This window comes from Streptomyces deccanensis (assembly GCF_022385335.1).
GTDB lineage: Bacteria > Actinomycetota > Actinomycetes > Streptomycetales > Streptomycetaceae > Streptomyces > Streptomyces deccanensis.
In genome coordinates this window covers 3,600,012-3,715,354 of record NZ_CP092431.1, presented here as the reverse complement: position 1 = coordinate 3,715,354, position 115,343 = coordinate 3,600,012, and the positions used below count along the sequence as shown (strand labels likewise).

Sequence of the window (115,343 nt, the reverse complement as noted above, 5' to 3'; positions counted from 1 at the left end):
CTTGAACCAGGCAACCTCGACGCAGTCGCCGGATGCGCTGCTGCTGTGGCTGCTCTTGAACCAGGCCAGTTCGGGGGTGCTCATAGGTCTCCTCGCATCCGCTGCAACAGGCTCATGGAGTCCCGCATGGTGAGAGCCTGTGAACGCATCCTGGCATAGCGCCTCTGCAGCACGCTGACCACTTTCGAGTCGGTGATCAACAGGCCGCTTTCCTGGCCCTCGTTATAAGCGAACCACTTGGCCTCGGGCGTTTCCAGCAGTTGCATCGGGCCAGCCAGGCCGGAGTGCGACTCGAGGACCATCGGCATGACCTGGATCTCGACGTTCCGCAACTCGGCGATCTCCAGCACGTGATCGATGAGCTCTCGTGTGACCCCCGCGCCGCCTGTGCGCCGCACGAACAGCTGCTCTTCCAGGATGAAGCCGAAGGCGGTGTTGGGGCGCTCGTGCAGCAGTCGCTGTCGCGCCATCCGCGCCGCCCAGCGCTCCTCGATCTGCTCATCGTCCATCGGCGGCAACTGGTCGGCGGACATGGCCCGGAGATACGCCTCCGTCTGCAACAGCCCCGGCACCATGCGGCACTCGTACGTGTAGAGCACGATCGCCGCGGCCTCCAGCTTGGCCCATTTCCTGAACCACGCCGCCAACCCCGGCTGGCGCCCCAGATGCTGAGCCGCCCTGATCAGCGCACCGGTATTCCCCAGCGCCCGATCCACCCCCTCCACGAACGCCGCGTCCGGCATCCGCCGCCCCAGCTCCACCGACGCCACCATGTGCTTGGAGTAACCGATGACCTCGGCCAACTCCTCCCGGCTCAGCCCCGCGTGCTCGCGCAACGCCTGGACCATCGCGCCGAACGTCCGCAGACTGTCGGACGACTCCGGCTCGCCGCCCCCGCCGATCCCCACCACGCCGCCGCTGTCGGCCACCACCGGCCACCTCCCGCGCACCCGCCCACCGAACCACACCGTTCAACGCCCATGGTTACGCCACGTCACCAGTACCGTCCAGTGCGTCACCGCGTACGCTCACGCAGCGTACGCGGCGCGGCGCTGGCGAACGGGGCTTTCCGCAGGCCACATTGGCGACATGACCGCACCGCCCGCCGCGCGACACCCGCTCACGGCACCGACGTTCACGCGACGCTTCAGCTCGACCCCGCTGGGCGCCCGCATGGCGAGACACGAGGCCCTGAACCAGCTGCATGCCTGGGGCATCCGCTACGGCTCGGAGGAGTCGGAGCGGGCGGCGGTGGTCGTGGCGGAGCTGGCGGCCAACGCGGTGACGCACGGCCGCGTCCCGGGCCGGGACTTCGAACTGCGCCTGTCCCTGCCCACCGGCTCCCTCCGCATCGAGATCACCGACACCCGAGCCGAACGCCTGCCGCCCGGCCCCGGCGCCGTACGACAGGCCCGCCCACTCGCGGAGGAGGGACGCGGCCTGCTGCTCGTCGCCGCGCTGGCCGACCGCTGGGAGGTCCAGGACCGCGCCCAGCCCGGCAAGACAATCCTGGCCGAGATCGACCTGCCCCGCTGGCTGTCCCTGGTCAAGCGGATCCCGGAACGCCGACCTCCGAAGCGGCGCGGTACCGGTGGAGCTGCCAGGCCGTGTACACCATGACGGGGACGACCACTGCGGGCACGAGCCACCACGGGAGGCCGAGCCACACGGACGGCAGCCCCATGCCCAGGGAGGCGACGATCAGGGCGATGAGCAGGGGCCGGCCGTATCCGGCCCAGGTGCGGTGCGCACCGTCACGGGGACCGGTCAGCCGCATCCCGCCGAGCCAGAACCCCAGAGCCGCCAGCAGACCCGCGAACGTGCCGATCGCGGCTGTCATCTGGGCATCGTCGCGGGGCTCCTCGGAGGTGCTCTGCCGCACGTCTCCCCGGCCGAGCGCCACGACGTCCCCGCGCCAGACGGTGCCGCTGACCCGGTCCCCGGGCCGCAGGCGCTCCAGCAGCGGGTCCGGGTCACCGAACGCCACGGTCCCGTTCCAGAAGGGTGCCCCGGACAGTGTCGCCCGGTAACTGCCGCTCCTGCTCGCCTCGTTCCGGGTTCCGTCGACGGTGAAGGAGGCCGTACGCAGACAGTCCTCCCACGCCTTCGCCGAGACCTCGGCGGCACACGGCACGGCCGCCCCGTACGCCTCGTAGCGGTCCCTGTCCCGGGGCAGCCACACGGTGAACACCAGGACGCAGGCGAGCAGCGGGGCGAGGGACGACGTGAGCAGCAGCGCGCCGATTCTCATGGCCACAGCTTCACTCGGCGGCGGCCGGGCGGACAACGGAGGCGCCGGGCAGCCTGGCCCCGCCCTCCGTTGCCGTGTCCCGGCAGCCGCCGTTCACCCGGCTACGACGTCACCGTCAGCAAGTCCCGCTGGTCCTCCGGCAGTTCGACCTTGTCCGCGTACAGCAGGGCGTGCCCCGGGTCGAAGACCAGGGCCACCTCGCCCGCGAGGCCGCCGTTGGCGCTGAGTACCTGGACCACCTGGTCGCCGAGGCGGACGTCGTACTCGTAGCGGGAGCCGACGTAGGAGCTGGTGATGACCTGGGTGTCGAGGCGGTTGACGCCCGCCGGTGTGTCCGTCGAGGCCACGACCTCCAGGCGCTCGGGGCGGACCGCGACCGTGACGGAGTCGCCCGTCGGGACGCGCCGGTCGCTGTCGACGCGGACGACCTCGCCGCTGGCGTCGAGGAGCACGGTGTGCCGGGTGCCGTCGACGCTCACCACCTTGCCGGTGAGGAAGTTGCAGCGGCCGACGAACGCGGCGACGGCGGGCGCGGCCGGCTTCTCGTAGATCTCGTGCGGCGTGCCGATCTGGATCATGTTGCCGCCCTCCATCACGGCGATCCGGTCGCTGAGCGCGAGCGCCTCGTCCTGGTCGTGGGTGACGTAGACGGTGGTGATGCCCAGCTCCTCCTGGAGCCGCTTCAGCCAGGCGCGGGCCTGCTCGCGCAGCTTGGCGTCCAGGTTGGAGAGGGGCTCGTCGAGGAGGAGGACCGTCGGGGAGTAGACCAACGCCCGTGCCAGGGCGACGCGTTGCTGCTGGCCGCCGGAGAGCTGGTGGGGGTAGCGGCCGCTGAGCGCGGCGAGGCCCACCTTGTCCAGGGCGTCGTGGATCAGCGTCCTCTGCTTGTCCTTGGGGACCTTGCGGATGTTGAGCGGCAGCGCCAGGTTCTTCGCGATGGTCATGTGCGGCCACAGCGCGTACGACTGGAACACCATGCCGAGGTTGCGCTCCTCGGGAGGGAGGAAGACCCCCGCTCCGGCGTCCACGAACGTCCGTCCGCCGACCGCGATCGAGCCCTCCGTCGGCTGCTCCAGGCCCGCGATGCAGTTAAGCGTCGTCGACTTGCCGCAGCCGCTCGCGCCGAGCAGCGTGAAGAACTCGCCGTCCTTGATGGTGAAGGTGACGTCCCGCAGGACGGAGTTGTCGCCGAAGGTCTTGGCGAGGTTCTTGACGGTCACCTCAGGCATGGTGCTTTCCCTTCATGAGCAGTCCAGCGAGTGCGACGAAGACCGCGGTGATGCCGATCTGGAGGGTGGCCAGCGCGGCGACGGATCCGGCCCTGCCCTGCGTCCAGAGACTGAGCATGGTGGTGCCGAGGATGTTGTTGTCGGCCGAGGAGAGGAAGACGGCCGGGGAGTACTCCTTGAGCATGATCACGAAGGTGAGGACGAGCGCTCCCGCGAACGCCGGTGTGATCAGGGCCCGCAGGACGCGGAAGAACGTCATCAGCCAGTCGGCGCCGGAGACCCGGGCCGCGTTGTCCAGCTCCCCGCCGATCTGCATGATCGCCGGGGCGACCGAGCCGAACGCGCTGGGCAGGGCCCGCATGCCGAAGGCGATGATGACGGCGTAGATCGTGCCCTGGAGGACGGATCCCATCCCGAAGGGCGCCAGCGCGAAGGCCCAGAAGAAGCCGATACCGATGATGATGCCGGGCAGGGACTGCGGGATGAGGGCCAGATATTCGACCGCCCGGCCGAAGCGGAACGTCGACCGCCGGGCCACCATCACCGCGAACACGGCGAGCGCGGACACGACCACCGAGCCGACCCCGGCCACGATCATGCTGTTGTAGAGCGACTGCACGTAGTTGTCGGAGTCGAAGACGATCTCGTAGTTCTTCGTCGTGACCGTCCGGAACGGCGACTGGAGCGGCGTGAAGACGAGCGTGAAGGACCGCATCACCAGGCCCGCGATCGGGATCAGGGCGCCCACGATCACGTAGAACCAGATGCACGCGATGCTGACCCACTTCAGCCAGCCCAGGTCCAGCTTGCGCGGCCGGGTCACCTTGCCGCGCACGGACACGAACCGCGCCGCGTCCTTCAGCAGCTTCGCCTGTACGGCGACCAGGCTCAGGGTGACCACCAGGATGACCGTGGAGGCCGCGCCCAGCATCGTGTAGTCGGGGTCCACCGACTGAAGTCCGTTGTGGTAGAGGAACGTTGAGAAGACGTCGATGCTGACCGGCTGGCCGTACAGCAGCGGCACGCTCAGCGTCTCGATGGAGACGGAGAAGACGAGGATCGCCGAGTAGACGATCGGGGGCCGCAGCAGCGGCACGATCACCTGGGCGAGGATGCGGAAGGGGCCGGCGCCGCAGACCTGCGCGGCCGATTCGAGCGAGGCGTCGGACTGCCTGAGCGCGTTCGCGCAGAAGACGTACGCGATCGGGGCCAGCGCCACGGCCTCCGTGAGCGCCATGCCGGGGATCGAGTACAGGTTCCACGGCACCGAGCCGAACACCTGCTGCACCTTGACGCTGACGAACCCGGCCGGGCCGTACATGATGATCCAGCCGAAGCCCAGGATCAGCGACGAGATGAAGAACGGCCACTGCATGGCGAGGGCGATCAGCCGCCCGCCCGGCAGCTTCGTCCGGACGACCACGATGGCCATCGGGATGGCGATCGCCAGGCTGAGGACCGTCGTCAGCGAGGCGAACAGCAGGGTGTTCAGGGCGACTTCACCGAAGCCGGCCTTGGTGAAGAGGTCGGTGTAGCCGCTGAGGGTGAACGCCCCGCCCGCCTCGTAGAGCGGGCGGTTGCGGATGCTCTGGTAGAGGGTCGGGACGATCGGGGCCAGCACCAGCACGGCGAGGAACGCCAGGACCGCGTACTGGACGAGCGTGTCCCGTCCGATGCCGAAGGGGCGGCGGTAGCGCGGTGGCCGGAACGTCTCCGCGGGTGTCTCGTCCGCCGGTGTGCGGGGTGGCTGGGTGAGGGTTGACATCTGAGCTGACTCCGATCGTCCTTGGAAGCTGCCTGCCTACGGAGTCCGTCTACTTACGGAGTCCGTCGAAGCGCTCCAGCCAGGCCTCGGAGTCGTCCTTGGAGACCGCCTCGTACTTGACGTGGATGATGTTCTCCTCGCCGACGGCGTCCACGACCTCCTGGTAGGTGTGCAGGCCCTCGCCCTTCACGCCGTCGCGGTACGAGGCGAGGCCGCCCTCGGCGACCGCGCGCTGCCCCTCCTCGGAGAGGGCGAAGTCCATGAAGAGCTTCGAGGTCGCCGGGTGCGGCGCCTCGGCGGCGATGCCCATGCCGCGCGGCAGGACGACCGTGCCGTCCTTCGGGAAGACGATCTTCACCAGACCGGCGCTGTCCTCGACCACCGGGTAGGCGGGGGAGGCGCTGATCAGGAAGCCGGCCGTGTACTCACCGGCGACGATCTTCTCCAGCTGGGTGCCGGAGGAGGTCTCCGGGCGGGTCAGCGGAAGGATCTTCTCCAGGTCCTTCCACGCCTCGGGGTTGCCCTCGGTGAGCGCCCGCGTGACGGTGAAGCCGAACGAGCCCTCCGGGTCGCGGACCGTCACCTTGTTCTTGTACTTGCCCTCGTCGCCCGTCACGATCTCGGCGAAGTCCGTCAGGGTGGTCGGCGGGGTCTCCATCAGCGACGTGTTGTACGCGATCGTCATCGGGTCCTGCGACAGCGAGTACACGCTCGGCAGCAGCTCGGCGCTCGCGCCCAGCTCCTTCAGCTCCGGCGACTCGTACTCCAGGACCGTGCCCTTGCGGGCCGAGAAGTCCGACCAGGCGGTCGCCGCGCTGGAGATCAGCACGTCCGCCGGGGAGGAGCCGGCCGCGTTCTCGGACAGGGTCTTCTGGAACAGCTCGTCGCTGTCCAGCTCGTTGACGGAGACCGTCTTGATGAAGTCGTACTTCTTCTTGAAGTCCCGGACGATCGGCGCCATGTTCTCGTCGCCGAGGTTGGAGTAGACGGTGAGCTTGCCGCCCTCCTTCTCGGCCGCCGCGATCAGGTCGGCGTAGTCGGCCGGGTAGTAGTCCGGCACCTTGCCCGCCGAGATCTTGTTCTCCGCCACCTTCGGCGCGTCGGTGTCGGCACCGCCGCAGGCGGCCAGGGTGCCGAGGGCGAGCGTCGCGGCGCACGCGGTGACGACGATGCGTCGGGTGCTGGTCTGGCTGGATCTGGCCATGGTTCTCCTCCTGGCGCGTGCCTTCTGGCAGCTGTTGCCGGGAGGTTAGGGACCCTGGTCAGGCCGGTAAATCCCTCACCCGTCAGAGCTCGTACTGCTCTTATTGGTCGTTGAGTTAGTGACGCGAGTCACCCTCGCTGGGCTGGGGTGACTGGCCGGGAATGATCGCTCCTGAGATGGGCCGTGAGCTGCTGGAGCCGTGCCCAGGAGGCCGGGTCCGTGCCGTCGCCGAGGGGGTAGTGCAGGGCCGGGCGGGACGTCGGGCCGAGGTGCCGCGCACGGACCTCCACCGGGGGGCGGCGGGCGTGGTCCAGGCCGATGGTGTGGACGTCGTCCGGGCCGAGCGTGAAGGCGTACGGGACCGGCGGGCCCTCCAGCCGGGGCGCGGTCGTCAGGTCGGCGCGGGCCACCCGCACCGAGGTCAGCATGGTCCGCAGACCGTGCTCCCGGACCAGGGTGTCGGCCAGCGCCTCGATCCGGTCCAGCGGCGGGTCCTCACCGGCCGCGTAGCCGATCGCTAGGACCGCGTCCTCCTCCACGCCCTTCGTCGTCCGCGTCACCCGGACCGTCGCCGTCGCCGGCCGGTCCGGTGTGCCGACCACGATCAGGTGCGAGGGTTCGGGCGCCCGCTCCCGGGCGAGGTCGGTCAACTGCCGTGGTGACCAGGGCAGGTTGACGGGCTCGGCCGTGCCCCAGCCCGCCGGCGCCGTGCCGGTCAGCGCCTTCCAGGCCGCCTCCAGGGCACCGCCCAGCAGCAGGTGCTCGTCGGCCCGGTGCACGGTCCGGAGGGCGACGATCAGTTGCCGGCCGGGAGCGTCCCCGTCCGCCGGGCCACCGGTGGGGCCGCCCGCCCGTCCCGTCGCCCGGCCGACGGCGGCGTCTTCCGCCCGGCCGTCCGCCGGGCCGCTGGTGTGGCCGGCCTCCTGGCCGCCTGCGGGGCCTCGCGCCGGGCGATGCGCGGCGTCCTCCGCCCGGCCGACCGCGGCGTCCTCCGCCGAGCCGACCGCAGAGTGGTTCCCCGGGCCGTCCGCCACGCCCCGCGCCGTGCGCGTGAACGCCGCCGCCACCGTCGCCGTCCCGTCCTCCGCGAGCGCGGGTGAGAACGCGCCGTCCCGCCAGCGCAGCACCGCCCCCGACAAGCCGTCGTAGTACCCGCACTCCGGGTCCTGGACGACCCAGCGGTTGGGGACGCGCGCCAGCGTCGTGCGGGCGGCGGGGCTCAGGCGTACGCCACGCGGCGTGACGATCTGCAGGGACCGCCGGGACACCGCCGCCGTCCGCATGATCTCCGCGAGCCAGCTGGTCAGCGCCACCACCGGCCGGTCGATGAGGACCACGGCCGCGTGGTCCGTCACGACGTCCACGGCGGGCTGCCCCGACCCCGCCGACGGTACGGCGGAGACGTCGACCACCTGCGTGCTCGCCGCCCCGGCGGGCCAGGTCGCGCCGCCCAGCAGGGCGTTGAGTCGCCCGCACACCACCCCCGCGAGCCGCTCCGCCTCCGGGACGGCCGTGGACGCCCGCGCCTCCGTCCACCAGAACGGGACGTCCATGGCCTGCCCGAGCAGCCGCTCCGCCTCACCGGGCACCTGGACCAGCACGGGCGACTCCACGGACACCAGCGGGCGGCCACCGGGCCCGTGCAACTGGACGACCGCGCCCTCGGCCGCCGCCGACAGGTCCAGGTCGGAGCCACCGGCGTACAGACTCGTCATGAGGGCCCACACATCCGGCATCTTCGGGGTGAGGGCGATGACGTCCTTGGTCACGGGCGGTCGCCCTCCTCGCTGTCGTGTGCGGTATCGCGTGCGCTGTCGTGGGCGGTGCTGTCGTGTGCGGTGTCGTCGAGTGCGGTCTGTATCAGCTGGTGGGGCCGGCCCCGGCGGACCAGCGTGCCCCGCCCGGCCGGCTGCGCCGAGGCGTACAGGCCGGGGAAGAGCTGGCCCTCGCTGCGCTCACCGGTCATCAGCAGCGCGGCCGTACCGGTCTCGCGGAGGGTCTGCAGCAGCGGCTCGTACATCGCCCGGGAGGCGCCCGCCACCCGGCGGGTGATCACGAAGTGCAGCCCGATGTCCTGCGCCGACGACACATACGGCAGGAACGGCGCCAGCGGCTGCTGCCCGGCGGTGGTGAGAATGTCGTAGTCGTCGACCAGGATCACGATCCGGGGACCCTTGAACGCGGGCTCGTCCGTCAGCGCGTCCGGATCGGCGCTCTCGGGCATCCGCTTCTCCAGCTCGTTCGCGATCCCGCTCGACAGTCCCGCCGCGAGCTTCGCGTTGTGCGCGTACCCGCCCCGGTACGGCTCCGGGATCACACCCCGCAGGCCGCGCCTCGGGTCGAACACCCCGAAGACCAGCTCCTCGTCCGAGTACCGCTCCACGAGCCGCGCCGCGACCAGCTTCAGCAGGTTCGTCTTGCCGCACTCGTTGTCGCCGAGGATCAGCAGATGCTGGTCCGAGCCGAACAGGTCCAGCAGCGCGGGCGCCAGGGCGTCCTGGTCGACCCCGATCGGCACCCGGTGCGGCTCGGCGACCACCGACGGCAGCCGGTCCGACGCCAGCCGGGTCGGCAACACCCTTACGGGCGCGGCCAGTTCACCATGCCAGGTGGAGCGGATCGTGCGGGCCGCGTCCTCCAGCGCCGGAGCGAGATCACCCGTCGACGGGCGGCCGTCGAGGCGGGGGAGGGCCGCCTGCGCGAACAGCTTGCCGTCGGTCAGGACACGCCCCGGGGTGTCCGGCGACAGCGTCTCGGAGAGCTTGCGGTCCACGCTCGAATCGCTCGGGTCGTTGAGCCGCAGCTCCACCCGCGTCCCGAACATCGACTGCGTCGCGATCCGTACGTCGTTCCAGCGCAGCATGCCGCCGACGACATGGATGCCGTAGCCGCCCCCGCGCTTGAGCAGCTCCACGACCGTGTCGTCCAGCTCGGCGAACTCGTCGCGCAGCGCGCCGAACCCGTCGATGAGCAGGACGATGTCCGTCGACCCCAGCTCCCGCAGCCTGCCCTGGGCACGCAGTCGCCGCAGCTGGTCCACCGAGTCGATCCCGTGCTCGCGGAACAGTTCCTCCCGCTCGACCAGCATCGTCCGCACCTCGGCGACCGTCCGCGCCGCCCGCTCCCGGTCCGCCCGCCCCGCGATCCCGCCGACGTGCGGCAGCCCGGCGAGCGCGGAGAGTCCGCCGCCGACCAGGTCCAGTCCGTAGATGCCGACCTCGGCGGGCGTGTGCGTGGTGGCCAGCGACAGCGCGAGCGTCCGCAGTAGCGTCGTCTTGCCGGACTGCGGGCCGCCGATCACCGCCGCGTGGCCGCCCGCGACCGTCAGATCGAGCACCCAGTGCCCCTGCCACTGCTTCGCCGGATCGTCCAGCACCCCGAGCGGCACCCGCAAGGGGCCTTCCCCGGTGGCCAGGCGCAGCCCGCGCTCGTCCACCCGCACGGGGCCGGCCGCCGCGTCCAGCGTGATCGCGTCCGGCAGCGGCGGCAGCCAGATCCGCCGCACCGGCCGTGCGGCGGCGGCCAGTTGGTCCACCATCACCGACATCACGGTCGGCCCGGTCTCCCGCTTCGTGGCCTTCGGCTCCTCGGCGGCCTCACCGGCGACGGGCGCGCCGCCGAGCGTGTTGTACGTCGGATACGGCCAGGCCAGCGGTGTGTCGTCCTCCTGCGCCACCAGCGCCGGACCCCGGTACGCGCCCGACACGTACCCCGCCTTGAACCGCTCGTACGTCGACGTGTCCACCTTCAGATAGCCGAAGCCCGGCAGCGGCGGCAGATGGAAGGCGTCGGTGGTGTCGAGGACGGTCCGCGACTCGTCGGCGGAGAAGGTGCGCAGCCCCAGCCGGTACGAGAGGTAGGTGTCGAGGCCCTTCAGCTTGCCGCCCTCGATGCGTTGGCTGGACAGCAGCAGATGCACGCCGATGGACCGGCCGATGCGCCCGATGGACAGGAACAGGTCGATGAAGTCGGGCTTGGCGGTGAGGAGTTCACCGAACTCGTCGATCACCACGAAGAGGTGCGGCAGCGGTTCCAGGTCGGGCCGCCGGGTGGCGCGCAGGGCGGCGTAGTGTCCGATGTCGGCCACGTTCCCCGCGTCTTTCAGCACCTGCTGGCGCCGCTTGACCTCGCCCGCGAGGCTGGAGTGCACGCGCTCGACGAGGCCCGCCTGGTTCTCCAGGTTGGTGATCACCCCGGCCACGTGCGGGAGTTCGGTGAACGGGGCGAAGGTCGCGCCGCCCTTGTAGTCGACCAGGACGAGCGCCAGGTCCTCGGGGGAGTGGGTGGCGGCCAGCGCCAGCACGAGGGTGCGCAGCAGCTCGCTCTTGCCGGAGCCGGTCGCGCCGACGCACAGCCCGTGCGGGCCCATGCCCAGCTCCGAGGACTCCTTGAGGTCGAGCAGCACCGGCTCATGACGGTCCGTCACCCCGATGGGCACCCGCAGGAACTCCCGCTCGCCGCGCGGCGCCCACAGGTCGTGCAGGTTCAGCAGGGCCGGGTCGTCGATGCCGAGCAGACCCGGGAAGTCGACGGGCCCGGTGACCGGCGTGCCCTCGGCGGCCGACTCGGCGGACAGCCGCAGCGGCGCGAGCAGCCGGGCGAGGCCCTCGGCACCGGCGGCGGTGACCTGGTCGCAGGTGCCGTGCGCGGGCGGGACGACGGTGGGGGCCCCGATCGCCGAGGGGTCCGGAGCGCGCAGGTCCTCCACGACGACCTGATCGCCCCGCACGGTGATCCGCACCGACACCTGATCGGGCTCGTGCACCTGCTCCGCCAGCAGGTGCAGCACGGTGACGCCCATGTCCGCGAGCCCCACCGCCGTGTCGGGGCGCGGCAGTTCGGCGGCCGTCTCCCCGTACGCGTCGCTGACGACGAGCATGCGGGACGCCAGCCCGAGCGCCTTGCGGTCGGCGAGGCCCCGGCGCACCTCCGCCGCGTACGACGCGCGCCGGCCCAGCTCGTGCCGGAAGTGCCGGGCCAGCTGCGCCAGGCCCGGCGCGATCCGGCGGGCCGCCACCGGACCGTCGTGCTCCTGCGCGTCCAGCACGTGCGGCAGCCACTTGGCCCACTCCCAGTCCGCCAGCCGCTCGCCCGGCACGCCGAGCGCCACGGCCACGTCGTCGGGCGCGTGCGTGACGGCGACCTGGACGAGGAGGGCGCGGGCCACCCGCAGCACACCCTCCCGGTCGCCGACCACGCTGACGTTGCCCGCGCGGTCCAACGGCACCGTGATCGGGCAGTCGTTGGCCACCGAGTAGCGGGCCAGCAGCGCCCGCGCCTCGTTCAGCATGAACGGGTCCGGCGGGGTCAGCACGCCGCCCTGGTTCTGCCCGATGGCCAGGTTCGCCACGGGGACGTCACCGGTGCCGACGCGCACCCGCAGGAAGTCCACGTCCTGCCGCCGCCGCTCCCACAGCCGGGCGGGGTCGCGCACCAGGTCGTACAGCGCCTCCGGCGGCGGATTCAGCACCCGCGCGAGCGCCCGCCGCTCCCGCTCCTCCGCGCCGAACTCCTCGCGCAGCTCCTCCAGATACTCCAGATACCGCTCCCGCTGCATGCGGCGGGTGCGCTGGGCCTTGCCGCGCTGGGAGAGGAACAGGGCGACCGCGCCGAGCAGCGCGATGACCAGCACCATCGCGCCGATGGCCGCGAACTGGCTGTTGCGGATCACGGTCATCATCACGACCGAGCCCATGACCCCGGCCATCGGCAGCAACGCCGTGGCCGCCGTCCCCGCCTTGCCCTCCGGGAGGTTCGGCGGCGGCTCGATCGTCCGGGCCCCGGCGGCACCGAGCGGCCGGGTGCTCCGCGCGGGCCGGTGAATCAACTCCTGGGTCACGAACGGACCCCTTCCGCATACGAACTGCCGGTCATCGCATCCTCACCGCGCGGGTCATCGCCTCCGCCGCCAGGGTGATCGCCGCCGCGCGGGTCTCCTGGCCCAGCAGGGCGGTGCGGATCGGGCCGCCCTGGGCGAGGTGGCGGTCGTAGGGGACGGTGACGACATGGACGCCGGACTCCTTGAGGTGGGCGACGGCGGTGGCGCGGTCCAGCGTGACGTCGGGGGAGTTGGCGGTCAGGGCGACGATGGTCGAGGAGAGCGCGGAGTGCGGCAACTGGCCGAGCCAGTCCAGGACCTGGCGGGTGCCGTTGACGCCCTCGGCGGTCATCGGCGCGACGACCACGCGCGCGTGGGCGGTGTCCATCGCCGTACGGGCCACCTCGCCCGGCAGGGTCTCGCAGTCCACGACGGTGACCGCGAAGTAGCGACGCAGCGCGAGGGTCACGGTGCGGTACGTACGGATGTCCAGCGGGGCGCCAACGCGGCCCTGGCTGGCGGGCAGCAGCCAGCCGCCGTCGGCCACCGGCACCAGGTACCCGGTGACATCGGTGAGCTGCATGGCCGGGTTGAGGATGTGTGCGAGGTCGGCCGCCGCCCAGCGCACCGAGTCGGCGCCCATCCGTACCGGCAGGGTGCCGAGCGCGGCGTCGGCCTCCAGGGTCAGCACCGGGTCGTGGCGGTAGTGGTTGAACGTCCGTCCCAGCAGTGCGGCCATGGTCGACTTCCCCACGCCGCCCCGGATCGACGTCACCGCGATGACGCGCCCGGTGGTCACCGGCTGCTGCAACTCCCGCGCGATCCGCGTCTCCTCGGCGACATCCTGCGCGGCCGACCCCGCCAGCTTCCGAAGGGACCGCCCCGTCCGCCGAGCCACGGACTCCCCATGCTGCGGCCGCCCGAGCGCGTGCGCGAGCCGCGGATCGATGGTGGGCACGGAATCGGGGGCGTGCAGGGGGGCCTGCGGCGAGTGGCCCTGCCGCGGGGCGGGCGCCGAGGGGGTGGCGGAGGGCGCGGGCGCCGGGGGGTTCGCGGGCGTTGGGGAGTCTGCGGGTGCTGGGGGGTTCGCGGGCGCTGGGGGGTTCACGGGCAAGGAAGAGCCCTCGGCCGCCGGGCGCCCCCGACCACCGGCCTGCCCACCCTCGACACCATCACCGGGCGAGCTGTGTCGACCGTCGCTTGCGGGGGGCCCGGGGTGAGCGGCGCTCGCGGGCGATCCGGGCCGAGGGGTGCTTGCGGGGGGCCCGGGCTGCGCCGTGTCACCGGCCCACCCCGACTCACCAGCCGACGGTACGGCGGCGGCCTGGGGAACCCCGGCCCGGGGCATCCCACCGGGGACGTACGACCCGGCTGCCCCCACACCGGGCACCGGCTCAACCGGCGGCTGTGCGAAGGGAGCCGCCTGCACGGGCGGCTGGGCGAAGGGCGCTGCGTGCCCCGAGAACCGCACGTCCGGCGCCCCCTGCACCGACGGCTGCACACCAGGCACCGGCTCAATCGGCGGTCGCGCGAACGGCGCTGCTTGTCCCGGCAGTTGTACGCCCGGTGTCTCCTGCGCCGACGGCTGCGCACCAGGTATCGGCTGCCCCGGCGGTTGTACCACCGGCACCTCCTGCACCGGCACCTGTATAGCCGGTACCCCCTGCACCGGTAGCTGCGCACCCGGCATCGGCTGCCCCGGCAGCTGTACGGCTGGTACCTCCTGCGCCGACGGCTGCGCACCCGGCATCGGCTGCCCCGGCGGCTGCTCGGCAGGTGTCCCCCGGACCGGTGTCGATCGGGCGAACGGGCCGTCCCCAGCCCTCCTCGCGCCCCCCGACAGCTCGCCCCCCGCAGGCCTGCCCACCGGCTGAACCCCCTCCGGCAGGCCCACCGGCTCAACCCCCTCCGGGGGGCCCTCCGGCTCCGGCCGCCCCGGCGGAGCCGAGCGCACCAGCCTCAGCGTCGGCTCGGCACGGCGGGCCGGTGGCCGGGGTGGCTCGGGGTTCGCCTGGGCGCCCCCGCCGACCGCTTCCTCCCGGCCCAGCTCGCGCAGCACATCCCGCTGCCAGTCCCCTGCCTGCGCCATGTGCGGCCCCCAGCTCCTAAGCGAACGTGTCGAGCAGTCGTCCGTACACGCCGAACACCCCGATGAGCAGCGGGAACAGGGCGATGACGCCGATCGATTCGAGGGTGTCGCCGAACCGCCGGAGCCGTACGCGCACATGCTCGGCGGGCTGCACGGCGAGCACCAGCAGCGGCAGGGCGGCGAGCACGACGAGGACGGCGAGCGGACCGGCCGCCCCGCCGGAGTGGTCCAGCCACGCCGACACCAGCCGCACCGCGAGCACGGCCGCCGCACCGAGCAGCACCACGACCTCGGCGACCAGCGGGAACGCCCGCGCGCGCAGCGCGAGGACGACCATGGTGACGACGGCGAGCGGCACGGTCCACTGGGTGGGCGCCCGCAGCACGAACACCCCGGCCGCCGTCGCCGACACCGCCATCGTGATCGTCGCCAGCGCCAGCCCCCGGTGCGTCGCGGTCAACGCCGCCGCCACCTGCAGCCGGCTCACGGACGCGCCCCCGGAACGCCGGTCGTCGAGCCCGGAGAGCCCCGAAGCCATCAGCGCCAGTCTGGGCAGCAGCCCGAGCACGACCACGGAGACCACGGCCAGCACGGCGCCCACCTCGGACTGCTGGGCCACCGACAACGACAGCTCACCCGACACCGCCACCGCGACCCCGAGCCAGCACACCGAGACCCCGGCCAGCGCCCCCGCGCCCACCAGCCCACCCCGCCCGAGCGGAGTGAACAGCCCGAGCAGGGCGAGCGTGCCGACCCCGGCCGCCGCCATGGCCGCGGCCTGCGACATCCCGGACCACCGCTGTGCCTCCGCCCACGTGGACGCGCTCAGCAGCCCCAGCGCACCGGCCGTCGCGATCAACGTCGTGGCGAGGCCCCGCTTCTCGGCCCGCCCCAGCAGCGCACCCGTGAGCGCCGCCACGAGGGCGACCCCGAGCAGCGCGCCGGCGACGACCCGGGGCTCGTACGCGTCCCGTGCGAACACCCCGGCGGCCACGGCCCAGCCGACCGTGGCGAGCCCGGCGGTGACCCGGCGCGCGGCCGGGCCCCAGCGCAGGCCCCGGCCGTCGAGATCCTCGGCGGCCTCGTCGGTGACGTCGTGCACGACGGGTGCCGACGGCGCGTCCTCGGCCCGGACGAGCCGCAGCACGGCGCCGTCCGGTGTCCCGGCCGACTCCAGGGTGCTGTCGTGCGCCAGCGCGGAACCGTCCGCCGTGACGAGGTGCCGCAACTCGGGCCGCTCGCCCACCTGGTCGTCGAGCAGCCGCATGATCTCCGGCAGCAACAGCCCGACCGGTTCCCGTGACGGCAGCACGAGGTCCACCCGCCGCCGCTCACCCACCAGCGTGACCCGGCTGAGCGCCGTCCGCGCACCACCCGTGGCCTGCCCCAACGTCCCCGTAGACATCACGTTTTCGAACCTATCACCGGGCAGAAGAGCTGGTCGGGGCTGTGGAAACCGAGGGGGAGCCCGAGGGCGACGCCGTCGGTGCGGCCGTCCCCGAGGGCGTCACCGACGGCTGCACCGAACTCCCGTACGGACTCTTGCCGATGATGCGGTTCGACACGAACGACCACCCCACGCACCCCGCGCACAACACCGCCGCGATGACGATCCCGGCGAAGACCTTCCCGATCCGTTCGTCCACCGAGCGCCGCTGCCGCTGCGCCCCGAACAACAGGGCGTCCCGCAGCCGTCGACGCCGCACCGACACCGACTCCAGCAACTGGCTGTCGTAATCCTGCGCTGCCACGGCTACGGGACCCCGTTCACTTCTCTCTCAGCGCCGCCCGGTCAGCCGATCTGGTCGACCGCCGCGCGGGCCTTGGCCAGCGTGGACTGGGCGGTGCCGTCGTTCTGTTCGAGCGTGGTGCGCACCAGGCGGATGATCTCGCGGACCTCGCCCGCCGCCTTCTTCCAGCGCTCTTCCTTGCCGTGGTAGTCGTCCGAGACACCGTCCGCCTGGAACTCGGTCATCGCGGCCTTGACGGCGGCGTCACGGTCGGTGAGCACCCGCTCCAACTGCCCCACGATCGTGCCGAGCGCGGTCTGCACCTCACCGGAGGCCCCGGTGTCGTACGAACGGCGGTCCTGGTTCTGAGCCATGAGTACTTCCCCCTCGTTCCTGCTCGTCGCTGTTTATCGGGCGCCGAAGCGGGCCGCGTCGAAGTTGGCCAGGCCCATGTTCTGGTTGGCGTTGTCCTGGGACTCCACGTCACCGGTGCCGAACGCGTTGTCCATGCCCGACTGACCGCCCAGGATCGCGGCGAGCGACCCGTTGAGGTCGGCGGTGATCTCGTCCGCGCGGTTCTTGAACGAGTCGAACGCCACCTTGCCCGCGCCGTTGAACTTGCCCTCCAGCGGTTCCGCCGCGCTGATCAGCAACTGGATCAGCGTCCCGAGGTCGTCGCTCGAACCGAGCGTGCTCTTCCCGAGCTCCGCCAGGGTCGTCGCCCCCATGTCGAACTTCACGTCGTGTCCACCCCCGTGTGTCTGGGTCACCTACGTCCCCGCCATGCTCCCCCACAACGCGTTGCACCCGCAACGCGCTTGCCGCCCCGGTGACACCATCGGAACAAAATTCGAACACCCTCGTGGCGCCTCTCGACGTGCTCCGGAAAATTCTTGAGCCGCCGTGCAACCCTCCCCCCACCTCGCGGGTCGTACTTGGCATCGGGACTTCTCGGAGGGGGATCTGGGGGGATCGCGGGGGTCTTGATACGGAGGGGAAAGCCGAGGGGCCCGGTCCAGTGGACCGGGCCCCTCGAAACATTCCGGCGGGCTCGCCGGGCGGGGCCGCTAGAAGAACACCCCGCACCGCAACAGCACGTTCGCGTACGGCCGCGCCTCTCCCGTCCGTACGACCAGTCGCGCGCCCTCCGACAGTTCCTTCAGCTTCTCGTGGGGGACCAGCTCCAGCTCGGGGAAGCGGTCCTCCAGCAGCGCCGTCGCCTCCAGGTTCGCCTCACGCACCTCGTGCGCGGCCGTCGCCCCCTCGACCACGATCTCGTCGAGCAGCCCGTCCAGCACCTCCGCGAACGACGGCACCCCTGCCCGGAACGCCAGGTCGACCACGCGCGGCCCCCGGGGCACCGGCATCCCCGCGTCGCACACCAGCAGCTCGTGCCCGTGCCCCAACTCGGCGATGGCGCCCGCCAGATGACGGTTCAGTATCCCGGCCCGCTTCACAGCGCCGCGACCTCCTCGGCGGTCGGGAACGACACCTGCGCCCCCGCCCTGGTGACGGCGGCGGCCCCCACCCGGGCCGCGTACGCGGCGGCCTCGGCGAGCTCCGCGCCCGCGCCCAGCCGCCACGCCAGCGCCGCCGTGAACGCGTCCCCGGCCCCCGTGGTGTCCACGGCGTCCACCTTCACGGCCGACACCCGCGCACTCCCCTCGGCGGTCGCGACCAACGCCCCCTCCGCGCCCAGCGTCACGACCACCGAACGCGGCCCGAGCGCCAGCAGCGCCCGCGCCCGGTCCTCCGGCGAAGGGGACCCCGCCGGCTCGTCCCCGACGATGATCCGCGCCTCGTGCTCGTTGACGATCAGCGGATCACAGGCGGCCAGCACCTCGGCGGGCAACTCCCGCGGCGGCGACGGGTTCAGCACGAAACGCGTGTCCTCCGGCAGCCGCCGTACCACCTCCACCACCGTCTCCAACGGGATCTCCAACTGCGCCGAGACCACCCGGGACGCCCTGAGCAGGCCCTCCGCCGCCCGCACGTCCTCGGGGGTCAGCTTCCCGTTGGCGCCCGGCGACACCACGATGCTGTTGTCGCCCGACGGGTCCACCGTGATCAGCGCGACCCCGGTGGGCGCCCCGCCGACCAGCACCCCGGCCGTGTCGACCCCGGCCGCCCGCTGCGAGTCCAGCAGCAGCCGCCCGTTGCCGTCGTCGCCGACCCGCGCCAGCAGCGCCGTACGCGCCCCCAGCCGGGCCGCCGCCACCGCCTGGTTGGCGCCCTTGCCGCCCGGGTGCACGGCCAGGTCGGAGCCGAGCACGGTCTCCCCGGCCCCCGGCCGCCGCTCCACACCGATCACCAGGTCGGCGTTGGCCGATCCCACGACCAGAAGGTCGTAGTCGTACATGAGTGGTCCCCTTCGTCCTTGAGCGGTCGCGTCCGTCAGCCGCTCGACCCGGCCCGTCGTCAGCCGCTGAACTCGGCCACGTTCTTCGACGTGACCACCTTCACCGGCACCATCACCGACTTCTCGACCTTCTCGCCCTTGGCGGCCTCGACCGCGTTGCGCACCGCGATCCTGCCGAGTTCCGCCGGCTGCTGCGCGACCGACGCGTACAGCGTGCCCGCCTCGACGGCCTTCAGCCCGTCCGCCGTACCGTCGAAGCCGATGACCTGGACGGACTTTCCGGCCTTGGAGCCGAGCGCCTTGATCGCGCCGAGCGCCATCTCGTCGTTCTCCGCGAAGACACCGTCGACGTCCGGGTTGGCCTGCAGCAGGTTCGTCATCACGTCGAGGCCCTTGGTGCGGTCCCAGTCGGCGGGCTGCTTGGCGAGGACCTTGATGCCCGGGTAGGCCTTCAGCCCCTCGGCGAAGCCGGCGCCGCGCTCCCGGCTGGCGGAGGTGCCCGCCTGGCCCTGCAGGATGACGATCTCGCCCTTGCCGCCCAGCTTCTCGGCGAGCGACTTGGCGGCGAGCTCGCCGCCGCTGACGTTGTCGGAGGCGACGAGCGCGGCGGTGTCCGCGCCGTTCACCGCGCGGTCGACGGCCACCAGCGGAATGTCCGCCTTGTTGACGGCCTTGGCCGCCGGGGTCACCGCGTCGGAGTCCACCGGGTTGACGATGATCGTGCCGAGGCCCTCGCTGGTGAAGTTCTGCAGCTGGTTGGCCTGCTGCGAGGCGTCGTTCTGCGCGTCCGTGACCGACAGGTCCACGCCCAGCTTCTTCGCCTCGTCCTGGGCGCCCGCCCGGATCTGCACGAAGAAGGGGTTGTTGAGCGTCGACAGCGACAGCCCGATCTTCTCGCTCTTCGCCGCCGACGACCCGCCGTGCAGGAACGAGGTCGCGCCCACGACCGCCGCCGCGACCACCGCGGCCAGCACGTACGTCAACGCCTGCTTCCGCCGGTCCCCGGAGCCACCGGCACCGGCCGCCACCGGGGTCGCCCCCGCCTTCCGCCGCACGGTGTCCAGCAGCACCGCCAGCGCGATGACGACACCGATGACGACCTGCTGCCAGAAGGCGGACACGGAGAGCAGGTTGAGGCCGTTCCTGAGCACCGCCAGGATCAGCGCGCCGATCAGCGTCCCCGACGCCTTGCCCGTGCCGCCGGCCAGCGAGGCACCGCCGATGACGACCGCAGCGATAGCGTCCAGCTCGTAGCCCTGCGCGGCCTGCGGCTGCGCGGAGGAGAGCCGGGAGGCGAGCACGATGCCCGCGGCGGCGGCGAACAGCCCGGAGAGCGCGTAGATGACGAGCTTCTGCCGCTTCACCCGCAGGCCGGACAGCCGGGCCGCCTCCTCGTTGCCGCCGATCGCGTACATGGCGCGCCCGATGTACGTCCGCCCGAGGATCACGGCCGTCACGCCGCCGAGGACCAGCATCACCAGGACCGGCACCGGCAGCCAGCCGCCCAGGTTGTCACCGAGGTGCGAGACCGACTCGGGGAACGCGATCGGGCTGCCCTGCGAGATCACCAGCGACAGACCGCGCCCCACCGACAGCATGGCGAGCGTCGCGATGAACGGCGGCAGCTTCCCGTACGAGATCAGGAAGCCGTTGACGAGACCGCACGCGATACCCGTGACGACGGCGAGGAGCACGGCTATCGGGACCGGGACTCCCTCCGACGTGGCGCTCCAGGCAAGGACGGTGGCCGACAGCGCCGCCACCGAACCCACCGACAGGTCGATGCCCGCCGAGACGATCACGAAGGTCACACCGAACGCGAGGATCGCGGTGACGGCGGCCTGGACACCGATGTTGAGCAGGTTGTCGGCCGTCAGGAAGTCGCCGGACAGCACCGACATCGCGACGACCAGGACGATGAGCGCGGTCAGCGCGCCGTTGTCGAGCAGCAGACGGCGAAGCCCTGAGGCTCCCGAGGCGCCACTCGCGCCCGTCGAACTCTTGAGCGTGTCAGCGGCCATCGGAGGCCTCCGTTCCAGTCGCAGGGGTGGTGGGGTGGGACACGGCGAGCGCCATCACCGCGTCCTGGGTGGCCTCGGCGGCGGCGAGTTCGCCCGCGATCCGCCCCTGGGCCATGACGAGCACCCGGTCGCTCATGCCGAGCACCTCGGGCAGATCGCTGGAGATCATGAGGACGGCGGCCCCGGCGGCGGTCAGTTCGTTGATCAGTTCGTAGATCTCGACCTTCGCGCCGACGTCGATCCCGCGCGTCGGCTCGTCGAGGATCAGCACCTTGGTGTCCGCCAGCAGCCACTTGCCGATGACGACCTTCTGCTGGTTGCCGCCGGAGAGGGTGCGCACGTGCTGGTGCAGCCCGGCCATCCGCACCCCGAGCCGCTCGGCGACCCGGGCCGCGTCCGCCCGCTGCCCCTTGAGGTCGACGAAGCCGCCCCTGGTCGCGCCCCGCAGGGTCACCAGGCCGAGGTTCTCCTCCACGGACGCGTCCAGCACCAGGCCCTGGCCCTTGCGGTCCTCGGGCACGAGCCCCATCCCGGCGGCCATGGCGGCACCCACGTCGTCCTTGCGCACCGCGGCACCGCCGACCCGCACGGCGCCCTCGTCGTACGGGTCGGCGCCGAACACGGCCCGCACGACCTCCGTACGCCCGGCCCCCACGAGCCCCGCGATCCCGACGACCTCACCGGCCCGCACCTCGAAGCTCACGTCGTGGAAGACGCCGTCCCGGGTGAGCCCCTCGACGACGAGCAACGCCTCCCCGGCGCCCGCGTCCCCCTGCTCCCTCGGGTACTGCTGCTCGATCGACCGCCCCACCATGAGGCGTACGAGCTCGTCCTGCGGGGTGGTGGCGGGCACCTGCCCGACGCTCTTGCCGTCCCGGATGACCGTCACGCGGTCCCCCAGGGCGGCGATCTCCTCCAGGTGATGGGTGATGAAGACGATCCCGACGCCGTCCTCGCGCAGCCGCCGCACGATCGCGAAGAGCTTCTCGACCTCCTCGGTCGTCAGCACGGCCGTCGGCTCGTCCATGATCAGCACGCGGGCGTCCAGACTCAGCGCCTTGGCGATCTCGACCATCTGGAGCCGCGCGATACCGAGTTCACGCACGCGCGCGCGGGGAGACACCCGCACGCCCACCCGCTCCAGCAACTCGCCGGCCTCGGCCTCCATCCGCTTGCGGTCGATCAGCCCGAAACGACGCGGCTGCCGCCCGAGGAAGATGTTCTCGGCGACCGTGAGGTCGGGCACGAGATTGAACTCCTGGTAGATGGTGGCGATCCCGAGCCGCTCGGAGTCCTGCGCACCATGGATACGCACCTCCTCGCCACCGGCCAGGATCCGCCCCGCGTCGGGCGTGTAGGCGCCGGAGAGCATCTTGATCAGCGTGCTCTTGCCGGCCCCGTTCTCACCGAGCAGGACGTGCACCTCGCCCCGGCGCAGCTCGAAGTCGACGCCGTCCAGCGCGACCACACCGGGGAAGGTCTTGCGTATGCCTTCGATGCGCAGCAACTCGTCAGGGTCGCTCACGACGTGCTCCTGTTCGTCACGGGGGACGGCTCGGGGGGAGTGGGCTCGCCGCACGAGAGGCGTACGACGAGACGTGCGGGAAGGGTGACGGACCGCGGCGGCCGCCCCTCGATACGGTCGACCAGGGCCCGCACGGCGGCCCGCCCCAGCTCGCCCGTCGGCTGCGCGACCGCCGTGATCGGCGGATCGGTGTGCACGAACCAGGGGATGTCGTCGAACGCGGCCAGCCCCACGTCCTCCGGCACCCGCAGCCCGCGCGCGCGGACGGCGTCCAGCGCGCCGAGCGCCATCAGGTTGTCCGCCGCGAACACGACCTCGGGCGGCTCGGGCAGGTCGAGGAACCCCTCGGTGACCCGCCGCCCGCTCTCGGCCTGGAAGTCGCCCTGCCCTATGTAGGCGTCCGGCAGCGCCAACCCGTGCTCGGCGAGCGCCTCCCGGAAGGCCTCGACACGCTCCCGCCCGGTCGTGGTCGCCGCCGGGCCGGCGATGATCGCGAGCCGCCGGTGCCCGAGCCCGTGGAGATGGGCGACGAGATCCCGTACGGCGCCGCGCCCGTCGGCACGCACCACCGGCACGTCCACGCCGGGGATCCACCGGTCCACGAACACCATCGGAGTGCCCGCCCGGATCGCGTCCAGCATCAGGGGCGAACCCCCGTCGGTCGGCGACACGAGCAGCCCGTCGATCCGCCGGTCCAGCAGATTCCGTACGTGATGGTCCTGCAGCTCGGGCCGTTCGTCCGCGTTCCCGATGATCACGCTGTACCCGAGCGCCCGCGCCTCTTCCTCGACGGACCGGGCCAGCTCGGTGAAGTACGGATTCATCACGTCGCTGATGACGAGCCCGAGGGTGTGGGTCTGATCGGTACGCAGTGACCGCGCGACGGCGTTCGGCCGGTACCCCAGCGTCTCGACGGCGGCCAGCACCCGCGCCCGCGCCTCCGCGCTGACCGACGGATGGTCGTTGAGCACCCGCGACACCGTGGCGACGGACACCCCCGCCTCGGCCGCGACGTCCTTGATACCCGCCACCGCCGCCCACCTCCTCGTGGAATCGATTACATCGACGTCATGGAGGATTGGAATCGATTACACGGGGCTGGGGCAAGAGCCCGGCCATGGCCGAAATCCAATCGTGACCGAGTGGCCGATCAGCACAGTGGCCCATCAGCAGAGTGGCCGATCCCGGACATGCCGAGCGGGGTGGCGCGACCCGCGCACCACCCCGCTCGACCCCGGTCCACCCGGGCAGAGGTTCAGCAGCCGTCAGAAACGGCCTAGACCCATGTCTTGCCCGCCGCGTTGGACTTCAGCTTGTGCTTCTTGACCTTGTCCTTGCAGAAGCGGCAGGCGGTTTCCTTCGCCTTCTTGTACGTCCAGGCCGTGATCTTCCCGCCCAGACTTCTTCCGATCTTGTTGTTGTACTGGTCGGCCTTCGAGTCGCGCTTGTCCTTCGCGGTATTTCCGGCGTTCCTCTCGTGCGCGTTCCCGAGGGCCTTGGCCAGGCTGGAGCCGACCGCCCAGGTCAGCATCGCCTGCCAGATGCAGTGCCGGTAGGCGTTCTGCTTCGCGCTGTTCGAGTACCGCTTCTTCGCCTCGCCCAGGGCCCAGTAGGTGATGTAGCTCATGTCCGCGCACCACAGCAGGAACAGGGCGCATATCGCGGCTTCCGGGATGAGGCCGTTGATGCTGTAGTTCCCGCTGATGTCGTAGCAGTTGACCGGGTCGGCGAAGCAGTAGTCGTACGAACTGGCGTTGCCTCCCACGATCCGGTCGACGGAGAGGAACCGACCCGTGTCCGCGTCGTAGAGGCGGACCCCCATGAGCGTGACGCCGCTCGGCGTCTCGGACGAGCGCTGCTCGCCGCCGAGCCAGCCGTAGCGGGACGCGTCCGTTCCGGGCAGGAGCTTGCCGTACTCGTCGTAGGTGTTGACCACGGGAGTGGTGGCGTCCGCCAGGGGGATCTGGGTGGCTATGTCACCGTGGAGATTGGTGAGTTGGAGGACCACGTCACCGGCGGCGCCGGTGGTGGCGATCAGGCTCCCCGTCAGGTCCGACAGGTTGCGGGTGATCTTGCTGTCGCCCTCGCCGATCCACGTCGGGTTGTCCCCGTCGGCCCCGTAGTGGTTGCGGACGGTCGCCGTGGTGGACCAGGCCCCGTTGTCGTCCTGACTCTCGGTCGTGGACGAGGCGAGCCTCCCGGCCGCGTCGAGGCTCCAGGTGGTGCGCTCGCCGCGCGCCGTGATCTGGCGCACCAGATCGTTGGCGTAGTAGGAGTACTGGGCACCGCTCGACTGGGTGGTCGTGCGCCCGAAGGCGTCGTAGGCGGTGCCGGTCCTGATCAGCCGGTCGGCGCTGTCGTAGGTGGAGTCGACCGTCCTGGTGGTGGGGGCGCCCCCGTCCACGTCGTCGACCGTGGTCACCAGGGACGTGCGGTTGGTGTTGTCGTCGAACCCGTACCCGCGGTGGGTCGTGACGCCGGTCTGGGTGTCGTCGGCCTTGGTCAGGCGACCGGCCGCGTCGTAGGAGTACTCCTGGTAGGCCCCACCGCCCGTGTACGTGGTGCGGGAGACGACCTGACCGTGGATGTTCTCGCTGACCGACTCGCCCTGGACCGTCCAGCCGGACTCCCAGTGCCAGTAGCGCGAGGTCTCAGCTCCCGTCGGGTCAAGGTTGAACTCGACGTCCATGTTCCACGGCAGCTTCTGCTTGTAGAGGCGCCCGTCGGAGTCGTAGGAACCGGTGACGTCGCCGATGCCGCCCATGACGGAGTCGTGCATCCGGGTCGGCAGGCCGGTCAGGCTGTCGTAGTCGTACGTGGTCTCCGAAGGTGCCGAGTCGGACCGCCTGGTGACGCGGTCGCGGGCGTCGTACTCGGTGCGCGTGACGTTGCCCGCGCCGTCGTCGTACGAGATCTCGCGGCCGAGCTTGTCGGCGACATGGCGCACCGTCGTCGCGCCGTCGGACATGGTGGCCACTTGGCCGTTGGCGGGATCGAAGGTGATGGTCTGCGTCGGTACGGCCGTGCCGACGCCGCCGCTGATCTGGATCTGCTTGCCCCGGCCGGCCGCGTCGTAGGTGGTGACGGTGGTGCGCGTCACCCCGTTGGCAGTCTCGGTGACCTTGGTGGCGTTGCCCCAGCGGTCGTACTCGAGGGTCTTGGTGGGCAGCTCGTCGGGGTTCGAGCCGCCCCCGGTGATCCTGCCCGCCGGGCCGCTGGAACACAGCAGGTCCGCCCATTCGGGGCGTCCCGCACACGCTCCGGTGCCAGTGGCGGACCAGTACTGCGACACCACCGTTCCGGCGTCGGCCCCGTTGGACTTGGGCTGGCTGTTCTTGGTGATGCGCCCCTGGGCGTCGTAGACGGAGGCCCGGGTCAGCTTGAGCCCGGTCGGGTCCGTCACGCTGCTGACCGGCAGACCCTTCGCCCAGTCGTAGGCGGTCGTGCTGGTGCGCACGTCGGCGTCGGCCGGGTAGTCCTCGACGAAGGCACCCGTCGACGTCGTGGTCGGCTGGTCCATGACCAGGGCGGACCCGTCGGTCGGACGGCCTTCGTCGTACCGCGTGACGATGTGTTCCCGCGCGGGCACCTGGGTGCGGGCCGGGATGTCGGGGCTGTCGGCGTCACCCTGGAGCTGCTTGGTCAGGGTGACCAGGTGCAGCGGTCCGAGCTGGTCCACCATCCGCCGGCCGTCGCTGGAGTACTTCGCGACGGTGGCCAGCTTCTGGGCGCGCTCGGCCGTCGAATCGGAGAGGATGCCGAGTTCGCTCTGGGTGTTGACCTGGTATTCCTCGCTGCCGAGCGCGAGTTCGCGGTTGGTGGCCCCCAGTTCGAAGACGATGTTGCCGAACGCGTCGTACTGCGTGGTGGTCAGGTGCCGACCGGGCAGACCGGTGTTGACCTGGAGCCCCGAGGCGTTGGTGTAGGTGGTGGTCGCCTTGTCGTAGTCCCCGGCACCGAGATCGTTCCCGCTGTGCGAGGCGGGCACCTGGTCCGCGGGGAAGATGGCGGTGGCGTCCGTGGGGGCGTCCGTCTGCGCCCACGTCCTGGTGTCGACCGGGGCCACCTGGTTGGGGGCCTTGGTGCCGGACAGCGGGACGTCGTAGACGAGGGAGAGCGCCGCCCTGCCGCCGTCGGGCTCGTCCTTGCTGCCCGGCTTCAGCGTGGGCCGCGACACGGACAGCACCATGCCGTCGCCGGCCACGGAACTGGAGCCCGCCTTGCCGTACTCGAACGTCCACGGCAGCTCGCCCGGCGGGGTCTGGGTGACCACCCGGCCCGCGCTGTCGTAGGTGTAGGTGGTCTTCAGCGCCGGGGAGATCCGGGGATCCCACTGCTCACGCAGGCGGCCCGAGGCGTCGTACGCGTAGCTGGAGACCACGGTGGCGGTGGCGTTCGCCGCGCCCGGGTTGGTGGACCACTGGCGGATGCGGTAGACCTGCCCGGCGTAGTCGCCCAGCGTGCTGCCGCTCGCCGTGGTCGTGGTGGCGTACTGGTACTCCAGGATCCGGCAGCCCTTGGTGGACGGGGCGTTCGCGCAGGTCTCGTTGCTCACGGCGGACGAGGGGGCGATCGCGTACTTCGGCCGGGCCAGCACGGCGCCGCCCACGGTGACCTTCTCCGAGATCAGCGAGGTGGTGGAGTTCTCCGTCGACAGCGAGCTCTTGGAGAGCTGCCAGGTTGTCGCGGCCGTGTCGATCTTGGTGAACTGGGACGTGGTCCCCTCGGTGTCCTTCAGGGTGAAGGAGCCCGTCAGACTGCCGGTCAGGGTCAGGGACTCGGCACCTTCCTCGGGCTTCCAGCCGCCGCCGCTCGTCGCGGTGAAACCGGTCTCCTCCCCTTCGACGTCCACCAGCGCGACCGAGGTGCTCGACGTCCTGCGTATGTACAGCAGTTGGGAGTCGGTGAGTTCCGCGGCCGTTCCCGCGGTCCACTGCGGACCGAAGATGGCGACCTGTCCCTCCTGCTGCCCACCGGCGGTGGGACGGCGTGAGGACGCGGTGCGGCTCGCGGTCAGTCCGAACGACGAACTGTCCGTGGCGGACACCGTGTAGTCACCGGTGAGCATGTTGACGTCGCCCGGCCCGGCGGCCTGGGTCGGCGCGGCCCCCGCGTCGCGGTCGACGGTGACGGAGGTCGCCGGGGAGGCGTCGGTGCTGGAGCCGTCGGTGAAGACCGCGCGGATGTCCACCGGACCGTCCTCGGCGAGGGTGTCGGTGATGTTCCAGACGAGTTCGTCCGGCACGCCACCGGTCACCTTCACCGGCCAGGCGGCGACGGCGGTGTTGTCCGACTTGCGTCGCACATCGGCGACGGGAACGTCCTTCCAGGTGTCGGTCTCACCGCGCCGGTACTGGTAACGGACCCCCGTGTCGGCGGTCTTGCCCTGGCCGGACAGGACGGTCCGCCGCGCGGGCCGGTCCCCCTGGGCGGGGGCGAGCAGCGCGGCGCCCGAACCCGCGTAGAAGGTGAAGGTGGTCTGGGCGGAGGCGTTGCCCGCGGCGTCCTTCGTGCGGGCGGTCAGGAGGTGCTTGCCCGCGCGGAACACCGGCTTGGCCGTCACCGCCGCGCCCGCGGTGGCGATCGTCTGCCAGGCTCCACCGTCCAGTTGCCACTGGACTTCCTTGACGTCCGCCGACGGCGGGGTGAGGGTGAAGCCGCCGGTGAAGTCGCCGCTGCCGTTCGGAGCGCCGGACCACTGCCCGGCGGGGAAGTCACCGGAGGTGACCGAGGTCGCGGCGGGGGACGCGGTGTCCACCGTCAGCGTGCGGAAAGCCGACCAGGCACTGGTGGCGGAGCCGTCTCCCGCGCGGACCCGCCACTTGTAGGAGCCCGCCGCGAGGGCGGCCGGGGTCCAGTTGGCCTGGGCTCCCGAGGCGACCGCGGCGCTGGAACCGGTGCGCAGGGCGGAGGTTCCGGTGGACGTCCACACCTCGTAGTCGAGGGTGACCTGCGACCCGTCACCGTCCAGGGCCTTCGCCGACAGCGTCGGCGTGGTGTCGTTGGTGGCCGCCGCGCTCAGCGGGGCCAGCAGGGTCGGCTGCTCGGGGATCGAGTTGTAGGTGACCGACAGATAGGGGGTGTTGGAGGCCGCGTTGCCGGAGTTGAACCGCTTCCAGCCGTACGGGTCGGTCTCGTCCGTGGCCCGCAGCCCCAGGTGGTTGGTGCCGTTGCCGCCGCTCGCCCACGCCTTCGCCAGGGCGGTCACGTCGGCGGACACCCAGCCGTCGTTGCAGGCGCTGGAGAAGCCCTTGGTCTGGGTGCTGGTGGCGTACTTGGTCTCCCAGGCCGGCTGCGAGGTCCAGCGCGAGGCGGTGCTCGCGGCTCCGGTGGACCACACCTCCCAGCTCTTCGGGGTGCAGGACCACGAGTGGTAGGCGAAGAGATTGAGCTTCGCCGCGGTGATCTGCTTGCCCGTGATGTTCTTCATCGGGAACGACAGGAACGACCGCGCCACCTCGGAGGAGCCGTTGTTGCCGAGCTTGAGGTCGGTGGAGGCGGACTCGTCGGCGGTGTGACCCTCCTGCACGAAGGCGTCGAAGCTGGTCCCCACGTTGATCGCGGGGTCGATCGTCACCGGGAACCGCGTCGTGTCGTCGGCCAGGAACTTCGCGTCCGGGGTCAGGGTCAGGGTGACGGTGTCGCCGTCCTGGGCCACCTTCACCGCGACGGGCGCGGTGCGCTTGTGCTCACCGGACCTGGCGTCCACCTGCGCGTCCCACATCACCGGCGCGGGCAGGACCCCGACGGCCTTGCCCTTGGCGTCGGTGAAGGAGACCGAGCCGTCCGCCTTCTCCTTCGCGGTCAGCCCCTTGGCGGTCAGGCTGTAGGTGATCGCCCCGCTCGCGTCGACGGCGGAACGATCCTTCAGCTCCAGGAACTGCTCGTAGCCGGTACGCGTCGACTCGATCAGGAGGTCCGTCGAGGGCAGCGCGCTCCGGTAGCGGGCGATGTTCTTCTCCGCGCCCTCGATCTCCGGCGCGGGCAGGGTCCCGTACCAGCCCAGCCGCATCCGCTGCCCGGTCCGGCCCTCCAGGGTCACGAGGGGGACGCCGGCCGAACCGGTGCTCTCCCCGACGTCCTTCAGCCCCTTGGGGGCCTTGCTCTTTCCGGCCAGGCGCAGTCCGTGCGGATGCCGCCGGGCGCCGACCGAGCCGTCCGACAGCTTCTCCAGGGAGACGTCGACGTCCTGCCACCGGTCCTGGTCGTCCTGGAACCGGATCGGTCCCGCGTACGCGGTCTGGGTGACCGAACCATCGGGGTTGACGTAGGTCGTGGACGTCTCCGTGCGGGCGTCCAGTGCCTCGATCCGACGGTTCTGGATCTTCGCCTTCAGCCGGGCGGCGGCCACTGATCCGGCGGTCGCGGACCCGAGGTCCTTCGCCGGCTTGTTCCGGTCGGCAGCCGGGGCTTCGCGGCCCGCGGCCAGTGCCACATTGGTGGTTCCCACGATCACGGCGGTCTCGAACGCCATCGCCAGGACGACGGTCGCCGCCACCGAGCGCAGGCGTCTTCGCCGGGCCCGGGGGAGGAAAGTGGCTGTCAAGCCTACTCCTTGCAACGGTGCGGGTTCTTCCCGCAAGGACCTGAAGATCTTCATAAGGCCCTTACAGAAGTCAATCCGTTGCATGCCAAGCGCTCGCTTCCGGCCAAAGTTGGCTGGAAGCGATGAGTGACCTGCCTGCCGGTCGGCGGCTACCTCAGTCCGAGCAACTGTTCGGCGAGCCGTCGGCCGTGGCGCCGACGGACACCCGGTAGCCGAACCCGGACGCGAACTCGGGCCCGGTCTCGGTCTCTTCGGCGTCGAGGATCTCCTTGGTCAGGAAGTAGACGTCGAGCGTCGTCGCGTCGTCCGTCCCGCCGCGGGTGAAGCACAGGCTCGCCGACGGGTCCTTCTCCAGGGCCTGTCGCGTGCTCCGGGACAGCTTCCACCCCTCGCGCTCCGCCGCGGCCCGGTAGTACTGGATCACTTCGGCCTTCTCGCCGGGGAAGACGTAGGTGCGGTCGGCGTACAGCCAGGCTTCGCCGCTGTCCTCCCAGCAGCCGGCCTCGAGGTCCTTGAAGCCCTTGGGCACGATCGTCCCCGGGGGCCGGGATTCGAGGACGTCGTACGCCTTCAGCTCGTCGACGCGGCTCCCGGTGTCCTCGCACGTGGCGGAAGCGGCCTCCGCGAGGGGCTGGCACCCGGTGAGCGCTCCGGTCACCAACGCGGCCGTCACCAGGAGGGTGGCGCACCGGCCGGTTCGCTTACGAGGCGTCAAGTCGGCTCCTGTGATCGACGGCCGCGGCAGCCGACTTCACTGCCTGAGACCAAATGAATGCGATCAGTGACATTAGCATCTCTTCGGACTACGAGGGCCTTTCGTCAACATCTCCCAGCCACCACTTCAGACGCTCACCCGTGACCTCACGTTCCACCGCCCCTGTCACACCTCCCCGGTACCGTCGGATCATGGCTCAACAGGCGGGAAATCCCCCGGGCGAACGACGTCTCGCCGTACTCGAAGGCGTCCTGGAACGCATCACGTACGCCAACGAGGACAACGGCTACACGGTCGCGCGCGTGGACACCGGCCGGGGCGGCGGCGATCTCCTGACCGTCGTCGGCGCGCTGCTCGGCGCACAGGTCGGCGAATCCCTGCGCATGGAGGGCCGTTGGGGCTCCCACCCCCAATACGGCAAACAATTCACCGTCGAGAACTACACGACCGTCCTCCCGGCCACCGTCCAGGGCATCCGCCGCTACCTCGGCTCCGGTCTGGTCAAGGGCATCGGCCCGATCTTCGCCGACCGCATCACCCAGCACTTCGGCCTGGACACCCTGCAGATCATCGAGGAGGAGCCGAAGCGCCTCATCGAGGTCCCCGGTCTCGGCCCCAAGCGCACCAAGAAGATCGCCGACGCCTGGGAGGAACAGAAGGCGATCAAGGAAGTCATGCTCTTCCTCCAGACCGTCGAGGTGTCCACGTCCATCGCGGTCCGTATCTACAAGAAGTACGGCGACGCCTCGATCGGGGTCGTGAAGAACCAGCCGTACCGGCTCGCCGCCGACGTCTGGGGCATCGGCTTCCTCACCGCCGACAAGATCGCCCAGTCCGTCGGCATCCCCCACGACAGCCCGGAGCGCGTCAAGGCGGGCCTGCAGTACGCCCTGTCGCAGGCAACCGACCAGGGCAACTGCTACCTCCCGGAGGAGCGTCTGATCGCCGACGCGGTCAAGCTCCTCCAGGTCGACACGGGCCTGGTCATCGAGTGCCTGGCCGAACTCGCCCTGCCGGACGAGGACTCGGGCGAGCCCGGCGTCGTACGCGAGAAGGTACCCGGGCAGGACGGTGGCGACCCGGTCACCGCCATCTACCTCGTCCCCTTCCACCGCGCCGAACTCTCCCTCTCCGCCCAGCTGTTGCGCCTCCTGCGCACCGACGCCGACCGCATGCCCGGCTTCCACGACGTCGCCTGGGACAAGGCACTGACGTGGCTGAAGGGGCGTACGGGCGCGGAGTTGGCCCCCGAGCAGGAGGCCGCCGTACGCCTCGCGCTGACCGAGAAGGTGGCCGTGCTGACCGGCGGCCCGGGATGCGGCAAGTCCTTCACGGTCCGCTCGATCGTGGAGCTGGCCCGCGCCAAGAAGGCGAAGGTCGTGCTGGCCGCGCCCACCGGCCGGGCCGCCAAGCGCCTCGCCGAGCTGACCGGCGCCGAGGCCTCCACCGTCCACCGCCTGCTGGAGCTGAAGCCCGGCGGCGACGCGGCCTACGACAAGGACCGCCCGCTGGACGCCGACCTGGTGGTCGTCGACGAGGCCTCCATGCTGGACCTCCTCCTCGCCAACAAGCTGGTGAAGGCGGTGCCCCCGGGCGCCCACCTGCTCTTCGTCGGCGACGTCGACCAGCTCCCCAGCGTCGGCGCGGGCGAGGTCCTGCGCGACCTGCTGGCGGACGGCAGCCCCGTCCCCGCCGTCCGCCTCACCAAGGTCTTCCGCCAGGCCCAGCAGTCCGGTGTGGTGACCAACGCGCACCGGATCAACTCCGGGCAGCATCCGGTCACCGACGGCATGAAGGACTTCTTCCTCTTCGTCGAGGACGACACGGAGGAGGCGGGGCGGCTCACCGTGGACGTCGCGGCCCGTCGCATTCCCGCCAGGTTCGGGCTCGACCCGCGCCGGGACGTCCAGGTGCTGGCGCCGATGCACCGGGGCCCGGCGGGCGCGGGCAACCTCAACGGACTGCTCCAGCAGGCCATCACCCCCGCCCGCCCCGACCTGCCCGAGAAGCGGTTCGGCGGCCGGGTCTTCCGCGTCGGCGACAAGGTCACCCAGATTCGCAACAATTACGAGAAGGGCGAGAACGGAGTCTTCAACGGCACCGTCGGCGTGGTCACCGCGCTCGACCCGGTCGACCAGCGGCTGACGGTCCTCACCGACGAGGACGAGGAGGTGGGCTACGAGTTCGACGAACTGGACGAGCTGGCGCACGCCTACGCGGTGACGATCCACCGGTCCCAGGGCAGCGAGTACCCGGCCGTGGTGATCCCGGTCACCACCGGAGCGTGGATGATGCTCCAGCGCAACCTCCTCTACACGGCGGTGACCAGGGCGAAGAAGCTGGTCGTCCTCGTCGGCTCCCGCAAGGCGATAGGGCAGGCGGTCCGGACGGTCTCGGCGGGCCGGCGGTGCACGGCTCTCGACTTCCGCCTCGCACCACGGGTTTTGTAGTCATGGGCCGCCTGCGGGGGAACCTCTCGCGCGGTTCCGGTGACCCGTGAGTGAAATTTGATCGATCAAACGAGTCGTAAAGGTCACACAGCCCTTCCAGATGTCGGACGGAAGGGGCAGGATGAGCAAGTTGGCGGCACTGAGTGCCGCCGATGGGCCCGATGGTCGACCCCGAGTGCACTCTCCAGAGCCAATTGGGGGATGGTAGAGACAGTCAGGGCACCTCGAAGAAGAGGCACTACGTCGGTGAGGGATGACGTGAGCGACAACTCTGTAGTACTGCGGTACGGCGACGGCGAGTACACCTACCCGGTGATCGACAGCACCGTCGGCGACAAGGGCTTCGACATCGGGAAGCTCCGGGCCCAGACCGGTCTGGTCACCCTGGACAGCGGCTACGGCAACACCGCCGCCTATAAATCCGCCATCACCTATCTCGACGGTGAGCAGGGCATCCTTCGGTACCGCGGCTACCCGATCGAGCAGCTGGCCGAGCGCTCCACCTTCCTGGAGGTGGCGTACCTGCTGATCAACGGCGAGCTCCCGACCGTCGACGAGCTCTCCACCTTCCAGAACGAGATCACGCAGCACACCCTGCTGCACGAGGACGTCAAGAACTTCTACCGGGGCTTCCCCCGGGACGCCCACCCGATGGCGATGCTCTCCTCCGTGGTCAGCGCCCTGTCGACGTTCTACCAGGACAGCCACAACCCGTTCGACGAGCGGCAGCGCAACCTCTCCACGATCCGCCTGCTCGCCAAGCTGCCGACCATCGCGGCGTACGCGTACAAGAAGTCGATCGGTCACCCGTTCGTCTACCCGCGCAACGACCTCGGTTACGTCGAGAACTTCCTGCGCATGACCTTCTCGGTCCCGGCCCAGGAGTACGACCTCGACCCGGTCGTCGTCTCGGCGCTCGACAAGCTCCTCATCCTGCACGCCGACCACGAGCAGAACTGTTCGACCTCCACGGTCCGCCTCGTCGGCTCGTCCCAGGCGAACATGTTCGCGTCGATCTCGGCCGGTATCTCCGCGCTCTGGGGCCCGCTGCACGGCGGCGCCAACCAGTCCGTCCTTGAGATGCTGGAGGGCATCCAGGCGAACGGCGGTGATGTCGACTCCTTCATCCGCAAGGTGAAGAACAAGGAGGACGGCGTCCGCCTGATGGGCTTCGGCCACCGGGTCTACAAGTCCTTCGACCCCCGCGCCAAGATCATCAAGGCCGCCGCGCACGACGTCCTCTCGGCCCTCGGCAAGTCCGACGAGCTGCTGGACATCGCGCTGAAGCTGGAGGAGCACGCGCTCTCCGACGACTACTTCGTCTCGCGCAACCTCTACCCGAACGTGGACTTCTACACGGGCCTGATCTACCGCGCCATGGGCTTCCCGACCGAGATGTTCACGGTCCTCTTCGCCCTCGGCCGCCTCCCGGGCTGGATCGCCCAGTGGCACGAGATGATCAAGGAGCCGGGCTCCCGCATCGGCCGCCCCCGCCAGATCTACACGGGCGTCGTCGAGCGCGACTTCGTCCCGGTCGAGGCACGCTGAGCCGAGTACTTGTAGCAGAGGGGCCCGTACGGAGAGCCGTCCGTACGGGCCCACTGCTTGCCCGCTGAGACGGGGGGCGCCCTACGGCGAGTGAGCCGAAGGGGCGCGCCTGTGTCGAGACGGCATGGGGGCACCTCCCGCTCGAGCGAAGCCGAGAGTGGGGGAGCGCGCAGCGCCCGACGAAGGAGGGCCGAGCACGTTCGCCGTCTCGACACAGGCACAAGCGCCCCGGAGGCGAACCGAGCCTCAAAAAAAGCGAGAAGGCGCCCTGCAACGCTGGTCCCCCCACGGGCCGGCGAGCAGGGCGCCTTCCCATGTCCCGGTGCGGATTCCCCCCACGGGATCCGGCCGGGCGTCTGGTGGGCACAGCGCCTGAATTCGCTGAGCTCGACGAGCGGAGCTCGTCGTCCTACCTCTATGTGTCTGTTGTGCCGCGGTGTGCGGTCTGCCGGGACGCGTACGTACGGGAGGGCCGCTCAAAGCTCCCCGGTGCACGTGCCCCGGCAACGCAATTCCGGGAACGTCCCCCAAGACATCCCCAGATGCCAGTCACGCCCCCCAAGACGCTTCTGACATCGCCAACTTAGACTCACGAACCCCTTCGGTGGTTACGTTCACTCCACTGTGATCTGCGTCTCTTGCGAAATGTCCTGAAGATGCGCAAGAGACCCAAATCGGTGATCGAGGTCCCAGCGTAAGGATGATGCGCGAGCCTTGTGAAGAGCTTATGTGGTGCTGCTTCCGGACTCTAGAGGGACTTTTGCCCGGCGGTCACGAAAATGTCCTGAGTCGCAAGCTGTTCGTTACCACGAAAACGGACGAAAAGGCCATAGCCGCCCCCGCGATCATCGGGTTGAGCAATCCGGCGGCGGCCAGCGGCAACGCGGCCACGTTGTATCCGAAGGCCCAGGCCAGATTGCCCTTGATCGTGGACAGGGTCCGCCGCGACAGCCGGATGGCGTCGGCGGCCACCCGCAGGTCCCCGCGCACCAGCGTCAGATCGCCCGCCTCGATCGCCGCGTCCGTCCCCGTGCCCAGGGCCAGCCCCAGATCGGCCACGGCCAGCGCGGCGGCGTCGTTGACCCCGTCGCCGACCATCGCGACCGTACGGCCCTCGCGCTGGAGCTTTAGGACCACGTCGACCTTGTCCTCGGGCAGCACCTCGGCGATCACGTGCTCGGGGGAGACGCCGACCGCCGCGGCCACGGTCCGGGCCACCCGCTCGTTGTCCCCGGTCAGCAGCATCGGGGTGAGCCCGAGCGCCCGCAGCCGCCGTACCGCCTCGGCGCTGGTCTCCTTGATCGCGTCGGCGACGGTGACGACACCGAGTGCCACGCCGTCGCGGAGGACGACGACCGCCGTGTGCCCCTCGTTCTCGGCGGCCTCCTTCGCGCCCTTCAGGGCCTCGGGGAGCGGCTCGTCGAGGAACCGGCCCACCCGGACGTCGTGGCCCGCCACGAGGCCGCGTACGCCCCTTCCGGGCAGGTTCTCGAAGCGCTCGACGGGCGGCAGTGTGCCCACCCGCTCCTCGGCGCCCGCGGCGATCGCCCGGCCCACCGGATGCTCGGAGGCGTGTTCGACGGCGCCGGCGAGACGCAGGACGTCCGTCTCGCCGAGCTCACCGATGCCCGCGTGGGCGTCCCCGGCGACGTACACCCCCTGCAGCGTCATCCGGCCGGTGGTGACGGTGCCCGTCTTGTCCAGGACGACGGTGTCGACGCGGCGGGTGGACTCCAGGACCTCGGGGCCCTTGATGAGGATGCCGAGCTGGGCGCCGCGCCCGGTGCCGACCAGCAGGGCGGTCGGCGTGGCGAGGCCGAGCGCGCACGGGCAGGCGATGATCAGCACCGCCACGGCAGCCGTGAACGCGGCGGTGGTGTCGCCCGTGGCACCGAGCCAGGCGCCGAAGGTGGCGACCGCGATCAGGAGGACGACCGGGACGAACACGGCTGAGATCCGGTCGGCGAGCCGCTGCACCTCCGCCTTGCCGTTCTGCGCGTCCTCCACCAGCCGCGCCATCCGCGCCAGCTGGGTGTCCGCGCCGATCCGGGTCGCCTCGACGACCAGCCGGCCGCCGGCGTTCACGGTCGCGCCGGTGACGGCGTCCCCGACGGTCACGTCCACCGGCACCGACTCACCGGTCAGCATCGACGCGTCGACGGCGGAGGCGCCCTCCACGACGGTGCCGTCGGTGGCGAACTTCTCCCCGGGGCGTACGACGAAACGGTCGCCCACCGCCAGCCGCCCGACCGGGATCCGTACCTCCCGCCCCTCCCGCAGCACCGAGACGTCCTTGGCGCCCAGCCTCAGCAGCGCCTTGAGCGCGGCACCGGCGCGGCGCTTGGAGCGGGCCTCCAGATAGCGGCCGAGCAGGATGAACGCGACCACCCCGGCGGCCACTTCGAGATAGATCGTCGACGAGCCCGCCGTACGGGAGACGGTGAACGCGAAGCCGTGCCGCATGCCCGGCATGCCGGCGTGCCCGAGGAAGAGGGCCCACAGGGACCAGCCGAAGGCGGCCAGCGTGCCGACGGAGACGAGCGTGTCCATCGTGGCCGCGCCGTGCCGGAGGTTGGTGAACGCGGCCCGGTGGAAGGGCAGCCCGCCCCAGACGACGACGGGCGCGGCCAGCGTCAGCGAGAGCCACTGCCAGTTGTCGAACTGGAGGGCGGGGACCATGGACATGAGGACGACGGGCGCCGCGAGCAGGGCCGAGACGGTGAGCCGCTGCCGCAGCGAGGCGAGTTCGGGGTCCGCCTCCTCCGCGGGGAGGGCCTCTTCGTGCTCGGTCGGTGCGGGGGCCGGGGGCGGTGGCTCCTCGGCCGTGTACCCCGTCTTCACCACGGTGGCGATGAGGTCGGCGACCTCCAGCCCCGGGGGGTAGGTGACCTTCGCCTTCTCCGTCGCGTAGTTGACGGAGGCGGTGACCCCGTCCAGGCGGTTGAGCTTCTTCTCGACGCGGGCCGCGCAGGAGGCGCAGGTCATGCCGCCGATGGTCAGCTCGACCTCGTGGACGGGGTCTCCTATGGCGGCTGTCGCGGTGGTGCTCGTCATGTCCGTGCCCGTACGTCCGTGGCGGTGCCCGGTCTCAGGCCTTGCCGACCAGTTCGAAGCCGGCCTCGTCGACGGCGGCGCGCACGGCCTCCTCGTCGAGCGGGGCGGCCGAGACCACGGTGACCTCGCCGGTGGAGGCGACGGCCTTCACGGAGGACACGCCGTCGAGCTGGGTGATCTCGCCCGAAACGGCGCCCTCGCAGTGCCCGCAGCTCATGCCGCTCACCTTGTAGACAGCGGTGACGGAGCCCTGGGTGTCGGTTTCGGTGGCCATGTCGTTACTCCTCATCGGGGCGTGTGGGGGCGATGTCGGGTCGGGTAACCCTCCATGGCGCCCATCTTATACCCCCTAGGGGTATGAATCCAAGGCGCGTGGGGCGGGAGTGCCGCTCGCGGGACCGGCGGCGAGCTTGTCGCCCACGAGTGGCTCCAGGTAGCGGAGCACGACGTTCTTCAGTTCCTGTACGTAGGCGTCGCGTTCGGCGCCCTCGTGGGCGAGCACCAGCTCCAGGCCCGCCATGTAGACGCCGATGCAGACACGCGCGACGCGGGTGACGGCGGCGGCCGGTTCGTCGGGCAGGAGGGGGGTGAGCAGGGCCTCGACGCGTGCGACCAGGGTCGTGTGCAGGGCGTCGTGCTGCTCGGCGATCCGTCCGGGGACGTCCGGACCGTGCATCAGGGCGAAGAACACCGGGTGCCGGCAGTTGAAGTCGATGAAACGGTCGACGGCCGCCGCGACGGCCTCCTCCAACGGGGTCGCCGGGTCGACCGGGGCGAGCGCCTCGCCGTACGCCGCCTGCATCTCCCGCATGAGCCGCTCGCCCAGCTCGATCGCGATCGCTTCCTTGTTCGGGAAGAACTGGTACAGCGTGCCCGGTGAGACCCCCGCCTCGCGGGCGATCGCGTTGGTGCTGGCGGCGGTGTACCCGGTCGAGCTGAACACGGCGGCCGCGGCGTCGAGGAGCTGGGCGATACGGCGTTCGCCGCGGGCCTGGCGGCGGCGCGGCTGCTCCTTGTCCCGGAGTCGCTCAGCCTTCTGGGGCTGTTCGGGCTCTTCCTTCTCCTGGTGGGTGGGCACGCGGTTATCCCCAGCTTTCCGGACGTGATTGACAAACGCGAGTGGTCGCTCGCATTCTGGAGAAACGCGAGCGACTGCTCGTGTTTGCCAGTGTATGGCTCGGTGCTCCCGGGCCACCTGGCTGCGCTCGGCGTGGACGCAGAGCGATCAGAGTGAAGGGGACACCGCACCATGACCGAAGTCAACCGGCCACCCCGACCGGGAGGCTGGACCCGGTTCGTGACCGCCCGCCCCCGGCTCTCCCTGCTCGTCGCCCTCGTCCTCACCGCCCTCGCGGTCGTCGCGGGCAGCGATGTCGCCGACCGCCTGGGCAGCGGCGGCTGGGAGGACCCGGCCGCCCAGTCCACCTACGCGACCAAGGCCCTGGAGCGCGAGTTCCCCGACTCCCAGCCGAACTTCCTGCTGCTGGTCGACGCGGGCGAGGCCTCGGTCGACGACCCGGCCGTCGCCGCCGAGGCGAGGAAGCTGACCGACCGGCTGGCCGCCGAGAAGGGCGTCACGGGCGTCGGCTCCTACTGGCGGACGGGCGCCCCGACCCTGCGCTCGGAGGACGGGAGCGAGGCCCTGATAGCGGCCCGCCTCACCGGCGACGACACCGCCGTGAACAAGACCCTGGACCGCATCGCGCCCGAGCTCCGCGGCACGCACGGCCCGGTCGAGGTCAAGGTCGGCGGCATCCTCGCGGTCCGCCACGAGATGCAGACGACCATCCAGGAGGACCTGCTGCGGGCCGAGATGATCGCCCTGCCGGTGACCCTCGTCCTGCTGGTCATGGTCTTCGGCAGCGCGGTCGCCGCCCTGCTGCCGCTCGGCGTCGGCATCGTCGCGATCCTCGGCACCAACGCGATCCTGCGCGGCCTCACCGAGGTCACCGACGTCTCCGTCTTCGCCCTGAACCTCACCACGGCCATGGGCCTGGGCCTCGCGATCGACTACGCCCTGTTCATCGTGCGCCGCTTCCGAGAGGAGCTGGCCACCGGCGCCGACCCCCTGACCGCCGTCGCCACCACCCTGCGCACAGCCGGCCGCACGGTCCTCTTCTCCGCCCTCACCGTCGCCGTCTCCCTGGCCGCGATGATGGTCTTCCCGCAGTACTTCCTGAAGTCCTTCGCCTACGCGGGCATCGCGGTGGTCCTCCTGGCGGCGGCAGCGGCCCTGATCCTCCTCCCGGCCGCACTGGTCCTCCTGGGCGACCGCGTCAACGCCCTGGACCTGCGCAAGCTGTTCAGGCGCCGCAAGGCGAAGACCGGCAGCGCGGACTCCCCGGCCGCGGAGGAGGGCGCGGCCTGGGGCAGGATGGCAGCCCTCGTCATGCGCCGCGCCCCGTACTTCGCCGTCGCCACGACCGCCGGTCTGCTCCTCCTCGGCCTCCCCTTCCTGGGGGTGAAGTTCGGCACGGCCGACGACCGTCAACTCCCCTCCACCGCCGAGTCGCACATCGTGCAACAGCACCTTCGCGAGGGTTTCCCCGGCACTCCCGGAGGCGGCCTGTCCGTGCTCGCGGAGGGCGAGGCGACGAAGGCGGAGTACGCCACCTACAAGGAACGGCTGGCGGACCTGCCCGAGGTGCTCCGGGTGGAGGGGCCCCTGGTCAACGGCGACTGGGCCTACTTCACCGTGCAGCCGAAGGGCGAGGCGGTCGACGAGGGCGCACAACACCTGGTCGAGGAGATCCGCGCGACGGACGCCCCCTTCGACACCTCGGTGACGGGCACGGCGGCGGTCCTGGTCGACACCAAGGCGGCGATAGGGGACGGCCTCCCCTGGGCCCTCGCCTTCATCGCGATCGTCACCCTGTTCCTGGTCTTCCTGCTCACCGGCAGCGTGCTGATCCCCCTCCAGGCGGTCCTTCTCAACGCCCTCAGCCTGACGGCGATGTTCGGCGCCCTGGTGTGGGTCTTCCAGGACGGCCACCTCTCCGGCCTGCTCGCCTTCACCAGCCCCGGCTCCATAGAGACGACCCTGCCGGTGCTGATGTTCTGCGTGGCCTTCGGACTCTCCATGGACTACGGCGTGTTCCTGCTCTCCCGCATCAAGGAGGAGCACGACCACACCGGCGACCACACCGCCTCGGTGCGCTTCGGGCTCCAGCGCACCGGCGGCCTGATCACCGCCGCGGCCGTCATCCTCGCCGTCGTCATGATCGCCATAGGCACCTCCCGGGTCACCAACACGAAGATGCTCGGCCTCGGCATAGCCCTCGCCGTCCTCATGGACGCCATGGTCATCCGCAGCCTCCTGGTCCCCGCCGTCATGCGCCTCACAGGCCGCGCGACATGGTGGGCCCCGGCCCCCCTGAGGCGCTTCCACGAAAGATTCGGCCTGAGCGAGGGAGAGCCACCCCGCACCCAGAACCCCACCCCCGCCCCAGAACCGGAACCGGCCCACTCCGCCCCCTGACCCGCAGCCTCGGAAAAGGCCGCAGGCCTTTTCAGGGGCGCGGGGAACTGCGCGACCAGCCCCCACCGAAGGGACGCTTGGGGGTCAAAGGGGCGCAGCCCCTTGAGGATGGGACGGGTAGGGGCGGCGGGGGCGAAAAACCCCACACACCGACGATGCGATGCTGACCAACACGGGACCGGCAGTGATCACCGGCCCGAACCGAAGGATGGGGCACATGCGCGCAGTCGTGTTCGAGCAGTTCGGCAAGCCGCTCACGGTGAAGGACCTGGCGGCCCCCCACCCCGCCCCCCACGGCGTGCTCGTCCGCGTAGAGGCGACCGGCCTCTGCCGCAGCGACTGGCACGGCTGGCAGGGCCACGACCCGGACATCACGCTCCCGCACGTCCCCGGCCACGAACTGGCCGGCGTCGTGGAGGAGACCGGCGCGGCGGTCACGGCCTGGCGCCCCGGCGACCGGGTCACCGTCCCGTTCGTGTGCGCCTGCGGCACCTGCGCCGCCTGCGCGGCCGGTGACCAGCAGGTGTGCGAGCGGCAGACACAGCCGGGCTTCACCCACTGGGGTTCGTTCGCCCAGTACGTCGCCCTGGACCACGCCGACGTGAACCTGGTGGCGCTGCCCGACGAGCTGTCGTACGGCACGGCGGCCTCCCTCGGCTGCCGTTTCGCCACGGCGTTCCGCGCGGTGGTAGCGCAGGGCAGGGTCGCGGCGGGGGAGTGGGTGGCCGTCCACGGCTGCGGCGGTGTGGGCCTCTCCGCGGTGATGGTGGCGGCGGCGTCCGGAGCCCGTGTGGTCGCCGTCGACGTGTCGCCCCGGGCGCTGGACCTGGCCCGGAAGTTCGGGGCGGCGGAGTGCGTGGACGCGTCGGCGGTGGAGGACACGGCCGAAGCGGTCCGCGACCTCACCGGCGGCGGCGCCCACCTCTCCCTGGACGCGCTCGGCTCCCCGGCCACCTGCGCGGCCTCCGTCAACGGCCTCCGCCGCCGGGGCCGCCACATCCAGGTCGGCCTGCTCCCCTCCGAGGCGGGCACCACCCCCGTCCCCATGGCCCGCGCGATCGCCCTCGAACTCGAACTCCTGGGCAGCCACGGCATGGCGGCCCACGCCTACCCCCGAATGCTGGAACTGGTCCGCACGGGCGTCCTCCGCCCCGACCTCCTGGTCACCTCGACGATCACCCTGGACGCGGCCCCTGCCGCGCTCGCCGCGATGGGCACGGCCCCCGGCAGCGGGGTGACGGTCATCGAACCGTGGAGCTGACCCCGTTCCCCTCGGGTCGCCCCCGATGGGCGGCCCACTCCGGGGCGAGGATCGACATCCGCACGGCGTCGATCCACTCCCCGCCCTGCCACAGGGTCTGCCGCTCGATCCCCTCGGCGACGAAGCCGACTTTCTCGTAGGCGCGCCGGGCCCTGGGGTTGTGGGTGAAGACGTACAGCGAGACGCGGTGCAGACCGATGTGCTCGAAGGCATGGCCCACCGTGAGCCGCACGGCCTCCGTGCCCAGCCCCCGGTTCTGCCCGCCGGGGCCGATCAGGATCCGGAAGCAACAGCTGCGGTTGGCTTCGTCGACCTCGTTGAGCACGGCCTCACCCACCAGGTCACCGCTGGCCCGGTCCACGATGCCGAGGTCGAGGCGGTCGGTCCGGTCGTTGCGGCTGCCGTACCAGGACCGCAGCCGGTCCGGCTCGAAGCCCTCGGCCGGGCTGCCGGTGAGCCGGACGACCTCCGGGTCGGCCAGGATCCGCGCCATCACGGGCGCGTCGTCCTCGGTGAACGGCCGCAGGACAGCCTTCTCACCGGTGAGTACGGGTTTCTCGGAAAAGCTCATCCCCGGATCCTGGACAGCGAAGGGACCCGGGGACAAACGAATAGTCGCGAGGAGGGACCGCTCAGTCGGCCCTGCGCCCCCGGTTGCCCGGTCTGGAGGCGACCCAGGCGCGGATGGTGTCGGCGTACCAGTAGGGCTTACCGCTCTCCACGTGGTCCGGCGGCGGCAGCAGCCCGTGTTTGCGGTACGAGCGGACGGTGTCGGGCTGCACACGGATGTGCGCCGCGATGTCCTTGTACGACCAGAGAAGTCGTTCGGTCGTCATCAGTGGCACCTCCCTGCGCGCACCACGGCGCGGCCGGGAGGGCCGTAGGGGGAGCCGGGCGCTGCGCTGGCGATTCACAAACCTGTGACCGACCAACGACCCCCGGTGATCGACGCGAGCCCTCGTGTGCCACGTGTGACGAAAAACCCGCGTCCACGTGACACATGTGACAGAAGGGGAACATTCATGACGCACCGCCGCGCGCCTCATGACAAGGGCCCGACGACCGCGCCCTTCAGGGGCGCGGGGAACTGCGCGACCAGCCACGACGAACCCGCGGCCTCGAACGCCCCGCAGCCCCCAGCCCCTTCCGAGCACGCCAACCGCTACGCCCCGCAGGACCTCAGGAACGCCCGCGTCCGCTGAGCGATCGGCAGCGGAGCGTCCGGCTCGCACGGATACATGTCCTGCTCGACGATCGCGAACAGATCCACGTCCAGCTTCGCGGCAGCGGCCAGCACCGGCCCCAGCTCGGGCACACCCTTCGGCGGCTCGCACATCACACCCTTGGCCACGGCCGGCCCGAACGGGATCTCGTTGGCCCGCACGTCGGCCAGGATCTCGGGGTCGACCTGCTTGAGGTGCAGATAGCCGATGCGCTCGCCGTAGGTCTCGATCAGCTTGACGCTGTCGCCGCCGCAGTAGGCGTAGTGCCCGGTGTCGAGGCAGAGGGAGACCACCGAGGAGTCGGTGCCGTCCAGGAAGCGGACGACGTTCTCCTCGCTGTCGATGTGGGTGTCGGCGTGCGGGTGGACGACGATCTGGAGGCCGTACTTCTCCCGCACCTCCCGCCCGAGCCGCTCGGTGAGCTGGGTGAGGTGCCGCCACTGCTCGACGGTCAGTTCGCTGGGCTCCAGCACCTTGCCCGTCTTGTCGTCCCGCCAGAACGACGGGATGACGACGAGGTGCTTGGCGCCCATGGCCTGCGCGAGGACCGCGTTGTCGGCCACGTGCGCCCAGGTCTTCTCCCAGACGTCCGGACCGTGGTGCAACCCGGTGAAGACCGTGCCGGCCGACACTTTCAGGCCGCGTTTGGCGGTCTCCTCGGCGAGGACCGCCGGGTCGGTCGGCAGATAGCCGTACGGGCCCAGCTCGATCCACTCGTAGCCGGAAGCGGCGACCTCGTCGAGGAAGCGCTGCCAGGGGACCTGCTGGGGGTCGTCGGGGAACCAGACGCCCCAGGAGTCGGGCGCCGAGCCGACTCGGATGCGCGAGAGTGAGGACTGAGGTGACAACGACGTCATGGGAGTCAGCTTCAGCCCCGGAGCTGAGGGTGTCAATAGGTAGTCCGAATGTCTGGACAAAGTATTGACAGGGCCGCTCCCACGCGACTAGACCTTGACGGGAACCGGCGCGTGAAGGGAACTCGATGGCGTACGACCTGATCACCATGGGGCGGATCGGTGTGGATCTCTACCCGTTGCAGACGGGCGTCCCGCTGCCGCAGGTGACGTCCTTCGGGAAGTTCCTCGGCGGATCGGCGACGAATGTCGCGGTGGCCGCGTCCCGACTCGGCCGCACCACCGCCGTCATCACCCGCACCGGTGAGGACCCCTTCGGCGACTACCTCCACCAGGCGCTGCGCGACTTCGGCGTGGACGACCGCTGGGTCACCCCGGTGCCGGGCCTCGCGACCCCGATCACCTTCTGCGAGGTCTTCCCGCCGGACGACTTCCCGCTGTACTTCTACCGCAGGCCCAAGGCCCCGGACCTGGAGATCGATGCCCACGAGCTCGACCTCGACGCGATCGCCGGGACCCGCATCTTCTGGGTGACCGGCACGGGCCTGAGCGAGGAGCCCAGCCGCACGGCGACGCTCGCCGCGCTCGCCCACCGCGCCAAGGCGGGGACGACGGTCTTCGACCTCGACTGGCGCCCCATGTTCTGGACCGACCCGGCCGAGGCCCGCCCCTTCTACGAGGAGGCCCTGCGGCACACCACCGTCGCCGTCGGCAACCTGGACGAGGTCGAGGTCGCCACCGGGGTCCGCGAGCCACAGGCCGCCGCCCGCGCGCTGCTCGACGCCGGTGTCGAACTGGCGGTCGTCAAGCAGGGCCCCAAGGGTGTCCTCGCGGTCAACAGCAAGGGCGAGTCCGCCGAGGTCCCGCCGCTGCCCGTGAACGTCCTCAACGGCCTCGGTGCCGGTGACGCCTTCGGCGGCTCCCTCTGCCACGGCCTGCTCGAAGGCTGGGACCTGGAGAAGATCATGCGGTACGCCAACGCGGCCGGCGCGATCGTCGCCTCCCGTCTGGAGTGCTCCTCCGCCATGCCCACGGTGGATGAGATCGAGACAGCGGTCGCGGCGGGAGCGGTCCTGTGACCTCCACCCGCCCCGTGGGCCCCCTCGGTCCCGTAGACGTCTCCGCCCTCGTCCGCACCCGGGTCCACCACCCCGAGGCGATTGCCGAGGCCGCCGCCCGCCGCACCCGGCGCCCCCTGATCGGCGACTCCGGCCGGCTCATGATCGTCGCCGCCGACCACCCGGCCCGTGGCGCCCTCTCCGTCGGCGACCGCAAGCTCGCCATGGCGAACCGCGCCGACCTCCTCGAACGACTGTGCCTGGCCCTGTCCCGCCCCGGCGTGGACGGCGTCCTCGCGACCGCCGACATCCTCGACGACCTGCTCCTCCTCGGCGCCCTCGACGGCAAGGTCGTCATGGGCTCGATGAACCGGGGCGGCCTCGCGGGCGCCAGCTTCGAACTGGACGACCGCTTCACCGGCCACCGCCCCGAGGACATGCGGCGCCTCGGCTTCGACGCCGGCAAGCTCCTGCTGCGCGTCGACTACGACGACCCGGGCTCGCTCACCACCCTGGAGTCCACCGCCCGCGCCGTGGACGCCATGGCCGAGCGCCGACTCCCCGTGTTCGTCGAGCCGTTCATCAGCCACCGCGACCCGGCCACCGGCAAGGTCAAGAACGACCTGAGCGCCGAGGCCGTCACCAAGTCGATCGCCATAGCGGCGGGCCTCGGCGGCAGTTCGGCGTACACCTGGCTGAAGGTGCCCGTCACCGAGAACCCCGACGACATGGCCCGCGTCATGGAGACCTCGACGCTGCCCGCCGTCCTGCTCGGCGGCGACGTCGGCGAGGACCAGGAGGGCGCGTACGAGAAGTGGCGCGGCGCGCTGCAACTGCCCACCGTGCAGGGCCTGGTGGTCGGCCGCTCGTTGCTCTACCCGGCGGACGACGACGTGACCGCCGCCGTGGACACCGCCGTCGGACTGTTGTGAGGGCCGCATGACACAGAAGACCGAGCTGTACGTACCCAAGGGCGCCACCGCGAACGCCCAGTACACCCTCGACATCGATCCGAAGAGGGCGGGCTGGACCCACAGCAGCCTCAGGATCGTGGAGTTGGGACCGGACGGGACGCACACCTTCACGACCGGGGACAGTGAGTGGATCGTGCTGTCCCTGGGCGGCGGTTGTACGGTTCAGGTGTCGGAGGAACCGGGCAATTCAGACGGTGACGGGGTCACGGAGTTTCAGATCCTGGGCAGGGAGAGCGTGTTCGCCGGAGTCTCCGACTTCGTGTACGCGCCCCGCGACGCCCGGGTACAGATCGCCTCCGGCGCGGGAGGCCGCTTCGCTTTGGCAGGAGCGAAGTGCGAGCGACGACTCCCCGCTCGTTACGGCCCCGCGCCGGAGGTCCCCGTGGAGGACCGGGGCAGCGGCACCTGCGCCCGTCAGGTGCGCAACTTCGCCTCCGCCGACGCTTTCGCGTGCGACAAGCTGATCACCGTCGAGGTCATCACCCCCGGCGGCAACTGGTCCTCGTACCCGCCGCACAAGCACGACGAGAACCGGCCGGGCGAGGAGACCGAACTCGAGGAGATCTACTACTTCGAGATCGACGGCCCGAACGGCTTCGGCTACCAGCGCGTGTCGCCCTCCCGCGAGGGCGGCGCCGAGGTGCTCGCCGAGGTCCGTTCCGGTGACGCGGTGCTCGTTCCCGACGGCTGGCACGGCCCGTCCATCGCGCAGCCCGGCCACAGCATGTACTACCTGAACGTGATGGCGGGCCCCGGGCCCGAGCGCAAGTGGCAGATCTGCTTCCACCCCGACCACACGGAGGGGTACCGATGAGCCCGACCACGACCACGGCCACCACGCGGCTCACCGTCGCCCAGGCCCTCGTCCGCTTCCTCGCCGCCCAGTACACCGAGCGCGACGGCGAGCGGCAGCGGCTGATCGGCGCCACCTGGGGCATCTTCGGCCACGGCAACGTCGCGGGCCTCGGCCAGGCGCTGGTCGAGTACGCCGACGACATGCCCTACCTCCAGGGCCGCAACGAGCAGTCGATGGTGCACGCGGCCGTCGGCTACGCCCGCCAGTCGAACCGGCTGTCGACGCACGCGGTGACGACGTCCATCGGCCCCGGCGCCACCAACCTCGTCACCGGCGCGGCCCTCGCCACCATCAACCACCTCCCGGTGCTGCTCCTCCCCGGCGACATCTTCGCCACCCGCCCGGCGGACCCGGTCCTCCAGCAGCTCGAAGTGCCGTACGCGGGCGACATCAGCGTCAACGACACCCTGCGCCCGGTGTCGCGGTACTTCGACCGGATCACCCGCCCCGAGGCGCTGATCCCGGCCGCGCTCCAGGCGATGCGCGTCCTCACCGACCCCGTCGAGACGGGCGCGGTCACCCTCGCCCTGCCGCAGGACGTGCAGGCGGAGGCGTACGACTGGCCGGAGGAGTTCTTCGCCGAGCGGACCTGGACCGTGCGCCGGCCGGCGGCGGACGTCGCCGAACTGGCCGCCGCGATCGACGCGATCCGAGGCGCCCGCCGCCCGCTGATCGTCGCCGGCGGCGGTGTCCACCACGCCCGCGCGGAGGAGGCGCTCGCCGAACTGGCCGACGCCACCGGCATCCCCGTAGCCTCCACCCAGGCCGGCAAGGGCTCCCTCCGCTTCGACCACCCGCAGGACGTGGGCGGCATCGGCCACACCGGAACGGCGACCGCCAACGAACTGGCCCGCACCGCCGACCTGGTGATCGGCGTCGGCACCCGCTGGACGGACTTCACCACGGCCTCGAACACCCTCTTCGCCGCCGACGGCGTCCGCTTCCTCAACCTCAACATCGCACCCTACGACGGCCACAAGCTCTCCGGTCTGCCGCTGGTCGCGGACGCGCGGGCGGGTCTCGAAGCGCTCTCCGAGGCGCTGGAGGTGCACGGCCACCGGGTCGCCGACGCGTACGTCGCCGAGTACGCGGAGGACAAGCAGCGCTGGGAGCACCGCGTCGACGCCTGCTACGAGGCCGACGAACCGGACACCCGGCCCACCCAGGCCCAGGTCCTCGGCCTCCTCGACGAGCTCGTCGACGAGTCCGACATCCTCATCAACGCGGCCGGTTCCCTCCCCGGTGACCTGCACAAACTGTGGCGGTCCCGGTCGCGGGACCAGTACCACCTGGAGTACGGCTACTCCTGCATGGGGTACGAGATCCCGGCCGCGATCGGTGTCCGGATGGCCGCTCCCGGGCGCCCCGTGTGGGCACTGGTAGGCGACGGCACGTACCTGATGATGCCGACCGAGATCGTCACGGCCGTGCAGGAGAACGTCCCGATCAAGGTGCTGCTGGTGCAGAACCACGGGTACGCCTCCATCGGCGGCCTCTCGGAGTCGGTCGGCGGCGAGCGGTTCGGCACCGCGTACCGCCACCGGAATCCGGACGACGGCCTGTTCACGGGCGCCCCCCTGCCCGTGGACCTCGCCGCCAACGCGGCCAGTCTCGGCATGCGCGTCCTGCGCGCCAAGACGGTCCGTGACCTGCGCGCCGCCCTCGCCGAGGCACGGGCGGCCGACACTCCCACTTGTGTCTACGTGGAGACCGAAACGGCAGACACAGTGTCGGGCCCGCCTCCCGCGCAGGCCTGGTGGGATGTACCTGTGGCCGAGACCGCGACCCGCGCGTCGGCGGTCAAGGCACGCGAGGAGTACGACCGGCACGTCTCAACCCGACGCCGCCATCTGTAAGCAAGGAGTTTCTGGAATGACGAAGATCGTCAACCACTGGATCGGCGGCAAGACCGTCGAAGGCGCGTCGGGTACGTTCGGGCCGGTCACGGACCCGGCGACCGGCGCGGTCACCACCAAGGTCGCCTTCGCGACCGTCGACGAGGTCGACGCGGCGGTCCGCACCGCCAAGGAGGCCTTCGCCACCTGGGGCCAGTCGTCGCTGGCCCAGCGCACCTCGATCCTGTTCAAGTTCCGCGCGCTGCTGGACGCCAACCGGGACGCGATCGCGGAGCTGATCACCGCCGAGCACGGCAAGGTGCACTCCGACGCGCTCGGCGAGGTCGCGCGCGGCCTGGAGATCGTCGACCTGGCCTGCGGCATCAACGTGCAGCTGAAGGGTGAGCTGTCGACGCAGGTCGCGAGCCGCGTGGACGTCTCCTCGATCCGCCAGCCGCTGGGTGTCGTCGCCGGCATCACGCCGTTCAACTTCCCGGCGATGGTCCCGATGTGGATGTTCCCGATCGCCATCGCGACGGGCAACACGTTCGTGCTGAAGCCGTCGGAGAAGGACCCGTCGGCCTCCATCAAGATCGCCGAGCTGCTGGCGGAAGCGGGTCTGCCGGACGGCGTCTTCAACGTCGTCCACGGCGACAAGGTGGCCGTCGACCGCCTCCTGGAGCACCCGGACGTCAAGGCGGTCTCCTTCGTCGGCTCGACCCCGATCGCCCGCTACATCCACACCACGGCCTCGGCGAACGGCAAGCGCGTGCAGGCCCTCGGCGGCGCCAAGAACCACATGCTGGTCCTCCCGGACGCCGACCTGGACGCGGCGGCGGATGCCGCTGTGAGCGCGGCGTACGGCTCCGCCGGCGAGCGCTGCATGGCGATCTCGGCCGTCGTGGCGGTGGGCGCGATCGGCGACGAACTCGTGGAGAAGATCCGCGAACGCGCCGAGAAGATCAAGATCGGCCCCGGCAACGACCCGACCTCGGAGATGGGCCCGCTGATCACGGCCGTCCACCGCGACAAGGTGGCGTCGTACGTCACCGGCGCGGCGGCCGAGGGCTGCGAGGTCGTCCTCGACGGCACCGGCTTCACCGTCGACGGCTACGAGGACGGCCACTGGATCGGCATCTCGCTCCTCGACAAGGTGCCCACGACCGCGAAGGCGTACCAGGACGAGATCTTCGGCCCGGTGCTGACCGTCCTGCGCGTCGACACCTACGACGAGGGCATCGCCCTCATCAACGCCTCGCCGTTCGGCAACGGCACCGCGATCTTCACCCGCGACGGCGGCGCCGCCCGCCGCTTCCAGCTGGAGGTCGAGGCCGGCATGGTCGGCGTCAACGTCCCGATCCCGGTCCCCGTCGGCTATCACTCCTTCGGTGGCTGGAAGGACTCCCTCTTCGGAGACCACCACATCTACGGCAACGACGGCACCCACTTCTACACCCGGGGCAAGGTCGTCACCACCCGCTGGCCCGACCCGGCCGACGGTCCCTCGGCCGTGGACCTGGGCTTCCCGCGCAACCACTGAGCCCTGAAACGTGACAGAGGGGCGGCCGTGCACCGGCCGCCCCTCTGTCACGTCTCCCGGGGCGGTCGGACGAGCCGCCCCTGCCGCCGGCCTGGCCCCTGGGCTACCAATTCTTCCAGCACGGGGTGTTCGGCCAGCACGCCGCCGAGACGGAGTGACCGTTCGACGGCGTCCGGCCGGTGTCGGCGGAGGTGACGCCGACGGCTGTGGCGATCAGGGCGGCGGTGACCGCGGCCGTGGTCAGGGCCTTGGTGATGAGTCGTTGCATCGCTGCGTCGATCCCTTCGCGCAGTGGGGGTTGCGATAGATCATCAGCTTGTTGGATCACTGGCCCACGAGTCAATGTGAAACTTCAAGTAACTTTCGCGCGCCGCACCGGTGTGCGGAGCGAACCGAAGGGCCACTTATCAGGTTGCTGTCAGGTCCGTCGCGCGCCCCCGCATACCGCACCCGCTGTATGCCGAATTCCCCCCGTACGACCGTGGGATGTCCCACTCTTCCCCCCTCAGGGGGCCATGGGGCACCGGTACCGCCCCGTACCGTTGACGCATGGATCTTCGACTGACCGGGCCGCGACTGCGCGGAGCGCTGCGGCGGAGGCCGCGGCGGGTCGTCGCCGCCGCGGCCGCCGTCGTCGTGCTCGCCGGGGCCGGCACCTGGACGGCCACCGCCTCGGACGAGGCGGCGCCGGTGAAACGCGCCGACCAGTCCATGGAGACGGCCGACGGCGTGCGCATCGACACCTCGTACTTCACCTCCGGCGGCGACGGCCGCCGCCCGGCCGTCCTGCTCGGCCACGGCTTCGGCGGCAGCAAGAACGACGTCCGCGACCAGGCCGAGGACCTCGCCCGCGACGGCTACGCGGTGCTGACCTGGTCCGCCCGCGGCTTCGGCAAGTCGACCGGCAAGATCGGCCTCAACGACCCGAAGGGCGAGGTCGCCGACGTCTCGAAGCTGATCGACTGGCTGGCGGAACGCCCCGAGGTGCGGCTCGACAAGAAGGGCGACCCGCGCCTCGGCATGGCCGGCGCCTCCTACGGCGGAGCGATCGCCCTGCTGACCGCCGGGTACGACGACCGCGTCGACGCCATCGCGCCCGCGATCACGTACTGGAACCTGGCGGACGCCCTCTTCCCGAACGGCGTCTTCAAGAAGCTGTGGGCCGGGCTCTTCGTCAACACCGGCGGCGGCTGCGAGAAGTTCGAGACGCAGCTGTGCGAGATGTACCAGCGGGTCGCCGAGTCCGGACAGCCCGACGCGGAGGCCGTGAAGCTGCTCGACGCGCGCAGCCCCGAGGCCGTCGGCGACCGCATCAAGGTGCCCACCCTGCTGATGCAGGGCCAGACCGACTCCCTCTTCCCGCTCGGTCAGGCCGACGCCGCCGCCAAGGCGATCAAAGCCAACGGCGCCCCCGTGGACGTCGACTGGATCTCCGGCGGCCACGACGGCGGCGACATGGAGACCGGCCGGGTCCAGGCCCGCACGGACGCCTGGTTCGACCGCTACCTCAAGGACGACAAGGGCGCCGACACCGGCTCCGCGTTCCGTGTCACCCGCACCCTCGGCACCGGCTCCGGCGACGGCGAACCCCGCCTCGCCGGCACCACCGACGACACCTACCCGGGCCTGGAGAGCGACCCCACGAAGATCGCCCTCGCGGGCCGTGAGCAGAGCTTCGAGAACCCGGCCGGCGCCAACCCGCCCGGCATCTCCGCGCTCCCCGGCCTCGGCGCGGCCGGCGGCCTCGCCCAGCTCTCCACGCTCGGCGTCAGCATCTCCCTGGACTTCCCCGGCCAGTTCGCCGCGTTCCAGTCGAAGCCCGTCGCCGACGACCTCCAGATCACCGGCTCGCCCACGGCGACGGTCCACGTCAAGTCCACCAGCGAGGACGCCGTCCTCTTCGCCAAGGTGTACGACGTCGGCCCGGACGGCAGGTCCCAGGTCCTCCCGTCCCAGCTCGTCGAGCCGCTGCGCGTCGAGGGCGCCAAGGCCGGCAAGGACGTGACGCTCACCCTCCCCGCCATCGACCACGAACTCGACGACGGCCACAGCCTCCGCCTCGTCCTCGCCTCCACCGACCTCGGCTACGCCTCCCCGACGACCCCGGCGACGTACACCGTCTCCCTCAAGGGCGACCTGGAGGTGCCCACGCCGCTCGGCCGGGCCGACCGCACGGACGTGCTGCCCGCCTGGGTCTGGTACCTGCCGATCGCGGGTGCCGTGATCGCCGCGATCCTGCTGGTCACCGGACGCCGCCGCATCGTCACCCCGGCCCCGGACCCGGCGCTCGCCGAGGTCCCGCTCCAGATCACCGACCTGAGCAAGAAGTACAGGAACGGCGACCGCTACAGCGTCCGCGACCTCTCCTTCCGCGTCGAGAAGGGCCAGGTCCTCGGCCTCCTCGGGCCGAACGGCGCGGGCAAGACGACGACCCTGCGCATGCTGATGGGCCTGATCCAGCCCGACGGCGGCCAGATCCGGGTCTTCGGCCACGCGATCGTGCCGGGCGCCCCGGTGCTCTCCCGGGTCGGCGCGTTCGTCGAGGGCGCGGGCTTCCTCCCGCACCTCTCCGGCCGCGAGAACCTGGAGCTGTACTGGGCCGCCACCGGCCGCCCCGCCGAGGACGCGCACCTCGACGAGGCCCTGGAGATCGCCGGCCTCGGCGACGCCCTGGCCCGCGCCGTCCGCACCTACTCCCAGGGCATGCGCCAGCGCCTGGCCATCGCCCAGGCCATGCTGGGCCTGCCCGACCTGCTGATCCTCGACGAACCGACCAACGGACTCGACCCGCCACAGATCCGCGAGATGCGCGAGGTCATGATCCGGTACGCGGCCGCCGGCCGCACGGTCATCGTCTCCAGCCACCTGCTGGCCGAGGTCGAGCAGACCTGTACGCATCTGGTCGTCATGGACCACGGGCAGCTCGTCCAGGCGGGCCCCGTGAGCGAGATCGTCGGCTCCGGCGACACGCTGCTGGTCGGCACGTCCGAGCCCGTGGACGAGCCGGTCGTCGAGAAGATCGCCGCCCTGCCGGGCGTCGACTCGGCCGTCCGCGCCGACGAGGGCCTGGTGGTCCGCCTCGGCGCCGACGGCAGCGCCCAGCGCCTGGTCGCCGAACTCGTACGGCTGGAGGTCCCCGTGGCGTCGGTCGGCCCCCACCGCCGCCTCGAAGACGCCTTCCTCACCCTGATCGGAGAGTCCGCATGAGCACGCTGGCCGAGCGTGCCGAGCACGCACAACCCGGGTCCGAGCGGCCCGTGGAGGTCGCCGACGGCTACCGCGCCGGCCGCACCCTCCCCCTGCGGGTCGAGCTGGTCCGCCAGCTCAAGCGCCGCCGCACGATGGTCATGTTCGGCATCCTGTTCGCCCTGCCGCTGGTGTTGCTGATCGCCTTCCAGGTCGGCGGCTCGCCCGGCGAGGGCAACAACCGCACCAACCTGATGGACACCGCCACGGCGTCCGGCGCGAACTTCGCCGCGGTGAACCTGTTCGCCGCGGCGGGCTTCCTCCTCGTCATCCCCGTCGCGCTGTTCTGCGGCGACACGGTCGCCTCGGAGGCCAGCTGGTCCTCCCTGCGCTACCTCCTCGCCGCGCCCGTGCCCCGCGCCCGGCTGCTGTGGTCCAAGCTCGTCGTCGGACTCACCCTCAGCCTCGCCGCGCTGGTGCTGCTGCCGGTCGTCGCCCTCGCCGTCGGCACCGCCGCCTACGGCTGGGGGCCGCTGCAGCTGCCGACCGGCGGCGAACTCGCCGCCGGTGCCGCCGCGCAGGCCCTGGTGATCACCGTGGCGTACATCTTCGTGTCCCAACTGGTCACCGCCGCCCTGGCGTTCTGGCTGTCCACGAGGACCGACGCGCCGCTCGGCGCGGTCGGCGGCGCCGTCGGCCTCACCATCGTCGGCAGCGTCCTCGACGAGGTGACCGCCCTCGGCGACTGGCGCCACTTCCTGCCCACGCACTGGCAGTACGCCTGGCTGGACGTGGTCCGCCCGCAGCCCGAGTACACCGACATGATCCAGGGCGTCTCGATTTCCATAACGTACGCCCTGGTCCTGTTCGCCCTGGCCTTCAGGGGTTTCGGCCGCAAGGACGTCGTCTCCTAGGTCAACGGAAGATCACCTACCGGTCTCGACGGGCCCCCGCCGTGGCCGCTTCGAGACGGATCCGCAACTCCCCGTAGCGCACGTCCGGGCCCCCCGCGCCGTCACAGTCACAACAGTCGCCCACGAAAAGGCGACAGATGACGTGGCTAGGGGGCCCGGATGCACACGTATCGCAGGACCAGTCCGACGACGAGGCCGCGGCCGACGGCACCACGACACCGGCGACGGCTCGGCACCGCGCTCCTCGCCCTGGGCACGGCCGGCGCCCTCCTCCTCACCGGGTGCAGCGGCAGCGTCGACGGGCAGGGCGACTCCTCCTCGTACGACCGGGGCAAGGGCGAGAGCCGTCCCGACGACGGCTTCCCGGCCCCCGCCCCCGAGGGCACCGGGCCCCGCGAGCAGCGGGAGGGCGAGCCGGACGGCGAGCCCCAGGACATCGCCCCGACCCCCGACGACTTCCTGTCCACCTTCGCCCTCGACGTCGACACCGCCTCCTACGGCTACGCCCGCCGCACCCTCGACGACGGCGGCCTGCCCGACCCGGCGACCGTGCGCCCGGAGGAATTCGTCAACAGCTTCCGCCAGGACTACGAACGCCCCGACGGCGACGGCTTCTCGGTGACCGTCGACGGCGCCCGGACGGACGACGACGGCCGTGACGGGACCTGGTCCCTGGTCCGCGTCGGCCTCGCCACCCGAGCCGCCGGCGGCGACAGCGAGCGCCCGCCCGCCGCCCTCACCTTCGTCATCGACGTCTCCGGCTCCATGGCCGAACCGGGCCGCCTCGACCTCGCCCAGGACGCCCTGCGCACGATGACGAACCGGCTGCGCGACGACGACTCGGTCGCCATCGTCACCTTCAGCGACCAGGCCGAGACCGTCCTGCCGATGACCCGCCTCGACGACGACCGGGACCAGGTACTGGACGCGGTCGACAGCCTGGAACCCACCGCCTCCACCAACCTCGCGGCGGGCGTCGAGACCGGCTACGAGACCGCCGTCGACGGCCTGCGCAAGGGCGCCACCAACCGGGTCGTGCTGCTGTCCGACGCCCTCGCCAACACCGGCGCCACCGACGCCGACACCATCCTCGAACGCATCGCGAGCGAACGCCGCGAGCACGGCATCACCCTCTTCGGCGTCGGTGTCGGCAGCGACTACGGCGACGAGCTCATGGAACAGCTCGCCGACCGGGGCGACGGCCACACCACCTACGTCTCCACCGAGGAGGAGGCCGAGAAGGTCTTCTGCGAGGAACTCCCGCGCCACGTCGACCTCACCGCCCGCGACGCCAAGGTCCAGGTCTCCTTCGACCCGGCGACGGTCGAGGAGTTCCGCCTGATCGGCTACGACAACCGGCAGGTCGCCGACGAGGACTTCCGCGACGACCGTGTCGACGGCGGCGAGGTCGGCCCCGGCCACACCGTCACCGCCCTCTACGCCGTCCGCACCGAGGAGGGCACCGAGGACGGCCACCTCGCCACCGCCACCGTCCGCTGGCTCGACCCCGACTCCCGCACCCCGCACGAGGAATCCGCCGGCCTGGAGGCCTCGGCGCTCCACGGCGACCTGTGGGGCTCTTCACCGCACGGCCTCCGCGTCGCCGCCGTGGCCGCGTACTTCGCCGACTCCCTCCGCCGCCAGGACACCCGCTGGACCCACCTCCCCGCCCGCCCCACCCTCCGCCAACTGGGCCACCGAGCCGACGACTTGGCCCGGGACCGCGAGGACAAGGACCTCTACGACCTGGCCGAGGCGATCAGGACGGCGGACACCCTGCTCGGCTAGCTCGCCGGACCCGGGCCGCCCCGCCCCGGCCGCCCGGAGTCGCCGAAACCATTGAAAATTCCTTACGCACCGGTAAGTTGACTCGTCGGTAATGAACCGGTCATGGGGCCTCGGGGAGTGGTGATGGGCGTACGCAAGGACTTGAACAAGGCGAAACAGCGAGGCGGCCTCACCGACCGCGTCAAGGTCGAGGTCGTCCGGGACGAGCGGGGCGTCGTCCGTGAGGCACGCACCCCGGCCCTCGCGCCCCGCCTGAGCGGCGGCAGCATCGCCGACCTGCCGTACGTCAACGCGACCGAGGCCCCCGACGCGGTGGTGCTGCGCCGTGCCGACCACCACGGCGCCTACCACCCCGTCACCGCCACCGACTTCGTCCGCGAAGTCACCGCCACCGCCAAGGGGTTGATCGCCGCCGGGCTCGAACCCGGCGGCCGGGTCGCGGTGATGTCCCGCACCCGCTACGAGTGGACCGTCCTCGACTTCGCCGTCTGGGCCGCCGGCGGTCAGTCCGTCCCCGTCTACGCCACGTCCTCGCCCGACCAGATCGAGTGGATCGTCCGCGACTCCGGCTGCCGCTTCGTGGTCGTGGAGACCCCCGAGAACGCGGAGGCCGTCGCCACCGCCACCGCCCGCCACTCCCAGCCCCCGCACGTCTGGCAGATCGACCGGCAGGCCCTCGCCCACCTCGCCGACCTGGGCCGGGGCGTCCTCGACGACGAGGTCACCAAGCGCCGCGCCGCCCTCACCCCCGACACGGCCGCGACCATCTGCTACACCTCCGGCACCACCGGCCGCCCCAAGGGCTGCGTCCTCACCCACGCCAACCTCCACGCGGAGGCCGCCAACACGGTCGAACTGCTCCACCCGATCTTCAAGGAGATCTCCGGCCAGGTCGCCTCCACCCTCCTCTTCCTCCCCCTCGCCCACATCCTCGGCCGCACGATCCAGATCGCCTGTCTCCTGGCCCGCATCGAGATCGGCCACTGCCCGAGCATCAAGCCCGACGAACTCCGGCCCGCGCTCAAGAGGTTCCGCCCCACCTTCCTGGTCGGCGTCCCGTACCTGTTCGAGCGGATCCACGCCACCGGCCGCGCCACCGCCGAACGCCTCGGCCGCGGCGCCTCCTTCGACCGAGCCCACCGCCTCGGCGTCCGCTTCGCCCGCGCCTACCTCGACAAGTTCCTGGACCGGGGCCCCGGCCCGACCCCCGGCCTGTACGCCGCCTGGGCCCTGTACGACCTGCTGGTCTACCGCCGCGTCCGCAAGGAGCTCGGCGGCCGCATGCGCTACGCCATCAGCGGCGGCTCCCCCCTCGACCGCGACCTCAACCTCTTCTTCTACGCCGCCGGGATCATCGTCTACGAGGGCTACGGCCTGACCGAGACCACCGCCGCCGCCACCATCGTCCCGCCGCTGAAGCCCCGCCCCGGCACAGTGGGCCAGCCCGTTCCCGGCACCGCCGTCCGCATCGCCGACGACGGCGAGGTCCTCATCAAGGGCGCCATCGTCTTCGGCACCTACTGGAACAACCCGGTCGCCACCGACGCCGCCCTCACCGACGACTGGTTCGCCACCGGCGACCTCGGCGCGCTCGACGAGGACGGCTACCTCACCATCACCGGCCGCAAGAAGGACATCCTCGTCACCTCCGGCGGCAAGAACGTCTCCCCGGCCGTCCTGGAGGACCGGCTGCGCAGCCGTCCCCCGGTCGGGCAGTGCATCGTCGTCGGCGACAACCGCCCCTTCGTCGCCGCCCTCATCACCCTCGACCCCGAGGACGTCACCCACTGGCTGCACGTCCGCGGCATGCCCCCGGACACCCCGCTCTCCGAGATCGTCACCGACCCCCGGATGCGCGCCGACGTCCAACAGGCCGTCGACTACGCGAACCAAGCCGTCTCCCGCGCCGAGTCCATCCGCGAGTTCAAGCTGGTGGAAGGCGAGTTCACCGAGGACAACGGCCTGCTCACCCCCTCCATGAAGGTCAAACGCCACGCGGTCACGACGGCGTACGCGGCGGCGATCGAGTCGCTGTACGCCAGGAAGTGAGCCGGGGGCGACGGTGTTCGGACACACGAAGAACGGGCCGCCGATGAACTCGGCGACCCGCTCGTGTCCGTCCGGTGGTGGCGTCGGTGTTACTTGCCGCCGTCCTTGCCGTTGCCGTTGTCCGAGAGGATCGGGATGTCGGACAGGATGTGCGACAGGGGCTCGTCACCCTTGGCCTGGGTGGAGTTCTCGGTGCACTGCTGGTTCTGCGGGGCGGAGAGGATCGGGACGTCCTGCAGCGCGGAGATCCCGAGGGCTCCGATGCCCCCGACGTTGAGCTTGGCAGGCAGACCGATGCAGGGCTTGTTGAGCGAGCCTTGGACCAGCGAGAGCTGCGGGCTCATGTCGCCCTTGGTCACCGAGTTGCCGAACGCCTGGCTGGCACCGTTGCCGCTGAACGAGGTGGTCCCACCGTCGTCCGCGAGCGCCTGGGGCGCGGTCGCGGCACCGAGGCCGGCAATGGAAGCAGCAACAGCCGCGGTGGCCCACAGCTTGTTCATGTTGGATCCCTTCGGAAAGCGGACTCCGTTGCGGAGTTGCGCTCTGATCAACCTGACGTCCGGCCAACAGTTGCGCGGTTTGCCCCTATTGGCGCATTAGGAGGCTTATCGGGTGTTACTTGCCGCCGTCCTTGCCGTTGCCGTTGTCCGAGAGGATCGGGATGTCGGACAGGATGTGCGAGAGCGGCTCGTCACCCTTGGCCTGGGTGGAGTTCTCGGTGCACTGCTGGTTCTGCGGGGCCGACAGGATCGGGACGTCCTGCAGCGCGGAGATCCCGATGAGTCCGATGCCGCCGAGGTTGAGCTTCGCGGGCAGGCCGATGCAGGGCTTGTTGAACGAGCCCTGGATCAGCGCCATCTGCGGGCTCATGTTCCCGTACGTGGCCGAGTTGCCGTAGACCTGATGGGCGTCGTTCCCGCTGAAGGTGGTGGTGCCGGCGTCGTCGGCGAGCGCCTGGGGCGCTGCGGCGGCCGAGGCTCCGACGACGGAGGCGGCGATCGTCGCTGCGGTCATCATCTTCTTGATCACTTGCGATTCCCTTCTGGAAGAACCCCGTTTCCACCGGAGCGCCATGGACAACTTCCGCAGGACTTTCCGGTTGCTCCGATTCACTCCGTCGGCCCACGCGGCGGAGTGAAAGCGGGGCGTGCGAGGTTTGGCCGGTGCTCCGGAATTCGCCGGTGCGAGCGGGCCGAACGGGTGATGTGTCGAAACCGGTGGAGGCGGGTCACCGTTGCTGCCTGAGCAGGGACCTGCGGGTCCGCCAGGAAAGGAACGCGAAATGCTCAAGAAGGCAATGGCCGCGGTCACGGTCGCCGCTTCCATCACCGGCCTCGCGGCCGCCGCCGCCCCCCAGGCGCTCGCCGACGACGGTGGGACCACCTCGTTCAGCGGCAACGGTGCCAGCCAGGCGTTCGGCAACTCGGTGACCAAGGGCGACATGAGCCCGCAGCTCTCGCTGGTCCAGGGCTCGCTGAACAAGCCCTGTGTCGGTCTGCCGGTCAAGGGCAACCTCGGTGGCCTCGGCCTCCTCGCCGGAGTCTCCGTGCTGCAGGACGTCCCGATCCTGTCGGCGCCGCAGAACCAGCAGTGCACCGAGAACTCCACCCAGGCCAAGGGTGACGAGCCGCTGTCGCACATCCTGTCCGACATTCCGATTCTCTCGGACAACGGCAACGGCGACGGAAAGCACTGATCGGAAAATCATCGAACGACTCGGGTCGCGCGCGGTGGCGTTCGGCCCGAGTCGTTCGTCTGCCCCCGGACGCGCCATTCGGGTGGCATCGATATGCCTTTCCGACAATCTCGCGGGGCGATCGGGTGAATTACCCTACCCTCCGCGTTCGGAAGTTTCTTCCGATGTCTATGCCTCGTTTCACAGGCTGCAGGTCATGATGCGAGCCGTCCATGCTGTGCTCGCTCGGTTTCGGCCGTCAATTCGGGCATGACCGCAGAGAAAGGAAATGACGTGAAGCTCAAGAAGAGCGCTGCCGTCGTCGCCGGCGCGATCATGGCCCTGAGCATCGCCACCCCGGCCTTCGCCGACGCCGAGGCCAAGGGTGCCGCCATCGGGTCCCCGGGTGTCCTCTCGGGCAACGTGGTTCAGGTTCCGATCCACATCCCGGTCAACGTGTGCGGCAACTCCATCAACATCATCGGGCTGCTCAACCCGGCAGCCGGCAACGTGTGCGTCAACGACTGACGTCGTAACGCCTCGCACCAGCCGCTCGGCTGTGCCTCAGCCGGTCTTGGAGTGTCCTCAACGGCTCCAAGGCCGGCTTTTCCCACTTCTGCGAGCAGGAAGAACACGAGATGCGACAGACCCTGCGCAAGAGAATGGTCGTGGCCGCCGCGACGACAGGCCTGCTGTCCCTCTACGGCACGCCGGTCCTCGCGGACACGGGCGCGCACGGGGCCGCCGCGAACTCGCCCGGCGTGGCTTCGGGCAACGCGGTCGAGGTGCCGGTCACCGTCCCGGTCAACGTCTGCGGCAACACCGTCGACGCGGCCGCCCTCGGCAATCCGTCCGTCGGCAACGCGTGCGGCAACACCGGCGACCACACCTCGGAGAAAGCCGAGAAAGCCGAGAAAGTCGAGCAGGCCGAGAAGACCGAGAGCGCCAAGAGCAGCAAGAACGTCCCGGAGCGTGCCGCTCCGGTCGCGGAGCCCGTGTACACCCCGGCCCCCGCGTCCGGGCCCGACGAGTCGGTCTCCTCGGCGCCGGAACCCGAGGACCCCTGGGCGCCGTCGTCGTACGAGGAGTACACGGAGCCCGACGCTCACCAGGCGCCCGACCAGCACGGGGCGTACGACGAGGGCGCGGCGTACGAGGAGTTCACGCAGGACTGGGACGACGGCGGCTACGGACACCACGACGACTCGTCGAGCGGCTACGGCGACCAGCCGAACGACGAGGAGACCGAAGGCGGTTACGGCGACCACCCGCCGACCAACCCGCCCACCGAGACCCCGCACCCGACCAAGCCGCCGACCAACCCGCCGACGAAGCCCCCGCACCCCACGAAACCGCCGACGACTCCGCCGACGAAGCCCCCGCACTCGACGCACCCGCCCACGAAGCCGCCGACGCACCCCCCGACGCAGTCGCCGCATCCCACGAAGCCGCCGACGAATCCGCCGACGAAGCCTCCGCACACGACGAAACCGCCGACGACTCCGCCGACGAAGCCCCCGCACTCGACGCACCCGCCCACGAAGCCGCCGACGCACCCCCCGACCCACCCGCCGACGACGCCGCCCACCAAGCCGCCCACGCTCCCCGAGACCGGCAGCGACCGTGAGGCGCTGATCGGCGCCGGGGTCGCCAGCTTCGCGCTGATCGCGGGCGGGGCCATCGTCTACCGGCGGGGCCGGGCCGCAGCCGGCCGATGACCGGACGGTAGTCGCTCCATGGGTGCCGGGGGCGCGTCGCGCCGCCCGGCACCCGGGCCCGTCACGACCCGGCGGTGGACGCCAGGTCGGCTCGTGCCCCCGGCACCGGGATCCGGCCGCCGGGCACCCCTGAGCGCAGCCGCCGCCGCACGCCTCGTACGAGGGTGGGCGCCGTGAACGACGCGCCGTGCACGAAGCGCATCGCGGGGCCGAAGCCGGCGGCCGTGGTCAGGCCCGCGAGGAACAGGCCGGGGACCGTGGACTCGAAGTCCCGCCCGACGGCGGGCGAGCCGTCGGACAGGGGCACGAGGTCCGCGCGCACCTCCGGCGAGAGCAGATCCAGCCGGTCGCACCCGGCCCTGAACCCCGTGGCCGCGATGACGTGTTCGGTGTCCAGCGAGGTCAGCTCGCCGCTCCGGTCGACCGTCTCCAGGCGCACGCCGTCGCCCGTCTCGTACGCCACGGCGACCTCCTGGCCGAGCCGTACCTCGACGGTGCGCTCGACGCGGTCGCGCAGCCACCAGGCACCCGCGGGTCCGAGCGCCTCGGCGGCCACTCGCACCCGTCGCGCCTCAGGCAGACGGCGGTACCAGCCGGGCCGCTCGGCATAGAACCAGTTGCGCCAGCCGCAGCCCAGGCCGCTGTGCGGGGAGCGGACCGAGTGCAGCGCGGGGCGCACCAGCGGGGGTGGCACGTCGTTCCAGCGGAGGTGGGGGGAGCGGGCCAACACCCGGGCCCTGGTGCCCTGTTCGGCGAGGAGCGCGGCCGTCTCCAGTGCCGCCTGGCCACCGCCGATCACCGTGACGTCCCTGCCGCGGAACCGGCCGAGGTCGTGGTGGTGGCTGCTGTGGGAGACCCGGTCGGCGGACAACTCGCGGAACACGGGCGGGACTTCGACGAAGGGGATCACACCGACGGCGAGGACCACCGTACGGGCGCGGACCACGTCGCCGTCGGTCAGGACCGCCTCGAAGCCGCCGCAGCGGCGCCGGACGCATGCCACCGTCCGTTCGTCGACGGGGGGAACGGCGTTCCGGGCGAACCACAGCCCGTAGGAGGCGAAGGTGCCGACCGGGATCGGCAGCCCGTGGCGGGCCTCGACGCCACGCTGCGCGCAGTACACGTCGAGGCGCCAACGCCCCTCGGGATCGGAGAGGTTGGAGGCCCACGGCTCGGACTTGAGGAACATGCCGGGCGGCATGTGGTCCCGCCAGGACGCCATGGGCCGGCCGAGGACGCGCAGGCTCAGCCCGGCGGCCGCGGCGTGGGACGCGATGGACAGGCCGTACGGGCCGGCGCCCACCACCAGCAGGTCGTACATCAGGCACTGCTCGCTTTCTCGTTCTCGGCACGCTTCTCGGCGCGGTTGCCGGCTCGGTTCTGGGCGCTGTTCTCCGCCCGGTGGCCGTCGGGGGCGCGGTGATGGTCGGGAGCGCGCTCGGCGGGGGCGCGTACGTGCCGGTCGGGAGCGGGCGCGCGGGGCGCCAGCAGTCGGCCGAGCGCGTGGCGCGGCCACATGGACCACAGCGCGAGGCCGGGGGCGCGGTCGTCCCGCGCGTACCAGGCCAGCTCGCGCGCACCCGGCCGGGACGGCGGGCAGGGGAGCGGATGGGGGCGCAGCGCGGTCAGCGGGGCGTAGTTCTCCACGACGAAGGTCCGGCCCGGCACCGGCGCCCCGTCCGGCACCCGACGGCCGGTCAGGTCCAGGTGCAGGGCGCGTACGACGTCGATACCGGCGGTGTCCGTGAACAGCCGGAACTGGGCGCCGGGACGGGGGTTGAAGTCGAGCAGGTGGTAGACGTCGGTCCGGCCCTCGCGGCGGAAGTCGAGGTCGAACACGCCCCGGTAGCCGAGCGCGCCGGTCAACCGCTCCGCCAGGGCCTGCACCTGGGGGTTCGGCGTCCAGCGGCCGACCGTGGTCAGGCCCGCGCCGGGCGGCCAGGCGCCCAACTTCCGGCCGGGCCCGCCGCAGCGCACGACTCCGGCACGGTCCACGTAGCCGTGGAAGAACCAGTCGCGGTCCAGCCCCGGCGGCAGGAAGGCCTGGAGCAGCAGCCGGCTGCCCGCCCGCTCCGTACGCCGATACAGGGCCGCCGCCTCCCCGGCCGAGCGCAGCACCACCGTGCTGCGCAGTCCCGATCCGGCGGGCAGCAGCCACGGACGGCTCCACTTGGCCACCACCGGCAGGCCCAGCTCACGGGCGGCGGCCTCCGCCTCCGCCGCGCTGTCGGGGACGGCGGTCGCGGGGTGCGGGAGGCCCAGCCGCCCGCACAGCACGGCGAGTTCGGCCTTGTCGGCCACCTGCTCGGCGAGGTCGGGCGGCCCGGCTGGCAGCAGGAAACGGTCCGTCAGCTCCGCGCGCAGTCGGGCGGCGGCCACCGCGCTCGCGTCGTCCAGGGCGACCAGCACGGCCGGGCGGCCGACCCGGTTCGCCACCTGGCGCAGGACGCGCGCGAACTCGTCGAGACCGGCCCCCGGGCGGGGTGGGGTGTGGGTCGCGCGGATGAACCGGGAGCTGCGCACGGGGCTCGCCGCGCAGTCGGCGACCAGATGCACCTCCACCCCGGCCCGCCCCAAGGACCGTACGGCTCCCAGGGTTCCGTGGTGGAAGGGATTGCGGTCCGTCCGCAGCAGTACGGCCGGAACGCGGGTGTCGAGCGGCGACACATTCATTTCGTCGGGGTCCTCGCACATTTCTTTGACGTCGGGTCACCCGTGCGGGCGATTCGGGCACCCGAAGGCCGGAGCCCCAGTTGGCGGAATTCGTATTCGTATGACTGATTGTCAGTAGGTGGAAATCGGCGGCGGAAAGCAGTGAAGTGAAGAAAGCGGAGAGAGGGGCGGACATGGCTCCACAACAGCGGCGGCATCGGCACAGGCGGTCCCGCGGCAGACGGCTGGCGCTCGTCGCGGCCGGCGTGGTCGCGTCGTTCGCCCTCGCGTCGGTCCCGGTGTACGCCGGGGGCACGCAGCTGGTGGTCCGGGTGACCGACCCACCGGCTCCGGCGACCCCGGCCACTTCCACGACCCCGGCCACTCCCACGGTGTCTCCGGCCCCCACGGTCCCGGCCGCTCCGACGGCACCCCTCGTCCCGAACGCGTCCGTCGCGCCGCAGGGCACCTCGCCCCTGCCGGCCACTCCCTCCCAGACCCCGAAGCCTCCGGAGCAGCTGCCGGCCATGGGCGCCTATCTGCACTACGGGCCCCGTGGCGTCGCCCGGATCGCCGAGCTGAGCGACTGGCTCGGCGGCTCCGACCTGCGGGTGGCGCACACCTATCTGCCGGGCGACCGCTGGTCCAACATCGAGGGGCTGCCCGGCTTCCTGGACTCCTGGGCGGAGTGGCGGCGCGACGAGGACGACCGGATGTTCGTCCTCAACGTGCCCATGATGGAGCGCAACGAGGAGGGCGTCTCCGACTGGGAGGTCCGCGCGCTGCTGCGCCGCGCAGCCGCCGGTCAGTTCGACCACCACTACCGCCGACTCGCGCAGCGGCTGGTCGAGTTGAAGATCCCGGACACGGTGATCGTGCTCGGCTGGGAGATGAACGGCATCACGTACACCCATCGCTGCGGGCCCGACCCGGAGAGCTGGAAGAAGTACTGGAACAGGATCGTCACCACGATGCGCGCGGTGCCGGGCCAGAAGTTCAAGTTCGACTGGACCCCGAACCGCGGCCGGGACGCCATTCCCTGGACGCAGTGCTATCCGGGGGACGACACGGTCGACATCATCGGCATGGACTCCTACGACCAGCCGCGCGGAATCACCTTCGACGAGCAGGTGAAGGAACCGTACGGTCTGCAGGCACACGTCGATTTCGCGAAGGCGCACAAGAAGCCCATCTCCTATGCGGAATGGGGACTCTTCCGCAACGGCGACAACCCGGAGTACATGCGGCGCATGCTCGCCTGGATGGACGAGCACAAGCCGCTCTACAACACGCTCACGGACTACTGCCCGCACGGTGTCTGGCAGTGCGCAGCCAACCCGAAGGCGGCCCAGGTGTACCGGTCGATGCTCTTCGGCCGTGACACGGACGCGTCCGCCACCCCGAAGCCGACGCCCACACCCACGCCCACCCCGACGCCGACCCCCACGCCGAAGCCGGCTCCCACCACGCCCGTACGCCCGCCGAACTGCTCGCCGCTGGAGCTGGGCGACTGGGTGGAGTACTGGATCGGCGGGAAGCTCTGCATCCGCACGGACTGGTGGGCGCGCTACCGGTGACCCGCGGACGGCGGCGGGCGGCTCACCGCCCGCCGCCGTCACCACGGTCCTTCTTCGTGGTCTCCGGGTTCTTCGGGTTCTTCGCGTCCTTGCGGGCGCGCCAGCGGCGGACCAGCTCCTTGCCCTGGCCGCGGGCCGCCGCGTCGCAGACCGCCGCCGACAGCAGCGGTGCGGTGCGGCGGCGGGCCAGCAGCAGCCGCTGGTTGACCACGGTGTCCGGGCGCCAACGCAGCTTGTACGGCTCGGCGCCCCGCAGCAGGCTCAGCACCTGCTGGGCGCCGGAGCCGACGTGCCCGGCGCAGGCGTCGAGCAGCATGGTGGCGACGTCCGCCTTGCGTTCGCGCAGCCGGGGGTGGGCGCCGTAGAGGTAGCCGCCCGCCAGCCGGCGCGACAGCAGGGTGACGTCGACGGCCAGGACGTCGCCGCCCAGCCGGAACTCGGTCACCACGGCGTCCCCCGAGCGCACCATCGGCCCGACCGAGCGGACCAGGTGTTCGGAGAATCGGGGCCGCATGTGCTCGGTGGTCACCTTGCGGTCCTGCCACTGGAGCCGGTGCAGGTCCAGCATGGTCCGCAGCGCCGCGTCCACCTCGTCGGCGCGCACGGCACGCGGCTCGATACCGAGGTCGCCGAGCTTGCGGAGCTTGGCACGCACCCGCTGGGCCCGGGAGTTGGGCAGCCGCTTGAGCAGTTCGTCCATGGGCTCGGCGGGCAGCTCCAGACAGACCGAGTCCGCCACCTTGCGACGCGGACCCGGCCAGCGGTCGTAGATCCGTTCGACGGCGGCGCCCGGCCGTACCTCGCGGAAGTCGATCAACGCCGTCCGGGCGACGGCCGACAGCCCTTCGGCGAGCGCCGCCGAGGCCTGCTCGGTGTGCTCGTCGTCGAGGAGGACGTCCGCGAAGTCGGAGATGGGGCAGCCGAGCGGGACGAGGGTGGGCAGCGGACGCCGTACGAGCATCAGCGGGGCGGCCGCGCGCAGCTCGGCACCGTCGCGGACCAGGACCAGACGGAGTCTGCCGGGGGTGCCGTACGACAGCCACCAGGAGTGCAGCCAGGCGTGGTTCTGGAACGGGGTGGCCGCGCCGCACCGCCGGTACAGCCGGTCCCAGGCCTCGGTCAGCTCGCCGAACTCGGCCTCGTCGGTGCAGAGTTCGGCGCGCAGGGTGGTGCTCGACCCCGTCTGCAGGGTGCTGGTCACAGCTGACCGTGGGTGTCTGCGGCGAGAGCGGGGCCCGGTACGGAGGCGGCGGGTGGTGTCTGTGGGGTGCGTCGGGGCCGGACCAGCAGGGCGAGCCCGCCGAGCAGCCCGCCGGCGGCGGTGCCCACCAGACCGGTCACCGTCGACGACGCCGAGGACGCCTCGGTCGGCCTGGTCGCGCGGGCGAACTCCCGCAGCTCGACGCGCGTGGACCGTTCGGAGTCGTTCGCGTGCCGGGTCAGCGCGCGTGAGACGGCGTTGGCCATGTCGGCGGCGAGGTCCGGCCGTGCGGAGGTGGCCGACACGGCGACCATCGGCGCGTCCGGCGACGTCGCCGTCCGCACGTTCTTCCGCAGCGTCCCGATCGGCACCCCCGCCCACACCTGGGCGTCCCCGAGCACCGCGACCTGGGTCGCGACCCGCCCGTACGCCTGGGCGAAACCGAGCGCCGTCTGGGGGTCCGACCCCTCGGCGGGCACGGCGACGACATAGCTCGTGGCGGTGTACACGGGCGCCTTCACCACGCCGTACGCGCCCCCGGCCAGCCCCCCGAGCAGCGCGCCGGCGGCGAGCAGGGACCAGGAGGGCAGGGACCTGACGCGGGAGAGGGGAGCCGACCCACGGGTCGGGCTGTCGGTCGGGTGTTCGGACGTACGGTCGGTCATACGGAACTCACTCCCAAGGGCGGGGTCGGCGAGGGCGTGCTGGAGACGGCGGCCGCGTACACGTCCATGAGCTGGGCGGCGCTGCGGGTGATGCAGTAGTGCTGGGCGGCGGCGGGGACCGCGCGAGAGCGCGTGCCCTGCGCGCGGACGTCCAGCAGGGCGCGTACGAACGACTCCGCGCCCCCCTGGACGCGTCGGGCGCCCACGGTCGATTCCGGGGGCAGGTCCTCGATCGCCGGGCAGGAGACATAGAGCACGGGCAGCCCGGATGCCATCGCCTCCACCACCGCGAGCCCGAAGGCCTCCTCGGCGCTGGGTGAGGCGAGGACGTCCATGGCGTTCATCAGGGAGGGGAGATCGGCGCCGGGGGCCCCGGCCGCCGGGCGTTCCCCGGTGAGCAGGACCCGGTCGGCGACCCCGGCGCGCTGGGCGGCCCGCCGCAGCACGCTCTCCTCGGCTCCGCCGCCGACCACCAACAGCCAGCAGTCGTCCGGCAGTTGGGCCAGGGCGCGGATCAATACGTCGAACCGCTTGCTCGCCGCGAGCCGGCCGACGCCCCCGACGACGTACGCGTCCTCCGGTAGCCCGAGCCGCCGCCGCGTCAGCTCCCGCAGGTCCGCGTCGAAGCGGAAGCCCGCGAGGTCGATGCCGTTGGGCACGACCTCGATCCGGGGGGCCGGCACGCCCCAGCGCTTCAGCCGGTCGGCGACGGTCGGCGAGACGGCGACCGTGGACCGGCCGAGCCGCTCGCTGGCGAGGTAGAGGGCGCGCACGCCGGCGGAGAGTCGTCTGCCCTCCATCTGCGAGTCGCCGAGGGAGTGCTCGGTGGCGACGACCGCGCGGACCCCCGCCAGCCGGGCGGCGATCCGGCCGTAGACGCAGGCCCGGTAGAGATGGGTGTGGACGAGGTCGTAGCCGCCCGCGCGGATCAACCGCACCAGCCGGGGGAGCGCGGCGAGATCGCGGTTCCCCGCCATGCCGAGGTGGGTCACGCGGACGCCGTCGGCGGTGAGGCCGTCGGCGACCGGGCCCGGGTTGGTCAGCGTCACCACGTCGCAGTCGACCGGCAGGTGCCGCAGCAGCAGCCGCAGTTGCTGTTCCGCGCCGCCGACGCCGAGGCCGGTGATGATGTGCAGCGCCTTCACGTCGGCTCAGACCCCCTCGACGGGACGCCGGCGCAGCCGGTGCAGCTTCCGCTTCAGCAGCAGCCGCAGGGCCGTGTCCTCCTCGCCGATGTGCACCCGGGGCAGCGCGTACGGGCCGTTCAACGGGCCGGGGTCGATGGCGCAGGCGTAGGCGTACCCGGCGTCCCGCACGGCGTCGGCGGCGCGCTGGTCGAGGGTGCCGTACGGATAGCAGAAGCCCTGGACCGGAGCGCCGATCAGCTCGGCGAGCAGGGTCCTGCTGTCGGCGGTCTCCGCGCGCAGCGTCTCGTCGTCCGCCTCGGTCAGGTCGACATGGGTCAGGCCGTGCGAGCCGATCTCGATGCCCTCGGTCCCGGCGGCCACCCGGATGCCCTGTTTGTCGAGGAGCGGTTTGCGCGGGCCCAGCGGATCCCAGGCGTTCTCGCCGCCGAGCCGTCCCGGCAGCACGAAGAGCGTGGCCCCGCAGCCGTGCGCCCGCAGGCGCGGCAGCGCGTGGTCGACGAAGTCGGCGTACCCGTCGTCGAAGGTGAGCCCCACCAGGTCCCGGGCCTCGCCCCGGGCGCGGGCGGCGAGCAGCTCGGCCATGCCGACCCCGCGCAGCCCCCGCCGCCGCAGCCAGCTGAGCTGCGCGTCGAGGCGGTCGGGCGAGACCGTGACGCGGTACGGGTCGTCGGAGCAGTCGCCGACCGAGTGGTACATGGCCACCCAGAGGTGCGCGGCGGCGGTCCCCGCCGGTCTGCGGCCGGCGGGGACGGACGGGCGACCGGCGGACGCGGACGAGCGGCCGGCGGGGACGGGCGGGCGATCAGCGGATACGGACATCGGCGAGCCTTCGTGTGACGGAACGGAGTGCGGGCGTGACACCGGAGGCGTCCATGGCCCAGGCCAGCAGGACGAAGACGAAGGCGACGACCGCGCCGCCGACGGCGAGACCGAGGACGGGTGAGTCGAACCGGTCGGCGCAGTACATCCCCGCCACGCCCGCGGCCACGGCCGCCCGCACGGGCCGGCTCATCTCGGTCACCACCTGCCGGGTGCGGATCGGCACCGCCCGGCCGCCCATGCCGTACAGCAGGAGCAGGGCGGTCAGGGTGATGCCGACGGCGTTGGCGGCGGCGATGCCGAGGACGCCCCAGGAACCGACGGTGGCCGCGCCGATCCACGAGGTCGCGACGATCCCGGCGACCATGGCGACCAGCGGGTACCACGTGGGCCGGCCCGCCGAGAAGTAGGAGCGGACCAGCGCGCTCACCAGGGCGTGACCGAGCAGCCCGAGGGCGTACACCCGCATCACGGCGGCGGTGGCGGCCGTGTCCCGCGCGGTGAACGCACCACGCTGGAAGAGCAGTTCGATGATCTGCGGGCCGCACGCGAAGATCGCCGCCGCGCCCAGCAGCACGATGCACGACACCAGCGCGAGGTCCTTCTCCACCCGGTTGCGGGCCCGCTCGGTGTCGCCCTCCGCCATCGCCTGCGCCACCACCGGGAGGGTGACGGTGCACAGCATCAGCGAGAACGTCATCGGGATCTGGGCCACCTTCTGCGCGTAGTTGAGGTGCGAGATGGCCCCGGCGGGCAGCGTCGAGCCGAGGAAACGCTCGATGAGGACCTGGGACTGACGGCAGAGCGCGAAGAGCAGGACGGTGCCGAAGAGGGCGAACTCGACGGGGCGGGCGGCGGAGGCGACGGATTCGGAGGGCTGGGCCGACCCGGGCGCGTGGGGTGGCTCGTACGGTTCGGACGCCTCGTACGGTGCGGACGCGGGGCCCTTGCGGCGCAACTGGCGCAGCAGCGACGGCAGCTGGGTGAGGATCATCAGCACGCCGCCCACCGCGACGCCCACGGCCGCCGCCCGCACGCCCCAGCGTCCGCCGAGCACGAACATCGCCGTGATGATGCCGACGTTGTAGGCGACGTAGATCGCCGCGGGGGCCACGAACCGGCGGTGGGCGCGCAGGGCGGCGCTGCAGTAGCCGGCGAGACCGAAGGAGAGGGCGCAGGTGCCGGTCAACCGGGTGCAGTCGACGGCCAGTCGGGGGTTCGGGAGACCGGGGGCGAGCGCCTCGACGAGATAGGGCGCGCCGACGATCAGCAGCAGGGCCGCGGCGACGAAGGCTAGCGTCAGCCGGGGGAGCGTCGAGGCGACCAGCGAGCGGACCGGGTCGCCCACGCCGCCCCGGGCGCGGCGGGCCACGGCCACGCTGAAGGCCGGCACCAGCACGAACGCCATGCCGTCCTCGATCAGCAGCGTCGCCGCGAACTCCGGCACCGTCCAGGCCACCAGGAAGGCGTCCGTCTCGCTGCCGGCCCCGAACAGATACGACAACGCCTGGTCGCGGCCCAGCCCCAGCAGGGCCGCCGCCGCCGTGAGCGCAGCCGTGACAAGCGTGGCCTTGGCGAGAAACCGCCCCGTGGGAGGCGCGACCTCCGACAGATCGGCCTCCCGGGCACCGGGTACCAAGGGCTCGACGACGGGGGAGGCCGACGGCCCGGGGGTGGGGCCGGCGAATGCGGGCGCGGCGTCGTCGGGGCCGGAGGTAGCGGGTCTGGGGGCGGTGGGGGTGTGGACTGCGGGCTTGGGATCTGCGGGGCCCGAGTCCGTGGAGAGGAGGCCCGTCGGGCCGGGGACGGCGTGCGCGGGGGTGTCTGCCGCGTGCGCGCGATCAGTGGCGCCCGAAGCCCTGGAAACGCGGCCTGTGGAGCCGGAGGCACCGGGTGTGGGGCCGGTGAGATCGGACGCCGTGTGGACCGGGTCGGCGGGGTCCGCAGCCGTCGGCACGAGGTCTGCGGTGTCGGCCGCCGTAGGCGTCCGGTGGGGTGGCCCCGGCGGTGTTCCGTGCGGGGTGCGAGGAGGCGTCGTCATCGTGTGCCGGCCTCCTCCGGGACGGGGACCCTGGCGGCTCCGACCGGAGCGGCGCCCGTGGCCGTCCGGTCCGCCAGGGCCCACCACGCCACCAGCCCGAAGCACACGGCGGTCAGCACGGTCGTCGGTCCCCCGATGTCCGCGTACACGAAGTCGACCAGCACCCACGCGACCAGCCCGCAGGCGACGAGCCCGCAGTCGACCCCACCGGCGCGGCGGTCGACACCCCCTGACTGACGGTCGACACCACCTGACCCGGGCGCGATCCCACCGACGCCGCATCCGGGCCCGTCGGAACCACGGTCGTCCCCGGCACACGCGCCGTTCCCGGCTTCACGTCGCGCCCGTACCAGCCCGCGCGCCCCGCACACCGCCAGGGCCAGCCAGCTGCCCCCGAGGGCGAGCAGGCCGATCAGGCCCTGCTCGCTCAGGACCAGGAGGTACATGTTGTGCGGGGAGAGCAGCGGCTGCTTCTGGTAGGCCGTGCCCGCGCCGGCGATGTCGCTGCCGGAGGAGAGCGCCAGCGAGGCGTTGCTGTCGCGGTGCTCGGGGAAGCCCTTCAACCCGACGCCGGTCAGCGGCTGTTCGCGCCACATGCCGACCGCCGCGGCCCACATGGTGTACCGGTCGGTGACGGACTGGTCCGGCGCGTCGGTGACCCGGGTGATGCTGCTGATCCGGTCCTGGAGCATCGTGGACCCGATGCCGAGCCCGCCGACGAGGACCACACCCACGGCGGCCACGGCCGCGAAGACGACCACCGCCCGCCGCAGCCCGGCCAGCACCACCTGGATCCCGCACGCCGCCGCCGCGGCGATCCACGCGCCCCGGCTGAACGACACCGCGAGCGGCAGCACCAGCAGCGCCGAGCAGACCAGCGCCCAGGCCCGCTGCTTCGCCGTCGCGGGCGCCAGCGCGAGACCCACCGCGCACACCAGCCCGAACGACACCACGGTCGCCATCCCCATCACGTCGCCGGCCCCGAAGGTCCCCACGGCCCGGATGTCCTCACCGGCGTAGCTGGCCCCGGTCCCGGTGGCGTACTGGTGCACCCCGACCGCGCCCTGCCACAGCGCGAGCCCCACGAACGACCAGGCCACCACCCGGAAGTCGGACCGGTGCCGTACACAGAGCAGGACCGCCATCGGCACCAGCACGAACACCTGGAGGTACCGGCCGAGCCCGGCGATCCCGGCCCCCGGGTCGCCCGCCCCGGCCGCGGCCAGCGCGAGCCCGACGACCGGCAGCCCGAGGACCACCGTCGCCGTACGGGTCAGGGGGCGCCGCCGGTCCCGCAGCAGCCGTGCGGCGCACCACAGCACGAGGAGGCCGGAGACGGCGTCGGCCGGGGTCGCCCCGCCCTCGGCGTCCGACGTGATCGGCAGCGCGAGCGCGGCGACCACGGCGACCACGGGCAGGACGGGCGCCGCAGCGCGCACAGACGTCACGGTCAGCTCCCCGTCGGACGGACGAGCGCGGCGGCCGTGCGGACCAGGATGCAGAAGTCCTGCCACAGCGACCAGTTGTCGATGTACGCGTTGTCGAAGCGGGCGCGGTCCTCGATGGAGGTGTCCCCGCGCAGTCCGGTGACCTGGGCCAGGCCGGTGATGCCGGTCCGCATCCGGTGCCGGGCAGCGTAGCCCGGGTAGGTCTGTCCGAACTTGGCCACGAAGTAGGGCCGTTCGGGGCGCGGGCCGACCAGGCTCATGTCGCCGCGCAGCACGTTCCACAGCTGGAGCAGCTCGTCGAGCGAGGTGCGCCGCAGGAAGCGGCAGAACCAGCTCATCTCCTGCTCGTTCGCCACGCTCCACCGGGTCGCCGCCTCGTGCGCGTCGGCCGGCCGGTGCGTGCGGAACTTCAGCAGGGTGAACGGCAGCCCGTCCCGCCCGATCCGCTCCTGCCGGAACACCACACCGGGCCCGTCGCCCAACCGCAGCACCACCGCGCAGACCAGCAGCAGCGGGCTCACCATCAGCAGCAGCGCCCCGGACACCACGATGTCCACCAGCCGCTTGCCGACGGTCTCATGACTGCGCGTCAGCTCCAGTCGTCGGCAGGCGAACCCGGCGAGCAGTTCGGTCGAGCCGTCCGGGTCGTACGAGGGGGACTCGGCGTCCACCTCCCACAGCGCGCAGCCGGCGTCCTCCAACGTCCGCAACAGCGGGGCGCGTTCGATGCGCGAGCCGACGACGAGCACGGCCCGCACGCCGTTCTGGAGGGCGGCTCTCCGCACCTCCTCGGCGGTGGTCAGCACGGGCAGGCCGTCGGCCCCGCCGCCCTGGTCGGCGACGACACCGACGGGCCGGATGCCGCACCCCGGGTGGCGCAGGAAGGCGGCGGCCACGCGCTGCGCGGTCGCCGCCGGGCCCACCACCAGGGCCGCGCCGGGGCGCCGGACCAGGGCCCGGCGCCGCTGCCAGTGGACCGTGCCCCGGCCGACACAGGCCGCCGCGGACTGCAGGGCGCAGCCGAGGGCCAGCTCATGGGCGGCGAGCGCGTGATCGGGGGAGTGCGCGGCCACACCGGCGCCGAGGACGCACCAGCCGAGCACGATCCGCGCGCACACGGCGGGCAGTTCGTCGAGCACGGCGGGCACGGCCGGCGGCCGGTAGAGGCGAGCCCTGGTGTTCAGCCACGCCACGGCCAGCGCCAGGGCGGCCGCCATCAGGGGGCGCCCGGGGGTGGTGTCACCGGTGAGGACCAGCACCGCCAGCAGGGCCGCGCCGCTGTCCACGGCGAGCAGCGGCAGCCCTGAGGGAGGCCGGGCGACGGGGCGCCGGCCGGCCGGGAAGGTCAGGCCGCCGACGGTCTCGCGCGGCGGGGCCACCGAGACGGACGCGCCGCCGAACTCGCGTTGCTGTCCACCGGAGGAGGGGACGGTGCTTTCCGTACGTTCCGCGGTCACGTGTGGATGGACTCCCTGCACTCGGTGGCTTTCCCGCGCCGGCCGTCCGCACCGCCGAGCAGTTCGCGGTACACGCCCGCGACGGCCTCGTTGGTGTGCCGTACGTCGTGCGTGGTCAGTACGTGTTGGCGCCCCTGGTGGCCGAGCGACTCCCGCAGCAGCGGGTCGAGCAGCAGACGGGCGACGGCCCCGGCGAGCGCCGCGGGGTCCTCGACGGGCACCGGCTCCTGGCCGGGCGGCAGACTCTCGCGGGCTCCGTCCACCTCGGTGAGCACGACCGGCCGCCCGCACGCCATGGCCTCCAGCGGCGCCAGCGCCATGCCCTCCCACCGCGACGGCAGGACGACCAGATCGGCCGCCTGGTACCAGGGCACCGCGTTCGCGACGGCTCCGGCGAACAGCACGCCCTCGGGCGCCAGCGCCCGCAGCCGCTCGCCCTCCGGCCCGTCCCCGACCAGCACCAGCCGCGCCCCCGGCACCCGCCGCAGCACCTCGTCCCAGGCCGCGAGGAGCACGTCCTGCCCCTTCTGCCGGCACAGCCGTCCCACGCACACCACCAGCGGCGCCGCCGGATCGACCCCGGACAGCAGCGGGATCTGGGCGCGCACGGTGTCGACGGCGGCGGGGTGGAAGCGCCCGGCGTCGACCCCGTTCGGGATCACCGTCCAGCGCGCCCGCACCCCGGCCCGCTCCCCGGTGACGCGCTCCGCCGCACTGACGCACACCACACGCGAGGCCCAACGCGCCCCCGTTCGCTCCCATCCGAGCGCCAGCGCCGCCATCGCGCCGTCCACGGCCTCGAACGACCAGGCGTGCGGCTGGAACACGGTCGGCACGCGCCCCCGTACGGCGAGTCGGCCCGCGAGCCCGGCCTTCGCGCTGTGCGCGTGCACCAGGTCGGGCCGTACGTCGTCGAGGATCCGCCGTACCCCGCGGACCTCGGACAGGAGCGTGGGCCCCGGCGACCGGGTGGCCGCCCAGTGCCGTACATCGGCGCCGAGCGCGCGCAGTTCCGGGGCGAGCGGACCGTCGGGGCAGGCCACCGCGACGCACAGGCCGTCGGCGAGCTGGGCCCGCACCAGGTCCGTCACGACACGGGCCACGCCGCCGTCGACGGGCTGGGTGAGGTGCAGGACCCGCGACGGAGGGTCGGATGGTGACAGTTGCATGCGGGTTCCTCGCTCAAGGGCGGCGCCGGGCGGCGCGCGTCACGGCTTGGCGTCGACGGCGACGAAGAGCGCCCCGACCCAAGCCGCGTCCCGCTGCGAAACGAGACGGAAGGCCAACTGGTCACCGCCGCGCTGGATTTCGTCGTCCAGTTCGAGAACGTCCGAGTCGTATCCGAGGGTGTTCGCGTACGCCGGCGTACGCCCCGTGACGACCGCCCCTTGCTGGCTGATCGTCGAATTGAGGACGTCGTCGACGGGGTTGGCCGCGTCCCCGAGCGCGACGGCCGGACCCCGCCCGGTCGAAACGGTGAGCGAGTCGCCCGCGCTCCCGCGATCCCCGTCGTAGGCGACCAGCCCCACGGTCCCGCGCGCCCGTTCCGGCAGCGCCGCTCCACTGAGCAGGACCCGCTGCCCACCGTCCGTCAGGAGCGCGTCGAAGCCCGTCGAGAGCGTGTCGAACCCGTCCCACATGGCCAGGTGCCGCAGCGGTTCCGCCGGGTTCTCGTAGGCCACCGTCAGCGTCCAGCCGCCCCACGCCCCGGCTGCCGAACGGCCCATCGCCACATTGACCTGCGCGACCGTGTAGAGCCCCGAACCGCTCGACCGCACCAGGTCCGTGACGTCCGCCGAGGCCTGGAACGCGTCCGCGTCCCGCGTCACCCGGTGCCCCACCATCGAGTCCGCGAGCACCTCCTTGTACGCGCCGCCGGGCTCCGCGATCAGCACCCGCCCGTTGTCCTTCTGGGGCTTCTGCTCGCCCACCCGCAGGTTCCCGCCCCAGTACAGCCGCGCGTACGACACCCGCGCGCCCGGCGGCAGCCGGACCTCGCCCCGGCTGGAGTTGTAGGTGTTCGGGTCCCGGTCGACGTCGACGTAGAACATGTCGAAGTCGTCGTTCACGGCGGTACGCCCCCCGCGCGCGTCGGCGCACGACGGCGCGGTCGGCGGGGACGCCGAGGGCTGGGCGGACGCCGAGGGCTGGGGGGCCGCCGCCTGGGTACGGCAGGTGATGGAGGAGTTGGCCGCGCGGACGATCCCGCCGTGCTGCAGCGCCCGGTAGCGCTGGGTGAAGGCCACGCGCTCGGCCTCGGGGGAGGGAGCGGGTGGGGCGGCCGTCGCGGGAGCGCCGGGCCCCCAGAGGACGGCGAGGGCGCAGCAGCCCACCCATGCGCGGCGCAGCAGAGGACCCGGGTGAATTCGCATGACCGGCGGTGCCCTTTCGGGAGCTCGTTCGGGTGCTTGTCGGGGCGATTCCGCAGACCGTCGAGGTGTCGAATATCTGCGGATCTGATAAAGGCCGCGGCGGCCTGGGGAGGTGCGCAACTCTAGCCCGCTATGTGTATGTATTCGCGGAACATGCCAACTGTGTCGGAACGGTGAAGCGAGCGATTCGGGAGATCACCCCTTTGGAGGCACAACCCCCGGCGCATGCCGCGCGTTGACTCCAGCGCCGGGCATCCCCGCCCGAGTGTTTTTGCATCAACTCCAAGGAGCACCTCTCCATGTCGCGTATCGCGAAGGGCCTGGCCCTGACCTCCGTTGCTGCCGCGGCCGTGGCGGGCACCGCCGGCGTCGCCACCGCCGACAGCGAGGCGAAGGGCTTCGCCGCCCACTCCCCGGGCGTGCTGTCGGGCAACGTCGTGCAGGTTCCGGTTCACGTGCCGATCAACGTGTGCGGGAACACCGTCAACATCATCGGTCTGCTGAACCCGTCGTTCGGCAACAAGTGCTTCAACGACTGACGTTCGAAAACTGACGTCCCCGGACTGACGTTCGCACGTTGACACATGAACCGGCCGTCCTCCCCGCAGGGAGGGCGGCCGGTTCGTGTTGCCCCGAATGGGGTCCCTCGGTTGCAGACGGAGAACGCCGATTTCACGGTGAAAAGACAAGGTCCGAAGCCAGACCTGAAAGCCAAGGCCGAAGGCCGAGGCTGAAAGTCGAGGCCGGAAGTCAAGGTCAAGGACGAGGCGAAAAGCCGATCGTCGCACCGTTGAAAGGAACATTCATGCGTGCTCTGTCCGCACGGCGTCTCGCGGTCCCCGCCCTCTGCGCCACGCTCCTGCTCGGCGTCACCGCCCCCGCCGCCCTGGCGGCCGACGCCGGGACGACGCGTGACCGCGCCCGGTCGGCGGCCGCCCCCGTCCCCGGCGCGGACGCGCTCCTCGTGCAGCTCAAGGGTCTGGGCGACCTCGGTGGCGTACTGAAGCCGGTGACCGATCTGCTCGACGCCGTGCTCAAGGCGGACAACGGTCAGCTCTCCGCCGAACAGGCGGCCGAGCTGGGCAAGGCCGTGCGGGACGCCATCGACAAGGCCAAGGCGGCGGCCCCCGCGACCCCGCCGGCCGCCCTGCCCGCCGACCCGGCCACGCCCGTCGTACCGCCCGCCCCGGCCGTACCGCCCGCGCCCGACGTGCCGGTCGCTCCGGCCGTCCCCGCCCCGCCGCCCGCGCCCGCCGTACCCCCGGCGCCGCCTGCCGTGAACACGCCCGCCGTCCCGGCGGCGCCGTCGGTGCCGGCCGCGCCGCAGCTGCCCGTCACGCTGCCCGCGTACGACCGGGGCCCGGCGCAGCCGGCCGGCAGACTCGCGGCGAACCCGGTGACCGACGCGCTGGCCGCTCTGCAGTCCGCCGTCGACGCCCTGCTCAAGGCGGTCACCTCCGGTGACCTCGCCCAGGTCGTGCCCGCCGTCACCGGGGTGGTGACCGCACTCCTCAAGGTCATCGCCGCCATCCTGGTCGGCAGCGGCCTCCCCGTCCCGGCCGACCTGCCGCCCGTACAGCCGCCGGCCGAACTGCCCGTGGCGCCGCCCGCGGAGCTGCCCGTGGCGCCGCCCGCGGTCGTGCCGCCGGTTCGGTAGGCACCGCCAAGAGAGCCGTCGGGCCGACCGCCATCCCGGTCGGTGCGACGGCTCTTTCGTATGACCTGTCGTTCGGCGTCAGATATGACCTGTCCGGTACGGGGTTTCCGTCGACGTCAGGGCTCGTTGGACACGGCGCAGTGCTTCCAGTATTCCGAGGAGAGGAACACGATGAAGTCCCTGAAGGCCGCCGCTGTCGTTGCCGGGTCCATGGCCATCGCTGGCGCCGCCGCGCCGGCCTTTGCCTACGACGCCACGGACGTCACGCCCACCAGCCTCAACGGCGCGGTGAACACGCTCTTCAAGGAGCCCATCTCACCCGCCCCCCTGCAGCAGCAGTCGAACGCGCTCGACACCGAGAACAAGGACTCCGTGCTCCACACGGTGAGCGGCGCGACCAAGACCCTCAACTCTCCCGGCGGCCCGAGCCAGCTCCTCGGCGGTCTGCCCCTCCAGGGCTGACCGATCCCCTCGCGGTCCCCCGGGGCCGGTTCCGCACGTTCGCGGAACCGGCCCCGGGCGTTCTCCCGCCCCCGGTCGTGGTCCCTCCGGTTGTTCTCCCGCGCCCCTGGGTCGTTTCCTCGCCCCTCCCCGGAGGGAATTCCACGGTGTTCGAGGCGTGTCCCTCGTTCGTGTGGTCGGTCGTCGGCTGTCGCCCGGTCGGGTGAAAAGGCGGCCGGGTCGTTTGGCGGGCGTGGATAGGGTTCCGCGGTGACTTCAACTTCCGCTGAAACCCGCCCTTTCCGCCCCGCAGACCTCGGCACGCTCGTCGTCATGGCGTGGAGCGGTGAAGCCCCCGACGGGGACATGCCCTACCTGCTCGCCTACACCCTGGGCGACGGGCAGAGCGGTCCCGAGGGTTCCACGGCCGCCGTCGCCGATCTGCTGACGAGCCTCGGTCTGTCCATCGGCGAGAAGGTCGTCGACGGCGCCGCCCACCCCAGCCTGCCGGTCACCCTGCTCGTCGAGGCGGGCCAGGCCGTCGTCACGATGCCGCAGCTCAACGCCCAGTGCCCCGCTCCGCCGGAGTGGCTCGCCGCCGTCGGCCGACGCGGCTTCGCCTATCTGCTCTTCGCGACCCGCCCCTGGCCCGAGGCCCGGCCCGGCACGCCCGTCGAGCCCGAGGCCCTCGCCGCCTTCGCCGGCGACACCGAGACGCTGACCAGCGCGGCACACGTCCTCCTGCCCGCCCGCACCCTGCGCGGCTGATGACCGCCCCGGCAGGGCGATCGGCGGGTCGGGCGGGTACGGCGGGCGCCAGTCGTGCCTTCGCGATCCTGCTGCTGATCAGCGGCGCGGCCGGGCTGCTCGCCTCCTGGGTCATCACGCTCGACAAGTTCAAGCTGCTGGAGGACCCGAACTTCACCCCCGGGTGCAGCCTCAACCCGGTCGTCTCCTGCGGCAACATCATGACGAGCGACCAGGCCTCCGCCTTCGGCTTCCCCAATCCGATGATCGGTCTGGTGGCCTACGGCATCGTCATCTGCGTCGGCACGAGTCTGCTGGCCGGTGCGGCCTTCCCGCGCTGGTACTGGCTGACCTTCGACGCGGGCACGCTGTTCGGGGTCGGCTTCGTGACCTGGCTCCAGTTCGAGTCGCTGTACCGGATCAACTCGCTCTGTCTGTGGTGCTGCCTGGCCTGGATCGCCACGATCGTCCTCTTCTGGTACGTGACCTCGTTCGTCGTCCGCAACGGATTCCTGCCCGCGCCGACCGGACTGCGCAGCTTCCTGGGCGAGTTCACCTGGGTGTTCCCGGTGGTGCACCTGGGAGTGATCGGCATGCTCATCCTGACCCGCTGGTGGGATTTCTGGACCAGCTGACCAGCTGACAACCTGCTCGCCCGACCAGCAGATCAGCCCACGAGCAGATCAGCCCACCAACCACCAGTGGGCCGATAGGCCTCTCGGACTATTGCGGCACTCGGGCGAATCTTCGGCTGAGGGAGATCTCCGGATCGTTCACCGAGTACGGACGCCGAGCCCCGGATCCGCCCATTCCTGAAAGGGACCGTACCGAGATGAAGCCGACCACCCGAGGAACCCTTGCCGCCGTCGTCACCGGTGTGGTGGCCGCGGTGGGCGCCTCCGCAGCCCCCGCCGTCGCGGCCGAGACGGTCCCCGTCCCCCTACCGCTCGAAGGGGTGGAGCACTCCCTGAACGTGAAGATGCCCAGGCTGGGCGGGGAACTGCCGCTGCTGAGGCCGGGAGCCCCCGAGGGTCCGACGTACGTCGAGGGCCGGCTGCTGCCCGCCAGCACCCTGCCGCAGGTGCCGCTCGGCGCCGCGCTGCCGGGGCTCCAGGCGGAGACCCCGCTGCCCCGGATCGTCGGGGAGGGCTTCGAGCGGGTCGGCGTCGACGCCCCCGCCGCCGACCTGCGGACCCTCACCCCCGGGCTGAACGTGGACACCCCGCTGACCGCGCCCAACCCCGACGCGCTGGGCCTGCCCAGCCTCAAGGACCCCCAGGCGGCCGTCCTCACCCCGGTGCTGCGGACGGCGCCGACCGCGAACCTCGGGCTCGTCTGAGCCCGCGGCGACACGGAGACGAGGCCCGGGCCGTACGCGCCCGGGCCGGCCGCCCGGGGGTCACCGCTACCGAACACGACGAGGAGAGAGTGTTGTTCGTCGGCAGAATGACGAGCAGAGCGACGAGCAGAGTGACGGTGGACCCCGCCGCCGGCCGGAGCAGAACGCGCCGCAACGCGCTGCGCGCCCTGGGCGTGTCGGCCCTCGCCCTGGCCGTGGCCCCCGTCGTCGCCGCCGCGTGGCCACGCGGGTCGGCGCGCCCGGAGGAGGCCGAGTTCGACGAGTCGTACCGGGGCCACCGTATCCGCGGCTCCAGGACCGACACGGGCCAGGCCGCCTATCTGGGCGCCCGGACGCCCGGTGTCGACACCTGGGACGTCACCGTCGACGGACGCCCGCTGCACCTGATGCGGCGGGCCGACGGCACGTATCTGAGCATGATCGACCACTACCGCTCGTACCCGACGGCCCTGGAGGCGACCCGCGCCGCCGTCGACGAACTGGGCACGGCCCAGCGCCTGCGCGTGGCGGCCATGGTGGAGGGGGCGGTCGGCCATGGCCTACACGCGTAAGGACGTCAGCACCCTCACCCGTAGCGAGCGGCGGCGGTTCGTCGGAGCCCTGCTGCAGCTCAAACAGCGCGGTGAGTACGACGAGTTCGTGCGGATGCACATCGACCACTACGTCTCCGACGGCGACGGCGGCCTGCGTACGGCCCACATGGCGCCCTCCTTCCTGCCCTGGCACCGCCGGTTCGTGCTGGAGCTGGAGAAGGCGCTGCGCCGGATCGACGACTCGGTGACCGTGCCCTACTGGGACTGGACCCGGGACCGTACGACCACGTCGGTGCCGTGGACGGCCGATCTGCTCGGCGGCAACGGCCGACGCTCCGACAAGCGGGTGATGACCGGCCCCTTCGCGTACGGGACGGGGAGGTGGACCATCACGGAGGGGCTCACGGACATCGAGTACCTCACCCGGGACTTCGGTTACCCCCGCAACCCCGTCGGTCTGCCCACCGCCCGTGACCTGGACGCGGCCCTCGCCGAGCCGGTCTACGACAAGGCCCCCTGGAACTCGGTCAGCCGCGGGGGATTTCGCAACCGGCTCGAAGGGTGGGGCCAGGGGACCGGCAACGGCTCCTGGCTCAACCACAACCGGGTGCACCGGTGGGTGGGCGGGCACATGGTCGGCGGCGCCTCCGTCAACGACCCCGTCTTCTGGCTGCACCACGCCTTCATCGACCTCCAGTGGACGCGCTGGCAGCGACGGCACCGGGGCGCGCGCTACCTCCCGGCCGAGCCGCCGGCCCGGGGCGACTCCCAGCGGGGGCGGATCCTGGCGCGCGACGAGCGGATGCCGCCGTGGAACGTGACGCCGGGGCAGATGGAGGAGATCGGGAGCGTGTACCGGTACGCGTGACGGATGTACGTGACGGATGCGCGTGACGGATGCGCGTGACGGATGTCCGTGACCGATTGGAGTCACCGATGTCCGTGACCGATACGCGAGAAGCCCCCGACGGTGGTGACACCGTCGGGGGCTTCTCGCGTATCGCCGTGGCGCTCGGGGTGTCGGCCCCGTCAGTGGCCGTAGCCGGACGGGCCGGGGCTGCCGGCGTTGCCCTTGTGGTGGTCGCCGCCGTTGTTGACGCAGACGTTGCCGAAGGCCGGGTTCAGCAGGCCGACGATGTCGATCGTGTTCCCGCACAGGTTGACCGGCACGTTGACGGGGACCTGGACGACGTTGCCCGACAGGACACCCGGGGAGCCGACGGCCTTGGCCTCGGCGCCCGCGTCCGCAGAGGCCAGGCCGGCACCGCCGAGCACGACGGCGGACGTGCCGAGCGTGACGACGGCTGCCTTCGCGATGCGAGACATCACGTTCTCCTTCTTGATCGGTGAGCACGACCGCTTCTTCGTGGCCGCACGCCCCTTCAACGCGCCCGCGCACCGAGGGTCACGGCGTGCATCTGGGGATCACCCATTCCGAACGCGAGTGTGGGAACGACGTCTCCGGCTGCCCGGCGGCGACCGGAATTCGGGTGCGCTGAGGAACGCCGGGCGGCTAGCCTCCGGCGCGACGGGGTGGCAGTCGAACAGTGGGGCAGAGGAGTGAACGGCGTGGAGAAGCAGGCGTCAGCACGGGGCTTGAGCGCGGAGACGGCCGCGCAAGCCGAGGCGACGGACCGGACCGATCCCGTACTGCGGACCTTCGTGCGCGACGGGCGTCTCGTCCGGCTGCCGGCCCGGTGGCAGCGGAAGCTGGTCGTGCTGCGGTACGTGGCGGAGCGGACCTTCGAGCCGGGCGTCGAGTACCCCGAGCGCACCGTGAACGAGAAGCTGCGCGCCTGGTGCGAGGACGCCCCGGTGGACCATGTGACCCTCCGCCGCCACCTGGTGGACCTGGGCCACCTCCACCGGCAGCACGGCTCCTACTGGGTCCCTGAGACAGCCCTCGCACACTGACCCCGACAACCTGACGAGGTCACAGCGAATCGGGGGCCTACTCCTCACCCCCGATGACGCCACGCTTCTTGCGCCCGCGACACGCCCTCCCCGCCTTGCTGGCGACATGGAGATGAGCGCACGCCTGCCCCTGTCTTGAGCCTGCACGAGTCCACAGGTGGGCCACGGCTGGCTGAGCACGGTTCCGAGGGTCACCGCGCATTCCCGCGGGGTTCCGTCGAGCCTCCAGCCGAGTCGCTTCAGCGCGATTTCAGCGACTGCAGAAGCTTGATGTAGATGCCGTTGAAACGAGCGCCCTTGTCCATATAGGCGGCCCCGACCGCCACACTGCCCATCCGCGGTCTCGCGGTCCAGGGGGATCGCCTGCTCCTTCATCGCGCTCGTCGATTTCGCTGGATCGTCTCGATTGATCACGAGCCCATGAGCCTGGGCGTGGCCGAGGAAGAAGCGACGGGTGGCCTGAATCGGTCCTGGCCTGTTCAAGCCGCGGCGTGTGCCGGCCAAGGATCATGCCGAGCCGGGTTGCCGCAACGGGGGCCGGGTACCCGATGTCCGCTTTGGAGGGTGCCATGAGGTCGCTGACTCGCAAAGAACCGGTTGGGCAGGTTCCATCATGCTGTGTCGGAGGTCGTAACCATCTAAGCTGGTTCCATGGTTGTCGTGTATTCCCCTGAGTTCCGTCTCGGCAAGTTGCTGGCGACCAACTTCACGGGGACCCTGTCGGAGCGGTACGGCGAGGCGGTGGAGCGTATTCCCGTGCCGTCCCGGCTCGTGGACTGGCTGGCGATCCATGGGCTCGAGGTCGATTCCTGCACCCCGTCCCAGCTCGACCACGCCCGAGAACTGCGGGAAGCGATGCACGCAGCCGCCACCGCCGTGGCGAAGCAGGACCCGCTGCCCCCCTCGGCCGTACAGGTCATCAATGACTGCAGTGCTCACGGCCTGGCCTCGGCGGTCCTGACGGCCGAGGGCGGCCGGGAGTGGTGTCTGGGTTCCGCCTCTGTGGAGGACGCACTCAGCGTGATCGCCGCGGACGCGATCAGTCTCCTTGCGGGAGAACGAGAAGGAAAGATCTCCTTGTGCGCATCACCCACGTGCCGAGCCGCGTTCTTCGACACCAGCCGGGGCTCCACCCGCAAGTGGTGCGACATGAACACCTGCGGCAATCGTGAGAAGAAGGCGCGCTTCCTCGCCAACAAGCGCAAGCACTCCAGCCTTGCCGGCTGACCACCATCCCTTGTACGCCGCGGCATCTCCGGTTCCGTGCCCTGGCGGACAGCCTGATAGACGAGCGGATCGGAGCGGGGCAGACCGATTTCGCCACGCGTTTCGCGGCGCCGTACGCGACCAGGATCCTGTGCATGATGCTGGGCATCGACGAGGGCGACTGGAAGAAGATCCACCAGCTCGCATCGACGATCGGGCTGGGTCTCGGCGTTTCGATCCAGGAGAACATCGCACAGATCGACGAGGCCGTCGTCGAACTGACCTGACGCGGAGTCCCTGGTGCGGAGCAGGAGGGAGTCGCCTCGGAACGACTTTCTGAGCACGCTGGTGGAAACGAGGGACGCGGACAACGGCAAACTCTCGGATCAGGAACTGAGCAATCTCATCATCCTGCTGATCTTCGCGGGGATAGACACGACCCGGAACCAACTGTCCCTGGGCGTCGAATCGTTCTCGAGGCAGCCGGAGCAGTGGGAGAAGCTGGCCGCAGACCCGGACCGCTGCGCCGCCAGGACGGCCGAGGAAGTGCTGCGCCTGAATCCGATAGGCCGTTGGATCTCGGGGGAAGCGGCGGAGACTTTCCAGCACAAGGAACGCGTGATCGAGAAGGGTACGACAGTCCACCTGTTCACCCTCGCATCGGCCACTGATCCCGCCGCATTCGACAACCCGGACCGTATCGACCTCGACGCAGAACGCTCACCTCATTTCGCGTTCGGCGGCGGCATCCATCATTGCCTGGGTCATTTCGTCGCCAGGGCGGACATCGCCGTGGCTCTGGAGGCTCTGTCCACGCGCCTCACCGACCTGCGGGCGGGGGAGGGTGCCGAATGGCTGCCTGATTCCGGAAAACACCGGTGCGAACAAGCTGCCGATCACCTTCACCCGGCGGCCCTGAACTGAAACGACGGAGCTCCTGGCGGACGGGTATCCGATCGTGGTCACCCGTGCTCATCTGGAGCTCCGCGTACTTCTGGACACTGCATGACGAGGTGGAACCACCTCAGCAGGTTGCTTCACGAAGTGCAAGCAGGGTAGAACCGTCATAGGTGGTTCTGTGTCGACTCGGAGATTTCAGGACACCCACCAAGGCCAGGGTGGCCCGGCCGCCGGCCACGGCGATCCAGCGGGGAGCGGTCACCAACAGCCCTGCGAAGCACTCCCGCACCACGCCTGGACCGGAGGTCGGTGACGATGGTGGATCTGACGGTACTGCCGAGCTACATCGCGGTGATCCTGCTCTTCCTGGGCCCGCCCGGGCCTGATATGGCCTACATGCTCGCCGTGGGTCTCGAAGGCGGCCGCCGGGCCGCGCTGAAGGCCATCCTCGGCATCGGAACGGGCATGAGCGTCTACGCCGCGGCCGCTGTCGCCGGAATCGGCAGGATCGCCGACTCATACCCGTTGATATTCGATACGGTGCGCATCCTGGGTGCCGTGTATCTGCTGTGGGTGGCCTACGGCACGCTGCGCAATGCGCGTCGTGCGCTCCAAGGGAACAGCGATATCGAGACGGGTCGATGGTATGTGCGGGGCATGCTCGTCAGCCTGACGAACCCGAAGATCATCCTGTTCTTCATCGCGATACTCCCGCAGTTCATAGGAAGCGCGGACAACCCTGAGGTGCAGATGGCGATGCTCGGTGCCATCGACATTCTGATGGAGATCATTCTCTACGGAGGAATTGGGGTGCTGGCGGGATTCTTCCAGGCGCGCGTCGTCGGCTCGACGAAGGCGACGGCTGTCCTGAACTACATCGCGTGCGCCGTTTATGTGGTCCTCGCGGTGACGATCTGCGGCGAAATCGTGGCGACCCGTACGGTCGCGTAGCGGGGGAGGGAGCGGTGATGGCTCATTGCGGGAAGATCATTCACTCATGGGCGGGATGACCTGCTCGCTTCGGATGCCGTCGGCGGCTGATGCGACGCCGGAGAGAGGCGCTCGTGTGCGCCGCCGTCCGGGGGCGTTGATGTCAGGGGTGGATGCCAGAGGTTCGTCTGATCTCTAGTTCCCGGCTAAGACTGGTCAGCAGCGGTCCTGCCAGCCGCCGCGAGGCCCCAGAAACGGACAGGGTCGATTGCTGGGACTGCGCACGTTGCATCAGCAGTCGCGCCAGCGATCCGTGATCTCCGACCGATCGATTCCCCGCCTCGCCGCCAAAGCGGCCACGTCCACACCATGCTCGCTCAGGGTGGAGTCGATGTATTCGCACAGCTGCTCCCGCTCCTCCGTGCAGAAGCCAGCACCGCCGTGCTGGCCGTCTCCGTCGATTGCATTGAGTGCGAGAACCACTCCTTCAACAGTCCCGAAGACAACTTCGTCGGACGCCTCCTGTAGCGCGCGCACCTCGTCCTCGAACGCCTTCAGGACGGCGTCCGTCGCCCGCAGCAACGACTCAGGGTAGAGATTCGCCTCGCCGGCGCACTCCGGGGCCAAGGTCCCGGCAGCTATTTCGCGGCCTGTCTCGGTCATCCAGGCGCGCCAGTTGTCAGTGGGTCTGTTCGCCATGAATCAGACGGTAGACCCTCGCACTGACAGCCTCCGCCCTGCACAGTTTCCAACTGCTTGTACGTCACAGCACTCGCGCGGCGCCCGGCGAGCCGTGCCGGCACCGCACGTCTTCGACTCGCCGACCGGCAGGCGGGTCTACGACAACGGCCACACACGCCTCACCAAGTGGCTCAATGACGGCGTACCGCCCGCTCAGGTCGCAGAGTGGGCCGGCAACAGTGGGCCCGTGCTGCTGGCCACCTACGCCCGGTGCGTCGACGGGCAACTGCCTGACCTGAAACGGCGACTCGAAGCCGCTGGAGATCTGCCGGACCCGGTCGAAGAACAGCGCGCTGATTCACCCGGTCCCCGCCGGAAAACGTCCTGAGCGGCGCCGAGAACTTCGACACGTATTCGACACGGCGACCCGCGGAATCCCGTTGACGGCCGTACAGCCCCGGAATCCCACCCTCGGCCGTGGAGGGGGTTCCGGGGCTTTCTGCCGGGTCCCGGTATGGCGTCTGACCAGCAAAAACGCCCTCCCGGAGGAGGGCGGGGTGTGGGCGCCCCCGGCAGGACTCGAACCTGCGGCCAAGCGCTTAGAAGGCGCCTGCTCTATCCACTGAGCTACGGGGGCCGGGTGTGGTGGCCACTGTCGTGGTGCCCGGGTGTGGGCTGATCCGTGACGTTGCCGGGGACAAGGATAGGGCTCCCGAGTCCGTGTCCCTGTTGCTTCGCCTCCGTGGCTCAATGTGGAGGTTCGGTGAAGCGGTCCTGATAATCGCAGGCAGGTACGAATCGTGCACCTCTTTTGCCGCCTCGGACCCCGGGTGTTGTGCACTCGTTATGCCTGCGCCCCTCTCGTCCCCTCCGTCCCCTGTGTCCTGTCGGCGCGCAGACGTACTTATATGCTTCAGAAAGTCCACAAAATTGGGCATTCTTCGCATGTGGTGACCTTGGACGTACGGCCTCAGTTGCTCGACGCGCTCTCCGCCCTGCGCGACCGTGTCGCCGCCGCGCGCTTCCCGCTGCCCCTGGCAGGGGCCCCGCGCGCGCGTGCCAACCGCGACGAACTGCTCGCGCAACTCGACGACTACTTGGTGCCCCGGTTGCGACAACCCGAAGCACCCTTGCTCGCGGTGGTCGGCGGATCCACCGGAGCCGGCAAGTCCACTCTCGTCAACTCCCTGGTCGGACGAAGGGTCAGCGAGGCCGGCGTACTGCGGCCGACGACCCGTACGCCCGTACTGATCTGCCATCCCGAGGACCACCACTGGTTCAGCGGCATGCGGGTCCTGCCCAACCTCACGCGCGCGTGGACGCCGCCGCAGGAGCCCGGACAGGACCCGGACGACGACTCCTTCCCGCCCGACGGCGGGAACGGCGGCAAGAACGGCGAGCGCTTCCTGCGCATCGAGACCGCCGACAACCTCCCGCCCGGACTCGCCCTCCTCGACGCGCCCGACATCGACTCCCTGGACGCCGACAACCGCGTACTCGCCGCCGAACTCATCTGCGCCGCCGACATCTGGGTGATGGTCACCACGGCTTCCCGCTACGCCGACGCCGTGCCGTGGCATCTGCTGCGGTCCGCGAAGGAACACCGGGCGACCCTGGTCACCGTGCTCGACCGGGTGCCCCACCAGGTCGTCTCCGAGGTCTCCCGGCAGTACGGGGCGCTGCTGACCAAGGCCGGACTCGGCGACGTACCCCGCTTCACCGTGCCCGAACTCCCCGAGTCCGCCTGGGGCGGCGGGCTGCTGCCGGGCACCGCCGTCGCACCGCTGCGGACCTGGCTCATCCAGCAGGTGACCGATCCCGAGGCCCGCCACCAGGCGATGGCCCGCACCGCACACGGGGTCCTCGACTCGCTGCGCTCCCGGATGCCCGAGCTGGCGAACGCCGCGGCCCAGCAGTACTCGGCCGCCCTCCGGCTCACCGCCGCCGTCGACGCGGCGTACGACAGCGAGCACGCGCGCGTGAAGGGGCGTCTGCAGGCGGGGGCCGTGCTCGCGGGCGACGCCCTCAAACGGTGGCGCAGTTTCCCCCTCGACTGCACCGCCGGCGAACTGCTCGACGCCCTCGTCGAGAGCCTCGGCAGCCTGCTGCTGTGCGCGGTCACCGCCGCCGACGAACGCGTCGGCGAGGCCTGGAACCGCGAACCGGCCGCCGTGGCCGCCGGACTGACGGAACGTGACACGACGGGGGAGAGCGTCGAACACCGGATCGGGATGACCGTACGGCGCTGGCGGCGTGTCCTGGAGGAGTACGCCGAGGAGGAGGTGCGCGACCTCGACCGGAGCACCGCTCCGGACACGGAGGTGGTGGCCGCCCTGGGCGCCACGGCCCTGCTGGGCGGCCGACGGGCCCGGTCCGCCGGGGAGGGGCTCGCGGAACGGATCGGCGCGCACGGCGCGCTACGGCTGCGCGACCGCGGCGGACGGCTGCTCACCGACTACCTCGAACGAGCCCTCGACACCGAGCGCGAGCGCCTACTCGCCCCGCTCGACGCCCTCGACGTACACCCCGAACCGCAGGCCCGACTCATCGCCGCCCTGTCCGTACTGCAGAAGGAGAGGTGACCGCCGTGACCGCCGTCACTGACCACACGGATCAGACCGGGGACGACATCCCCAAGAGGGGTGACGACAGGCCGGCCCGTCAGGAGCCCGGCAGGGAGTTCGGCAACGAGTTCGGCAAGAAGGTCGCCAAGATGGTCGATGAGAAGGGCGAGGGCCGGGGCAACGGCCTCGCCGCCGGGGCCGATCGCGCGGGCGCCGATCGTGCGGAGAGGGCCGAGGAACGGGGGGCGATCGGAGGGCTGGAGAGGATCGCCGCCGGTCCGTCGGCCCGCCCGGGCCGTGAGCCGCAGCCGTGGGGCGGCGGCGAGAGCGGCGTCCACGCGCGCGTGGACGACCGTTCCGGCGCCGGCGCGGCCGGCCGTGAGTCCCGAGGCACCTCCGGTGACGCGTTCGCGCGTATGAAGGCGGATGTGGCCGCGCGAAGAGAACGGGGGTCTACGGAATCGGGGGCCGCGGGGGCGGAGTCCGGTGATCCCTGGGACGACGGGCTCATCGCCCGGCGGGCCGCCGAGTCGGGGCCCGCCGAGCGGGTGTCGGCCGTGGAGACCAGGGCCCCTGCCGCGCAGTCGGTCGTCCCGCTCGCGTACGACGGGCAACTGCGGTCGCGGCTCGACGCGCTGCGCGAGCTGGTGGGGCTGTCCCGCACCCGGTTGGACAGCACGACCCTCGCGGAGGCGGGGCGCGTGCTGGAGGAGGCGGCGGCGCGGCGCAGGCTCTCCGGTCAGCACACGGTCGTCGCCATCGCGGGCGCCACCGGCAGCGGCAAGTCGACACTGTTCAACGCGCTCGCGGGCGTGGCGATCTCGGAGACGGGCGTACGCCGGCCCACCACGGCCGCGCCCATCGCGTGCAGTTGGAGCGACGGCGCGGCGAGCCTCATCGACCGGCTGGGGATTCCGGGACGGCTGCGGCGGCGGCCGTTGCAGAGCGCGGAGGCGGAGGCGCAGCTGCGCGGCCTCGTCCTGGTGGATCTGCCCGATCACGACTCGGCGGCGGTGCAGCACCGCGAACAGGTCGACCGGATCCTGGCGCTGGTGGACGCGGTCATCTGGGTCGTCGATCCGGAGAAGTACGCCGACGCGATCCTCCACGAGCGCTATCTGCGGCCCCTGGCCGGTCACGCGGAGGTCATGTTCGTCGTCCTCAACCAGGTCGACCGGCTTCCCGGGGAGGCCGCCCACCAGGTGCTCGACGACTTGCGGCGCCTGCTCGACGAGGACGGCGTCGCCCTGGGGGAACACGGTGAACCCGGCGCCACCGTGCTCGCGCTGTCCGCGCTCACCGGGGACGGCGTGGGCGAACTGCGTGACGCCCTGGAGCAGTTCGTGGCCGAGCGGGGTGCGCCCGCCCGCCGGGTCCGCGCCGATCTGGACGCGGCGGCGGCGCGGCTGTGGCCGGTGTACGCCAATCAGCGGCGCGCGGGGCTCAGTGAGCGGGCGCGCGAGGAGTTCGCCGCGCGCCTCGCGGACGCCGTGGGCGCCACCGCGGCGGGCGAGGCCGCCGAGCGCGCCTGGCTGCGCAACGCCAACCGCGCGTGCGGGACGCCCTGGCTGCGGCTGTGGCGCTGGTACCAGGACCGGAGCGAACCTCCCACGGGGCGGCTCGCCCTGAGGGCGCCCGTGGACGAGGAGGCCACCGCCCGGCAGCGCGTCGAGCAGGCCGTGCGTACGTTGTCGGAGCGCGCGGCGAGGGGGTTGCCCCTGCCCTGGGCCCAGGCGGTGCGCGAGGCGGCCGTACGGGGGGCGCAGGGGCTGCCCGAGGCACTGGACGAGCTGGCGGTGCGGGCCGGGGCGCCGACGGGGCGGCCACCCCGGCCGGGCTGGTGGCCTGCGGCGGTGCTCGCGCAGGCCGCCATGACGCTGGTTCAGGTCGTGGGCGGTCTGTGGCTGTTGGGGCAGATCATCGGCTTCATGGCACCCAACCTCGGCGTGCCGGTGCTGCTGATGGTGATCGGCATCGTCGGCGGTCCGGCCGTCGAGTGGGGCTGCCGACTTGCGGCGCGCGGCCCGGCACGGCGGTACGGCCACGAGGCGGAACGGCGGCTGCGGGAGGCCGCCGCCGGCTGCGGACGGGCCCGGGTGCTGGAGCCGGTGGCCGCCGAGCTGCTGCGGTACCGGGAGGTGCGGGAGCAGTACGGACGGGTGTTGGGTGCGACGCCGGTGAGGTGAGCAGTGTCCTTCGCGGGGTGGGTTCACCCCCTCGGGTGACGGAGTTTTCCACAACCGGCGAGTAGCACACAGGGCTCAGCGGGCTCGGCCCGACGGCGGCAGTCTGAACACGCGGCGATCACAGCACCGCCGCACGACGGACACGGCAGCCGTACGGGACGAGCCCGTGCGCGTGTCCGGGACCGTCGGCGTCCGACGCCGGCGTGAAAGAGGGGTTCGCGAGATGAACGAGACGATGGTGTGCGTGGTGGGGAACGTGGCGACCCAGCCGGTCTGCCGGGAGTTGTCGACGGGTTCGTCGGCTCGGTTCCGGCTGGCGGTGACCTCGCGGTACTGGGACCGCGAGAAGAACGAGTGGACCGACGGGCACACCAACTTCTTCACGGTGTGGGCCAGGCGCGCGCTGGCCGCGAACGTGGCGTCGTCCGTCGCGCTGGGGGATCCGGTCGTGGTGCACGGGCGGTTGAAGGTGCGCGCCGAACAACGCGACGGGCAGAGCCGGGTCTCGGCGGACCTCGACGCGGTCGCCGTCGGCCACGATCTGTCGCGGGGGACCTCGGCGTTCCGGCGGACGCCCAGGGGTGAGGCGTCGATCACGGCTCAGACCTCGTCCCAGCCGGAGCCGGCCTGGGAGACACCGCCGCCCGGCGGTCGGCTCGACGCCACGGCCGAACTCGGCCCGCAACCAGCCGGGGTGACATGACCTCAGGTTCTCGTGGCCCATCGGCGCGTATGCGGTGAAGGCCCTGTGTGCACGGCTCGTCGATTTGTCGATAAGTGCTGTTCGTGGGCTGTGCGGCCGATAACGATTCCGATTCGGATCGGTTGTCCGACGATACGACTGGGAAGAGCGGTGCGCCGGATCCCTAGGATGCCGGGCATAGCTCACGGGGCTTCTGATTCTGCTGGTGGGACCACATCCCCCACGCCAACGGGTCCTGCTCGAAGGGAAATTCTGTGGTTTCTTGGTTCTCGGCGTCGCTCTCCGGTTGGTCCGGGCGGGCCGCACGCAGGCGAAAGGCCGGCCGTCTCGCCGCCGTCTCGCTGGCGTCCGGCCTCGCCGTCGCGGGGGCGATCGTCACCGCGAGCCCGGCCACCGCCGACGAGACGCCGCAGAGCTCCGGCGGGGCGACCGCCACCATGGGCGGCCTCAAGACGTACGGGACGGCCGTGCTCCGCACCGACGAGGGGCAGGAACAGCAGCTCCCCGCAGGGCTGTTCGAGATGTTCGTCGACGGCGGCGGCACCCTGCAGACCTACTGCGTCGACGTCCAGAACCCGACGCAGAAGGACGCCACCTACCAGGAGACCCCCTGGAGCGGCACCTCGCTGGGCGCCAACAAGGACGCGGGCAGGATCCGCTGGATCCTGCAGAACTCCTACCCGCAGGTGAACGACCTCGCGGCGCTCGCCGGCAAGGCCGGGGCCACGGGTCTCACCGAGCAGGACGCGGCGACCGGTACGCAGGTGGCGATCTGGCGGTACTCCGACGGGGCCGACGTGACGGCCCTCGACCCCGAGGCGGAGAAGCTCGCGGACTACCTGGAGAAGAACGCGCGGAATCTGGCCGAGCCGGCCGCCTCCCTCACCCTCGACCCGCCGGCGGTCTCCGGCCGTGCCGGTGAGCGGCTCGGCCCGGTCACGGTGCACACCAACGCCGACGGCGTGACCGTGACCCCGCCCTCGGACGTGGCGGCGGACGGAGTGAAGGTCGTCGACGCCGACGGTGAGGCCGTGACCTCGGCCGGCGACGGCAGCGAGCTGTACTTCGAGGTGCCCGAGGACGCCGCGGACGGCACGGCCGACCTGACCGTGCAGGCCTCGACGACCGTCCCGGTCGGTCGCGCCTTCGCCTCCGAGACGCGCAGCCAGACCCAGATCCTCGCCGGCTCCAGCGAGTCCACGGTCTCCGCGACGGCGACCGCGCACTGGGCCGAGAAGGGCGCCATACCCGCACTGTCCGCCGAGAAGAACTGCGCCGAGGGCGGCCTGGACATCACGGCCGCGAACGAGGGCGACAAGCCCTTCACCTTCGAGCTGATGGGGATCACGTACACCATCGAGGCGGGCGGGACCAGGACGGTGACCATCCCGCTGCAGGAGGACCAGGCGTACGACTTCACGATCAAGGGGCCCAACGGCTACGCGAAGCAGTTCCGGGGCGTGCTCGACTGCCGGACCGAGACCGAGGCCGGTGCGAGCGGCGACTCGGTCCAGACGCTGAGCGAGCCGAGCCCGGCGACGGTCGGCGGCGGCGCGGTGACCGACACCGGAACCGACCTCGCCGAGACCGGCAGCTCCGGGGCGACCCCGGTGATCGGCGGCATCGCCATCGGGCTGGTCGTGATCGGCGGCGCGGTGATGGTCGTCCTCCGCAAGCGGAACCCCTGACGAGAACGGCGGACGAGCACGCCGGACGAGGACGGCCAGGACGGCAGGGAAACAGCTCCTTGGCAACTCAACAGTGAGTGACCGCGCGGTGACACGTGCGTTCGACGCGGCCCCGACACGCCTTCCAGGCACCGGGGCCGCGTCGCTCGTGCGGGGGCTTCACCATCCGGTTTCCGTCGAGGGCTGGCCGTGCGGCAAGATGGGTGGTACTGCCCACTGCCAGATCTCAAAACGCCGGACGGTTTCTCTTGGCTGAGTACATCTACACGATGCGCAAGACACGCAAGGCGCACGGCGACAAGGTGATCCTTGACGACGTCACGCTGAGCTTCCTGCCCGGCGCGAAGATCGGTGTGGTCGGCCCGAACGGTGCCGGTAAGTCCACCGTCCTCAAGATCATGGCGGGCCTGGAGCAGCCGTCCAACGGTGACGCGTTCCTGTCGCCCGGCTACACCGTCGGCATGCTCCTGCAGGAGCCCCCGCTGGACGAGTCCAAGACGGTCCTGCAGAACGTGCAGGACGGCGCCGCCGAGATCATGGGCAAGCTCAAGCGCTTCAACGAGGTCGCGGAGCTCATGGCGACCGACTACTCGGACGCGCTCCTGGACGAGATGGGCAAGCTCCAGGAGGACCTGGACCACGCGAACGCGTGGGACCTGGACACCCAGCTGGAGCAGGCCATGGACGCCCTGGGCTGCCCGCCCGGCGACTGGCCCGTCACCAACCTCTCCGGTGGTGAGCGCCGCCGCGTCGCCCTGTGCAAGCTGCTGCTCGAAGCCCCCGACCTGCTGCTGCTCGACGAGCCCACCAACCACCTGGACGCCGAGTCCGTGCAGTGGCTGGAGCAGCACCTCGCGAAGTACCCCGGCACCGTCGTCGCCGTCACCCACGACCGGTACTTCCTCGACAACGTCGCGGGCTGGATCCTGGAGCTCGACCGCGGCCGCGCCATCGGCTACGAGGGCAACTACTCCACCTACCTGGAGACCAAGCAGACCCGTCTCAAGGTCGAGGGCCAGAAGGACGCCAAGCGCGCCAAGCGGCTCAAGGAAGAGCTGGAGTGGGTCCGCTCCAACGCCAAGGGCCGCCAGGCCAAGTCCAAGGCGCGTCTGGCCCGCTACGAGGAGATGGCCGCCGAGGCCGACAAGATGCGGAAGCTGGACTTCGAGGAGATCCAGATCCCGCCGGGCCCCCGACTGGGCAACGTGGTCGTCGAGGTCAACAACCTCAGCAAGGCCTTCGGCGAGAAGGTCCTCATCGACGACCTCTCCTTCACGCTTCCGCGCAACGGCATCGTGGGCATCATCGGCCCGAACGGCGCCGGCAAGACCACCCTGTTCAAGATGATCCAGGGTCTGGAGGAGCCCGACTCCGGTTCGATCAAGGTCGGCGAGACCGTCAAGATCTCCTACGTCGACCAGAGCCGCGAGAACATCGACCCCAAGAAGACGCTGTGGGCCGTCGTCTCCGACGAGCTGGACTACATCAACGTCGGCCAGGTCGAGATGCCCTCGCGGGCCTATGTCTCCGCGTTCGGCTTCAAGGGCCCGGACCAGCAGAAGCCGGCCGGGGTGCTCTCCGGCGGTGAGCGCAACCGCCTCAACCTGGCGCTCACCCTCAAGCTCGGCGGCAACCTGCTGCTCCTCGACGAGCCGACCAACGACCTCGACGTCGAGACCCTGTCGTCGCTGGAGAACGCGCTGCTGGAGTTCCCCGGCTGCGCCGTGGTCGTCTCCCACGACCGCTGGTTCCTGGACCGGGTGGCCACGCACATCCTCGCCTACGAGGGCGAGTCCAAGTGGTTCTGGTTCGAGGGCAACTTCGAGTCGTACGAGAAGAACAAGATCGAGCGGCTCGGCGCCGACGCCACCCGTCCGCACCGCGCCACCTACAAGAAGCTGACCCGGGGCTGATCGATCTTGCGGCACATCTACCGCTGCCCACTGCGCTGGGCGGACATGGACGCCTACGGCCACGTCAACAACGTGGTCTTCCTCCGCTACCTGGAGGAAGCCCGTATCGACTTCCTGTTCCGCCCGGAGAAGGACTTCAAGCAGGGGTCCGTGGTGGCACGCCATGAGATCGACTACAAGCGGCAGCTGGTCCACCGGCACCAGCCGGTGGACATCGAGCTGTGGGTCACGGAGATAAGAGCGGCGTCGTTCACGATCACCTACGAGGTCAAGGACCCGGACCAGGTTTATGTCCGGGCCTCGACGGTGATAGTGCCGTTCGACTTCGCGACGCAGCGGCCGCGTCGGATCACCTCCGAGGAACGTGAGTTCCTGGAGGAGTACAGGGACGACGAGGCGGAGGCCGTCGCCGCATGACGGTGCTCCACCTCGCCGACGAGGGGGAGGCGGCGGATCTCGCGGCCTTCCTCTCCCGGCTGCTCCACTACGACCGTGGGGCCGCGGTACGCCTCCAGGGGGCCGGCACCGCACTCGCCGCCTTCGGACGGCCGCCGTCCTTCGAGGTCCTGGCGATCCGGGCCGTGCGCCTCGCCAAGCCGTACGAGAACGGGCTCGACGTCACGCTCGACGAGACCGTGTCGGCCGGTGAACTCCTGGAGTCCATCGACGAGTCCGCCGGCACGGCGGTCGTCCCGGCGGCGGTGACCGGACCGCCGTGGGCCGGGGTGCTTCCCCCGCGCGGCGGCTGGCGGCCGGAGGCGGGGCTGCCCGCGCCGGACGCGCTCCGGGCGATGGTCTCCGCCGCGGTGCGTGAATTCCGCTCCCGGACCGAGGAGTTGCCGCCGGAGAACCGGACACGGGCCGAACTGGACCGGATCGGGCGGGAGATCTGGTCCCGGACGGTCGGGGACACGCCGCTGCCGGTGCGTGCCGTGCACGCGGCGCAGTCGCTGGGCTTCCTCCGCACCCCACGCGCGTCCACACCCGGGACGGCGACACCGGGACTGTTCTCGTCGGGCGCGTGGCTCCGGCTGCGCACGCCGTACGGGTCGATCGCCGTCCGCAGGGCGGGCCTGGGGACCCTGGGCGTCACCGTCCGCTGAGCCCGCCGACCGGAGGGGGCGCCGCCTAGCCCGGGGCGTTCACCATGGAGGCGGCCGCGTAGGTGAGGTAGTTCCACAGGGTGCGCTCGTGTTCCTCGGAGAGGCCGAGGTCGTCGACGGCGTCGCGCATGTGCTTCAGCCAGGCGTCGTGGGCGGCGCGGTCGACGGTGAAGGGGGCGTGGCGCATGCGGAGGCGGGGGTGGCCGCGGTTCTCGCTGTAGGTGGTGGGGCCGCCCCAGTACTGGATCAGGAACAGGGTGAGACGGTCCTCGGCCGGGCCCAGGTCCTCCTCGGGGTACATGGGCCGCAGGATCGGGTCCTCGGCGACACCCTCGTAGAAACGGCGCACGAGGCGCCGGAAGGTCTCCTCGCCACCGACCTGCTCGTAGAAGGACTGCTCCTGAAGCGTGCCGCGCCGAATCTCATTCACGTTCCCCATGGTCTCAGACGCGGCGGCGGAGGACTTGAGGCTTAGGACCACCGCGTAACAGGCGGACAGGTCGATTCCGGACCGTCGGGCCGGGGTGCTCGCCTCTGGAGGCGTCCGGCCGCACAGTGGAGGTATGGGCACGCACACTGTGGACCACGACTTGGAACGTCTCGCCGCCGAGGCCCGAGCGGCGCTGGTGCGTGAGATCGAGGCGAGCGGGGCGTGGGACGCCGACCCGGAGTGGCGGAAGGCGTTCGAGAGCGTCCCCCGGCATCTCTTCGTCCCGTACTACTACGTGGGTGTCCTGGGCGGCTTCGAGCGGCTGTGGGGCGAGGAACGGGACCCCCGGCGGCGGGCCCGCTGGGTACGGGGCGCGTACGCGGACACGCCGCTCGCCACACGTGTGCGGGACGGAGAGCTGATCTCCTCCAGCAGTCAGCCCTCGCTGATGGCGAAGATGCTGGCCGAGCTGGAGGTGGAGGACGGCGACCGGGTGCTGGAGATCGGCGCCGGCACCGGTTACAACGCCGCCCTGCTCGCGCACCGGCTGGGGGACGACCTGGTCACGACCGTCGATCTCGACGCCGACATCACGGAGGCGGCCCGCAGGCATCTGGACGCCGCCGGGTACCACCCGACCGTGGTCACCGGGGACGGGGCGCGCGGGGTGCCCGAGCGGGCGCCGTACGACCGGATCATCGCGACCTGCACACTGCACTCGATCCCGCACGCCTGGCTCGCCCAGTGCACCCCCGGTGCGCGCATCCTGACGCCGCTGGCCACGGGGCTGGTGCGGCTGCGGGTGGAGGACGCCGAGCACGCGGAGGGGCGCTTCCTGCACACCTCGGCGTACTTCGTGCCCCTGCGCGGGGGCAGTGAGCCGGAAGCGGTCCATCCGCATCTGGGCGGGCTGCCGCACCGGGCCAGGGACCACGAGCTGTTCCGGTTCCTGCTGGCCCTCACGGCGGGCAGTCTCGACCCGCACGAGGCGCTCGCGCTGTGGCAGCGCGAGGGGATGCCGTCCCGTGAGCGCTATGGCATCACGGTCCGCGGCGACCACGCCTGGGCCTGGCTGGACGACCCGGAGGGCCCGTACGCCTGGCCGCTGCCGTGACCTGGGCCCCAGGAGGGCGCGCCGACGGCTCAGGGCCGACCGATGTGCTCGGTCGGCCCTGAGCCGGTGCACTGCCGTGGGGCGGGTCAGCCCCGGCGGATCGTGATCGTCGTCCACGCGCCCACGTGGACCCGGTCCCCGTCCTGGAGGGGGATCGGGACGAAGGGCTGGATGGGGTCCTCGGAACCGTTGACCGTGGTGCCGTTGGTGGAGTTCTGGTCGACGACCGCCCAGCTGCCGTCGGGCTGCTGCACCAGCACCGCGTGCTGGTGGGAGACGCCCGGGTCCTCCGGCGGCACCGAGAGATCGATGTCGGGGGTGTCGCCGGTGGAGTGGCGGCGCCGTCCGATGGTGATCTGGTTGCCGGTGAGGGCGCGCCGCTGCTCCGGGGAGTACGCGGGCAGGTTCAGGCCGGCGGCCTCGGGGCCCGAGCGCTGCATCATCGCCATGAAGTAGTCGCGGTCGGGGCCGATGGTCGCGCTCCAGGTCGTCGGCGCCTGCGGGTACGCGGGGCCGGGCGGGGCCTGGGTGGCACCGGGCTGCGGGTAGCCGTAGCCACCCGGACGGCCACCCGCGCCGCCGGGACCGCCGGGACCCGCGGGACCACCGGGTCCGCCCGGGCCGGTGGACGGCGGGGAGATCACCCAGTCGTCGTCACCGCCGAACGAGGGGCTGCCGCCGGGGCCCCCAGGACCTCCGGGACCGCCCTGACCGCCCTGACCGCCGGGCTGCGGTCGTCGGGTCTCCTGCGGGAAGCCGGGCGGGGCGGATGTCCCCGCCTGCTGGAACGCCTGCGGCGCCCCACCGGGGCCGCCCGGACCGCCACCGGGGCCCTGACCGTTCCCGGGACCCTGACCACCGGGGCCGCCGGGACCGCCGGGTCCGGAGCCGCCGGGGAAGCCCGACCCGCCAGGTCCACCAGGTCCACCAGGTCCGCCGGGCCCACCGGGCGTAGGTCCGGGCGGTGGCGGAACCGGTCGTGAGGGGTCGCCGCCGAAGCCGGAAGGACCGGGGCGTGAGGGGTCGCCGCCGAAGCCCGAGGGGCCGGGACGCGAAGGGTCACCACCGAAGGCCGAGGCCCCGGGGCGTGACGGATCCCCGCCGAACGCGGACGGACCGGGCTGGCCCGGCCCGGGCTGCCCCGGACCCGGCTGACCCGAAGGCCCGCCGCCGAACCCACCGGGACCCCCCGGCCCCGAAGGGCCACCGGGACCGCCGGGACCGCCGGGACCACCCGGACGTCCGGGTCCACCGGGACCCTGACCGCCGTGGCCTCCGGGCCCGCCGGGGCCACCAGGTCCTCCGGGGCCGCCCGGTCCGCCGAAGCCGCCGTTGCCGCCCTGCCCTCCGGGGCCGCCCGGACCGGGCTCGCCGCCGAACGGCGGTCCCGGCGGGATCGGTTCGGCGGGACGGTTCACCTGCGAGGGGCGGGAGCTCTGGTAGTCGTACCCCTCACCGCCGCCGTAGGACGGCGGAGGCGGCTGCTGGAAGCGCAGCGCCGGGTTGCCGCCGGCGCCGGGGCCGCCCGGGCCGCCCGGGCCGGGGCCGCCGGGACCAGGGCCACCCGGGCCCGGGCCCGGGCCCGGGCCCGGTCCGGGCGCCGGAGGCCGCGGCGCTGCCGGGGTGTACGTGGTCGCCGTGTTGGTCAGGAAGTTCCACCGGCACTCCTCGCAGAAGGGCGCGCCGCCCTCGCGGGGCGTGCGGCACTGCGGGCAGAGCTCCGGCTCGGCGGCGAGGTGCGGGCGTCCACCGGGACCCCCAGGTCCCCCGGGGCCCCCGGGACCGCCCGCGCCGGGAGGCGGGGGAGGGGAGCCGGGCGGCGGGTATCCGTATCCGGCGCCCGGGGGCGGCGGTGGTGGCGGCGGGGGTACGGCACCGGCCATACGGTGACCGCAGACCTCGCACCAGTCGTCGGAACCCGACTGGTGTCCGTTCGGGCAGGTCGGCATGTCGGCGCTTCCCCCTCTCCTTTCCGGCCTCACGGCCGGTTCCTGTGGCCGCGACGGGCCGGTGTGGCCGCTTCCGTCCGGATCCCCGGTGGGGGAGCCAGGCTCTGTGCAGCGGTGTTTCCGGGTGTTTCCTGTTTGCTTACAGCTACTTCTTTACACGAACAGTCTTTGTCGACCGAGTCTCGAGAGTCATCTCGTCGGCCTCCGTGACCTTCGCCTTCAGTCGCACAGTACCTGTCGCCGCGTCGACCACGTCCACCACCTTCGCAAGCAGTTTCGCAGTATCGGCGTTCCCCGAGGCGCTGGCGAGCTGAACGGCCCGGCCGAGCTTGGCCGTTGCTCCGTCGAAATCTCCGGATTTGCGGGCGTCCAAACCCTGCTGGATGACTTGTGCCAGTTCGGCCTGACCTGTGTAGTGCGCGACCTGGGGATTGATCGACGTGGACGCGACCATGTCGTCGGTCCACACGGCCTTCACCAGACCTTGGGCGCCGAGGTTCTGCGCGGTGCCGTCGGGCTGCGGGATGACGAGGGAGACCCGGGCGGCCAACATCTCCTGGCCGAGGTTCGCGGCCGGGACCTCGACGCACACGTGGTAGTCGCGGGACTCGTCCCCCCACGAGCCGGTCGGGTAGTCCCCGGCGCGCGGTCCGGCCTCGGTGCGACGGTCGGTCAACTCCTCGACCGTGGGCGCCACTTGCTTCACGAACTTGATCCGCGTGCCGACCGGGGTCCACAGCCGCAGCGCGACGTCCGCGACCTCCTTGCCCATGGCCGTCTCCATCATCTGGGTGAAGTCGGCGGACAGAGCGGCCGGGTCGGCGACGATGTCGGCGGTGCCGAGCAGCGCGGAGGCGATGCCCGTGACCTCCTTCACCTCCCAGTCGGTGCCCACTCCACGCGCGTCACACGTGAACCGTCCGGCACAGGCGTCCAGCGCGGCCTTCAGGTCCTCGGGGGACTCGTGCTCGTTGCGGCCGTCGGTGAGCAGGATGCCGTGGCGGATGGCGACGTCCGCCGAGGCGAGCAGCCGGTCGGCGAGCTTCAGCCAGGTGCCGATGGCGGTGCCGCCGCCCGCGCTGAGCCTGCGCAGCGCCTGCTTGGCCTGCTCCCGGGTGGCGGAGTCGGCGACCGCCAGCCGGCCCCCGCCGGGATAGACCTCCCGGGCCACGTGGGTGCCGTCGATCACGGCGAAGTGGACGCCGTCGCGCAGGGTGTCGATCGCGGCGGCCGTCGCGTCGCGGGCGTTGCGCATCTTGGTCGGCGGGTAGTCCATCGACCCCGAGCAGTCGACCATGAGCGCCACGGCGGCGGACGGGCCCTGACCGGGCGAGTACAGGTGCGGCGCGGCGACCGCGCTGCCGATGGTACCTCCGCCGGTCGCGCTGACCGTCACGATGGCGTTCACCTCACGGCCGCCCTCGGGCAGGTACTCGTTCTGGTACACCTCGACCGAGAACTGCGGCACGTTCGACTTCGAGAAATTGGCCATGCCTACTCAGATCCCCCTAGCAGCCCCACTGATGGCCCCACGGCACGTGGGGTGATGACTGTCGTGCCCGTCCCGGACCGGTCCCCTCCGGTCCGTCGGCCTTCCCGTCCGGCCGCCGAGGCGCCCGCGTGCACCCGTCCCACGAGCGCCTGGCTCGTGAGCACCCGGCCCGCGAGCATCCTCAGGCCGATCCTGCCCCCTGAGGCGGGGCCGGGAACGGCAGGATCGCCACTGTTACGTTGTCGTGGCCACCTCCGTCGAGGGCGTGGCCGACCAGGACCTGCGCGCAGTGCAACGGTCGCTCGGCCGCGTCCAGGGGCACGGCCTCGGCCATGTCCTCGGCGGCCTCCGCGTAGTTCCACAGTCCGTCGGTGCACACCACCACTACACCCGGCCGGTCCGGCTTGAAGGAAGCGGTGTGCGGCTCCAGTTCGTACGCGTCCGCGCCGAGCCAGCCGGTGATCGCGTGGGCGCGCTCGTCGGCGTAGGCCTCGGCCTCGTTCATCAGTCCCGCGGACACCATCTGTGCCGCCCACGAGTCGTCCTCGGTGAGCCGGGCGGGGGGCGCGCCGCGGTCCACCGGTACCCAGTAGGCGCGGCTGTCGCCGACCCAGCCGACGACGAGGAGGGTCGGGGTGACGATCGAGCCGACGATGGTGCACGCCGGCGCGTTCTGGTGCGGGGCGTGTTCCTGGGCCGTCTCGGGCTCCTCCGCCAGGGCGTTGACGGCGCTCGCGGCGGCGATGATCGCGTCGTGCATGGCCTGCTGCGGGTGGGTGCCGCGCGGCAGCGAGTCCAGGACCGTCTCGTTGGCGGCGCGGGCCGCGGCGAGGGAGGCGTCGTCGGGGCGGGTCGCGGAGGACACGCCGTCGCAGACGATCGCGACGACCGCGGGGGAGCCGTCGGGCAGCGCGGTCGAGGAGATCGCGAACGCGTCCTCGTTGCGGTGGTGGCGCAGGCCCCGGTCGCTGACGGCGGCGACGGCGCCCAACTCCAGTTCCATGTGGTCGCGTTCGCGGGGCTGGGCGTGCCCGCAGTTCTCGCAGTAGCCGTCCCGGTCGACATGGCCCGCGCGGCAGGCCACGCACACCTTCGTCCCGGCCGGAGGGGTGGCGAGGTCGGTGGTGCGCGGGTCCGGTGGCTGGGGCGCGGCCAGCGGGTACTCGTCGGGCTCGCGGGGCCGGTCGAACCGTACGCCCCGCCCCGGTCCGGGCAGTTCGCCGCCGCCGGAGTCGGTGCCCGGGATGTCGGTGGGGCGGACCACCGGCGGGGGCGTGTCGGAGCTGGGCGGGGAGGCGAGCGGCCAGTCCACGGGCGACGCCGCGTCGGGCGGGTCGCCCGCCGTCCCGTTCATGGTGAGCGTCGGGTGGTCCTCCGGCGGTGCGGGGACCGCCGAGAGGTCATGGCCGCACGCACCGCAGAAGCGGTCGTCCGAGGCGAGGGGCCACTCGCAGATCGGGCACTTCGTCAGCGCGGTCGGCTGGGGCATCTGGGACATCAACTACACCCACGTCCGGGGGCGGTAACGGTTGGCACGTTCCACCAGGTCGATCCTCTCCTCGCCGCCTTGGGCGAGCCGGGCCAGTGTGCGGTACGACCGCTCCAGTCCGAAGCGGAGGCCGCGCTCGTCCAGCGTGCTGCCGAGCAGCACCCGCTCGCCGGCCGGGGGCGCGGCACCCTGGCTCCCGGAGAGTACCCAGTCCAGGGCGCAGCCGAGGACCTCTGTGGACAACTGCTCACGGCGCACCGCGTCCAGACCGTACCCGCCGAGCGCCTCGATCTGCCCGGCGGCCGCGGTCAGATCGTCCAGGAACGGGGCGTCCGGCGTGGTTTCGGCGGTCCCGGTCGAGGGCGGCGCCGACACGGCTCCGAGCGTCGCCTCCGTACGGTGTCTGAGCCGGGCCCGTACGGCGGCGACCCGGGCGGCGGTGTAGTGGATCGACGCCTCCGGTACGGACTCCAGGGTCCGGACGGCGTTCTGCCGGTCCCCGGCGGTCAGCCGCACCCGGGCGAGCCCGAACGCGGCGCTGACGAAGCTGGGGTCGGTCGTCCACACCAGGCGGTAGTACTCGGCGGCGTTGTCCAGCTGCCCCAGCACCTCGGCGCACAGGCCGAGGGCCAGCTTGGGGGCCGGCTCGCCCGGGAAGGCGTCGTAGATCGCGTCGAAGGACAGCGCGGCGTTCTCGTGGTCGCCGGTGGCGAGCGCGGCCACTCCCCGGTACCAGACCACCCGCCAGTCGTCGGGGTGGTCCCGTTCCAGGGCGTCCAGGGTGGCCAGGGCGATGGTGAACTCGGCCATCTCCAGGCGGGCCCGCAGCTCGCGCAGCCGCAGCTCCAGCGAGCCGCTGGGGGCCGCGTGCAGCGCCGTGATCAGCTCGGTCGGCGCGGAGGTCATCAGCCCCGCCAGGAATCCGGCGTTGGGGTCACCCGGGTCCACGCGCGGCACGGGCAGCGCGAGGGCCGCGGCGGCGGTGTCGAGCTGCCGGGTGAGCCGGGGGGCGGGGACGGCGGCGCCGGCGGTCAGCAGGGCGGGCGTACCGGAAGGCGAACCGGAAGGCGAACCACCGTTCCTGGCGGCCGGCTTGTCGCGGCGCGTGCCCAGCCGGGACACGTCCCCGTCCAGCTTCGCGAACAGCTCGGTGTCCGTGACCTTCACCTCGGGCCCGAAGATCGTCGACAGGGCGGGACGGGCCCGGCCCGTCTGCAGCGAGACGACCTCCCGCAGCACGCCCGTCAACTGCTCCGACATCTCCTGCGCGGAGGCGAACCGTCGGGCCGGGTCGGGGTCGGTGGCACGTACCAGCAGCCGGTAGAAGGACTCGTACTGGCGGAAGACCTCGATGTTGTCCGGGTCGGGCAGGGAGTCCACGAACACGTTCGTGTAGCCCTGGAAGTCGAAGGTGAGCACCGCGAGCGTCCGGGCGACCGTGTAGAGGTCGGAGGCGACCGACGGGCCCACGTCGGCGACCTCGGGGGCCTGGTAGCCGACGGTGCCGTAGATGGCGGACTCGTCGTCGTCCATCCTGCGGACCGCGCCCATGTCGATCAGCTTGAGCTGGTCCTCGGTCTGGATCGCGTTGTCGACCTTGAAGTCGCAGTACAGCAGGTTGCGGCTGTGGAGGTGACCGAGCGCCTCCAGCGCCTCGATGCCGTACGCGCACGCCTGCTCCACCGGCAGCGGATCGCGGCGCCCGTCCGGCGTGCGGCGGCCGTTGGCGATCTCCTTCAGCGACTTGCCGCCCACGTACTCCATGACGATGTACCCGTCCAGCGAACCGGTGCGCTGGTCGAGGTGCTCGACGAAGTTGTAGATGCGGACGATGTTGGAGTGCTCGATCTCGGCGAGGAAGCGGCGCTCGGAGATCGCGGCGGCCATCGCGTCCTGGTCGCCGGTGTCCAGCAGACCCTTCAGCACGACCCAGCGGTCCGACACCGCCCGGTCTATCGCCAGGTAGATCCAGCCCAGCCCGCCGTGCGCCAGACAGCCCACGACCTCGTACTGGCCGCGCACGATGTCGCCCGAGTGCAGCTTCGGCACGAAGGAGTACGGGTGGCCGCACTTGGTGCAGAAGCCCTCCGTGCGTCCCGGCCGCTCCCCGCGCGCCCGCCCGACCGGTGCCCCGCAGTCGGAACGCGAGCAGAACCGCTTCCGCTCGGGCACCTCGGCGGTCTCCAGGACCATCGAGCGCGGGTCAGGGCGCGGCACGTCCGGGACCTGGACGAGCCCGACACCGAGCCGCGCCCGCCCCGAGGAACTGGCGGTCTTGCCGGAGCTGCGCACCGACACCGAGCGGCCCGTCGACCGGCCCGACAGGGCACGTGAGAGCCGGCCCGAGACAGAACGCCGGGACTGCGAGGAGCGCCCGGACGTCCGCGAGGAGCGCGAACTGCTGGAACCGGAGCCGCGCGAGCCCCGCCCGCCCCCGGTGATGCCGGTGGGCGGCGAGTTGACCATGCCGCTCGCCGAGACGACCGGCGCCAGACCGCACTCGTCGCAGTACAGCTCGCCGCCGCCCACGTCCTCGTACGAACCCGAGCAACCGGGCCGCTGGCACGACTGCCGTGCCGTCTCCTCGCCCGCCGGGCTCTCCTCCGTCTGACTCACGACTGCTCCTCCCTCCGGTCCTGGGGCGCACGCTGGGCCGGCACCGACTGGCCCAGCACTTCGGCGGCCGCCTGCTGGTAGCGCAGCACCGCCATCTCCGCGACGCGCAGATCACAGGGGGCGCTCCACAGCATGCGGCGCGCCGCGTCGTACCGCTCGACCAGCAGCGCGTCCTCCGCGAAGCCGTGCCGGGCGACCTTCGCCTTGTAGGCGTCGAGCCGGCCGCGCAGCTCCGCGCGGACCGCCAGCGGCGCGGTGACCGCCGTCAACGACTCGCGGGCCCGCAGCAGTTCGTCGTCGGCCTTCTGCTCCAGGGACTCCAGGAGCGGGGAGAGCCGGTGCCACTGCGCGTGTCTGCGGTACTCCGCCGCCATCGCCAACTGCTCCTGCAGCACCGTCGGCGGGCCGCTCACCACGGGCACCTCCGTGGCGGCGATCTTCGCCAGCACCTCACCGCGCGCGCTGCGCGCCTCGGCGAGCGTGCGGTCAGCGCGGCTGAGGACGTCCCGCAGCTTCACCAGCCGGGACTCCGCGTCCTGCCGGACCGTCAGCACGGCGTCGATCTCCCGCCGCACGTCCTCCAGGGCCCGTGCCTCACGGTCGTACGTGGAGGTGTCCGGGCGGCCGCCACCGGGCGCCGAACTGCCCGGCGTGGGCACCCAGAAGGCCAGCGGGTCCGAGACGACCTGCTCACGGAGCCGGGTGAGGGTACGGGTGATCCGCTCCAGGTCGTCGCCTGCCGGGTGCTCGCCGGGGCGTACGCCCACGGAGTGCGCGAGCTGACGGGTGCGCTGGAGCTCGGCGGCCAGGAGATCGATCCTGGCGGGCAGCGCGGACCACACCGCGTCGGCGGCCACGACCATGTCCAGCGAGGACGCGTACAGGTCGTTCATCCGGTCCACCAGCGTGGCCAGCGAGAACTGTTCGCTGAGGCGGGTCGTGCCCTGCAGCGTCGGAGCGTTCGCCATCGCCGTCGCGGAGCCGGCGACCGTGACCGCCTCGCCGCGCAGCAGTTCGGTCAGCTCCACCAGGTCCTCACGGCTGGACCAGCGGCGCCGCGAACGGATCTCCCGGGCGCTGTGCAACGCGTCCGTGTACGCGTCGAAGTACGCCCACAGCAGCGTGATCGACGCGTCCGCGGCGGTCCAGCGCTCCTTGGTGACGCCGGTCAGCTCGGCGCCTTCGAGCAGCCTGCGGCCCGCGTGGTCCTGCAGGGCGAGCAGCGAGGTCTCGATGGCCTCGTGCTCCGCGCCGAGCCGCGCGAGCGCACGGTCCACCTCGTCCCGGTCCATCACCGGCCCGGTGGATCCCGCGACGCCCATCGATCACCTCTCGCTGCTGTCGGTGTCCGTCAGTTGAATGCGGTCCTCTGTATGCGGTCCTCGTACGTCGGTCCCGGTGCGTCAGTCCCTGTACTGCTGGGGGGACCGGGGCCGGGAGTCCGCCGGAGTCCCCGGCATCGTGGCGGACAGCCACTTGGTGTACGACTCCTGCCAGCCGTCCTTGAGATAGTCCACCAGTACCTGGTTGACCCGGCGTACCAGATCCTCCGCGTCCAGGTGCATCGCCACGCCGTAGTACTCGGTCGTGAACGGCGCGCCCTTGAGAGCGACCGTCGGGTCCTGCGCCGCCTGGCTCGCGGCGAGGGCGCCGTCGGTGACCACGGCGTCGACCTCGCCGAGCTGGAGCCTGACCAGGCAGTCGAGTTGATTGGGGACCGGGGGGTAGATGACGGCGGACGAGACGGAGGTTCCCTTCTCCTTGTCGGCCTTCAGCCGCTTCAACGCGGTGGAAGTGGCCGCCGTACAGATCTTCTTGCCCGCCAGCGTCTTGTCATAGCCCTTGATCGTCGAGGACTTGGGCGCCAACAACTGCTGGCCGGTCCTGAAGTACGGCTGGGAGAAGGCGACGCTCCCCATCCGCTCACAGTTGATCGTCATGGTGCGGACCACCATGTCGACCTGCTTCTCCTGGATCGCGTGGACGCGCTGGTTCGTGGGCACCGCCCGGAAGCGGACCTTCGTCCGGTCGCCCAGGATCTCCTCGGCGATCCGGTGCGCGAGGTCGATGTCGAAGCCCTCCAACTCGGCGTCCGCGTCCGTGTTGTTCGGGTCGCGGTAGCCCCAGCGGAAGCTGTTCTGATCGACGCCGATCCGCAGATAACCACGCTTCTCGATCTCGGCGATCGTCCTGCCGGACATGTCCCTGGAGGGGCGCAGGCTCTGGTCCTGGGAGGTGGCGTCGTCACACTTCTCGTCCGCCCGCGCCTGGACGCCCCGGGCAACCCCCGGGCCGCCCGTGGTGACGTCGCCGCGCGTGCCCTTCACCGGGAGCACCAGGGCGAAAACCAGGGTCAGGGCGCAGAGGACCGCCATGGCGCCCACGCCGCCCCAGCCCCTGAGGCCGGCTCGCAGGCGTCGCATCGCATTCATCGCTCCTCCTTCCACCGAGTCTCCTCCCGCCGTCGTCACCGGTACTCCGAAAGCCTGCGTCCGATGCCCAGCACCGCGCCGGCCGCGCCCAGCACCGCCAGGACGGCCGCCCCCACGGGGAGCCCGAGCATCGCGTCACGGCCGCCCTCGGCCGCCAGCTCGAACTCTCTCTTCTCGTGCTTGCTCGCGGCGTTCAGGTTCTGGTCGACCTCGTCGAAGCACTCGCCCGTCGGTTGGTCGCCCTGCGGGCACTCGGTCGTCGCGGTGCCGCCGATCACCTGGCTGAGGGCGCACTTGTATTCGCCCTTCTCGTCGGCGTCGCGGGCGCTCCCGTGCCGAGTCAGCCACTCGGCCATGCCGGCGCCGGCGGCTTTCAGGGGCTTCTCGCCGCTGGCGTCGTCGGCGAGATCCTCGGCGGCCGCCAGCTGCTTCTTCAGCGTGGCCATGCTCGTGTCGAAGCGGAGGTCGTACTTGTCCACGACGTCGCCCTTGGCGTTCTCGACGGTCTCCGCACCCCGGCTGATCAGCGTCAGGTTCTCGTTGCCCCGTGCCGTGAGGGAGGCGATACGCGCGTCGTTCAGCACGGTCAGGGACCGTACGCCGTTGTCGTACGAGTCGTTCAGCCCGGCGCGGGCGACGGTGTGGCCGCCGGCCAGCCACAGCAGGACGACGGTGGAGGCGGCCGTCGCGGCGACCAGGCCGTGGTTCAACACCCGGTTCGTCCGCCGGTAGTTGCGCCGCTGGGCCCAGACGAGGCCGCTGATGGCGAGGACGCCGAGACCGAGCGCGGCCCACGGATAGGCCGTGGCGTCCGCGTAGTCGTCACGGAGCCGCTGGTTCTCGTTGTCGTAGATGCTCTGCGCCTCTTCGAGCATGCCCTGCATCTTGTCGTTCGCGTAGCGCAGATAGGCGCCGCCCAGGGGGTAGCCCAGCCGGTTGTTGGCGCGGGCCCGCTCGACCAGGCCCTTGTACTCGGGCAACAGGGCGTTCAGGTCGGAGACGCGCTTCTCGGAGTCCGAGCCGGGCTCCGAGGCCGACGCGGCGAACGCCAGTCTGTCGGCGGCCTCCTTGATCTCCGCCTCGTACTTCTTGCGGGACTCCTCCGTCTCCTGCCCGCCCGCGAGGAACCCGCTGGAGGCCGCCGTGTTGGCGGCGGCCAGCGAACTGTAGATCTCGGCGGCGGCCGAGCTGAGCGGCTGGCTGCCGTGGAGGACGTCGTCGGCGGCGGCCGCGCGGTCGTTCATCTGCCAGGCGGTGACGGAGCCGAACGCGACGACCAGGAGGGCGAGGACGGCGCCGATGATGCGCAGCCGGCCGGGCTCGGTCGTCGCCGCGGCACGCAACTGGTCCACGCCCTCGGCGAACGCGGTCCGGCGCGGCGGCCCGCCGTCCGGGGCCGGGGGTGGCGCGGGGGCCCTCGGTACGGGTGCGGCCTGAGACGGCACGGCGGGGCCCGGGCCCGTGGGTGGTGCCGTCGGTGCCGCGCTGCCCTCCGGCGTGAATGTCACCTGACCTCCCCCTGGTCATCCGTCCATCGCTTCCGCCCGCTCGCACGGACAGAGGTGCACGGCCGCAAGTATCGCCGTCGGGACTGACAACGCACAGACCCTGACTCGATCTTGTTCCCCGATCGTGTCCGTAGGCGCTGTGCTTGTCGGATTCCGGCGCAGCACAAGGCTTCCCGCACCACCCCCTGCCCATGAATACGCGCTTGGTTCGGGTTCGGTTCCCTGGGGGTTCGAACGCGTTCGCGGGGGAGATCCGGAGGTGGCGGGGGAGCGGGTCAGCCCTTCTCGTAGTGCGCCCGCACGCGCGCGTGCACGCCGCGCGGCGCGCCCACGTGGTCGAGCCCGAGCAGTGCCGCGCCCAGGACCGGGGCGGCCGTGACCACCCGGGGGACGGCCTTGGGCGCGGCGGCGGCCAGCGCCTCGCGGATCCGGGCGTCGAGGAGCGGGTGCCGGGCGGCGAGGACACCGCCGCCGAGGAGGACGGGGGTCTCCTCGCCGAGGAGGTCCAGGCGGGTCAGGGCCACCGTCGCCATGGCGACCACCTCCTCGGCCATACGGTCCACCAGCGAGCGGGCCACCGGGTCGCCGCCGGTCGCCGTGGCGAAGAGGACCGGGGTCAGCTCATGGCGGCGTACGGCCGGGATGTGCCCCAGGTGCAGGGCCTCGACCAGGGCGTACACGGAGTCCAGGCCGAAGTGCCCGGGCAGCGTCGTGGTGAGCGCGGTGGGACCGCCCCGGCCGTCCTCGGCGCGGGCCGCGTGCCACATGGCCTCCTCGGCCAGGCCCCAACCGCCGCCCCAGTCGCCGGAGATGCGCCCCAGCGCGGGGAAGCGGGCGGTGCGACCGTCGGGGCGCATGCCGACGCAGTTCACGCCGGCACCGCACACCACCGCCACGCCCCGGGGCTCGGCCACGCCGGCTCGCAGGATCGCGAAGGTGTCGTTGCGGACCTCGACGGTCGTGCCCCACGCGCGCGTGCGCAGCGCCGCCGCCAGCCCCTGTTCCTCCACGGGGAAGTCGGCGTTCGCCAGACACGCCGAGACATGGTCGACCGAGCCGACTCCGGCCTCGGCGAAGGCCCGGCCCACGACCTCCGCGAGGCCGTCGACCGCCGTGGTCACGCCGACCGTCGGCGGCTGGAACCCGCCGCCGCGCGCCGTGCCCAGCACCTCCCCGTCGGGCGCGATCACGGCCACGTCGGTCTTGCTGTTGCCGGCGTCGACGGCGAGCACACTCCCGCGCAGGCCCTCACGCCCGCGCCCGCCCCCGAGCGCACTCCTGCCCCCGCCGAGTGCACTCCCGCGCACGCCCGCGCCCGAATCGGCGTGGGCGCCCGCCGGTGAACTCCCGCGCACGCCGTCGCTCATGCCCACGCGAGGTGCTCCCGGTTGTGTGCGAGCAGTCGGTCGGTGAGGGCCTCGGCGTACGCGTACTGGCCGATCAGGGGATGGGAGAGCAGGGCCCGGAAGACCCGGTCCCGGCCGCCGCGCAGGGCCGCGTCGAGGGCCAGGTCCTCGTACGCGGTCACGTTCGCCATCAGGCCCGCGTACAGCGGGTCCACGGTCGGCACCGGCAGCGGGGCCGCGCCGTCCGGGCCCACGGCCGCCTGCACCTCGATCACCGCGTCGGCCGGCAGGAACGGCAGCGTGCCGCCGTTGCGGGTGTTCACCACCTGGTACGGGCTGCCCCCGGCGCCCAGCAGCGACGCGGCGAGGTCGACGGCCGCCTCCGAGTAGAAGGCCCCACCTCGCTTGGCGAGCAGCGCGGGCTTCTCGTCGAGCGCGGGGTCGGCGTACATCTCCAGCAACTCCCGCTCCATCGCGGCGACTTCGGCGGCCCGGGACGGCTTGGTCCCCAGCTCCCGCACGACCTCGTCGTGGGCGTAGTAGTAGCGCAGGTAGTAGGACGGGACCGCGCCGAGGCGGTCCAGCACCGGGCGGGGCAGACGCAGGTCGGCCGCGATCCGCTCGCCGTGGTCGGCCAGCAGCTTCGGCAGGACGTCCTCGCCCGCGGGGCCACCGAGGCGGACCCCGGTCTCCCAGGTGAGGTGGTTGAGGCCCACGTGGTCCAGGTGGACCTCGGCGGGGGCCACGCCGAGATGGGCGGCGAACTTCCGCTGCAGACCGATCGCCACGTTGCACAGGCCGACCGCCTTGTGGCCGGCCCCGAGCAGGGCGCGGGTCACGATCCCCACCGGGTTGGTGAAGTCGATGATCCAGGCGTCCGGGTTGGTCCGGCGCACCCGCTCGGCGATGTCCAGGACGACCGGGACCGTGCGCAGCGCCTTCGCCAGGCCGCCCGCGCCGGTGGTCTCCTGACCGACACAGCCGCACTCCAGCGGCCAGGTCTCATCCCGCTCCCGGGCTGCCTGGCCGCCGACGCGGAGCTGCAGGAGCACGGCGTCGGCGCCCTCGACGCCCCGGTCCAGGTCACCGGTGGTGACGATGCGGCCCGGGTGCCCCTGCCGGGCGAAGATCCGGCGGGCCAGACCGCCGACCAGCTCCAGCCGGTCGGCGGCCGGATCGACGAGCACCAGCTCCTCGATCGGCAGGGTGTCCCGGAGCCGGGCGAACCCGTCGACGAGTTCGGGCGTGTAGGTCGAGCCTCCGCCGACCACGGTGAGCTTCATAGCTGTATCAACCCTTAACTCCGGTCAGGGTGACGCCTTCGACGAACGCCTTCTGGGCGAAGAAGAACACGAGGATCACGGGGGCCATGACCAGCACGGTCGCGGCCATGGTCAGGTTCCAGTCTGTGTGGTGGGCGCCCTTGAAGGACTCCAGGCCGTAACTGAGCGTCCAGGCGGCCGGGTTCTCGGAGGCGTAGATCTGCGGTCCGAAGTAGTCGTTCCAGGCGTAGAAGAACTGGAACAGGGCGACGGCCGCGATGCCCGGCTTCGCCATCGGCAGGACGACCCGCAGCAGGGTGCGCAGTTCGCCGCAGCCGTCGACCCGGGCCGCGTCCAGGTACTCGTTCGGGATGGTCATCAGGAACTGCCGCAGCAGGAAGATGGAGAACGCGTCCCCGAACGCCATCGGGATGATCAGCGGCCACAGCGAACCGGACAGGTCCATCTGCTTGGCCCAGAACAGGTACATCGGGATCACCACGACCTGCGGCGGCAGCATCATCATCGAGATGACCAGCATCAGCGCCAGACCACGGCCCCGGAAGCGGAACTTGGCGAGCGCGTACGCCACGGGCACGGACGACACGACGGTGAGGAGCGTGCCGAGGCCCGTGTAGACCAGGGTGTTCCGCCACCAGGTCAGGAAGCCGGGGGTGTCCAGCACCTGCCGGTAGTTGCCCCACTCCCAGGTGTCCGGGAGCAGATCGCGGGTGAGCGCCTGCTGGTCGCTCATCAGCGAGGTGAGCACGACGAAGACGAAGGGCAGGGTGAAGAAGAGCGCGGCGGCCACGCCCAGGGAGTGGACGGCGATCCACTCCAGCAGGGCCCGGCGGCGGGCGGTGCGCTCGCTCGCCGGGGCGGCGACCGGCGCCACGGCCCGGTCGGGCGCGTCGAGTAGTTGGGTCATCAGTCACCCGCTCCGATCAGTCCGCCCCGGCGCCGCATCAGCAGCGCGGTGAACACCATCGACAGGGCGAACAGCACGAGGGCGACCACACAGGCGGAGCCGTAGTCGAAGCGCTGGAAGCCCAGGTTGTAGACGAGCTGGGGCAGCGTCAGGGTCGACTTGTCCGGGTAGCCCGGCTCGAACTGCTGCCCGGAGCCGCCGATGATGCCGGAGGCGACCTTTCCGGCCACCAGGGGCTGCGTGTAGTACTGCATGGTCTGGATCACGCCCGTGACCACGGCGAACATCACGATCGGCGAGATGCTCGGCAGCGTCACGAACCGGAACCGCTGCCAGGCAGACGCCCCGTCCAGCTCGGCGGCCTCGTACTGCTCCTTCGGGACGTCGAGCAGCGCGGCCATGAAGATGACCATCAGGTCGCCCACGCCCCACAGCGCGAGCGCGGTGAGCGCCGGCTTGGACCAGGCGGGGTCGGTGAACCAGCCGGGCGTCGGCAGACCCAGTCCGTCGAGGACCGAGTTGACCGGCCCGGTCCCGGGGTTGAGGAGGAAGACGAAGGCCAGCGTCGCCGCGACCGGCGGGGCGAGGTACGGCAGATAGAACAGGGTGCGGAAGACACCCGTCCCGGTCTTGATCCTGGTGATCAGCAGACCGACGCCGAGTCCGAAGACCACCCGGCAGGTGACCATGACCAGCACGAGCCAGAGCGTGTTGCGCAGGGCCGGCCAGAACATCGGATAGTCGTGGAAGACATAGGACCAGTTGCCGAGGCCGCGGAACTGGGGGGCGCCGAAGCCGTCGTACTTCATGAACGAGAAGTAGACGGTGGACACCAGGGGGTAGGCGAAGAAGACGCCGAACCCGATGAGCCACGGTGACAGGAAGGCCACCGTCCGAAGCGCCGACCTGCGGCGCTTCGTGCGGAGAGTGAGCGTGGACACCGGGCGCTACTTCGCCTGCGCGATGTCGGTGTCGATCTGCTTCGCGGTCTTCTCCAGGCCCTTGTGGAGGTCCGTCACCTTGCCGGACTCGTACTGGTAACCGAAGTCCTGCAGCGTCGTCTGGTACGTGGAGCCGTTGACGGAGGCCGGCGGGGTGTTGGAGTGCTCGTTCTGGGCGATGTCCAGGAAGGTCTGGAAGCCCTCGTCCACCTTCAGG

General features: G+C 71.6%; 95 protein-coding genes and 1 tRNA gene (2 of these 96 cut by a window edge). 40 read left to right on the top strand and 56 right to left on the bottom strand.

Features of this window, described 5'->3' with window-relative positions:
• Both L3078_RS16505 and L3078_RS16500 read right to left on the bottom strand, forming a co-directional pair.
• Positions 1-84 carry the start of a DUF397 domain-containing protein gene (locus tag L3078_RS16505; protein WP_239754456.1) on the bottom strand. It extends 156 nt beyond the left edge of the window, so the window shows 84 of its 240 coding nt (coding positions 1-84); its start codon is at positions 82-84; its stop codon lies off the left edge, out of view.
• On the bottom strand, positions 81-932 hold the full coding sequence (locus L3078_RS16500) for a helix-turn-helix domain-containing protein (RefSeq protein WP_239754454.1): 852 nt from the start codon (positions 930-932) through the stop codon (positions 81-83). Before L3078_RS16500 ends, L3078_RS16505 begins: the two co-directional genes overlap by 4 nt.
• 157 nt (positions 933-1,089) lie before the next feature.
• On the opposite strand from L3078_RS16500, the gene L3078_RS16495 reads away from it, so the two are divergent.
• Positions 1,090-1,620, top strand: a complete 531-nt coding sequence (locus L3078_RS16495) for an ATP-binding protein (protein ID WP_239754452.1) — start codon at positions 1,090-1,092, stop codon at positions 1,618-1,620.
• Here the strand turns inward: L3078_RS16495 and L3078_RS16490 are convergent.
• The 18 genes from L3078_RS16490 to L3078_RS16405 form a co-directional block, all read right to left on the bottom strand.
• Positions 1,547-2,251 (bottom strand): hypothetical protein, encoded by a 705-nt coding sequence (locus L3078_RS16490; RefSeq protein WP_239754450.1) that lies wholly within the window; start codon positions 2,249-2,251, stop codon positions 1,547-1,549. The genes L3078_RS16495 and L3078_RS16490 overlap by 74 nt on opposite strands.
• Before the next feature lie 101 nt (positions 2,252-2,352).
• Complete coding sequence (locus tag L3078_RS16485) at positions 2,353-3,480, bottom strand: ABC transporter ATP-binding protein (RefSeq protein WP_239754448.1); 1,128 nt, start codon at positions 3,478-3,480, stop codon at positions 2,353-2,355.
• On the bottom strand, positions 3,473-5,245 hold the full coding sequence (locus L3078_RS16480; protein WP_239754446.1) for an ABC transporter permease: 1,773 nt from the start codon (positions 5,243-5,245) through the stop codon (positions 3,473-3,475). Before L3078_RS16480 ends, L3078_RS16485 begins: the two co-directional genes overlap by 8 nt.
• A gap of 49 nt (positions 5,246-5,294) precedes the next feature.
• Positions 5,295-6,449 carry an ABC transporter substrate-binding protein gene (locus tag L3078_RS16475; RefSeq protein ID WP_239754444.1) on the bottom strand — a complete coding sequence of 385 codons (1,155 nt, stop codon included), beginning with the start codon at positions 6,447-6,449 and terminating at the stop codon, positions 5,295-5,297.
• A gap of 128 nt (positions 6,450-6,577) precedes the next feature.
• Complete coding sequence (locus L3078_RS16470) at positions 6,578-8,218, bottom strand: DUF6177 family protein (RefSeq protein WP_239754442.1); 1,641 nt, start codon at positions 8,216-8,218, stop codon at positions 6,578-6,580.
• A complete protein-coding gene (gene eccCa / locus L3078_RS16465; protein WP_239754441.1) occupies positions 8,215-12,288 on the bottom strand; it encodes a type VII secretion protein EccCa in 4,074 nt (1,357 codons plus the stop codon). Before eccCa ends, L3078_RS16470 begins: the two co-directional genes overlap by 4 nt.
• A 31-nt stretch (positions 12,289-12,319) precedes the next feature.
• Positions 12,320-13,165, bottom strand: coding sequence for a CpaE/TadZ family protein (locus L3078_RS16460; protein ID WP_239754440.1), 846 nt, complete (start codon positions 13,163-13,165; stop codon positions 12,320-12,322).
• A 1,207-nt stretch (positions 13,166-14,372) separates the two neighbouring features.
• The gene (gene eccD, locus L3078_RS16455; protein ID WP_239754439.1) at positions 14,373-15,761 is read right to left on the bottom strand and encodes a type VII secretion integral membrane protein EccD; all 1,389 of its coding nucleotides are present in this window, start codon (positions 15,759-15,761) and stop codon (positions 14,373-14,375) included.
• 16 nt (positions 15,762-15,777) lie between these two features.
• Positions 15,778-16,107: a hypothetical protein gene (locus tag L3078_RS16450; protein WP_239754438.1), complete on the bottom strand. Its 330-nt coding sequence runs from the start codon at positions 16,105-16,107 to the stop codon at positions 15,778-15,780.
• Between the two features lie 41 nt (positions 16,108-16,148).
• On the bottom strand, positions 16,149-16,460 hold the full coding sequence (locus L3078_RS16445; protein WP_152168996.1) for a pore-forming ESAT-6 family protein: 312 nt from the start codon (positions 16,458-16,460) through the stop codon (positions 16,149-16,151).
• Between the two features lie 33 nt (positions 16,461-16,493).
• A complete protein-coding gene (locus L3078_RS16440; protein WP_184893891.1) occupies positions 16,494-16,826 on the bottom strand; it encodes a hypothetical protein in 333 nt (110 codons plus the stop codon).
• A gap of 327 nt (positions 16,827-17,153) precedes the next feature.
• The gene (gene rbsD, locus L3078_RS16435) at positions 17,154-17,543 is read right to left on the bottom strand and encodes a D-ribose pyranase (RefSeq protein WP_239754437.1); all 390 of its coding nucleotides are present in this window, start codon (positions 17,541-17,543) and stop codon (positions 17,154-17,156) included.
• Positions 17,540-18,445 carry a ribokinase gene (locus L3078_RS16430; RefSeq protein ID WP_239754436.1) on the bottom strand — a complete coding sequence of 302 codons (906 nt, stop codon included), beginning with the start codon at positions 18,443-18,445 and terminating at the stop codon, positions 17,540-17,542. The genes rbsD and L3078_RS16430 overlap by 4 nt, the downstream gene beginning before the upstream one ends.
• A gap of 59 nt (positions 18,446-18,504) precedes the next feature.
• Positions 18,505-20,466, bottom strand: coding sequence for an ABC transporter permease/substrate-binding protein (locus L3078_RS16425; RefSeq protein ID WP_239754435.1), 1,962 nt, complete (start codon positions 20,464-20,466; stop codon positions 18,505-18,507).
• Positions 20,456-21,991, bottom strand: a complete 1,536-nt coding sequence (locus L3078_RS16420) for a sugar ABC transporter ATP-binding protein (protein ID WP_239754433.1) — start codon at positions 21,989-21,991, stop codon at positions 20,456-20,458. Before L3078_RS16420 ends, L3078_RS16425 begins: the two co-directional genes overlap by 11 nt.
• A complete protein-coding gene (locus L3078_RS16415; RefSeq protein WP_239754431.1) occupies positions 21,988-23,022 on the bottom strand; it encodes a LacI family DNA-binding transcriptional regulator in 1,035 nt (344 codons plus the stop codon). The genes L3078_RS16420 and L3078_RS16415 overlap by 4 nt, the downstream gene beginning before the upstream one ends.
• 245 nt (positions 23,023-23,267) lie before the next feature.
• On the bottom strand, positions 23,268-29,537 hold the full coding sequence (locus L3078_RS16410; RefSeq protein WP_239754430.1) for a DNRLRE domain-containing protein: 6,270 nt from the start codon (positions 29,535-29,537) through the stop codon (positions 23,268-23,270).
• A 154-nt stretch (positions 29,538-29,691) separates the two neighbouring features.
• Entirely contained in the window at positions 29,692-30,252 is a 561-nt protein-coding gene (locus tag L3078_RS16405; RefSeq protein ID WP_239754429.1) for a hypothetical protein, read from the bottom strand.
• 191 nt (positions 30,253-30,443) lie between these two features.
• Between L3078_RS16405 and recD2 the strand changes: the two genes are divergently transcribed.
• Together recD2 and L3078_RS16395 are read left to right on the top strand one after the other, a co-directional pair.
• The gene (gene recD2, locus L3078_RS16400) at positions 30,444-32,702 is read left to right on the top strand and encodes an SF1B family DNA helicase RecD2 (RefSeq protein ID WP_239754428.1); all 2,259 of its coding nucleotides are present in this window, start codon (positions 30,444-30,446) and stop codon (positions 32,700-32,702) included.
• Positions 32,703-32,960: 258 nt separating this feature from the next.
• Positions 32,961-34,250, top strand: coding sequence for a citrate synthase (locus L3078_RS16395; RefSeq protein ID WP_033531335.1), 1,290 nt, complete (start codon positions 32,961-32,963; stop codon positions 34,248-34,250).
• A gap of 771 nt (positions 34,251-35,021) precedes the next feature.
• On the opposite strand, the gene L3078_RS16390 is transcribed toward L3078_RS16395, so the two are convergent.
• From L3078_RS16390 to L3078_RS16380, 3 genes are all read right to left on the bottom strand, one after another.
• Positions 35,022-37,304, bottom strand: coding sequence for a heavy metal translocating P-type ATPase (locus L3078_RS16390; protein ID WP_239754427.1), 2,283 nt, complete (start codon positions 37,302-37,304; stop codon positions 35,022-35,024).
• Positions 37,305-37,338: 34 nt separating this feature from the next.
• Positions 37,339-37,578, bottom strand: coding sequence for a heavy-metal-associated domain-containing protein (locus L3078_RS16385; protein ID WP_239754426.1), 240 nt, complete (start codon positions 37,576-37,578; stop codon positions 37,339-37,341).
• A 75-nt stretch (positions 37,579-37,653) separates the two neighbouring features.
• On the bottom strand, positions 37,654-38,382 hold the full coding sequence (locus L3078_RS16380; RefSeq protein WP_239754425.1) for a TetR/AcrR family transcriptional regulator: 729 nt from the start codon (positions 38,380-38,382) through the stop codon (positions 37,654-37,656).
• A 171-nt stretch (positions 38,383-38,553) separates the two neighbouring features.
• On the opposite strand from L3078_RS16380, the gene L3078_RS16375 reads away from it, so the two are divergent.
• Together L3078_RS16375 and L3078_RS16370 are read left to right on the top strand one after the other, a co-directional pair.
• Positions 38,554-40,782, top strand: coding sequence for an MMPL family transporter (locus L3078_RS16375; RefSeq protein ID WP_239754424.1), 2,229 nt, complete (start codon positions 38,554-38,556; stop codon positions 40,780-40,782).
• A 217-nt stretch (positions 40,783-40,999) separates the two neighbouring features.
• Complete coding sequence (locus L3078_RS16370; RefSeq protein WP_239754423.1) at positions 41,000-42,043, top strand: zinc-dependent alcohol dehydrogenase family protein; 1,044 nt, start codon at positions 41,000-41,002, stop codon at positions 42,041-42,043.
• Here the strand turns inward: L3078_RS16370 and L3078_RS16365 are convergent.
• The 3 genes from L3078_RS16365 to L3078_RS16355 all read right to left on the bottom strand — a co-directional run bounded on the left by L3078_RS16365 (position 42,024) and on the right by L3078_RS16355 (position 44,123).
• Positions 42,024-42,614 (bottom strand): GNAT family N-acetyltransferase, encoded by a 591-nt coding sequence (locus L3078_RS16365; protein ID WP_239754421.1) that lies wholly within the window; start codon positions 42,612-42,614, stop codon positions 42,024-42,026. The two genes, L3078_RS16370 and L3078_RS16365, sit on opposite strands and share 20 nt — an antisense overlap.
• Positions 42,615-42,675: 61 nt before the next feature.
• The gene (locus L3078_RS16360) at positions 42,676-42,879 is read right to left on the bottom strand and encodes a helix-turn-helix transcriptional regulator (RefSeq protein ID WP_239754419.1); all 204 of its coding nucleotides are present in this window, start codon (positions 42,877-42,879) and stop codon (positions 42,676-42,678) included.
• 326 nt (positions 42,880-43,205) lie between these two features.
• Positions 43,206-44,123: a sugar phosphate isomerase/epimerase family protein gene (locus tag L3078_RS16355; RefSeq protein WP_220648693.1), complete on the bottom strand. Its 918-nt coding sequence runs from the start codon at positions 44,121-44,123 to the stop codon at positions 43,206-43,208.
• A 125-nt stretch (positions 44,124-44,248) separates the two neighbouring features.
• Between L3078_RS16355 and iolC the strand changes: the two genes are divergently transcribed.
• Genes iolC through mmsA form a run of 5 tightly spaced genes read left to right on the top strand, consistent with a single transcriptional unit; the run spans position 44,249 to position 50,383 of the window.
• Positions 44,249-45,199: a 5-dehydro-2-deoxygluconokinase gene (gene iolC, locus L3078_RS16350; protein WP_239754417.1), complete on the top strand. Its 951-nt coding sequence runs from the start codon at positions 44,249-44,251 to the stop codon at positions 45,197-45,199.
• Positions 45,200-45,213: 14 nt separating this feature from the next.
• Complete coding sequence (locus L3078_RS16345) at positions 45,214-46,110, top strand: Cgl0159 family (beta/alpha)8-fold protein (protein WP_239760344.1); 897 nt, start codon at positions 45,214-45,216, stop codon at positions 46,108-46,110.
• A 7-nt stretch (positions 46,111-46,117) separates the two neighbouring features.
• Entirely contained in the window at positions 46,118-46,966 is an 849-nt protein-coding gene (iolB, locus tag L3078_RS16340) for a 5-deoxy-glucuronate isomerase (RefSeq protein WP_239754415.1), read from the top strand.
• Positions 46,963-48,864 carry a 3D-(3,5/4)-trihydroxycyclohexane-1,2-dione acylhydrolase (decyclizing) gene (gene iolD / locus L3078_RS16335; protein ID WP_239754413.1) on the top strand — a complete coding sequence of 634 codons (1,902 nt, stop codon included), beginning with the start codon at positions 46,963-46,965 and terminating at the stop codon, positions 48,862-48,864. The genes iolB and iolD overlap by 4 nt, the downstream gene beginning before the upstream one ends.
• 16 nt (positions 48,865-48,880) lie before the next feature.
• Entirely contained in the window at positions 48,881-50,383 is a 1,503-nt protein-coding gene (gene mmsA / locus L3078_RS16330) for a CoA-acylating methylmalonate-semialdehyde dehydrogenase (protein ID WP_239754411.1), read from the top strand.
• 103 nt (positions 50,384-50,486) lie between these two features.
• Here mmsA and L3078_RS16325 read toward each other — a convergent pair whose 3' ends face one another.
• The gene (locus tag L3078_RS16325) at positions 50,487-50,651 is read right to left on the bottom strand and encodes a hypothetical protein (RefSeq protein ID WP_239754410.1); all 165 of its coding nucleotides are present in this window, start codon (positions 50,649-50,651) and stop codon (positions 50,487-50,489) included.
• A gap of 281 nt (positions 50,652-50,932) precedes the next feature.
• Between L3078_RS16325 and L3078_RS16320 the strand changes: the two genes are divergently transcribed.
• The 4 genes from L3078_RS16320 to L3078_RS16305 all read left to right on the top strand — a co-directional run bounded on the left by L3078_RS16320 (position 50,933) and on the right by L3078_RS16305 (position 58,320).
• Positions 50,933-53,590 carry an alpha/beta fold hydrolase gene (locus L3078_RS16320; protein WP_239754409.1) on the top strand — a complete coding sequence of 886 codons (2,658 nt, stop codon included), beginning with the start codon at positions 50,933-50,935 and terminating at the stop codon, positions 53,588-53,590.
• Positions 53,587-54,483 (top strand): ABC transporter permease, encoded by an 897-nt coding sequence (locus tag L3078_RS16315; RefSeq protein ID WP_239754408.1) that lies wholly within the window; start codon positions 53,587-53,589, stop codon positions 54,481-54,483. The genes L3078_RS16320 and L3078_RS16315 overlap by 4 nt, the downstream gene beginning before the upstream one ends.
• A gap of 159 nt (positions 54,484-54,642) precedes the next feature.
• Complete coding sequence (locus L3078_RS16310) at positions 54,643-56,271, top strand: vWA domain-containing protein (protein WP_239754407.1); 1,629 nt, start codon at positions 54,643-54,645, stop codon at positions 56,269-56,271.
• Between the two features lie 123 nt (positions 56,272-56,394).
• Positions 56,395-58,320: an AMP-dependent synthetase/ligase gene (locus tag L3078_RS16305; RefSeq protein WP_239760343.1), complete on the top strand. Its 1,926-nt coding sequence runs from the start codon at positions 56,395-56,397 to the stop codon at positions 58,318-58,320.
• Between the two features lie 89 nt (positions 58,321-58,409).
• Here the strand turns inward: L3078_RS16305 and L3078_RS16300 are convergent, their stop codons facing one another.
• Together L3078_RS16300 and L3078_RS16295 are read right to left on the bottom strand one after the other, a co-directional pair.
• Positions 58,410-58,820 (bottom strand): rodlin, encoded by a 411-nt coding sequence (locus L3078_RS16300; protein ID WP_239754406.1) that lies wholly within the window; start codon positions 58,818-58,820, stop codon positions 58,410-58,412.
• Between the two features lie 115 nt (positions 58,821-58,935).
• The gene (locus L3078_RS16295) at positions 58,936-59,349 is read right to left on the bottom strand and encodes a rodlin (RefSeq protein WP_239754405.1); all 414 of its coding nucleotides are present in this window, start codon (positions 59,347-59,349) and stop codon (positions 58,936-58,938) included.
• 253 nt (positions 59,350-59,602) lie between these two features.
• On the opposite strand from L3078_RS16295, the gene L3078_RS16290 reads away from it, so the two are divergent.
• The 3 genes from L3078_RS16290 (at position 59,603) to L3078_RS16280 (ending at position 61,713) form a co-directional block, all read left to right on the top strand.
• Positions 59,603-60,016 carry a rodlin gene (locus tag L3078_RS16290; protein WP_239754403.1) on the top strand — a complete coding sequence of 138 codons (414 nt, stop codon included), beginning with the start codon at positions 59,603-59,605 and terminating at the stop codon, positions 60,014-60,016.
• A gap of 249 nt (positions 60,017-60,265) precedes the next feature.
• Entirely contained in the window at positions 60,266-60,523 is a 258-nt protein-coding gene (locus L3078_RS16285) for a chaplin (protein WP_239754401.1), read from the top strand.
• A 110-nt stretch (positions 60,524-60,633) separates the two neighbouring features.
• On the top strand, positions 60,634-61,713 hold the full coding sequence (locus L3078_RS16280) for a chaplin family protein (protein ID WP_239754399.1): 1,080 nt from the start codon (positions 60,634-60,636) through the stop codon (positions 61,711-61,713).
• A gap of 61 nt (positions 61,714-61,774) precedes the next feature.
• On the opposite strand, the gene L3078_RS16275 is transcribed toward L3078_RS16280, so the two are convergent.
• Both L3078_RS16275 and L3078_RS16270 read right to left on the bottom strand, forming a co-directional pair.
• Complete coding sequence (locus L3078_RS16275; protein WP_239754398.1) at positions 61,775-63,034, bottom strand: NAD(P)-binding domain-containing protein; 1,260 nt, start codon at positions 63,032-63,034, stop codon at positions 61,775-61,777.
• Positions 63,034-64,386: a carboxylate--amine ligase gene (locus tag L3078_RS16270; RefSeq protein ID WP_239754397.1), complete on the bottom strand. Its 1,353-nt coding sequence runs from the start codon at positions 64,384-64,386 to the stop codon at positions 63,034-63,036. The genes L3078_RS16275 and L3078_RS16270 overlap by 1 nt, the downstream gene beginning before the upstream one ends.
• Positions 64,387-64,559: 173 nt before the next feature.
• On the opposite strand from L3078_RS16270, the gene L3078_RS16265 reads away from it, so the two are divergent.
• A complete protein-coding gene (locus L3078_RS16265; protein WP_239754396.1) occupies positions 64,560-65,942 on the top strand; it encodes a glycoside hydrolase family 26 protein in 1,383 nt (460 codons plus the stop codon).
• A 22-nt stretch (positions 65,943-65,964) separates the two neighbouring features.
• On the opposite strand, the gene L3078_RS16260 is transcribed toward L3078_RS16265, so the two are convergent.
• The 9 genes from L3078_RS16260 to L3078_RS16220 form a co-directional block, all read right to left on the bottom strand.
• Positions 65,965-67,143 (bottom strand): GNAT family N-acetyltransferase, encoded by a 1,179-nt coding sequence (locus tag L3078_RS16260; protein ID WP_239754395.1) that lies wholly within the window; start codon positions 67,141-67,143, stop codon positions 65,965-65,967.
• Positions 67,140-67,808, bottom strand: coding sequence for a YveK family protein (locus L3078_RS16255; RefSeq protein ID WP_239754394.1), 669 nt, complete (start codon positions 67,806-67,808; stop codon positions 67,140-67,142). The genes L3078_RS16260 and L3078_RS16255 overlap by 4 nt, the downstream gene beginning before the upstream one ends.
• Positions 67,805-68,953 (bottom strand): glycosyltransferase, encoded by a 1,149-nt coding sequence (locus L3078_RS16250; protein WP_239754393.1) that lies wholly within the window; start codon positions 68,951-68,953, stop codon positions 67,805-67,807. Before L3078_RS16250 ends, L3078_RS16255 begins: the two co-directional genes overlap by 4 nt.
• Positions 68,954-68,959: 6 nt before the next feature.
• Positions 68,960-69,652 carry a polysaccharide deacetylase family protein gene (locus tag L3078_RS16245; protein WP_239760342.1) on the bottom strand — a complete coding sequence of 231 codons (693 nt, stop codon included), beginning with the start codon at positions 69,650-69,652 and terminating at the stop codon, positions 68,960-68,962.
• A gap of 106 nt (positions 69,653-69,758) precedes the next feature.
• Positions 69,759-71,816, bottom strand: coding sequence for a murein biosynthesis integral membrane protein MurJ (gene murJ / locus L3078_RS16240; protein WP_239754391.1), 2,058 nt, complete (start codon positions 71,814-71,816; stop codon positions 69,759-69,761).
• Positions 71,813-73,255 (bottom strand): O-antigen ligase family protein, encoded by a 1,443-nt coding sequence (locus L3078_RS16235; protein WP_239760341.1) that lies wholly within the window; start codon positions 73,253-73,255, stop codon positions 71,813-71,815. The genes murJ and L3078_RS16235 overlap by 4 nt, the downstream gene beginning before the upstream one ends.
• 11 nt (positions 73,256-73,266) lie before the next feature.
• The gene (locus L3078_RS16230) at positions 73,267-74,721 is read right to left on the bottom strand and encodes an exopolysaccharide biosynthesis polyprenyl glycosylphosphotransferase (RefSeq protein WP_239754390.1); all 1,455 of its coding nucleotides are present in this window, start codon (positions 74,719-74,721) and stop codon (positions 73,267-73,269) included.
• The gene (locus L3078_RS16225; RefSeq protein ID WP_239754389.1) at positions 74,718-75,890 is read right to left on the bottom strand and encodes a glycosyltransferase; all 1,173 of its coding nucleotides are present in this window, start codon (positions 75,888-75,890) and stop codon (positions 74,718-74,720) included. Before L3078_RS16225 ends, L3078_RS16230 begins: the two co-directional genes overlap by 4 nt.
• A 39-nt stretch (positions 75,891-75,929) precedes the next feature.
• Positions 75,930-77,093 carry a DUF3344 domain-containing protein gene (locus L3078_RS16220; RefSeq protein ID WP_239754388.1) on the bottom strand — a complete coding sequence of 388 codons (1,164 nt, stop codon included), beginning with the start codon at positions 77,091-77,093 and terminating at the stop codon, positions 75,930-75,932.
• A gap of 299 nt (positions 77,094-77,392) precedes the next feature.
• Here L3078_RS16220 and L3078_RS16215 point away from each other — a divergent pair, with 299 nt between their 5' ends.
• From L3078_RS16215 to L3078_RS16180, 8 genes are all read left to right on the top strand, one after another.
• Positions 77,393-77,632: a chaplin gene (locus L3078_RS16215; protein WP_239754387.1), complete on the top strand. Its 240-nt coding sequence runs from the start codon at positions 77,393-77,395 to the stop codon at positions 77,630-77,632.
• Positions 77,633-77,898: 266 nt separating this feature from the next.
• Complete coding sequence (locus tag L3078_RS16210) at positions 77,899-78,750, top strand: hypothetical protein (protein WP_239754386.1); 852 nt, start codon at positions 77,899-77,901, stop codon at positions 78,748-78,750.
• A 171-nt stretch (positions 78,751-78,921) separates the two neighbouring features.
• Positions 78,922-79,212, top strand: a complete 291-nt coding sequence (locus L3078_RS16205; protein WP_239754385.1) for a hypothetical protein — start codon at positions 78,922-78,924, stop codon at positions 79,210-79,212.
• A 249-nt stretch (positions 79,213-79,461) separates the two neighbouring features.
• The gene (locus tag L3078_RS16200; protein WP_239754383.1) at positions 79,462-79,959 is read left to right on the top strand and encodes a DUF5949 family protein; all 498 of its coding nucleotides are present in this window, start codon (positions 79,462-79,464) and stop codon (positions 79,957-79,959) included.
• Positions 79,959-80,573, top strand: a complete 615-nt coding sequence (locus L3078_RS16195) for a vitamin K epoxide reductase family protein (RefSeq protein ID WP_239754381.1) — start codon at positions 79,959-79,961, stop codon at positions 80,571-80,573. The genes L3078_RS16200 and L3078_RS16195 overlap by 1 nt, the downstream gene beginning before the upstream one ends.
• 197 nt (positions 80,574-80,770) lie before the next feature.
• The gene (locus L3078_RS16190; RefSeq protein WP_239754379.1) at positions 80,771-81,277 is read left to right on the top strand and encodes a hypothetical protein; all 507 of its coding nucleotides are present in this window, start codon (positions 80,771-80,773) and stop codon (positions 81,275-81,277) included.
• A 107-nt stretch (positions 81,278-81,384) separates the two neighbouring features.
• Positions 81,385-81,849: a tyrosinase family oxidase copper chaperone gene (locus L3078_RS16185; protein WP_239754377.1), complete on the top strand. Its 465-nt coding sequence runs from the start codon at positions 81,385-81,387 to the stop codon at positions 81,847-81,849.
• Positions 81,833-82,699: a tyrosinase family protein gene (locus L3078_RS16180; protein WP_239754375.1), complete on the top strand. Its 867-nt coding sequence runs from the start codon at positions 81,833-81,835 to the stop codon at positions 82,697-82,699. The genes L3078_RS16185 and L3078_RS16180 overlap by 17 nt, the downstream gene beginning before the upstream one ends.
• Positions 82,700-82,860: 161 nt before the next feature.
• Here L3078_RS16180 and L3078_RS16175 read toward each other — a convergent pair whose 3' ends face one another.
• Entirely contained in the window at positions 82,861-83,157 is a 297-nt protein-coding gene (locus L3078_RS16175) for a chaplin (protein ID WP_239754373.1), read from the bottom strand.
• Positions 83,158-83,400: 243 nt separating this feature from the next.
• Between L3078_RS16175 and L3078_RS16170 the strand changes: the two genes are divergently transcribed.
• From L3078_RS16170 to L3078_RS16155, 5 genes are all read left to right on the top strand, one after another.
• The gene (locus L3078_RS16170) at positions 83,401-83,745 is read left to right on the top strand and encodes a DUF2087 domain-containing protein (protein WP_420864070.1); all 345 of its coding nucleotides are present in this window, start codon (positions 83,401-83,403) and stop codon (positions 83,743-83,745) included.
• 651 nt (positions 83,746-84,396) lie between these two features.
• Complete coding sequence (locus L3078_RS16165; protein WP_239754371.1) at positions 84,397-84,972, top strand: CGNR zinc finger domain-containing protein; 576 nt, start codon at positions 84,397-84,399, stop codon at positions 84,970-84,972.
• Between the two features lie 134 nt (positions 84,973-85,106).
• Positions 85,107-85,238, top strand: a complete 132-nt coding sequence (locus tag L3078_RS44580; protein WP_275593148.1) for a hypothetical protein — start codon at positions 85,107-85,109, stop codon at positions 85,236-85,238.
• A gap of 61 nt (positions 85,239-85,299) precedes the next feature.
• The gene (locus L3078_RS16160; RefSeq protein WP_239754369.1) at positions 85,300-85,875 is read left to right on the top strand and encodes a cytochrome P450; all 576 of its coding nucleotides are present in this window, start codon (positions 85,300-85,302) and stop codon (positions 85,873-85,875) included.
• 291 nt (positions 85,876-86,166) lie between these two features.
• Entirely contained in the window at positions 86,167-86,802 is a 636-nt protein-coding gene (locus L3078_RS16155; protein ID WP_239754368.1) for a LysE family translocator, read from the top strand.
• A gap of 270 nt (positions 86,803-87,072) precedes the next feature.
• Here the strand turns inward: L3078_RS16155 and L3078_RS16150 are convergent, their stop codons facing one another.
• Both L3078_RS16150 and L3078_RS16145 read right to left on the bottom strand, forming a co-directional pair.
• Positions 87,073-87,480, bottom strand: a complete 408-nt coding sequence (locus L3078_RS16150; protein WP_239754367.1) for a hypothetical protein — start codon at positions 87,478-87,480, stop codon at positions 87,073-87,075.
• 546 nt (positions 87,481-88,026) lie between these two features.
• Positions 88,027-88,099 (bottom strand) — tRNA-Arg (locus L3078_RS16145).
• Between the two features lie 310 nt (positions 88,100-88,409).
• Between L3078_RS16145 and L3078_RS16140 the strand changes: the two genes are divergently transcribed.
• From L3078_RS16140 to L3078_RS16110, 7 genes are all read left to right on the top strand, one after another.
• Positions 88,410-90,044 (top strand): dynamin family protein, encoded by a 1,635-nt coding sequence (locus L3078_RS16140; protein ID WP_239754366.1) that lies wholly within the window; start codon positions 88,410-88,412, stop codon positions 90,042-90,044.
• A 5-nt stretch (positions 90,045-90,049) separates the two neighbouring features.
• Complete coding sequence (locus tag L3078_RS16135) at positions 90,050-92,212, top strand: YfjP family GTPase (RefSeq protein ID WP_239754365.1); 2,163 nt, start codon at positions 90,050-90,052, stop codon at positions 92,210-92,212.
• Positions 92,213-92,435: 223 nt separating this feature from the next.
• Positions 92,436-92,915 carry a single-stranded DNA-binding protein gene (locus tag L3078_RS16130; protein WP_239754364.1) on the top strand — a complete coding sequence of 160 codons (480 nt, stop codon included), beginning with the start codon at positions 92,436-92,438 and terminating at the stop codon, positions 92,913-92,915.
• A 254-nt stretch (positions 92,916-93,169) separates the two neighbouring features.
• On the top strand, positions 93,170-94,603 hold the full coding sequence (locus L3078_RS16125) for a Cys-Gln thioester bond-forming surface protein (RefSeq protein WP_239754363.1): 1,434 nt from the start codon (positions 93,170-93,172) through the stop codon (positions 94,601-94,603).
• A 248-nt stretch (positions 94,604-94,851) separates the two neighbouring features.
• Positions 94,852-96,516 (top strand): energy-dependent translational throttle protein EttA, encoded by a 1,665-nt coding sequence (ettA, locus tag L3078_RS16120; protein WP_239754362.1) that lies wholly within the window; start codon positions 94,852-94,854, stop codon positions 96,514-96,516.
• 6 nt (positions 96,517-96,522) lie between these two features.
• Positions 96,523-96,933 carry an acyl-CoA thioesterase gene (locus L3078_RS16115; protein ID WP_239754361.1) on the top strand — a complete coding sequence of 137 codons (411 nt, stop codon included), beginning with the start codon at positions 96,523-96,525 and terminating at the stop codon, positions 96,931-96,933.
• The gene (locus L3078_RS16110) at positions 96,930-97,619 is read left to right on the top strand and encodes a DUF8185 domain-containing protein (protein WP_239754360.1); all 690 of its coding nucleotides are present in this window, start codon (positions 96,930-96,932) and stop codon (positions 97,617-97,619) included. The genes L3078_RS16115 and L3078_RS16110 overlap by 4 nt, the downstream gene beginning before the upstream one ends.
• A gap of 25 nt (positions 97,620-97,644) precedes the next feature.
• On the opposite strand, the gene L3078_RS16105 is transcribed toward L3078_RS16110, so the two are convergent.
• Positions 97,645-98,058 carry a globin gene (locus tag L3078_RS16105; RefSeq protein ID WP_239754359.1) on the bottom strand — a complete coding sequence of 138 codons (414 nt, stop codon included), beginning with the start codon at positions 98,056-98,058 and terminating at the stop codon, positions 97,645-97,647.
• Positions 98,059-98,182: 124 nt separating this feature from the next.
• Between L3078_RS16105 and L3078_RS16100 the strand changes: the two genes are divergently transcribed.
• Complete coding sequence (locus L3078_RS16100) at positions 98,183-99,163, top strand: methyltransferase domain-containing protein (protein ID WP_239754358.1); 981 nt, start codon at positions 98,183-98,185, stop codon at positions 99,161-99,163.
• Between the two features lie 86 nt (positions 99,164-99,249).
• Here the strand turns inward: L3078_RS16100 and L3078_RS16095 are convergent, their stop codons facing one another.
• From L3078_RS16095 to L3078_RS16080, 4 genes are all read right to left on the bottom strand, one after another.
• A complete protein-coding gene (locus L3078_RS16095; RefSeq protein WP_239754357.1) occupies positions 99,250-101,112 on the bottom strand; it encodes an FHA domain-containing protein in 1,863 nt (620 codons plus the stop codon).
• Positions 101,113-101,257: 145 nt separating this feature from the next.
• On the bottom strand, positions 101,258-102,604 hold the full coding sequence (locus L3078_RS16090) for a vWA domain-containing protein (RefSeq protein ID WP_239754356.1): 1,347 nt from the start codon (positions 102,602-102,604) through the stop codon (positions 101,258-101,260).
• Positions 102,605-102,785: 181 nt separating this feature from the next.
• Positions 102,786-104,102 (bottom strand): PP2C family protein-serine/threonine phosphatase, encoded by a 1,317-nt coding sequence (locus L3078_RS16085; protein ID WP_338059504.1) that lies wholly within the window; start codon positions 104,100-104,102, stop codon positions 102,786-102,788.
• A gap of 3 nt (positions 104,103-104,105) precedes the next feature.
• Positions 104,106-106,391, bottom strand: coding sequence for a serine/threonine-protein kinase (locus L3078_RS16080; RefSeq protein ID WP_420864069.1), 2,286 nt, complete (start codon positions 106,389-106,391; stop codon positions 104,106-104,108).
• Here L3078_RS16080 and L3078_RS44945 point away from each other — a divergent pair.
• The gene (locus L3078_RS44945) at positions 106,369-106,704 is read left to right on the top strand and encodes a hypothetical protein (RefSeq protein WP_420864068.1); all 336 of its coding nucleotides are present in this window, start codon (positions 106,369-106,371) and stop codon (positions 106,702-106,704) included. The two genes, L3078_RS16080 and L3078_RS44945, sit on opposite strands and share 23 nt — an antisense overlap.
• Before the next feature lies 1 nt (position 106,705).
• Here L3078_RS44945 and L3078_RS16075 read toward each other — a convergent pair whose 3' ends face one another.
• The 8 genes from L3078_RS16075 to L3078_RS16040 all read right to left on the bottom strand — a co-directional run.
• Positions 106,706-108,031 (bottom strand): hypothetical protein, encoded by a 1,326-nt coding sequence (locus L3078_RS16075; protein ID WP_239754352.1) that lies wholly within the window; start codon positions 108,029-108,031, stop codon positions 106,706-106,708.
• Positions 108,032-108,112: 81 nt separating this feature from the next.
• Positions 108,113-109,132 carry a glutamate ABC transporter substrate-binding protein gene (locus tag L3078_RS16070; protein WP_420864067.1) on the bottom strand — a complete coding sequence of 340 codons (1,020 nt, stop codon included), beginning with the start codon at positions 109,130-109,132 and terminating at the stop codon, positions 108,113-108,115.
• A gap of 44 nt (positions 109,133-109,176) precedes the next feature.
• A complete protein-coding gene (locus tag L3078_RS16065) occupies positions 109,177-110,649 on the bottom strand; it encodes a hypothetical protein (RefSeq protein ID WP_239754349.1) in 1,473 nt (490 codons plus the stop codon).
• A 275-nt stretch (positions 110,650-110,924) separates the two neighbouring features.
• Positions 110,925-111,881: an N-acetylglucosamine kinase gene (locus L3078_RS16060; RefSeq protein WP_239760340.1), complete on the bottom strand. Its 957-nt coding sequence runs from the start codon at positions 111,879-111,881 to the stop codon at positions 110,925-110,927.
• 131 nt (positions 111,882-112,012) lie between these two features.
• Positions 112,013-113,278, bottom strand: coding sequence for a 6-phospho-beta-glucosidase (locus tag L3078_RS16055; protein WP_239754348.1), 1,266 nt, complete (start codon positions 113,276-113,278; stop codon positions 112,013-112,015).
• Between the two features lie 7 nt (positions 113,279-113,285).
• On the bottom strand, positions 113,286-114,185 hold the full coding sequence (locus L3078_RS16050) for a carbohydrate ABC transporter permease (protein ID WP_239754347.1): 900 nt from the start codon (positions 114,183-114,185) through the stop codon (positions 113,286-113,288).
• Positions 114,185-115,126 carry a carbohydrate ABC transporter permease gene (locus L3078_RS16045; RefSeq protein ID WP_239754346.1) on the bottom strand — a complete coding sequence of 314 codons (942 nt, stop codon included), beginning with the start codon at positions 115,124-115,126 and terminating at the stop codon, positions 114,185-114,187. Before L3078_RS16045 ends, L3078_RS16050 begins: the two co-directional genes overlap by 1 nt.
• A 6-nt stretch (positions 115,127-115,132) precedes the next feature.
• Positions 115,133-115,343 carry the 3' portion of an ABC transporter substrate-binding protein gene (locus tag L3078_RS16040; protein WP_239754345.1) on the bottom strand. It continues 1,127 nt past the right edge of the window, so the window shows 211 of its 1,338 coding nt (coding positions 1,128-1,338); its start codon lies beyond the right edge, outside the window; its stop codon occupies positions 115,133-115,135.

What these genes read in the sequence shown, in the direction of transcription:
- L3078_RS16105 (WP_239754359.1), bottom strand. Translation starts at nt 98,058, where the DNA reads ATGGGGAACGTGAATGAGATTCGGCGCGGCACGCTTCAGGAGCAGTCC.
- mmsA (WP_239754411.1), top strand. Translation starts at nt 48,881, where the DNA reads ATGACGAAGATCGTCAACCACTGGATCGGCGGCAAGACCGTCGAAGGC.
- L3078_RS16095 (WP_239754357.1), bottom strand. Translation starts at nt 101,112, where the DNA reads ATGCCGACCTGCCCGAACGGACACCAGTCGGGTTCCGACGACTGGTGC.
- L3078_RS16185 (WP_239754377.1), top strand. Translation starts at nt 81,385, where the DNA reads ATGACGAGCAGAGCGACGAGCAGAGTGACGGTGGACCCCGCCGCCGGC.
- L3078_RS16085 (WP_338059504.1), bottom strand. Translation starts at nt 104,102, where the DNA reads ATGTCCCAGATGCCCCAGCCGACCGCGCTGACGAAGTGCCCGATCTGC.
- L3078_RS16195 (WP_239754381.1), top strand. Translation starts at nt 79,959, where the DNA reads ATGACCGCCCCGGCAGGGCGATCGGCGGGTCGGGCGGGTACGGCGGGC.
- iolC (WP_239754417.1), top strand. Translation starts at nt 44,249, where the DNA reads ATGGCGTACGACCTGATCACCATGGGGCGGATCGGTGTGGATCTCTAC.
- L3078_RS16475 (WP_239754444.1), bottom strand. Translation starts at nt 6,449, where the DNA reads ATGGCCAGATCCAGCCAGACCAGCACCCGACGCATCGTCGTCACCGCG.
- L3078_RS16205 (WP_239754385.1), top strand. Translation starts at nt 78,922, where the DNA reads ATGAAGTCCCTGAAGGCCGCCGCTGTCGTTGCCGGGTCCATGGCCATC.
- L3078_RS16305 (WP_239760343.1), top strand. Translation starts at nt 56,395, where the DNA reads ATGGGCGTACGCAAGGACTTGAACAAGGCGAAACAGCGAGGCGGCCTC.
- L3078_RS16325 (WP_239754410.1), bottom strand. Translation starts at nt 50,651, where the DNA reads ATGCAACGACTCATCACCAAGGCCCTGACCACGGCCGCGGTCACCGCC.
- L3078_RS16165 (WP_239754371.1), top strand. Translation starts at nt 84,397, where the DNA reads ATGGTTGTCGTGTATTCCCCTGAGTTCCGTCTCGGCAAGTTGCTGGCG.
- L3078_RS16110 (WP_239754360.1), top strand. Translation starts at nt 96,930, where the DNA reads ATGACGGTGCTCCACCTCGCCGACGAGGGGGAGGCGGCGGATCTCGCG.
- L3078_RS16495 (WP_239754452.1), top strand. Translation starts at nt 1,090, where the DNA reads ATGACCGCACCGCCCGCCGCGCGACACCCGCTCACGGCACCGACGTTC.
- iolD (WP_239754413.1), top strand. Translation starts at nt 46,963, where the DNA reads ATGAGCCCGACCACGACCACGGCCACCACGCGGCTCACCGTCGCCCAG.
- L3078_RS16175 (WP_239754373.1), bottom strand. Translation starts at nt 83,157, where the DNA reads ATGTCTCGCATCGCGAAGGCAGCCGTCGTCACGCTCGGCACGTCCGCC.
- L3078_RS16190 (WP_239754379.1), top strand. Translation starts at nt 80,771, where the DNA reads ATGAAGCCGACCACCCGAGGAACCCTTGCCGCCGTCGTCACCGGTGTG.
- iolB (WP_239754415.1), top strand. Translation starts at nt 46,118, where the DNA reads ATGACACAGAAGACCGAGCTGTACGTACCCAAGGGCGCCACCGCGAAC.
- L3078_RS16130 (WP_239754364.1), top strand. Translation starts at nt 92,436, where the DNA reads ATGAACGAGACGATGGTGTGCGTGGTGGGGAACGTGGCGACCCAGCCG.
- L3078_RS16425 (WP_239754435.1), bottom strand. Translation starts at nt 20,466, where the DNA reads ATGGCCGCTGACACGCTCAAGAGTTCGACGGGCGCGAGTGGCGCCTCG.
- L3078_RS16070 (WP_420864067.1), bottom strand. Translation starts at nt 109,132, where the DNA reads ATGCGACGCCTGCGAGCCGGCCTCAGGGGCTGGGGCGGCGTGGGCGCC.
- L3078_RS44580 (WP_275593148.1), top strand. Translation starts at nt 85,107, where the DNA reads ATGATGCTGGGCATCGACGAGGGCGACTGGAAGAAGATCCACCAGCTC.
- murJ (WP_239754391.1), bottom strand. Translation starts at nt 71,816, where the DNA reads ATGACGACGCCTCCTCGCACCCCGCACGGAACACCGCCGGGGCCACCC.
- L3078_RS16490 (WP_239754450.1), bottom strand. Translation starts at nt 2,251, where the DNA reads ATGAGAATCGGCGCGCTGCTGCTCACGTCGTCCCTCGCCCCGCTGCTC.
- L3078_RS16365 (WP_239754421.1), bottom strand. Translation starts at nt 42,614, where the DNA reads ATGAGCTTTTCCGAGAAACCCGTACTCACCGGTGAGAAGGCTGTCCTG.
- eccD (WP_239754439.1), bottom strand. Translation starts at nt 15,761, where the DNA reads ATGTCTACGGGGACGTTGGGGCAGGCCACGGGTGGTGCGCGGACGGCG.
- L3078_RS16370 (WP_239754423.1), top strand. Translation starts at nt 41,000, where the DNA reads ATGCGCGCAGTCGTGTTCGAGCAGTTCGGCAAGCCGCTCACGGTGAAG.
- L3078_RS16215 (WP_239754387.1), top strand. Translation starts at nt 77,393, where the DNA reads ATGTCGCGTATCGCGAAGGGCCTGGCCCTGACCTCCGTTGCTGCCGCG.
- L3078_RS16280 (WP_239754399.1), top strand. Translation starts at nt 60,634, where the DNA reads ATGCGACAGACCCTGCGCAAGAGAATGGTCGTGGCCGCCGCGACGACA.
- L3078_RS16285 (WP_239754401.1), top strand. Translation starts at nt 60,266, where the DNA reads ATGACCGCAGAGAAAGGAAATGACGTGAAGCTCAAGAAGAGCGCTGCC.
- L3078_RS16300 (WP_239754406.1), bottom strand. Translation starts at nt 58,820, where the DNA reads ATGAACAAGCTGTGGGCCACCGCGGCTGTTGCTGCTTCCATTGCCGGC.
- L3078_RS16055 (WP_239754348.1), bottom strand. Translation starts at nt 113,278, where the DNA reads ATGAAGCTCACCGTGGTCGGCGGAGGCTCGACCTACACGCCCGAACTC.
- L3078_RS16320 (WP_239754409.1), top strand. Translation starts at nt 50,933, where the DNA reads ATGGATCTTCGACTGACCGGGCCGCGACTGCGCGGAGCGCTGCGGCGG.
- L3078_RS16210 (WP_239754386.1), top strand. Translation starts at nt 77,899, where the DNA reads ATGCGTGCTCTGTCCGCACGGCGTCTCGCGGTCCCCGCCCTCTGCGCC.
- L3078_RS16480 (WP_239754446.1), bottom strand. Translation starts at nt 5,245, where the DNA reads ATGTCAACCCTCACCCAGCCACCCCGCACACCGGCGGACGAGACACCC.
- L3078_RS16485 (WP_239754448.1), bottom strand. Translation starts at nt 3,480, where the DNA reads ATGCCTGAGGTGACCGTCAAGAACCTCGCCAAGACCTTCGGCGACAAC.
- L3078_RS16245 (WP_239760342.1), bottom strand. Translation starts at nt 69,652, where the DNA reads ATGTACCACTCGGTCGGCGACTGCTCCGACGACCCGTACCGCGTCACG.
- L3078_RS16255 (WP_239754394.1), bottom strand. Translation starts at nt 67,808, where the DNA reads ATGACCGACCGTACGTCCGAACACCCGACCGACAGCCCGACCCGTGGG.
- recD2 (WP_239754428.1), top strand. Translation starts at nt 30,444, where the DNA reads ATGGCTCAACAGGCGGGAAATCCCCCGGGCGAACGACGTCTCGCCGTA.
- L3078_RS16075 (WP_239754352.1), bottom strand. Translation starts at nt 108,031, where the DNA reads ATGGGCGTCGCGGGATCCACCGGGCCGGTGATGGACCGGGACGAGGTG.
- L3078_RS16270 (WP_239754397.1), bottom strand. Translation starts at nt 64,386, where the DNA reads ATGAATGTGTCGCCGCTCGACACCCGCGTTCCGGCCGTACTGCTGCGG.
- L3078_RS16315 (WP_239754408.1), top strand. Translation starts at nt 53,587, where the DNA reads ATGAGCACGCTGGCCGAGCGTGCCGAGCACGCACAACCCGGGTCCGAG.
- L3078_RS16150 (WP_239754367.1), bottom strand. Translation starts at nt 87,480, where the DNA reads ATGGCGAACAGACCCACTGACAACTGGCGCGCCTGGATGACCGAGACA.
- L3078_RS16180 (WP_239754375.1), top strand. Translation starts at nt 81,833, where the DNA reads ATGGCCTACACGCGTAAGGACGTCAGCACCCTCACCCGTAGCGAGCGG.
- L3078_RS16290 (WP_239754403.1), top strand. Translation starts at nt 59,603, where the DNA reads ATGCTCAAGAAGGCAATGGCCGCGGTCACGGTCGCCGCTTCCATCACC.
- L3078_RS16375 (WP_239754424.1), top strand. Translation starts at nt 38,554, where the DNA reads ATGACCGAAGTCAACCGGCCACCCCGACCGGGAGGCTGGACCCGGTTC.
- L3078_RS16310 (WP_239754407.1), top strand. Translation starts at nt 54,643, where the DNA reads ATGCACACGTATCGCAGGACCAGTCCGACGACGAGGCCGCGGCCGACG.
- L3078_RS16100 (WP_239754358.1), top strand. Translation starts at nt 98,183, where the DNA reads ATGGGCACGCACACTGTGGACCACGACTTGGAACGTCTCGCCGCCGAG.
- L3078_RS16360 (WP_239754419.1), bottom strand. Translation starts at nt 42,879, where the DNA reads ATGACGACCGAACGACTTCTCTGGTCGTACAAGGACATCGCGGCGCAC.
- L3078_RS16385 (WP_239754426.1), bottom strand. Translation starts at nt 37,578, where the DNA reads ATGGCCACCGAAACCGACACCCAGGGCTCCGTCACCGCTGTCTACAAG.
- L3078_RS16225 (WP_239754389.1), bottom strand. Translation starts at nt 75,890, where the DNA reads ATGCAACTGTCACCATCCGACCCTCCGTCGCGGGTCCTGCACCTCACC.
- L3078_RS16265 (WP_239754396.1), top strand. Translation starts at nt 64,560, where the DNA reads ATGGCTCCACAACAGCGGCGGCATCGGCACAGGCGGTCCCGCGGCAGA.
- L3078_RS16355 (WP_220648693.1), bottom strand. Translation starts at nt 44,123, where the DNA reads ATGACGTCGTTGTCACCTCAGTCCTCACTCTCGCGCATCCGAGTCGGC.
- L3078_RS16220 (WP_239754388.1), bottom strand. Translation starts at nt 77,093, where the DNA reads ATGCGAATTCACCCGGGTCCTCTGCTGCGCCGCGCATGGGTGGGCTGC.
- L3078_RS16445 (WP_152168996.1), bottom strand. Translation starts at nt 16,460, where the DNA reads ATGGCTCAGAACCAGGACCGCCGTTCGTACGACACCGGGGCCTCCGGT.
- L3078_RS16090 (WP_239754356.1), bottom strand. Translation starts at nt 102,604, where the DNA reads ATGGCCAATTTCTCGAAGTCGAACGTGCCGCAGTTCTCGGTCGAGGTG.
- L3078_RS16050 (WP_239754347.1), bottom strand. Translation starts at nt 114,185, where the DNA reads ATGACCCAACTACTCGACGCGCCCGACCGGGCCGTGGCGCCGGTCGCC.
- L3078_RS16275 (WP_239754398.1), bottom strand. Translation starts at nt 63,034, where the DNA reads ATGTACGACCTGCTGGTGGTGGGCGCCGGCCCGTACGGCCTGTCCATC.
- L3078_RS16390 (WP_239754427.1), bottom strand. Translation starts at nt 37,304, where the DNA reads ATGACGAGCACCACCGCGACAGCCGCCATAGGAGACCCCGTCCACGAG.
- L3078_RS16430 (WP_239754436.1), bottom strand. Translation starts at nt 18,445, where the DNA reads ATGTACGACTACGACCTTCTGGTCGTGGGATCGGCCAACGCCGACCTG.
- L3078_RS16155 (WP_239754368.1), top strand. Translation starts at nt 86,167, where the DNA reads ATGGTGGATCTGACGGTACTGCCGAGCTACATCGCGGTGATCCTGCTC.